Annotated in this window: 104 protein-coding genes (2 of these 104 running past the window's edge); 56 read left to right on the top strand and 48 right to left on the bottom strand. The window is 67.7% G+C overall.

Features of this window, described 5'->3' with window-relative positions; translation table 11 throughout:
• Both ABQJ54_RS09185 and ABQJ54_RS09190 read left to right on the top strand, forming a co-directional pair.
• A protein-coding gene (locus tag ABQJ54_RS09185; protein WP_367853993.1) for a monovalent cation:proton antiporter-2 (CPA2) family protein crosses the window boundary here: on the top strand, positions 1-392 show its final stretch. 1,447 nt of this gene lie to the left of the window's left edge; 392 of the gene's 1,839 nt are visible here — the last part of the coding sequence; its start codon lies off the left edge, out of view; it ends in the stop codon at positions 390-392.
• Positions 393-488: 96 nt separating this feature from the next.
• Positions 489-1,562 (top strand): glycosyltransferase family 9 protein, encoded by a 1,074-nt coding sequence (locus ABQJ54_RS09190; protein ID WP_367853994.1) that lies wholly within the window; start codon positions 489-491, stop codon positions 1,560-1,562.
• Here the strand turns inward: ABQJ54_RS09190 and ABQJ54_RS09195 are convergent, their stop codons facing one another.
• Both ABQJ54_RS09195 and ABQJ54_RS09200 read right to left on the bottom strand, forming a co-directional pair.
• The gene (locus ABQJ54_RS09195; protein ID WP_367853995.1) at positions 1,563-5,060 is read right to left on the bottom strand and encodes an ankyrin repeat domain-containing protein; all 3,498 of its coding nucleotides are present in this window, start codon (positions 5,058-5,060) and stop codon (positions 1,563-1,565) included.
• Between the two features lie 89 nt (positions 5,061-5,149).
• Complete coding sequence (locus ABQJ54_RS09200; RefSeq protein WP_367853996.1) at positions 5,150-5,446, bottom strand: YcgL domain-containing protein; 297 nt, start codon at positions 5,444-5,446, stop codon at positions 5,150-5,152.
• 194 nt (positions 5,447-5,640) lie between these two features.
• On the opposite strand from ABQJ54_RS09200, the gene ABQJ54_RS09205 reads away from it, so the two are divergent.
• On the top strand, positions 5,641-7,155 hold the full coding sequence (locus tag ABQJ54_RS09205; protein ID WP_367853997.1) for an OmpP1/FadL family transporter: 1,515 nt from the start codon (positions 5,641-5,643) through the stop codon (positions 7,153-7,155).
• A 78-nt stretch (positions 7,156-7,233) separates the two neighbouring features.
• Here ABQJ54_RS09205 and ABQJ54_RS09210 read toward each other — a convergent pair whose 3' ends face one another.
• The 6 genes from ABQJ54_RS09210 to ABQJ54_RS09235 form a co-directional block, all read right to left on the bottom strand.
• Positions 7,234-8,634 carry a coniferyl aldehyde dehydrogenase gene (locus ABQJ54_RS09210; RefSeq protein ID WP_367853998.1) on the bottom strand — a complete coding sequence of 467 codons (1,401 nt, stop codon included), beginning with the start codon at positions 8,632-8,634 and terminating at the stop codon, positions 7,234-7,236.
• 93 nt (positions 8,635-8,727) lie between these two features.
• On the bottom strand, positions 8,728-11,274 hold the full coding sequence (locus ABQJ54_RS09215) for a TonB-dependent receptor (protein WP_367853999.1): 2,547 nt from the start codon (positions 11,272-11,274) through the stop codon (positions 8,728-8,730).
• Between the two features lie 73 nt (positions 11,275-11,347).
• The gene (locus tag ABQJ54_RS09220; protein WP_367854000.1) at positions 11,348-12,505 is read right to left on the bottom strand and encodes an SO2930 family diheme c-type cytochrome; all 1,158 of its coding nucleotides are present in this window, start codon (positions 12,503-12,505) and stop codon (positions 11,348-11,350) included.
• A 7-nt stretch (positions 12,506-12,512) separates the two neighbouring features.
• Positions 12,513-13,748, bottom strand: coding sequence for a parallel beta-helix domain-containing protein (locus tag ABQJ54_RS09225; protein ID WP_367854001.1), 1,236 nt, complete (start codon positions 13,746-13,748; stop codon positions 12,513-12,515).
• Between the two features lie 128 nt (positions 13,749-13,876).
• Entirely contained in the window at positions 13,877-14,971 is a 1,095-nt protein-coding gene (locus ABQJ54_RS09230; protein ID WP_367854002.1) for an AraC family transcriptional regulator, read from the bottom strand.
• 177 nt (positions 14,972-15,148) lie between these two features.
• Positions 15,149-15,895 (bottom strand): glucose 1-dehydrogenase, encoded by a 747-nt coding sequence (locus tag ABQJ54_RS09235; protein ID WP_367854003.1) that lies wholly within the window; start codon positions 15,893-15,895, stop codon positions 15,149-15,151.
• Between the two features lie 112 nt (positions 15,896-16,007).
• On the opposite strand from ABQJ54_RS09235, the gene ABQJ54_RS09240 reads away from it, so the two are divergent.
• Positions 16,008-16,409: a helix-turn-helix domain-containing protein gene (locus tag ABQJ54_RS09240; protein ID WP_367854004.1), complete on the top strand. Its 402-nt coding sequence runs from the start codon at positions 16,008-16,010 to the stop codon at positions 16,407-16,409.
• Positions 16,410-16,513: 104 nt separating this feature from the next.
• Here ABQJ54_RS09240 and putA read toward each other — a convergent pair whose 3' ends face one another.
• Positions 16,514-19,675, bottom strand: a complete 3,162-nt coding sequence (gene putA / locus ABQJ54_RS09245; RefSeq protein ID WP_367854005.1) for a bifunctional proline dehydrogenase/L-glutamate gamma-semialdehyde dehydrogenase PutA — start codon at positions 19,673-19,675, stop codon at positions 16,514-16,516.
• Between the two features lie 268 nt (positions 19,676-19,943).
• Here putA and ABQJ54_RS09250 point away from each other — a divergent pair, with 268 nt between their 5' ends.
• From ABQJ54_RS09250 to ABQJ54_RS09275, 6 genes are all read left to right on the top strand, one after another.
• On the top strand, positions 19,944-20,387 hold the full coding sequence (locus ABQJ54_RS09250) for a DUF2244 domain-containing protein (protein ID WP_367854420.1): 444 nt from the start codon (positions 19,944-19,946) through the stop codon (positions 20,385-20,387).
• A gap of 125 nt (positions 20,388-20,512) precedes the next feature.
• Complete coding sequence (gene coxB, locus ABQJ54_RS09255) at positions 20,513-21,418, top strand: cytochrome c oxidase subunit II (protein ID WP_367854006.1); 906 nt, start codon at positions 20,513-20,515, stop codon at positions 21,416-21,418.
• Positions 21,419-21,537: 119 nt separating this feature from the next.
• Complete coding sequence (gene ctaD, locus ABQJ54_RS09260) at positions 21,538-23,154, top strand: cytochrome c oxidase subunit I (RefSeq protein ID WP_367854007.1); 1,617 nt, start codon at positions 21,538-21,540, stop codon at positions 23,152-23,154.
• A gap of 58 nt (positions 23,155-23,212) precedes the next feature.
• Positions 23,213-23,362: a hypothetical protein gene (locus ABQJ54_RS09265; RefSeq protein ID WP_367854008.1), complete on the top strand. Its 150-nt coding sequence runs from the start codon at positions 23,213-23,215 to the stop codon at positions 23,360-23,362.
• 110 nt (positions 23,363-23,472) lie between these two features.
• On the top strand, positions 23,473-24,360 hold the full coding sequence (locus ABQJ54_RS09270; RefSeq protein WP_367854009.1) for a cytochrome c oxidase subunit 3: 888 nt from the start codon (positions 23,473-23,475) through the stop codon (positions 24,358-24,360).
• Positions 24,361-24,450: 90 nt separating this feature from the next.
• The gene (locus ABQJ54_RS09275; protein WP_367854010.1) at positions 24,451-26,268 is read left to right on the top strand and encodes an aspartyl protease family protein; all 1,818 of its coding nucleotides are present in this window, start codon (positions 24,451-24,453) and stop codon (positions 26,266-26,268) included.
• Between the two features lie 166 nt (positions 26,269-26,434).
• Here ABQJ54_RS09275 and ABQJ54_RS09280 read toward each other — a convergent pair whose 3' ends face one another.
• Positions 26,435-26,656: a twin transmembrane helix small protein gene (locus tag ABQJ54_RS09280; RefSeq protein ID WP_367854011.1), complete on the bottom strand. Its 222-nt coding sequence runs from the start codon at positions 26,654-26,656 to the stop codon at positions 26,435-26,437.
• Between the two features lie 56 nt (positions 26,657-26,712).
• On the opposite strand from ABQJ54_RS09280, the gene ABQJ54_RS09285 reads away from it, so the two are divergent.
• From ABQJ54_RS09285 to cyoE, 5 genes are all read left to right on the top strand, one after another.
• On the top strand, positions 26,713-27,465 hold the full coding sequence (locus ABQJ54_RS09285; RefSeq protein ID WP_367854012.1) for an SURF1 family protein: 753 nt from the start codon (positions 26,713-26,715) through the stop codon (positions 27,463-27,465).
• Positions 27,462-28,034, top strand: a complete 573-nt coding sequence (locus ABQJ54_RS09290; RefSeq protein WP_367854013.1) for a redox-active disulfide-containing membrane protein — start codon at positions 27,462-27,464, stop codon at positions 28,032-28,034. The genes ABQJ54_RS09285 and ABQJ54_RS09290 overlap by 4 nt, the downstream gene beginning before the upstream one ends.
• Positions 28,034-29,188 (top strand): COX15/CtaA family protein, encoded by a 1,155-nt coding sequence (locus ABQJ54_RS09295; protein ID WP_367854014.1) that lies wholly within the window; start codon positions 28,034-28,036, stop codon positions 29,186-29,188. The genes ABQJ54_RS09290 and ABQJ54_RS09295 overlap by 1 nt, the downstream gene beginning before the upstream one ends.
• Positions 29,189-29,253: 65 nt before the next feature.
• On the top strand, positions 29,254-29,685 hold the full coding sequence (locus ABQJ54_RS09300) for an EF-hand domain-containing protein (protein WP_367854015.1): 432 nt from the start codon (positions 29,254-29,256) through the stop codon (positions 29,683-29,685).
• A 27-nt stretch (positions 29,686-29,712) separates the two neighbouring features.
• Positions 29,713-30,618: a heme o synthase gene (gene cyoE, locus ABQJ54_RS09305; RefSeq protein ID WP_367854016.1), complete on the top strand. Its 906-nt coding sequence runs from the start codon at positions 29,713-29,715 to the stop codon at positions 30,616-30,618.
• A gap of 12 nt (positions 30,619-30,630) precedes the next feature.
• On the opposite strand, the gene ABQJ54_RS09310 is transcribed toward cyoE, so the two are convergent.
• Positions 30,631-32,229 carry a tetratricopeptide repeat-containing sulfotransferase family protein gene (locus ABQJ54_RS09310; protein ID WP_367854017.1) on the bottom strand — a complete coding sequence of 533 codons (1,599 nt, stop codon included), beginning with the start codon at positions 32,227-32,229 and terminating at the stop codon, positions 30,631-30,633.
• A 446-nt stretch (positions 32,230-32,675) separates the two neighbouring features.
• Between ABQJ54_RS09310 and ABQJ54_RS09315 the strand changes: the two genes are divergently transcribed.
• The 3 genes from ABQJ54_RS09315 to ABQJ54_RS09325 all read left to right on the top strand — a co-directional run bounded on the left by ABQJ54_RS09315 (position 32,676) and on the right by ABQJ54_RS09325 (position 37,475).
• Entirely contained in the window at positions 32,676-32,882 is a 207-nt protein-coding gene (locus tag ABQJ54_RS09315; RefSeq protein WP_367854018.1) for a hypothetical protein, read from the top strand.
• Between the two features lie 174 nt (positions 32,883-33,056).
• Positions 33,057-35,693: a magnesium-translocating P-type ATPase gene (gene mgtA / locus ABQJ54_RS09320; protein ID WP_367854019.1), complete on the top strand. Its 2,637-nt coding sequence runs from the start codon at positions 33,057-33,059 to the stop codon at positions 35,691-35,693.
• A 114-nt stretch (positions 35,694-35,807) separates the two neighbouring features.
• Entirely contained in the window at positions 35,808-37,475 is a 1,668-nt protein-coding gene (locus tag ABQJ54_RS09325; protein WP_367854020.1) for a Na/Pi cotransporter family protein, read from the top strand.
• Positions 37,476-37,479: 4 nt separating this feature from the next.
• Here the strand turns inward: ABQJ54_RS09325 and ABQJ54_RS09330 are convergent, their stop codons facing one another.
• From ABQJ54_RS09330 to dnaG, 3 genes are all read right to left on the bottom strand, one after another.
• Positions 37,480-38,403 (bottom strand): hypothetical protein, encoded by a 924-nt coding sequence (locus ABQJ54_RS09330; protein ID WP_367854021.1) that lies wholly within the window; start codon positions 38,401-38,403, stop codon positions 37,480-37,482.
• Between the two features lie 103 nt (positions 38,404-38,506).
• Positions 38,507-39,127, bottom strand: coding sequence for a DedA family protein (locus ABQJ54_RS09335; RefSeq protein WP_367854022.1), 621 nt, complete (start codon positions 39,125-39,127; stop codon positions 38,507-38,509).
• Between the two features lie 97 nt (positions 39,128-39,224).
• The gene (dnaG, locus tag ABQJ54_RS09340) at positions 39,225-41,012 is read right to left on the bottom strand and encodes a DNA primase (protein ID WP_367854421.1); all 1,788 of its coding nucleotides are present in this window, start codon (positions 41,010-41,012) and stop codon (positions 39,225-39,227) included.
• 142 nt (positions 41,013-41,154) lie between these two features.
• Between dnaG and ABQJ54_RS09345 the strand changes: the two genes are divergently transcribed.
• Complete coding sequence (locus ABQJ54_RS09345) at positions 41,155-41,790, top strand: GNAT family N-acetyltransferase (protein ID WP_367854023.1); 636 nt, start codon at positions 41,155-41,157, stop codon at positions 41,788-41,790.
• A 110-nt stretch (positions 41,791-41,900) separates the two neighbouring features.
• Here the strand turns inward: ABQJ54_RS09345 and ABQJ54_RS09350 are convergent, their stop codons facing one another.
• On the bottom strand, positions 41,901-42,071 hold the full coding sequence (locus tag ABQJ54_RS09350) for a DUF1328 domain-containing protein (RefSeq protein ID WP_367854024.1): 171 nt from the start codon (positions 42,069-42,071) through the stop codon (positions 41,901-41,903).
• A gap of 192 nt (positions 42,072-42,263) precedes the next feature.
• Here ABQJ54_RS09350 and ABQJ54_RS09355 point away from each other — a divergent pair, with 192 nt between their 5' ends.
• Positions 42,264-42,539 (top strand): hypothetical protein, encoded by a 276-nt coding sequence (locus ABQJ54_RS09355; RefSeq protein WP_367854025.1) that lies wholly within the window; start codon positions 42,264-42,266, stop codon positions 42,537-42,539.
• A 169-nt stretch (positions 42,540-42,708) separates the two neighbouring features.
• Here ABQJ54_RS09355 and ABQJ54_RS09360 read toward each other — a convergent pair whose 3' ends face one another.
• Together ABQJ54_RS09360 and rpsU are read right to left on the bottom strand one after the other, a co-directional pair.
• The gene (locus tag ABQJ54_RS09360) at positions 42,709-43,155 is read right to left on the bottom strand and encodes a GatB/YqeY domain-containing protein (protein WP_367854026.1); all 447 of its coding nucleotides are present in this window, start codon (positions 43,153-43,155) and stop codon (positions 42,709-42,711) included.
• Positions 43,156-43,339: 184 nt separating this feature from the next.
• On the bottom strand, positions 43,340-43,555 hold the full coding sequence (rpsU, locus tag ABQJ54_RS09365) for a 30S ribosomal protein S21 (protein WP_077483322.1): 216 nt from the start codon (positions 43,553-43,555) through the stop codon (positions 43,340-43,342).
• A 136-nt stretch (positions 43,556-43,691) separates the two neighbouring features.
• On the opposite strand from rpsU, the gene tsaD reads away from it, so the two are divergent.
• Positions 43,692-44,714, top strand: a complete 1,023-nt coding sequence (gene tsaD, locus ABQJ54_RS09370) for a tRNA (adenosine(37)-N6)-threonylcarbamoyltransferase complex transferase subunit TsaD (RefSeq protein WP_367854422.1) — start codon at positions 43,692-43,694, stop codon at positions 44,712-44,714.
• Positions 44,715-44,782: 68 nt separating this feature from the next.
• The gene (locus ABQJ54_RS09375; RefSeq protein ID WP_367854027.1) at positions 44,783-45,490 is read left to right on the top strand and encodes an MgtC/SapB family protein; all 708 of its coding nucleotides are present in this window, start codon (positions 44,783-44,785) and stop codon (positions 45,488-45,490) included.
• A 34-nt stretch (positions 45,491-45,524) separates the two neighbouring features.
• On the opposite strand, the gene ABQJ54_RS09380 is transcribed toward ABQJ54_RS09375, so the two are convergent.
• The 3 genes from ABQJ54_RS09380 to ABQJ54_RS09390 form a co-directional block, all read right to left on the bottom strand.
• Positions 45,525-46,244, bottom strand: coding sequence for a pseudouridine synthase (locus ABQJ54_RS09380; RefSeq protein WP_367854028.1), 720 nt, complete (start codon positions 46,242-46,244; stop codon positions 45,525-45,527).
• An 86-nt stretch (positions 46,245-46,330) separates the two neighbouring features.
• The gene (locus ABQJ54_RS09385) at positions 46,331-47,110 is read right to left on the bottom strand and encodes an ABC transporter permease (RefSeq protein ID WP_367854029.1); all 780 of its coding nucleotides are present in this window, start codon (positions 47,108-47,110) and stop codon (positions 46,331-46,333) included.
• Positions 47,107-48,051: an ABC transporter ATP-binding protein gene (locus ABQJ54_RS09390; RefSeq protein WP_367854030.1), complete on the bottom strand. Its 945-nt coding sequence runs from the start codon at positions 48,049-48,051 to the stop codon at positions 47,107-47,109. Before ABQJ54_RS09390 ends, ABQJ54_RS09385 begins: the two co-directional genes overlap by 4 nt.
• A 95-nt stretch (positions 48,052-48,146) precedes the next feature.
• Here ABQJ54_RS09390 and ABQJ54_RS09395 point away from each other — a divergent pair, with 95 nt between their 5' ends.
• Both ABQJ54_RS09395 and ABQJ54_RS09400 read left to right on the top strand, forming a co-directional pair.
• Positions 48,147-48,908, top strand: a complete 762-nt coding sequence (locus tag ABQJ54_RS09395) for a ferredoxin--NADP reductase (protein WP_367854031.1) — start codon at positions 48,147-48,149, stop codon at positions 48,906-48,908.
• Between the two features lie 394 nt (positions 48,909-49,302).
• On the top strand, positions 49,303-49,728 hold the full coding sequence (locus ABQJ54_RS09400; protein ID WP_367854032.1) for a hypothetical protein: 426 nt from the start codon (positions 49,303-49,305) through the stop codon (positions 49,726-49,728).
• 217 nt (positions 49,729-49,945) lie between these two features.
• Here the strand turns inward: ABQJ54_RS09400 and ABQJ54_RS09405 are convergent, their stop codons facing one another.
• The 4 genes from ABQJ54_RS09405 to ABQJ54_RS09420 all read right to left on the bottom strand — a co-directional run bounded on the left by ABQJ54_RS09405 (position 49,946) and on the right by ABQJ54_RS09420 (position 55,239).
• Positions 49,946-51,043, bottom strand: coding sequence for a fimbrial protein (locus tag ABQJ54_RS09405; protein WP_367854033.1), 1,098 nt, complete (start codon positions 51,041-51,043; stop codon positions 49,946-49,948).
• Positions 51,040-53,847 (bottom strand): fimbria/pilus outer membrane usher protein, encoded by a 2,808-nt coding sequence (locus ABQJ54_RS09410; RefSeq protein WP_367854034.1) that lies wholly within the window; start codon positions 53,845-53,847, stop codon positions 51,040-51,042. The genes ABQJ54_RS09405 and ABQJ54_RS09410 overlap by 4 nt, the downstream gene beginning before the upstream one ends.
• Positions 53,844-54,593: a fimbrial biogenesis chaperone gene (locus ABQJ54_RS09415; protein ID WP_367854035.1), complete on the bottom strand. Its 750-nt coding sequence runs from the start codon at positions 54,591-54,593 to the stop codon at positions 53,844-53,846. The genes ABQJ54_RS09410 and ABQJ54_RS09415 overlap by 4 nt, the downstream gene beginning before the upstream one ends.
• Positions 54,594-54,666: 73 nt before the next feature.
• Complete coding sequence (locus tag ABQJ54_RS09420) at positions 54,667-55,239, bottom strand: fimbrial protein (RefSeq protein ID WP_367854036.1); 573 nt, start codon at positions 55,237-55,239, stop codon at positions 54,667-54,669.
• 422 nt (positions 55,240-55,661) lie between these two features.
• Here ABQJ54_RS09420 and ABQJ54_RS09425 point away from each other — a divergent pair, with 422 nt between their 5' ends.
• From ABQJ54_RS09425 to ABQJ54_RS09460, 8 genes are read left to right on the top strand one after another with little or no spacing between them, the layout of a single operon-like run.
• Positions 55,662-56,594: an alpha/beta fold hydrolase gene (locus ABQJ54_RS09425; protein ID WP_367854037.1), complete on the top strand. Its 933-nt coding sequence runs from the start codon at positions 55,662-55,664 to the stop codon at positions 56,592-56,594.
• 19 nt (positions 56,595-56,613) lie between these two features.
• A complete protein-coding gene (locus tag ABQJ54_RS09430) occupies positions 56,614-57,216 on the top strand; it encodes a hypothetical protein (protein ID WP_367854038.1) in 603 nt (200 codons plus the stop codon).
• Complete coding sequence (locus tag ABQJ54_RS09435) at positions 57,213-57,614, top strand: hypothetical protein (RefSeq protein ID WP_367854039.1); 402 nt, start codon at positions 57,213-57,215, stop codon at positions 57,612-57,614. The genes ABQJ54_RS09430 and ABQJ54_RS09435 overlap by 4 nt, the downstream gene beginning before the upstream one ends.
• Positions 57,611-57,805 (top strand): helix-turn-helix transcriptional regulator, encoded by a 195-nt coding sequence (locus ABQJ54_RS09440; protein ID WP_367854040.1) that lies wholly within the window; start codon positions 57,611-57,613, stop codon positions 57,803-57,805. The genes ABQJ54_RS09435 and ABQJ54_RS09440 overlap by 4 nt, the downstream gene beginning before the upstream one ends.
• 32 nt (positions 57,806-57,837) lie before the next feature.
• Positions 57,838-59,424, top strand: coding sequence for an alpha/beta hydrolase (locus ABQJ54_RS09445; protein WP_367854041.1), 1,587 nt, complete (start codon positions 57,838-57,840; stop codon positions 59,422-59,424).
• A complete protein-coding gene (locus tag ABQJ54_RS09450; protein WP_367854042.1) occupies positions 59,421-59,594 on the top strand; it encodes a hypothetical protein in 174 nt (57 codons plus the stop codon). The genes ABQJ54_RS09445 and ABQJ54_RS09450 overlap by 4 nt, the downstream gene beginning before the upstream one ends.
• Entirely contained in the window at positions 59,591-60,325 is a 735-nt protein-coding gene (locus ABQJ54_RS09455) for an ABC transporter ATP-binding protein (RefSeq protein WP_367854043.1), read from the top strand. The genes ABQJ54_RS09450 and ABQJ54_RS09455 overlap by 4 nt, the downstream gene beginning before the upstream one ends.
• Positions 60,322-61,527 (top strand): ABC transporter permease, encoded by a 1,206-nt coding sequence (locus ABQJ54_RS09460; protein ID WP_367854044.1) that lies wholly within the window; start codon positions 60,322-60,324, stop codon positions 61,525-61,527. The genes ABQJ54_RS09455 and ABQJ54_RS09460 overlap by 4 nt, the downstream gene beginning before the upstream one ends.
• A 75-nt stretch (positions 61,528-61,602) precedes the next feature.
• On the opposite strand, the gene ABQJ54_RS09465 is transcribed toward ABQJ54_RS09460, so the two are convergent.
• The 3 genes from ABQJ54_RS09465 to hemH all read right to left on the bottom strand — a co-directional run bounded on the left by ABQJ54_RS09465 (position 61,603) and on the right by hemH (position 64,382).
• Positions 61,603-62,343 (bottom strand): SEL1-like repeat protein, encoded by a 741-nt coding sequence (locus tag ABQJ54_RS09465; RefSeq protein WP_367854045.1) that lies wholly within the window; start codon positions 62,341-62,343, stop codon positions 61,603-61,605.
• Between the two features lie 156 nt (positions 62,344-62,499).
• Positions 62,500-63,351, bottom strand: coding sequence for an alpha/beta fold hydrolase (locus ABQJ54_RS09470; RefSeq protein ID WP_367854046.1), 852 nt, complete (start codon positions 63,349-63,351; stop codon positions 62,500-62,502).
• Positions 63,348-64,382 (bottom strand): ferrochelatase, encoded by a 1,035-nt coding sequence (hemH, locus tag ABQJ54_RS09475; RefSeq protein WP_367854047.1) that lies wholly within the window; start codon positions 64,380-64,382, stop codon positions 63,348-63,350. Before hemH ends, ABQJ54_RS09470 begins: the two co-directional genes overlap by 4 nt.
• Before the next feature lie 92 nt (positions 64,383-64,474).
• Between hemH and ABQJ54_RS09480 the strand changes: the two genes are divergently transcribed.
• The 5 genes from ABQJ54_RS09480 to ABQJ54_RS09500 all read left to right on the top strand — a co-directional run bounded on the left by ABQJ54_RS09480 (position 64,475) and on the right by ABQJ54_RS09500 (position 67,846).
• Complete coding sequence (locus ABQJ54_RS09480) at positions 64,475-65,164, top strand: lipid-binding SYLF domain-containing protein (RefSeq protein WP_367854048.1); 690 nt, start codon at positions 64,475-64,477, stop codon at positions 65,162-65,164.
• A 69-nt stretch (positions 65,165-65,233) separates the two neighbouring features.
• Positions 65,234-65,491 carry a Sec-independent protein translocase subunit TatA gene (gene tatA, locus ABQJ54_RS09485; protein WP_367854049.1) on the top strand — a complete coding sequence of 86 codons (258 nt, stop codon included), beginning with the start codon at positions 65,234-65,236 and terminating at the stop codon, positions 65,489-65,491.
• A 24-nt stretch (positions 65,492-65,515) separates the two neighbouring features.
• Positions 65,516-65,932: a Sec-independent protein translocase protein TatB gene (tatB, locus tag ABQJ54_RS09490; protein WP_367854050.1), complete on the top strand. Its 417-nt coding sequence runs from the start codon at positions 65,516-65,518 to the stop codon at positions 65,930-65,932.
• The gene (tatC, locus tag ABQJ54_RS09495; RefSeq protein ID WP_367854051.1) at positions 65,919-66,674 is read left to right on the top strand and encodes a twin-arginine translocase subunit TatC; all 756 of its coding nucleotides are present in this window, start codon (positions 65,919-65,921) and stop codon (positions 66,672-66,674) included. The genes tatB and tatC overlap by 14 nt, the downstream gene beginning before the upstream one ends.
• A gap of 107 nt (positions 66,675-66,781) precedes the next feature.
• Entirely contained in the window at positions 66,782-67,846 is a 1,065-nt protein-coding gene (locus ABQJ54_RS09500; RefSeq protein ID WP_367854052.1) for an alpha/beta hydrolase, read from the top strand.
• A gap of 53 nt (positions 67,847-67,899) precedes the next feature.
• Here ABQJ54_RS09500 and ABQJ54_RS09505 read toward each other — a convergent pair whose 3' ends face one another.
• The 3 genes from ABQJ54_RS09505 to ABQJ54_RS09515 all read right to left on the bottom strand — a co-directional run bounded on the left by ABQJ54_RS09505 (position 67,900) and on the right by ABQJ54_RS09515 (position 73,626).
• Entirely contained in the window at positions 67,900-70,077 is a 2,178-nt protein-coding gene (locus ABQJ54_RS09505; protein WP_367854053.1) for an LTA synthase family protein, read from the bottom strand.
• A gap of 78 nt (positions 70,078-70,155) precedes the next feature.
• Entirely contained in the window at positions 70,156-71,385 is a 1,230-nt protein-coding gene (locus ABQJ54_RS09510; protein ID WP_367854054.1) for a multifunctional CCA addition/repair protein, read from the bottom strand.
• 111 nt (positions 71,386-71,496) lie between these two features.
• Positions 71,497-73,626, bottom strand: a complete 2,130-nt coding sequence (locus tag ABQJ54_RS09515) for a transglycosylase SLT domain-containing protein (RefSeq protein WP_367854055.1) — start codon at positions 73,624-73,626, stop codon at positions 71,497-71,499.
• 130 nt (positions 73,627-73,756) lie between these two features.
• Here ABQJ54_RS09515 and ABQJ54_RS09520 point away from each other — a divergent pair, with 130 nt between their 5' ends.
• Both ABQJ54_RS09520 and ABQJ54_RS09525 read left to right on the top strand, forming a co-directional pair.
• A complete protein-coding gene (locus ABQJ54_RS09520; protein WP_367854056.1) occupies positions 73,757-75,373 on the top strand; it encodes a glycoside hydrolase family 17 protein in 1,617 nt (538 codons plus the stop codon).
• Complete coding sequence (locus ABQJ54_RS09525; RefSeq protein WP_367854057.1) at positions 75,360-76,070, top strand: SDR family NAD(P)-dependent oxidoreductase; 711 nt, start codon at positions 75,360-75,362, stop codon at positions 76,068-76,070. The genes ABQJ54_RS09520 and ABQJ54_RS09525 overlap by 14 nt, the downstream gene beginning before the upstream one ends.
• Here ABQJ54_RS09525 and ABQJ54_RS09530 read toward each other — a convergent pair.
• The 6 genes from ABQJ54_RS09530 to ABQJ54_RS09555 all read right to left on the bottom strand — a co-directional run bounded on the left by ABQJ54_RS09530 (position 76,054) and on the right by ABQJ54_RS09555 (position 80,620).
• Positions 76,054-76,446, bottom strand: a complete 393-nt coding sequence (locus ABQJ54_RS09530) for a hypothetical protein (protein ID WP_367854058.1) — start codon at positions 76,444-76,446, stop codon at positions 76,054-76,056. The two genes, ABQJ54_RS09525 and ABQJ54_RS09530, sit on opposite strands and share 17 nt — an antisense overlap.
• On the bottom strand, positions 76,443-77,222 hold the full coding sequence (locus ABQJ54_RS09535; RefSeq protein ID WP_367854059.1) for an endonuclease/exonuclease/phosphatase family protein: 780 nt from the start codon (positions 77,220-77,222) through the stop codon (positions 76,443-76,445). Before ABQJ54_RS09535 ends, ABQJ54_RS09530 begins: the two co-directional genes overlap by 4 nt.
• Before the next feature lie 81 nt (positions 77,223-77,303).
• A complete protein-coding gene (locus ABQJ54_RS09540; protein ID WP_367854060.1) occupies positions 77,304-77,972 on the bottom strand; it encodes a thiol:disulfide interchange protein DsbA/DsbL in 669 nt (222 codons plus the stop codon).
• Positions 77,973-78,020: 48 nt separating this feature from the next.
• Positions 78,021-78,896 carry a thiol:disulfide interchange protein DsbA/DsbL gene (locus tag ABQJ54_RS09545; RefSeq protein WP_367854061.1) on the bottom strand — a complete coding sequence of 292 codons (876 nt, stop codon included), beginning with the start codon at positions 78,894-78,896 and terminating at the stop codon, positions 78,021-78,023.
• A gap of 42 nt (positions 78,897-78,938) precedes the next feature.
• On the bottom strand, positions 78,939-79,832 hold the full coding sequence (locus tag ABQJ54_RS09550; RefSeq protein WP_367854062.1) for a thiol:disulfide interchange protein DsbA/DsbL: 894 nt from the start codon (positions 79,830-79,832) through the stop codon (positions 78,939-78,941).
• Between the two features lie 65 nt (positions 79,833-79,897).
• Positions 79,898-80,620: a c-type cytochrome gene (locus tag ABQJ54_RS09555; RefSeq protein WP_367854063.1), complete on the bottom strand. Its 723-nt coding sequence runs from the start codon at positions 80,618-80,620 to the stop codon at positions 79,898-79,900.
• Between the two features lie 457 nt (positions 80,621-81,077).
• On the opposite strand from ABQJ54_RS09555, the gene yihA reads away from it, so the two are divergent.
• A complete protein-coding gene (yihA, locus tag ABQJ54_RS09560; protein ID WP_367854064.1) occupies positions 81,078-81,710 on the top strand; it encodes a ribosome biogenesis GTP-binding protein YihA/YsxC in 633 nt (210 codons plus the stop codon).
• A 49-nt stretch (positions 81,711-81,759) separates the two neighbouring features.
• Here the strand turns inward: yihA and ABQJ54_RS09565 are convergent, their stop codons facing one another.
• The gene (locus tag ABQJ54_RS09565) at positions 81,760-82,251 is read right to left on the bottom strand and encodes a GAF domain-containing protein (RefSeq protein WP_367854065.1); all 492 of its coding nucleotides are present in this window, start codon (positions 82,249-82,251) and stop codon (positions 81,760-81,762) included.
• A 71-nt stretch (positions 82,252-82,322) separates the two neighbouring features.
• Here ABQJ54_RS09565 and bioD point away from each other — a divergent pair, with 71 nt between their 5' ends.
• From bioD to dcp, 3 genes are all read left to right on the top strand, one after another.
• A complete protein-coding gene (gene bioD, locus ABQJ54_RS09570) occupies positions 82,323-82,997 on the top strand; it encodes a dethiobiotin synthase (protein ID WP_367854066.1) in 675 nt (224 codons plus the stop codon).
• 57 nt (positions 82,998-83,054) lie between these two features.
• On the top strand, positions 83,055-83,405 hold the full coding sequence (locus ABQJ54_RS09575; RefSeq protein WP_367854067.1) for a hypothetical protein: 351 nt from the start codon (positions 83,055-83,057) through the stop codon (positions 83,403-83,405).
• Between the two features lie 127 nt (positions 83,406-83,532).
• On the top strand, positions 83,533-85,752 hold the full coding sequence (gene dcp, locus ABQJ54_RS09580; protein ID WP_367854068.1) for a peptidyl-dipeptidase Dcp: 2,220 nt from the start codon (positions 83,533-83,535) through the stop codon (positions 85,750-85,752).
• A gap of 58 nt (positions 85,753-85,810) precedes the next feature.
• On the opposite strand, the gene ABQJ54_RS09585 is transcribed toward dcp, so the two are convergent.
• The 5 genes from ABQJ54_RS09585 to trxA all read right to left on the bottom strand — a co-directional run bounded on the left by ABQJ54_RS09585 (position 85,811) and on the right by trxA (position 91,710).
• A complete protein-coding gene (locus ABQJ54_RS09585) occupies positions 85,811-87,178 on the bottom strand; it encodes a glutamate--cysteine ligase (protein WP_367854069.1) in 1,368 nt (455 codons plus the stop codon).
• 121 nt (positions 87,179-87,299) lie between these two features.
• Positions 87,300-88,127 (bottom strand): ankyrin repeat domain-containing protein, encoded by an 828-nt coding sequence (locus tag ABQJ54_RS09590; RefSeq protein ID WP_367854070.1) that lies wholly within the window; start codon positions 88,125-88,127, stop codon positions 87,300-87,302.
• A 139-nt stretch (positions 88,128-88,266) separates the two neighbouring features.
• A complete protein-coding gene (locus tag ABQJ54_RS09595) occupies positions 88,267-89,352 on the bottom strand; it encodes an alpha/beta hydrolase family protein (protein WP_367854071.1) in 1,086 nt (361 codons plus the stop codon).
• A gap of 141 nt (positions 89,353-89,493) precedes the next feature.
• On the bottom strand, positions 89,494-91,224 hold the full coding sequence (gene rho, locus ABQJ54_RS09600; protein ID WP_367854072.1) for a transcription termination factor Rho: 1,731 nt from the start codon (positions 91,222-91,224) through the stop codon (positions 89,494-89,496).
• A gap of 159 nt (positions 91,225-91,383) precedes the next feature.
• A complete protein-coding gene (gene trxA / locus ABQJ54_RS09605; RefSeq protein ID WP_437343336.1) occupies positions 91,384-91,710 on the bottom strand; it encodes a thioredoxin TrxA in 327 nt (108 codons plus the stop codon).
• Between the two features lie 425 nt (positions 91,711-92,135).
• On the opposite strand from trxA, the gene rhlB reads away from it, so the two are divergent.
• The 5 genes from rhlB to ung all read left to right on the top strand — a co-directional run bounded on the left by rhlB (position 92,136) and on the right by ung (position 97,177).
• A complete protein-coding gene (gene rhlB / locus ABQJ54_RS09610; RefSeq protein WP_367854074.1) occupies positions 92,136-93,854 on the top strand; it encodes an ATP-dependent RNA helicase RhlB in 1,719 nt (572 codons plus the stop codon).
• A gap of 106 nt (positions 93,855-93,960) precedes the next feature.
• The gene (gene ftsE, locus ABQJ54_RS09615; RefSeq protein ID WP_367854075.1) at positions 93,961-94,638 is read left to right on the top strand and encodes a cell division ATP-binding protein FtsE; all 678 of its coding nucleotides are present in this window, start codon (positions 93,961-93,963) and stop codon (positions 94,636-94,638) included.
• 1 nt (position 94,639) lies between these two features.
• Positions 94,640-95,614: a permease-like cell division protein FtsX gene (gene ftsX, locus ABQJ54_RS09620; RefSeq protein WP_367854076.1), complete on the top strand. Its 975-nt coding sequence runs from the start codon at positions 94,640-94,642 to the stop codon at positions 95,612-95,614.
• Between the two features lie 25 nt (positions 95,615-95,639).
• Entirely contained in the window at positions 95,640-96,482 is an 843-nt protein-coding gene (locus tag ABQJ54_RS09625) for a response regulator (protein WP_367854077.1), read from the top strand.
• Positions 96,479-97,177 (top strand): uracil-DNA glycosylase, encoded by a 699-nt coding sequence (gene ung / locus ABQJ54_RS09630; RefSeq protein WP_367854078.1) that lies wholly within the window; start codon positions 96,479-96,481, stop codon positions 97,175-97,177. The genes ABQJ54_RS09625 and ung overlap by 4 nt, the downstream gene beginning before the upstream one ends.
• Before the next feature lie 13 nt (positions 97,178-97,190).
• Here the strand turns inward: ung and ABQJ54_RS09635 are convergent, their stop codons facing one another.
• Both ABQJ54_RS09635 and ABQJ54_RS09640 read right to left on the bottom strand, forming a co-directional pair.
• A complete protein-coding gene (locus ABQJ54_RS09635) occupies positions 97,191-97,874 on the bottom strand; it encodes a Fe2+-dependent dioxygenase (RefSeq protein ID WP_367854079.1) in 684 nt (227 codons plus the stop codon).
• Between the two features lie 338 nt (positions 97,875-98,212).
• Positions 98,213-98,434: a TonB-dependent receptor gene (locus ABQJ54_RS09640; protein ID WP_367854080.1), complete on the bottom strand. Its 222-nt coding sequence runs from the start codon at positions 98,432-98,434 to the stop codon at positions 98,213-98,215.
• A gap of 922 nt (positions 98,435-99,356) precedes the next feature.
• On the opposite strand from ABQJ54_RS09640, the gene ABQJ54_RS09645 reads away from it, so the two are divergent.
• From ABQJ54_RS09645 to ABQJ54_RS09680, 8 genes are all read left to right on the top strand, one after another.
• Entirely contained in the window at positions 99,357-100,028 is a 672-nt protein-coding gene (locus ABQJ54_RS09645; protein ID WP_367854081.1) for a class I SAM-dependent methyltransferase, read from the top strand.
• Complete coding sequence (locus tag ABQJ54_RS09650; RefSeq protein WP_367854082.1) at positions 100,025-100,309, top strand: YkgJ family cysteine cluster protein; 285 nt, start codon at positions 100,025-100,027, stop codon at positions 100,307-100,309. Before ABQJ54_RS09645 ends, ABQJ54_RS09650 begins: the two co-directional genes overlap by 4 nt.
• Positions 100,310-100,790: 481 nt before the next feature.
• Positions 100,791-101,648 (top strand): RNA polymerase sigma factor RpoH, encoded by an 858-nt coding sequence (gene rpoH / locus ABQJ54_RS09655; protein ID WP_367854083.1) that lies wholly within the window; start codon positions 100,791-100,793, stop codon positions 101,646-101,648.
• A gap of 102 nt (positions 101,649-101,750) precedes the next feature.
• Positions 101,751-102,428, top strand: coding sequence for a response regulator transcription factor (locus ABQJ54_RS09660; protein WP_367854084.1), 678 nt, complete (start codon positions 101,751-101,753; stop codon positions 102,426-102,428).
• A complete protein-coding gene (locus ABQJ54_RS09665) occupies positions 102,412-103,797 on the top strand; it encodes a sensor histidine kinase (protein ID WP_367854085.1) in 1,386 nt (461 codons plus the stop codon). Before ABQJ54_RS09660 ends, ABQJ54_RS09665 begins: the two co-directional genes overlap by 17 nt.
• A gap of 243 nt (positions 103,798-104,040) precedes the next feature.
• Complete coding sequence (locus tag ABQJ54_RS09670) at positions 104,041-107,247, top strand: efflux RND transporter permease subunit (RefSeq protein ID WP_367854086.1); 3,207 nt, start codon at positions 104,041-104,043, stop codon at positions 107,245-107,247.
• Entirely contained in the window at positions 107,234-108,421 is a 1,188-nt protein-coding gene (locus ABQJ54_RS09675; protein ID WP_367854087.1) for an efflux RND transporter periplasmic adaptor subunit, read from the top strand. The genes ABQJ54_RS09670 and ABQJ54_RS09675 overlap by 14 nt, the downstream gene beginning before the upstream one ends.
• Complete coding sequence (locus tag ABQJ54_RS09680; RefSeq protein ID WP_367854088.1) at positions 108,408-109,892, top strand: efflux transporter outer membrane subunit; 1,485 nt, start codon at positions 108,408-108,410, stop codon at positions 109,890-109,892. Before ABQJ54_RS09675 ends, ABQJ54_RS09680 begins: the two co-directional genes overlap by 14 nt.
• 32 nt (positions 109,893-109,924) lie before the next feature.
• On the opposite strand, the gene ABQJ54_RS09685 is transcribed toward ABQJ54_RS09680, so the two are convergent.
• From ABQJ54_RS09685 to ABQJ54_RS09700, 4 genes are all read right to left on the bottom strand, one after another.
• Entirely contained in the window at positions 109,925-111,190 is a 1,266-nt protein-coding gene (locus tag ABQJ54_RS09685; protein WP_367854089.1) for an NAD(P)/FAD-dependent oxidoreductase, read from the bottom strand.
• A gap of 43 nt (positions 111,191-111,233) precedes the next feature.
• Entirely contained in the window at positions 111,234-111,641 is a 408-nt protein-coding gene (locus ABQJ54_RS09690) for a type II toxin-antitoxin system VapC family toxin (RefSeq protein ID WP_367854090.1), read from the bottom strand.
• A 2-nt stretch (positions 111,642-111,643) separates the two neighbouring features.
• Complete coding sequence (locus ABQJ54_RS09695) at positions 111,644-111,868, bottom strand: ribbon-helix-helix domain-containing protein (protein ID WP_192107470.1); 225 nt, start codon at positions 111,866-111,868, stop codon at positions 111,644-111,646.
• Positions 111,869-111,970: 102 nt separating this feature from the next.
• Positions 111,971-112,769: the 3' portion of a sterol desaturase family protein gene (locus ABQJ54_RS09700; protein ID WP_367854091.1), read on the bottom strand. It continues 149 nt past the right edge of the window; only the last 799 of its 948 coding nucleotides appear in the window; its start codon lies off the right edge, out of view; its stop codon occupies positions 111,971-111,973.

Raw genomic sequence — 112,769 nt, forward strand, 5'->3', positions numbered from 1 at the left:
TGCACGTGGCGCGCGTGGTGCGGCGCATGTACCCGCACCTGAAGATCGTGGCGCGCGCGCGCAACCGCCAGCACGTGTGGCGACTGATGGACCTGGGCATCGACGAGCCGATCCGCGAGACGCTGTTCTCCAGCCTGAAGATGAGCAAGCAGGCGCTGATCGCGCTGGGCATGACGCCCGAGCACGCAGTCGACCGGGTGGAGCGTTTCCGCCGCCAGGACGCCGAGCTGATCAAAGCGCAGTACCTCGTCTACGACGACGAGGCCAAGCTGGTGCAGACCACCCGCGAGGCGTTGGCCGAGCTGGACAAGCTGTTCGAGGCCGATGCCGAACCGCAGGCGCGCGAGGCACGCGAGCGCGATCCGGACACCCCGCTGACGAGCTCGGACTGAGCGCGGCTTGTCGTCCGTACTTGCGGTGCTTGACGGGTTCCTGCGCACGCAATTTCCTGCCGTCAACGGAGCCCGGCATCCGGCGTTCGGACGGGCATGTCCAGCTCGCCGCATCCGCTCGTCATCCGCTTCGGCCGTTTCGGCGACACCGTGCTGCTGCAGCCGTTGCTGCACAAGTTGCAGCAGCGCTATGGCGCGCCCTGCGACCTGCTCGCGGTCGGCGCGTGGCCGATGGAACTGTATGCGGACCAGCCCGAGGTGGCCGAGGTATTCGCCCTGCAGGCACCGCGCCGGCCGCTGCTGGTCAGTCGCGAACGCTGGCGCGCGATCGCCTGGCTGCGCGAGCGGCGCGATGCGCCGGTTTACGTTTGCGAGCCGCGGCTACGGACGTTGCTGCGGATCCAGCGCTCGCTGATGCTGGCAGGCGTGCCCGCGGCGCATCGTGCGTATCTGGTCGACCTGCCGCTGCAGGAGCGCGAGCATTGGGTGGACCATCTGCTGCGTTTCGGCGACTGCACGCCATCCGCATTCCACGGGCGTTGCGATGCACTGGCGGTCGATCCCGGCGCCGCGCCGCAATTGACGGTCGATGCGGCGGCGCGGGTCGAATGCGAGCGTTGGCTGCATGCACGTGGTCTGCACGGCCGTCCGCTGGTGCTGCTGCAGCCGGCGAACAAGCGCACCTTGCGCTGGAACGGCGTGCGCGCGATCGCGGATGACGACAAGGCGTGGCCGCTGCAGCACTGGGCGGCGCTGGCCTGGACGATCCTGGAGACGCTGCCGTCGGCACGGGTGCTGCTGTGTGGCTGCCCGCGGGAAGCCGGCTACCTGGAAGGCATCCGTGCCATCGCGGCCAGCGAGTCGGTGGTATCGGTCGCCGACGAGCTGTCGCCGGCACGGCTGAAGGCCTTGCTGGCTTGCGCGCACAGCATGGTGTCGGTGGACACGGGACCGGCGCATCTCGCCGCCGCGGTGGGCTGCCCGCTGGTGGTGATGTTCGGCGGCGCCTCGCCTGCACACTGGGCGCCGCGCGCCGCACCGGGTGGCGTGGTGACGGTGCTGGGCGGCCTGCCACGCGGTACGCGGGTGGAGGCCCTCAGCGTGGAACAGGTCGCCGATGCGTGGCGCAGCCTGCCGCCACGCCATGCACGCTGGCGGGCGGTGGCCTGATCACTCCGCTGGCTGGGCCGGTTGGCGCAGGGTCTGCCGCACGCTGGGAATCGCGCTGCTGCGCACAGCCAGTTCGTGGGCGATGTCCACGTAGCCGAGCTGGCGCGCCACATCGGCGGCGGTACGTCCGAACGCGTCGGCGGCGGCACGGTCGGCGCCACGCGACAGCAGCACGCGGGCCGGCGGCAGCAACGCGTGCATCGCACAGGCGTGCAGCGCGGTGACGCCGCGCTGGTCGGCATGTGCCACGTCCGCGCCGGCTTCCAGCAGCACGGGCACCAGCGCGCCGAGATGGGTGGCGTCGCAGTCGCTGCCGGGGCGCAAATGGGCGCCGAGCAGCAGCAGCAGCGCGGTCTTGCCCTCGCCATCCGCCTGGTTGACGGTGGCGCCGTGCCGCAGCAGCGCATCGAGCAGGCGCCGCGCGCGCAGGCTGTCGTTGTGTTCGAAGCCGTATTGCGCGGCGGCATGCAGCGCGCTGTGGCCACGCGCGTCGCCGGCGTTGACGTCGGCGCCGGCGACGAGCAGCGCCTCGGCCAACTCGGGGCGGCCCATCGCGGCGGCCACCATCAGTGCGGTGCTCTGGTTCGGCAGGCGCTGGTCGACGTCGGTCTTGCGTTCCAGCAGCAGCGCCACCGTGCCTTCGCGACCGCCGGCCACGGCGGCGGCCAACGGAGTGATGCCGTTGGCTGTCGCCAGTGCGGGATCGGCGCCGGCGTCGAGCAGGCAGGCGGCGATCTCGCCGTAGCCCGCACCGCAGGCGTGCAGCAGCGCGCTGGCGCCACGCGTGTCGACGGTGTCGACGGGGAAGCCCAGCTCCAGCAGGCGTTGCACCGCGACCAGTGCGCCGGCCTGTGCCGTGGCGGGCAGGTCGTCGGCGCGCAGTGGACGGCGCGGACGCGGCCAGTGGCCCCAGTCCAGCCAGCGTTCGATCGCCGGATGCTCCAACGCGAGACCCAGAGGGGTCTCGCCGTTGGCGTCGGCGGCTTCCGCATCGGCACCGTGGGCGATCAGCGCGCGCACCAGCGGCAGTGCAGCTTCGCCGTGTTCCAGCGCGGCGAACAATGGGGTGCGGCCGTCGCGATCGCGGCAATTGGGATTGCAACCGCGCGCCAGGAGGACCTGCAGCAGCTCGTTCTGGCCGTTCACCGCGGCCAGCTGCAGCGGCGTGCGTTCGCGCGCATCGGGACCGAACGGATCGGCGCCGCGCTCAAGCAGGGCCAACGGCAGCGCAGCGCCCTGCGCCGAACCGCCCAGGCGTTCCAGGGCCTGGGCGAGCAGGCCGGTGCCGGCCGGCGTGGTGCCGGCCTGCAGCAGGTCCTCCACCGCTTCGGTACTGGCCGGCAACTGCAGCAGCAGGGCGTCGAACAGGCGGCGGCCCAGTGGTGGAAGTGCGGGTGGCGCGGCGTGTTCTCCATTGGCCGCCGCCACGTCCAACTCGTCACCCTGCTCGTCGTCAGGCTGTTGCGCGGCGAGGCGCGCCTCGGGATCGAGGCCATGGTCCAGCAGCCAGCGGCGCGCCTGGCCCTGGCCCGGCTGGGCGAGGTCGAGGTAGAGGCGGGCCAGCTGCGCCTGCGGCCAGTCATGCATGCGCGTGGCGAAGCCGGAGACGATCGCCCAGTGGCCGAAGCGCAGGGCATCGAGCAGGTGGGCCGGGGTGTCGGCGCCGGAAGGGATCGCCGCATGGCCGAGGCTGGCCGGCAGCGGCGTTTCCGGATCGAGCAGGGCGACCAGGTCCCAGCGGCCGGTGGCGGCGGCATGGTCGAGCGCGCTGCGGCCGTCGCTGCCCGGCGTCTTCGGCTCGGCGCCCAGCGCGAGCAGGGCGCGCACGGTATCGGCATGGGCGCGCGGCGACTGGCAGGCGAGCATGAGTGCGTCACGACCGTGACCGTCGCGGGCGCGCGCATCGGGTTGTGCCTCGGCGAGCCGCTGCACGATACCCACGGCGCCGGCACGTGCGGCTTCCATCAGCGCCGTGCTGCCGTGGCGGTCGGCCAGCGTGGCGTCGGCGCCGGCCGCGCACAGCGCACGGGCGATCTGTTCGTGGCCTTCGGCGGCGGCAGCGATCAGCGCGCTGCGGTGGCGCGCGTCCACCGCGTTCACCGCCGCACGATGCTTGAGCAGCAGCTTCACGCCGGCCGGGTCGTCGTCGGCGATGCCGGCGGCGGCGACCAGCGCGGGCTCGCCGTTGGCCGGTGCAGGCTTCGCGCCGCGCTCGAGCAGGAACTTCGCCAGCGGCCAGTTCGCCGCGCGGCAGGCCACTGCGAGCGGGCTGGCACCGCCCTGGTCCAGCGCGTTGACCGGTGCGCCGGCGTCGAGCAGCATCGCCGCCACCATCGGTTCCTCGCTGAGCACCGCGCCGTGCAGCGCGGTGCGGCCCTCGGCATCGGTGGCGAGCGGATTCGCGCCGTTCGCCAGCAGGGTCATCACCGCCTCGGCGCGGCCGTGCCAGCTGTCGCGCGTGGCGGCGAGCAGCGGGGTGAGCCCGCCGCTGGCGCGGTTGACGTCGGCGCCCTTGGCGATCAGTGCGCGCAGCAGGCGGGTATCCGGTAGCAGCGCGGCGAGCATCAGCACGGGGCGCTGGTCGCGATCGCCGGCGAGCGGCGCGGTCGCCGGGTCGGCGCCGGCCTCGACCAAGGCCAGTGCACGTTCGATGTCGCCATCGCGGGTGGCGGCGAGCAGGGCGGCGGCCTGCTCGGGCGTACCCGCGGTGCGCTCCTGTTCGCTCAGCGGCGCCGCGGCAACCGGCGCGGCAGGTTTGGCGCTTGCCGGTGCATCGGCGCCGGCGGCGTGTTGGCGATGGCGGTCGTGCTGGGCGCACAACAGGGTGCGCAGGGTGCGGTTGGCCACGACCAGGCAAGCCAGCGGCAGCAGCAGCACGGCATACAGTGCCAGCGCGGCGATACGCAGCTCGGACGGCAGCATGCCGTACAAGCCGCTGAGCGCGATCGCGCCCCAGGCGAGCGCCAGCAGCGCCAGCGCGGCGGGCAGGAAGTGACTGAAGAAACGCTCCTCGCGCGCCAGGTGGCGCCCGAACATCAGGCTGCGCAGGGTGGCGGTGAAGATCCACGAGCCGTCGTGCTGCGCCGGGTAGGCGTCGTCCCATACGAACACCAGGCCGAACGCGGGCCAGGGCCGCCACAGCACGGCCAGCGCCAGCACCAGGGTGGCGACCAGCGCCAGCGTGGCAGCGAGGCTGTGCGACTGGCTCAGTGCCAGCATCGGCCACGCCACCAGCCCGAACACGATCACTGCGTAGACAGTGAACATCACCAGGTGCGCGGCACCCCGGCGCAGCACGGTGCGCGCGAAGCTTGGCTCGGGATCGAAGCCGATCGCGTGGCAAACCGCGGCCATGGTCAGCGCGTTCGCCAGCAGCAGCGGGATCAGGGTCAGCGGGTGGGCGACCATGCCGGCCAGCGCCACGGCGATCAATCCGGGAACGAACCAGGCGAGGGCGTGCAGGAACGGAGGGCGTCGGCGCGATTTGGTCTGGGTCATCGTCACAGTATAGGAATCGTGATGGACACAGACGGTAACCTCGCGTTAACGCGACGGCCAGCACGCCACACCATGCGGCGCAACATGGATCAGCGATCCTGCGTGGTATCGCGCAGCGACTCGCGGTAACCGGGGTGGTTGGTGGCGGCCAGCGCGCTCTCTGGCGGCAGCTGCAGATGCCAGCCCCGCTCGCGCAGATGCGCTATCACCTGCCTGGCGTCTTCGCGCGGCAGGCGACGTTGTTCGTCCAGTTGCAGTTCCAGCGCGAAGCGCAGTTCGCCCAGCATGCCGCGGAGCGGTTCGGGCAACACACCGAAGCCGTCGCGTTCGGCCAGCCACAGATAGGTATCGGGTCTGCGGCGGCTGGCGTAGACGAAGCACTGCATGGACGTTTTCCTCGATTCGTGGGTGTGGGGCCGGGCATTGCCGCGGCGATCCCGACAGCGATTGCTGCGACAGCACTTGCAACACCCGGGGCGAGCGGGCACAGTGCCGCGCAAGGATGTTAAACGCCCGTATGAATTTCGTGTGAAACCCGTAGGGCGCATGAACCCTCCATCTTGATCCGCAGGAGCACGTGATGCACAAGTCTTTCCGTTCCCTCTCGAGCGCCACCCGCCCGCTGGCGCTTGCCGCGCTGAGCGTGGCCGTCGCGGGCGCCCTGGTCGCGCCCGACATGGCCCATGCCAGCGCCTTCCAGCTGAAGGAGAACAGCACCCAAGGCTTGGGTCGCGCCTACGCCGGCTCCACCACGGCCGGCGGTGACGTGTCGGTCGTGGAGAACAACCCGGCGGCGATGAGCGACCTCGACGGCACCTTCGTGCAGGCCGACATCACCGCGGTCAACTTCAGCGCCAAGTTCAGTGGCAACTCAACGGCGTTGGCCGGTACGCCCTACGCGTATCCGATTTCCGGCGGTAACGGTGGCGACGCCGGCACCACGCTGCCGGTGCCCGCGCTGGCCATCGCCACCAAGGTGAGCGATCGCGTCAACCTCGGCATTGCGTTCGACGTGCCGTTCGGCTTCCAGACCGAATACGACAGCAACTGGGTGGGTCGCTACGATGCCATCAAGACCCTGCTGCGCTCGTACGACACCACGTTGTCCGCCTCGTTCAAGATCAACGACCAGTGGAGCATCGGCGCCAGCGCGATCGCCGAGCGCACCAATGCCCAGCTGACCAACGCGATCAACTTCAACGCCGTGGGCCTGGGCATCCAGCAGGGCATCGGCGAGAAGGCGGCTGCGGCCATCGCGCAGATCCAGGCTGCGGCTGCGGCCGGCCAGATCCCGCCGGCGCAGGCCGCCGCCATGGCGCAGGCCGCTGCCGCGCAGGCCCAGGCCGCTGCTGCCGGCGTGGCCGCGCTGACCCCGCAGGGCTCGGACGGCTATGCCAACGTCCAGGGCAACAACTGGGCCTGGGGCTGGCAGCTGGGTGCGTACTGGAAGCCGACTGCGAACGACCGCGTGGCGCTGGACTACCGCTCGCGCATCACGCACGACATCGATGGCACCGCCAACTTCACCACCACGCCGGGCTACGACCTGCTGCTGCAGAACCCGGAGTTGTCGGGCAGCATTCCGGCATTCCAGCACACCAGTGGCACGGCGCGCCTCACCAACCCGGCCACCGCCACCCTGAGCTACTGGCACCAGGAATCGCGGTTCGGCATCGGCGCCGACGTGTCGTGGACGCAGTGGAGCGTGATGCGCGACCTCACGCTGGTCTATGCCAACCCGACGCAGCCGACCACCACGCTGCCGTTCAACTGGCGCGACACCTACTACGTCTCGGTGGGCGGCGAGTACTACGCCACCGACAAGCTGACCCTGCGCGCCGGTGTGGCCATCGACCAGGCGCCGATGAGCGCCGACAACCGCGATCCGCGCGTGCCTGACGCGGCGCGCCACATGGCCACGTTCGGCATCGGCTACAAGGCGACCGAGAACTTCCAGATCAACGCCGCCTACGCGCATATCTTTGTCAGTCACGGCGGCATGAACGGCTCCGTCGACTCCACCGGCGACATCCTCACCGGCAGCTTCGACGACTACGGCAACCTGCTGAGCCTGTCGGCGCAGTACAAGTTCTGATCGCGCCGCGATCGGGCGTTTGCCAGCGAACCTCCCCGTGCGAGCGGGGAGGTTTTTTCATGTCCGCGCCGCAGGTTTTCAGCCGCGCCTGAGCAGCAGGTCCAGCATGCGCCGGAAACGTGCGCCGTAGGGCGGATTGAGCAGGCCGGCGCCGTTCCAGCGTGCCTGACGGAACACGGGTTTCAGGTGCGAGAAGGTGCGGAAACCCGCTTCGCCATGATAGCCGCCCATGCCCGAGGCGCCCACGCCGCCGAACGGCAGTTCGTGCTGGGCGATGTGGTAGAGCGTGTCATTGACGGTGACGCCGCCGGCGCGGGTGCGCGCGAGCACGCGGTCGATCAGCGACGGGTCCGTTTCGAACAGGTACAACGCGAGCGGGTGCGCGTGCGCGTCCACGTAGGCGATGGCTTCGTCCAGCGTGTCGTAGGGCACCAGCGGCAGCAGTGGGCCGAAGATTTCTTCCTGCATCACCGCCATGTCGTCGCGCACGTTCGCGAGCAACACCGGCGGCAGCAGGCGGCGCGCGGCGTCGGGCACCGCGCCGCTCAGTGATTCGACCGAAGCGCCGGCGGCCTCCGCGTCGTCGCGCAGCGCGGACAGACGCGCGTAGTGGCGGTCGGTGGCGATACTGGCGTATTGCGTGTTGCGTGCGAGATCGGGATACAGGCGCGCCACTGCTGCGCGTGCGGCGGCGGCGAACGCCGCCATTTGTGCGCGCGGCAACAGCACGTAGTCGGGCGCGATGCAGGTTTGTCCCGCGTTGACCAGCTTGCCGAACAGGATGCGTTCCGCCGCCTGCTCCATGCGCGCGCCGGGGCCGAGGATGGCGGGCGATTTGCCACCCAGTTCCAGCGTCACCGGGGTGAGGTTGGCGGCCGCCGCGCGCATCACGTGGTGGCCCACGGCGGTGGAGCCGGTGAACAGCAGGTGGTCGAACGGTAGTGCGGCGAAGGCCTGGCCCACGCTGGCGTCGCCGTTGATCACCTGCACCTCGTCGTTGCGGAAATACCTGGCGATGAGTTCGGCGAACAGGGCCGAGAAGCGCGGCGTGTATTCGCTCATCTTCAGCATCACGCGGTTGCCGGCGGCCAGTGCGTCCACCAGTGGACCCGCCGCGAGATAGAGCGGGTAGTTCCACGGCACGATGATGCCCGCCACGCCCCGCGGCTGCGGGTGCAGTTCGGTGCGCGCGGGCAGGAACAGCAGGTCGGCGAAGCGCCGCTTCGGCTGCATCCAGCGCCTGCCGTGGCGCAGCGCATGGCGTACGGCCGACAGGCTGGGGAAGATTTCCAGCAGTTCGGTTTCTTCCGTCGGGCGATTGCCGAAGTCGGCGTGGATCGCGGCGGCGATGCCGTCGCGATGCGACCGCAGCAGGCGTTCCAGCGCGCGCAGGCGCTCCGCGCGCGCGGGCCAGTCCGGCAGCGGGTCGCGGGCCTGTGCTTCGCGCAAGCGGCGCAGAGAGGTATCGAGGTCGGACATGCTGGGCGAACCTTGGATGGGGCGGGTTCGCGGCTGAAGCCGCTCCTACGACACGCCATGTAGGAGCGGCTTCAGCCGCGATGCGTCTCTGCGTCAGAACTTCACGCGCAGTTCCACGCCGTAGGTGCGGGGCGGGTCGATGACGGCCCAGGGTGTGCCGAACACCGTGGTGGTGAGGTTGGTGATGCCGATATAGCGTTCGTTGAAGACATTGTTCACGAACAGGCCGACGTCCCAGCGCTGGTCCGGCGTCTGCCAGTCCAGCCGTGCATTGGCGTGCCGCTGGGCCGTGCCCACCTGGAAATTCGGGCTGGTCTGGCAGGTGCCCTGAATCTGCGACTCCCCGTTGCAGCGGGTCTTGCTGCGGAAACCGTACTGGAAGTTGAACACCACGTTGCCGTTGGCCACGTTGTGCACGGTGTAGGCCATGCCGGCGGTGGCCGACCACAGCGGATTGCCGGTGGGTTGCCCGTTGAGGACGGTGCCATCCGGCGCCGTGGATTGCAGATAGCGCTGGCTGATGTAGGCCACATTCGCGTTGAATTTCAGGGCTTCGATGGGCTGCCATTGTGCTTCCAGGTCGACGCCCTTGGCCGCTTCGTTGCTGACGCTGGTGGTGTAGTACGGGATGCCGGTGCCGTTGGAACCCGGCTGCCCGGTGATGTTCGGATTGAGCACCTGCTCCTGCAGGTTGTAGTAGCGGTAGTAGTAGACCGAACCGTTGAACAGCAGGTTGTATTCCGGCACCACCGTCTTGATGCCGGCCTCGTAGTTCCACACTTTCTCCGGCGCGAAGTGCGAGCCGATGTCCAGGCTTTCGTAGCCGCCGGCCTTGTAACCCTTGGTCACCGAGAAATAGGCCATCACGTCCGGGGTGAACTTGTAGCTGAGCACCGCGCGCGGGCTGAAGTCGTTCCAGGTGTTGTGTGCGCTGACGAGGGTGTTGACCGGCGCGCCGCCGCTGGCGGTGAAGATCTCGTTGCTCTGGAAGGCGTTGAGCAGGGCGGACGTGGGAATGCCGGCCATGGCGGCGGCCATGTCGAGTATGCCGGCCTGCTGGAGCTGGTTCAGCGTGTTGTCCAGTTGCGGCGCCTGGCGCGGGATGTTGAACCAGGTGAAATCGCGCTCGTCATGCGTGAAGCGCGCGCCGGTGGTCAGGTCCAGCTTGTCGCTGAGGTGCCAGATCACGTCGCCGAACACGGCATAGGATTTGTAGTTGCCGTTGTTGTTGATCTGCTCGGTCCACGGGTCGCCGAGCAGGTTGTAGGGCAATCCGTAGGCGTCGAGCATCGACTGGAAATAGTGGAAGAGGGTGCCGGTGGGCGTTCCCGTCTGGGCACCCGTGTTCACCGCCAGCGTGTCGATGCTGTTGGTATTGACGTCCACCTGGTTGCCCTGCCGGGCCTGTTCGCTGTACCAGCTCACGCCGGTGACCCAGTCGAGCAGGTCGTTGCTGCCGGACAGCTTGAATTCCTGCGAGAAGGAGTTGTTGTGTTCGATGTTGGCAGTGGCGAGGTAGGTGTCGACATTGGCGGTGCCGTCGCTGTCCTCGAGATTGAAGGTATCGAAGTTGCGCCAGGCGGTGGTCGAGGTCAGGCTGCCCCAGGCGAAGTTGTGGTCGACGGTCAGCGTGACGCCGTCGAAGCGGCGCCGCTCGTCGGCGCCGACCGCATCGTTGTACAGCGGCGCGTTCAGCGGGTTGAGGTAGGTGGACGACTGCGCCGGGAAAGGCGGCAGTATCAGGCCGGATGGCTGCCGCACGGTGAAGTCCGACAGCGGCACCAGGCCGACGGCCGCCTGCGGTGCCTGGTTGAGCTTCTCGTGGTCCCACGACAGCAGCACGCGGGTCTCCGGCGTGAGGTTCCAACGGAACACCGCGCGGGTGCCCCAGTCGCCGTTGTCGCCGTAGTGCTGGCCGGTCGCCTGGTCCTTGATCCAGCCGTCGCTCTGGTTGTCGTAGGCGCTGACGCGCAGCGCCATGTCCTTGTTCAGCGGGATGTTGACCAGGCCGTAGGCATAGCGTTCGCCGTAATTGCCGTAGCGCAGCGTGGCATCGCCCTCGAACTTGTCGCTGGGTTCGTTGGTGACGATCGAGATCGCGCCGCCGGCCGCGTTGCGGCCGAACAGCGTGCCCTGCGGGCCTTTCAGCACCTCGATGCGCTGGATGTCGTTGAAAGCCAGCAGCGAGCCGCCGGTGCGGTCGGCATAGACGCCATCCACGTACACGCCCACCGCCGGTTCGGTGCCGATGCCGAAATCCTCGGTGGTGATGCCGCGCAGGGTGTAGCCGGGCTGGGTCGGCTGGGTGGTGGTGACGACCAGGCCCGGCACGAAGTACTGCATCTGGCTGATGTCGGTGGCGGTGACGCTGGCGATGTCCTTGGCGGTGACGATCTGCAGGGCGATCGGCACCTGCTGCATTTCCTGCGTGCGGCTTTGCGCCGTCACCGTGATCTTGCCAAGCTCGGTGGTGTTCTTGTCACTCTTTTTGGCGTCGGGTGTCGCGCTCGCGGTCTGTCCGGCACCGGCGTTCTGCGGTGCGTCCGTAGCCCATGCGGACAGGGGCGGAACCAGCAGCATGGTGCCGCCGAGCAACGCGAGGCGCAGTTGGACGGACAGTGGTCGCAGACGCATCGTCATACCCGTTCTCCCCAGACATAGGTCATGCATGGCGCGGCTGCCGCGCCGAAGTTTTCGTCCGCTGCGACCGCACTCAATGCACGATGTCGCAGTTCCCCTTGAGCGAAAGAATCCACGCGCGGATCAGCGCCTCGCCCTCGCGATCCACGGTGCTCCGGCCGATCTCCGGCATCATCACGCCGGGCCGGGTGGAGCCGATGCGGTTCATCAGGATCGACTCGTCCGGCTTGCCGGGCACGATGTCGAACAGGCGCCCGCCGGTGGCCGGGCCGGCCGCCTCGGGCGACTTGCAGATGCCGAGGTGGTGGTCTTCGGGCACGTCGGGGCCGAGCGAGAAGCCGGTGACGCTGGCCTCGCCGTGCGGGTTGTGGCACATCGCGCAGTTGATATCGAGGTAGGCGCGCGCGCGCGCGTCAAGCGAGGCGCTGGGGTCGCGCCAGTTGGCATCCTTGGGCACATCGGCCAGCCTGGGCATGTCCATCAGGTAGCCGATGGCGACCAGGTGCTCCAACTGGTTCTCGCGGCCGCTGCCGTAGTCGTAGTCGCGGTTCATGTGCCGCGCCTTGGGGCCGATCGGCTGGATGGTGCGGCCGATCATGTCGGCCTCGTGGCAGTTCACGCACTGGCCTTCGTCGGGCACCACGTAATTGAAGTCCTCGCGCTGGCCTTGCGCATCGACCAGGGTGAGCGCCTGCACGTCGCCGGTGCGTACCAGGGTGGCTTCGGTCTGCTGCGGGTTCCACACGTAGACGAAGGGTGTCCAGCCTTCCTTGCGGCGCACCAGCAGGCGTGTTTCCACCAGGTGCACGCTGGCGAGCCGCAGCCCCTGTCCGGCGAAGTCGCCGCTGTAGTCCAGCGTGCGCGCCACGTCGCTGAACTTGCCGTCGGCGGCGCGCGGGTAATAGAAGGTCTTGGAGATGATGGTGCCGACCGGGAAGTCGAACGCGTTCTTTGGGTCGTATTTCGCCGACACGCCTTTGGGCATCCAGATCGTGCGCAGCTTGTGCACGTAATCGGTGAACAGGTGCGTGTTGAGGCTGTACGGCACCACGCCGGCGTTGAGTTCCAGCTTGCCGTCGCGGGCTTCGAGCACGTGCCAGTCGCCGAGCTTGGCCGGTCGGCCATCGGCATGGAATGCGACCGGTGGCATGCCGCGCTGGCAGCCGGCCAGGAGGAGGGCCAGCAGGAGCGACGCCAGCAGCGTGGTGGCGCGTTTCGCGGACTTCACCATCGCGCCCTCAGAGCTTTGGTTCGGGGTTCAGGGTCACCGCCGGCAGCTTGTCCAGCGTGCACTGGAACGGCTTCATGTCGGTGTTGGGGTGCTTGTAGCCGTCGGGGCCGTCGGCATCGACCACGCCGCTGACGTCCTGCAGGCAGATGCGATCCTGCGGCGGCAGCGTCTTGTCGGTGAATTTCGGGTCGCTGTAGCCGTCCCACAGCACGTCGGGGAAGTGACCGTTGATGCCGAACAGCGCGACCTTCAGCGTCTTGAACTCCAGCCCGCTGGGCGAGTCGCCGCCACCCTTGAGGCGGTTGCCGTAGACGAAGATGCCCTTCGGGTACGGATCGTAGCCGGCCGCCACGCCGGTCTTGCTGGCGTAGTTGGTGGAGTAGAAGCTGGAGACGATGATGTTCGCCGTCTTGTTGTCGGCGATGTCGTTGTCGAAGATCTCCACCTTCGGGTTGGAGTTCACCACCACGCCCGAGCCCGCCGGCACGCTGGCCACCGCCGAACCGTTCGCCGCGAAGTTGTCGTGGTTGTTGGCGATCACCTGGTTCTTGAACACGCGCGTGCCGCTGCCTTCCATCAGCAGGTCGGGCATGTTGAACACGAGGATGCCGCCGGAGTTGTCGGTGGCGGTGTTGCCGTACACGTCGGCGTTCACCGTGTTCTCGATCTCGATGCCGGCCACGTTCCGTTCCACGTGGTTGTTGCGCACGATCACGTTGTTGGACTGGCCCACGTAGATGCCCGAGTCGGAGGCGCCGATCGCCGCCGAGTCCTCGATCAGCACGTTCTGCGTCTTCACCGGGTAGATGCCGTAGGGGCCGTTGCTGGTCTTCGAGCCGTCCGTCCATTGCGTGCGCACGCCATGGATGGTGATGTTCCTGCCATGGTTGATCTTCAGCGCGTCGCCCTTGGTGTCCTCGATGGTGAGGTTCTCGATGGTGAAGTCGTTGGCATTCACCAGCAGGCCTTCGGGGCCGACCACCTGGCCCTTGAACGAGAGGATGGTCTTGTCCATGCCGGCGCCCTTGATGGTGACGCCGTCGGTGCGCAGGCTGAGGCCGCGCTTCAGGTGATAGGTACCGGCGGGGATGTCGATCAAGGTGCCGGGCTTGGCGTCCAGCAACTGCTCCTGCAGCTTCGATTCGAAGCTGGCGTCGGTCTGGTTCTGCGGCGCGGGAGCCTGCTGGCTGCTGCAGGCGGCGAGTGCGGTGGCCAGCGCCACGGTGATGAGCGTCTTGCGCATGATCGTTGAACTCCCCATTCGAACGGCATTGCGGATGCCGCCACTGTCCCGCAAGGCGTTGCGGTTGGGGAGGGCAAAACGGCCAGAGGACGGGGGGTAAAGCGGCCAGTGTTGGCCGCGGAGGGTGGTCAGGCCGCCGCGCGGCGGGCTTCCTGCGGCGCCATGCCGGTCCAGCGCTTGAACGCGCGGCGGAATTCGCGCGGGTCGCTGAAACCCACCTCGCCGCCGATCTCGGCCACGCTCAGGTCACCGCCCTGCAGCAGTTGCAGCGCGCGCTCGGCGCGCACGCGGTCGTGGATCTCGCGGAACACGCGGCCGCTCTCGGTGAGCCGGCGGCGCAGCGAGCGTTCGCTGAGGTTGAGCGTGCGTGCCACCTCGTTGAGCGTGGGCTGCTGGCGCAACTGGCTGCGCAGCAGGCGTTCCACCGCGGCGACGATTTCCTGGTGCGGTTCGCCGCCATCGGGTGTGCGCTGTTGCGCGCACAGCGCCAGCGCCTGTTGCGCGGTGAGCGGGTTGTAGCCAGGCAGCGGGCGGGCCAGCCATTCCGTGCCGATCAGCAGCCGACAGTGCGGCGCGGCGAAGCGCAGCTCGCAGCCGAACAGTTGCGTGTACTCGTCGGCGTGGTCCGGGCGCGGATAGGCCAGTTCCACGCGCAGCGGGCGCAGCTCGGGGCCGACCAGCTCGCGCGCGATCAGCGTGGAGCTGGCGAACAGCTCTTCGCAGAAGAACGGCAGCAGGCTGGCGTCGTCGAACAGTGGTAGCGCGACCATCGCCACGGCATGTTCGTCCACCGGCTCGAACGCGAGGTCGAGCAGGCAGCCGCAGATCTTGTGGTAACGGATGCCCGACTGCATCGCCTCGCCGAAGGTGCGCGAGGTCATCATCGCCAGCCCGAGCAGGCCGAAGCCGCCGACGGTGCCCTCGCGGCCGATGCGCAGCCCGGCATCGTGTACGCCCGCCGCAGCCAGCGCGGCAAGCGCGCGATGCACGAACAGGCTGGCCTGGCGGTAGGAAACGCGCAACGCCGGGTCGGCGATCTGCGCGCGATTCAGCGCCAGCCCGGCGAACCACGCGCGGCTGTCCACGCCGCAGCCGTCCGCCAGTTGCGTCAGGTAGAGCAGCTTGTTGGTGGGAAACTCCGCGGCGGTCAGGCGTGGATCGTCCGTCACCGGCGTGGCGTGTGCGCTGGAGTGAAAGCCGATCATGCCGGCGGGACGTGCCATGGTGCCAAGCTCCGCATGGGCAGGCCAGGCGGCCTGCGATCCGCACGTTCTAGCACGCTTGCGTCGTCGGTCGCTTGTGCATTGCGCAAGTGGCCGGCCGGGCAACGGCCTTTCGGACAACCATCGACGGTGCTGCATCCCCGGTGTTGGAGGCGTCGGGGATGCGCCGAGTGTGGTTCAGCGCAGGCCGCCGCCAGCGTAGAGCTTCTCGCCGGTCAGCCAGCCGGCGTCATCGGACGCCAGGAACACCGCGATGGACGCGATGTCCTGCGGCTGGCCGATGCGGCCCAGTGGCGTCTGTGCCACGGCATGGGCCTGGAAATCCGAGCCGATGAAGCCGGCAGCGTGCGCGCCTTCGGTCTCCACCATGCCCGGATTCAGGGCGTTGACGCGGATGCCGCGGGCCCCGAGCTCCTGCGCGAGCGCACCGGTGATGCCTTCCACCGCGGCCTTCGTCGCGGTGTACACCGCCGAGCCGGGCGGGGTGATGCGGGCGACCAGCGAACCGATGTTGATGACGCTGGCGCCCTGGCCGAGATGCCGCGCCGCGGCCTGGGTGGTCAGCAGCAGGCCGAGCACGTTGACGTCGAACTGCTTGCGGTAATGCTCCTCGCTGATGCCCTCGATGGGCAAGAATTCGTAGATGCCGGAGTTGTTGACGAGGATGTCGAGGCGGCCGAAGCGCTCGACCGTCTGCGCGACGATGGCCTCTGCGTCGGCGGCCTTCGAAACGTCGCCCTGCACCGCGAACGCCTTGCCGCCGGCCGCGGTGATCTCGGCCACCACGGCGTCGGCGCCGGCCTTGCTGGAGGCGTAGTTCACGGCGACGGCGGCGCCTGCGGCGGCGAGTGCCTTGGCGATGGCGGCACCGATGCCCTTGGATGCGCCCGTGACGAGGGCGGTCTTGCCTTGGAGCTTGCTCATGGTGGGTTCCTGCGAGTGTGGCGGGTGAGGGGACGGGTCTGGTTCTTTGTTCCCGTAGTTCAAGATATATGAACTATGGAACCAATCGTCAAGGGGCAGGTAAAATGCCGCCATGCGTCCGCTGTTCCACCCATCGATCGACGACGTCACCGTGGAGGGCATCCTGCACGCGCTGTCCGATCCCGTGCGCGTGTCGATCTACGCCAGGCTGGCGGGCCTGAACTGCGCCGCGGCCTGCACCGCGTTCCAGCAGGCCGGCGACCGCGTCATTCCCAAATCCTCGCTGTCGCAGCACTTCCGCGTGCTGCGCGAGGCGGGCCTGGTCCGTAGCGAACGTTCCGGCGTGGAAATGCACAACACCACGCGCTGCGGGGAAATCGAGCAGCGCTTCCCCGGCCTGATTCCCGCCATTCTCAACGCACATCGCATGCAGGCTGCAGGCACGCCGTCGTCCCGCCCACCGCGCCGCAGGACGGCGACGGCTGCCGTCAGGAAGAAGGCAAAGGGGCGCTAGCAGTCCGTCGCCACGGTTGCTGGCGACGATTTCGATCCGGTCTGGTTGCTCGATGTACCGGCGGACTCCCCGCGTCTACGCAGGGAAGTCCGCCGGCCGTTGCATCACTCGCCGATGGTCAGCAGCGACGCGTTGCCACCGGCCGCCGTGGTGTTGATGGTGAGCGTGCGCTCGCCGGCGAAGCGCAGCAGATAGTGCGGGCCGCCGGCCTTGGGGCCGGTGCCGGAGAGGCTTTCGCCGCCGAACGGCTGCACGCCGACCACGGCGCCGATCTGGTTGCGGTTGACGTAGCAGTTGCCGACGCGGGCGTGGCTGCGGATGTATTCCACGGTGTCGTCGATGCGGCTGTGCACGCCGAGCGTGAGGCCGTAGCCGGTGGCGTTGATCTGTTCGACCACCTGCGGCAGTTCGCTGCCCTTCCAGCGCAGCACGTGCAGCACCGGGCCGAACACTTCGCGCTTGAGCGTGGACAGCGTGGGGATCTCGTAGGCGCGCGGCGCGAAGAAGGTGCCGTGGGCGGCGACGTCGGCGTCGAGCGGCGCTTCGGCGATCTTCTTCGCTTCCTTGTCCATGCGCGCGGCATGGTCGACCAGGATCTGCTTCGCGTCCTCGTCGATCACCGGGCCCACGTCGGTGCTGAGTTGGCCGGGGTCGCCCACCTTCAGCTCGGCCATCGCGCCGGCTAGCATCGAGGTCACCTTGTCGGCGATATCTTCCTGCACGAACAGCACGCGCGCCGCCGAGCAACGCTGGCCGGCGGACTGGAAGGCGGAGGCGATCACGTCCTTGACGATCTGCTCGGGCAGGGCGGAGGAGTCGGCGATCATCGCGTTCTGGCCACCGGTCTCGGCGATCAGCGCGGCGATCGGCGCGTTGCGCGCGGCCAGCGCACGATTGATCGCCCAAGCGGTCTCGGTGGAGCCGGTGAAGGCCACGCCGGCCACGCGCGGGTCCCTGGTGAGCGCGGCGCCGACCACGGCGCCGTCGCCGGGCAGGTATTGCAGCACGGCTTCGGGCACGCCGGCTTCGTGCAGCAGCTTCACGGCCGCGTAGCCGATCAGGCTGGTCTGCTCGGCGGGCTTGGCGATCACGCTGTTGCCGGCGGCGAGCGCGGCGCTGACCTGGCCCAGGAAGATCGCCAGCGGGAAGTTCCACGGGCTGATGCAGACGAACACGCCGCGGCCGTTGAGGAACAGCTGGTTGCTCTCGCCGGTGGGGCCGGGCAGCTGCTCGGGCTGGCCGAACAGACGGCGCGCCATCGTCGCGTAGTAGCGCAGGAAGTCGGCGGCTTCGCGGATCTCGGCGATGGCGTCGGGCAGGCTCTTGCCGGCCTCGCGCACGCACAGTGCGATGAATTCGGCGCGGCGCGCTTCGAGCTGCTCGGCGGCGTGTTCGAGGATGGCGGCGCGGCTGGCGGCGGGCAGGCGATCCCAATCGGGCTGGGTGGCGACGGCATTGGCCAGCGCCTTGTCGACCAGCGCGGCGTCGGCGCTGACATAGCTGCCCACGGTCTGGCGGCGGTCGGCCGGGTTGGTCACGGTGACGGTCGCGGCTGAAGCCGCTCCTACGGCGCCCGGCACCAGCGGTTCGGCGGTCCACGGGCCGGACTTGGCGTTGACGGCTTCGGCGGTGGCCTTCAGTTCGTTGTCGTTGGAGAAGTTGATGCCCATGGAATTCTTCCGCAGTTCGCCAAAGAGGTTGACCGGCAGGGGGATGCGCGGGTGGGGAATGGAAGCGAAGCGGCGCACCGTCTCGCAGGGATCGGCCACCAGCTCGCGCACCGGCAGCGTCTCGTCCACCACGCGGTTGACGAAGCTGGTGTTGGCGCCGTTTTCCAGCAGGCGGCGCACCAGGTAGGGCAGCAGGTCCTCGTGCGTGCCCACCGGCGCGTACACGCGGCAGGGCACGTTGAGGTTCTGCGGGCCGATCACCTCGGCGTAGAGGTCGGTGCCCATGCCGTGCAGGCGCTGGAACTCGAACGGCCGGCCGCGCGCGATGTGATGCACGGCGGCGATGCTATGCGCATTGTGGGTGGCGAACTGCGGGTAGATCAGCTCGCTGCCGGCGTCGAACAGCTTGCGCGCGCAGGCGAGGTAGGACACGTCGGTGTTCGGCTTGCGCGTGTACAGCGGGTAGCCCGAAAGGCCCTGTTCCTGGGCACGCTTGATCTCGGCGTCCCAGTAGGCGCCCTTCACCAGGCGCACGTACCAGCGACGATTTGCCGCACGTGCCGTCTCGATCAGCCAGTCGATCACGAACGGGGTGCGCTTGGAGTAGGCCTGCACCACGATGCCGAGGCCGTTCCAGCCCTGCAGCGAGGGGTGCGCGAACACGTCGCCGATGATGTCCAGCGAGAGTTCGAGGCGGTCGGCTTCCTCGGCGTCGACGGACAGCGCGATGCCCTGCTTCATCGCCAGCTGCGACAGTTCCAGCAGCTTGGCGGTGAGGTCGCGGCGGGCGATTTCGCGCTTGGCCACCTCGTAGCGCGGGTGCAGCGCGGACAGCTTCACCGAGATCGACGGCGCGTCGGTGTGGTTGGCGAACGGGCCGCGCGCGCCGATGCGGGCGATCGCGCGGCGGTAGTCTTCCTGGTAGCGCTCGGCGGTCTCGGCGGTGAGCGCGGATTCGCCCAGCATGTCGTAGGAATAGCGGTACACCGCATATTCCTTCTTGGCGCAGCGGTCCAGCGCCTCGTCGATGGTTTGCCCCATCACGAACTGGTGGCCCATGATGCGCATGGCCTGGCGCACGGCGAGGCGGATCGCCGGTTCGCCGGCGCGGCCGGCCAGGCGCTTCAGCGCGCCGGTGAAGTCGCGGCGGGTTTCCTCGGCCAGGTTCACCAGGTGGCCGGTGAGCATCAGGCCCCAGGTGCTGGCGTTGACGAACAACGACTCGCTCTGGCCCAGGTGCTTCTTCCAGTCGGCGTCGCCCAGCTTGTCGCGGATCAGTTTGTCGGCGGTGGCCTTGTCGGGGATGCGCAGCAGCGCCTCGGCCACGCACATCAGCAGCACGCCTTCCTCGGAGGACAGGTCGTACTGGCGCATGAAGGATTCCACCGCGCTCTGGTCCTTGGCGCGGGCGCGCACGCGCGTCACCAGGCCGGCGGCGAGGTCGATCACCTGCTCGCGCTCGGCGGGCGGCAGGGTGGCCTGGGCGAGCAGGTCGTTGACCGCTTCGGTCTCGTCGCGCAGCCACGCGGCGGTGATGCGCGCGCGGGCGGGCTCGGCGCCGGCGGGGAGTTCGGGGCTGAGGATGGGCAGGGTCACGATGGAGTCGATGTGCTGGGGTGGGACGGACGGAACGCGCGATTGTACGCCGTGCGCCGCTCCGCCGCCGCAATCTGCCGTCGTGGCGCAGGGTACGCGAAGGTATGTCGCCTGCCGGCAAAGCCGCATCGCCAAAACTGACCAGGCTCAAGCGCCTGCGGCATTCTTGCCCCTTGCGCTCGCGCGACCTATTATCGAAACGCTCTTGGCACGCCGGATCTCCATGATCGTGCTACGACCAGCCGCCGCCGGCTTGCCGCGCGTGACGATATGGCTAAGGCCCAATCGCACGCTCAGTCGACGCGGCCTGCGTCGGCTGATCATGCTTCTGGTGGCGCTGGCGCTGACGACCGCCGTCCTGGGTGCGTGGCAGGGGAATGTGTTTGCTCCGCTGTTCGCCCTGGTCGAGTCGTCTGCCGTGGCTGTCGCCCTGTGCGTGGCCTGGCGGGCCGGCGACCGCAGCGAGCGCATCACCCTCGACGACACGTCGCTGGAGGTGCAATCGTTGCCGGGCCGGCGCCGTGTGCGTTTCCAGTCCTACTGGGTGCGCGTGCGGATGGATGAGGGGGAAAGCGGATGTCGCCGCCTGCTGCTGTCGTCGCACGGGCGCGAGCTGGAAATCGGCGGGTTCCTTGCCGAACAGGAACGTGTCGAGCTGTTGCGGAAACTCAAGGTGCTGCTGGAAGGGATCAACGACCGGCAGCGCGGATAGGTTCAACAAAGGGCGAGAGCATGACATCTGGCAGCATCAGGACTGACGGGGCCGGGCCGAACGGAAATCGCATCCGTTGCGGTCGATCCAGCCACGGCAGGATGACCGGCATCAGGCGCGCGGTCATGGCGTCGACGGCTCTCGTGCTGGCGCTGTGCGCCGGTCTTGCGCAGGCCGATCCCCAGCCGTGGCAGCTCAACATGACGCGCGGCGTGACCACCTGGTCCGGCGAACCGTACTTCCTCAACAACGTCGCGCTCGGCGTGTGCGTGGTGATCGGCGTGCTGGTGTTCGGCGCGATGTTCATCGCCATGTTCCGCTTCCGCAAGTCGCGCGGCGCGGTGGCGGAGAAGTGGTCGCACAACACCACGGTCGAGATCATCTGGACCACGATCCCGGTGATCATCCTGATGACGCTGGCGTGGCTGGCCACCGACGGTATGCGCACGTTCTACGACACCACCGGCTCGCAGATGACGGTGAAGGTCACCGGCTACCAGTGGAAGTGGCGCTACGACTACGTCGACTACCTCGGCAAGCCGATCAGCAAGGTCGGCTACATGTCCAAGCTCGACGCGCTCTCCGACAAGACCCGCCAGCTGGATTCGGGCATGGATCCGTACGCGGTGAAGACCGGCGACGAGGGCACCTACCTGCTCAACGTGGACAAGCCGCTGGTGCTGCCGATCCACACCAAGATCCGCTTCGTGATCACCAGCGAGGACGTGATCCACTCGTGGTGGATGCCGTCGTTCGGCTGGAAGATGGATGCGATTCCGGGAATCATCAATTCGGCCTGGACCAACATCAACGTGGCCGGCACCTATCGCGGGCAGTGCGCCGAACTGTGCGGCCAGGATCACGGCTTCATGCCGATCGTGGTGAAGGCCGTGTCGAAGGAAGACTTCGCCAAGTGGCTGGCGGCGCAGGAAGAGTCTGCTGCGCCGGCTGCACCGGCTGCCGCCGCCAGCGCCACTGCGCCGCAGACTGCCGTGGTCGCCGCGCCGGCTGGCGGCAAGACCAAGGGTTGATCGTCCGCCGGCCCATCCAGTTTCAGTCAAAAGTGTTGCGGTCATCCTGATCGCGAAGATCAAAAGGCAATCCTCCGTGGTTGCACTTTTCACAAGAAAACAGGCAGAGGTGCAAGCCCATGGCCCACGAAGCCACCCACGATCAGCACGACGACCACCACCACGCGCCGCAGGGTTTCTTCCAGCGCTGGGTGATGTCCACCAACCACAAGGACATCGGCACGCTGTACCTGATCTTCTCGCTGACGATGTTCTTCATCGGCGGCAGCTTCGCGATGGTGATCCGCGCCGAGCTGTTCAAGCCCGGCCTGCAGCTGGTGCAGCCGTACTTCTTCAACGAGATGACCACCATGCATGCGCTGGTGATGATCTTCGGCGCGATCATGCCGGCCTTCGTGGGCCTCGGTAACTGGATGATCCCGATGATGGTCGGCGCGCCGGACATGGCGTTGCCGCGCATGAACAACCTGTCGTTCTGGATCCTGCCGTTCGCGTTCGCACTGCTGCTGTCCACGCTGTTCCTGCCCGGCGGGAGCCAGGCCGGCGGCTGGACGATGTATCCGCCGCTGTCGCTGCAGAGCTCGTCGCTGGCCTACACCGTGTTCGCGATCCATCTGATGGGCATCAGCTCGATCATGGGCGCGATCAACATCATCGCCACCATCCTCAACATGCGTGCGCCAGGCATGGACCTCCTGAAGATGCCGGTGTTCGTGTGGAGCTGGCTGATCACCGCGTTCCTGCTCATTGCGGTGATGCCGGTGCTGGCCGGCGCGGTGACCATGCTGCTCACCGACAAGTACTTCGGCACCAGCTTCTTCAATCCGCACGGCGGCGGCGATCCGGTGTTGTACCAGCACGTGTTCTGGTTCTTCGGGCATCCCGAGGTGTACATCATGATCCTGCCCGCGTTCGGGATCATCTCGGAGGTGATCCCGACGTTCTCGCGCAAGCCGATCTTCGGTTACAAGGCGATGGTGTTCGCGATTGCCTCGATCGCCTTCCTGTCGTTCATCGTGTGGGCACACCACATGTTCGCGGTCGGCCTGCCGATGGGCGCCGAGATCTTCTTCATGTACGCCACGATGCTGATTGCGGTGCCCACCGGCGTGAAGGTGTTCAACTGGGTGGCCACGATGTGGGGCGGTTCGTTGTCGTTCGAGACGCCGATGCTGTTCGCGATCGCGTTCGTGATCCTGTTCACCATCGGCGGCTTCTCCGGCCTGATGCTGGCGCTGGTGCCGGCCGATTTCCAGTACCACGACACCTACTTCGTGGTGGCGCACTTCCACTACGTGCTGGTGACCGGCGCGGCGTTCGCGATCATGGCGGCCACCTACTACTGGATGCCGAAGTGGACCGGCCACATGTACAACGAGTTCTGGGGCAAGGTGCACTTCTGGTGCTCCGTGGTGTTCGTGAACGTGCTGTTCTTCCCGCAGCACTTCCTGGGCCTGGCCGGCATGCCGCGCCGCATCCCGGACTACAACGTGGCGTTTGCCGACTTCAACATGATCAGCTCGATCGGCGGCTTCCTGTTCGGCGCCTCGCAGCTGATCTTCCTCGGCGTGATCGTGCACTGCGCGTTCTTCTCGAAGAAGAAGGCCACCGACCGCGTGTGGGAAGGCGCGCGCGGCCTGGAGTGGACGCTGCCGTCGCCGCCACCGCACCACAGCTTCACGGTGCCGCCGGTGGTGCACGACGAGGAGCTCGCGCACGGCCACGTGAACGACTGACCATCATCCCGCCGCCGCGGCCCCGGGGCCGCGGCGGCCCCAGCGGGGACAGCAGCGCATGACATCCAGCATCGTGGACAACCGGTTCGAGCAGGGTCGTTTCGAGCAGGGCCGCCGCCGCGGCGTGCGCCGCACCGTGACGGTGCTGGCGATCGTGGTCGGCGCGTTCTACCTGCTGTCGTTCGTGCAGATCCTGTTGATGAAGTAGAGGCAGCGCCACACGGGTTCCACGGATGACGGCGGCAGGGTCGTCCGGCAGCGATATCCGGCCACGGCATGACGGGGTCGGGTCACCAAGCAACGCCACGGGGTCAAACCATGGGTCAGCAGCACGATATCTACTACGTACCGAGCAAGAGCCAGTGGCCGATCGTGGCCGCGGTGGTCATGTTCCTCACCGTGTTCGGCGCGGCGCACTGGCTGAACGCGGAGCCCGGCGAGAGCGGCTTCGGCAAGACGGTGATCACGATCGGCGCGATCGGCATCCTCTGCATGTTCTTCGGCTGGTTCCATTCGGTGATCAAGGAATCGCTGGCCGGCCTGTACAACCCCCAGGTGGACACCTCGTTCCGCATGGGCATGATGTGGTTCATCTTCTCCGAGGTGATGTTCTTCGGCGCGTTCTTCGGCGCGCTGTTCTACATCCGCACGTTCTCGGTGCCGTGGCTGGGCGGCGCAGGCCATGGCGTGCTCACCCACCAGTTCCTCTACGAGACCTACAGCGGTGCCTGGGGTGCGGCGGGCGGCAACGGTCCGCTGCACATCGGCGGCGGCTTCAGCACCGTGCCGCCGTGGGGGCTGCCGCTGCTGAACACGCTGATCCTGCTCACCTCCAGCGTCACCGTGACGATCGCGCACCATGCGCTGCGCGCCGGCCATCGCGGCCGCATCCTGCTGTTCCTCGGCCTCACCGTGCTGCTGGGCGCGAGCTTCCTGTTCTTCCAGGCGCACGAATACATGGAGGCGTACAAGGAGCTGAACCTCACCCTGCACAGCGGCGTCTACGGCTCCACCTTCTTCATGCTCACCGGCTTCCACGGCCTGCATGTGACCCTGGGCACGATCATGCTGGCGGTGATCTGGTGCCGTGTGCTGAAGGGCCACTTCAGCAAGGAGCACCATTTCGGCTTCGAGGCGGTGGCGTGGTACTGGCACTTCGTCGACGTGGTCTGGTTGTGCCTGTTCCTGTTCGTCTACATCCTGTAGTCGCCCGCGCAGGGGCCGTCCCAATGCTTCGTTGATTTACCCGATCTTCCGCTGAATCAAGGCACGGCCGCCATGGCACGGGGGAGCTTGATGGAACGGGGCGCGTCACGATGGGCCTGGCTGGGTGCCTGCGCACTGCTTGCCTGTGCGGGCCCGGCGCGGGCTGATGGATGCAAGCTGGCCAAATACGGCACCCTGCCGGTGGAAGTGATCGGCGAGCGGGCCACCACGCAGATCAAGATCAACGGCGTCGCCACGCGCTTCATACTCGACACGGGTGCCGAGTACAACTTCATGTCGCGCGCCAATGCCGATGAGCTGGGACTGCGGCGCGTCCCCGCGCCGTTCGATCTCCGCATGAACGGTATCGGTGGCGCCGCCAACGCCGAGGTCGCCAGGATAAAGGACTTCGGCATACTCGGTACGGATCTTCACGGCGTCGATTTCGTGGTTGGCGGGTCGGACGCGGGGGAAGGCTTTCTGGGTGCCAACCTGCTCGATTTTGCGGACCTTGAAATCGATCTGGCGCAGGGCAAATTGACGCTGTTCAAGCCGGATGGCTGCGGCAAGGCGGCACTGGCTTACTGGTCCACGGGCCGCCATTACAACGTCGTCGATTTGCGCCCTGCCTACAACCAGAACGACAGACGCAGTTTTGTCGACGTGACGATCAACGGCAAGACGGTGCACGCCTTGCTGGACACGGGCGCCACGACCACCTTGCTCACCCGGCGCGCGGCCGAACGCGTGGGCATTGATCTCGACGGGCCGGAAGTGAAGGCGGGCAACCGCGTTCGTGGTGTCGGCGCCAGCACCTACCAAACCTGGATCGTGCCGGTCGACACGTTCTCGGTAGGCACCGAGACGATCCAGCACAGCCAGATGCTGGTGATGGACGGCAGTATCGGCGGCGGCTCGACCGACATGCTGCTGGGTATCGATTTCATGCTGGCCCATCACATGTATGTCGCCAACAGCCAGGGGAAGATTTATTTCACGTACAACGGCGGCCGTGTGTTTTCGCTGGATACCGCGTCGATCGGAGCCAATGAACCAGCCGGCACCGGGACGAGCGGCGCCGGTGACGAACCCAGGACGGCGGCCGACTACGCGTTGCGTGGCCAGGCGCGCCTGGCGCGCGGTGAACTGGCGAATGCGCATGCCGATCTGGATGCAGCCATCCGGATGGATCCGAACAGCCCGGATGACTATTTGATACGTGCCCGCATCCTGGTTGCCGAAAAGCATCCCGCTGCGGCGCTGGGTGATCTGGACAGGGTGCTGAGTCTCGATCCGAAAAATCTCGACGCCCTGCTCCTGCGCGCCCGATTGCGGCACGGGAAAAAGGACGAGGCGGGAGTCGAGGCGGACATCGCCGCGGCGCGCCAGCTCGCGCCGGCGGGCTCGATGCAGTCCTATTCTGTCGCCTCTCTCTACATCGCCATCGACCAGCCAGTCAATGCACTGCCTTTGCTGGACGACTGGATTCATGCGCACCCTTCCGACGCTTTGCTTGGCAACGCGCTGAACGAACGCTGCTGGGCGCGTGCGTTGGCCAACCAGTCGTTGGACGACGCCCTGCGCGATTGCCGCAAGGCGATCAAGCGCGATGGTGACCGCGCGGCTTATCTGGACAGCCTTGGCCTGGTGTATCTGCGGATGGGCAACGATGCCGAAGCGATCAAGGCGTATCAGCAGGCCCTTGTGCAGTCGCCACACGCCGCATGGTCGCATTACGGCCTGGGTCTGGCCGAATGGCGCAGCGGCCAGACCGACGCCGGCAGAGCCGAGCTGGCAATCGCGCGCTCGCTCGACAAGAAGATCGACGCGCGTGGCGCCAGGCTCGGCCTGGTTGCGCCAGCCGCGTCGCCGGACGACAAGGTGCATGGCGCGCAGCCTTCCAGGTAGCGTTTGCGCCGTGCCGGGATCGAACGGCCTTTCCCGGTCATCCGGCTGGACCGGCGCCATGTGTGTCCTTGATGGGCACGGACGGCACGCTGCCGCGCCGGCGTCCAAATGACGCAGCCCGGTCTTCGTTGCTGTGGTGAGCCGGTTGCCGTCGCGGCCGGTACAATCAACCGTTGCCGCCCACGTCGTGCGGTTGCAGCCAGCCCATCCAGATGCCGAACACGACCATGCCGATCAGCAGCAGCGACAGCGCGATGCGACGGGTCAGCGCCCAGGCCATGCGCTTGTCGTCGTCCTTGTCGGTCATCATGTAGTACAGCGCCTGGCCGAGGCTGAAGATCACCACCAGCAGCAACACCACCACCGCGTATTTGTAGATGGGGCCCACGTGATTGATCCGGTCGATTTTGTTGCAGGCAGTATAGCGACCGGGGGCTGCGCGCCGTGCTAGGTGGATTTCGCCGCCCGCCGTGGTGGGCGATCCTGCTGACTGCCGCCGCGGCCGTGCTTTTCGTGCGCCTGGGCTTCTGGCAGTTGCATCGCGCCGACTACAAGGACGAGCTGCTGCGACGCTATGCCGCGGCGGCGGTGGCGCCGCCACAGGACTTTGCCGCAGTGGCCGACCGGCCGCCGCCGGACGCCTATCCGCGGGTACAGGTGCAGGGCCGCTACCTGGCCGATCGCATCTATCTGCTGGACAACCCGAAGCACGACGACCGTGGCGGCGTGGAAGTCTACGTGCCGCTGCGCGTGCCGGGCGGCGACCACCTGCTGCTGGCGGACCTGGGCTTCCTGCCCGGCAACGGCACCGACCAGGCGCCGCAATTGCCGCCGCTGCCGGAAGGCGTGCAGAGCCTGCACGGACTCTACGTGCCGCCGCCGGGACACGGTTTCGAGATGGGCGGCGACGCGCTGGCGCGGCAGACGCACTGGCCGAAGAAGACGATCTATTTCGACATGGGACAGATCGCCGCCGACCTCGGCGCGAAGCTGTATCCGCGCGTGCTGGGCCTGGACGCCGACCCGGCCTCGATCTACGTGCGCGTGCACACGCTGGATTTCGGCGACATGCCGCCGGCGCGGCATCGCGCCTATGCGTTCCAGTGGTTCTCCTTCGCCATCGCCGTGGTGGTGATCCTCCTGGTGCTGAACCGCAAGCGCGGTTCGCGCAAATCCCGACCGACGGACTCCCGATGAATGCCACCGATCCCGCTGCGCTCCGCAAGGGCCGCCTGAAGCTGTTGCTGGTCGCCTCGATCTTCGCCGCGCCGTTCGTGCTGGCGCTGGTGCTCACGCTGGCCGGCTGGCAGCCTGGCGCGAAGGGCAACGGCCGGCCGATCCTGCCGCAGCGCAACTTCGCGCAGGAGCAGCTGCCGGTGCGCCTCGCCGATGGCAAAGACTGGGCATGGCGTGACAGCGAGCCGCGCCTGACCCTGGTGGCGTTGCCCGGGCCGGGCTGCGCCGCGCGCTGCTATGCCGCGCTGACCGAGATGGCCAAGGCGCGCGTGATGCTCAACCGCAACCAGTCGCGGCTGCGCCTGCTGTACGTGGGCGCGCCGCCTGCCGATCCGCAGCTGCGCGAAGGCATGGCGAACTATTGGCAGCTCGGTGAGGACGTGGGCGGCAAGCTGGTGCCGTGGCGGGCGCAGCAGCCTGACAGCGTCAGCGCACTGCTGGTGGAATCCAATGGCACTGCGCTGGCGAGTTATCCTGCCGGTTTCGATCCCTCCGGCCTGCTCCGGGATCTGCAGAAGGTCGTCAAGTAATGTCGTCGCGTGTCGTGAAAATCCTGCGCTGGCTGTCGCTGCTGGCGGCCGTGTTCGCGTTCGGGCTGGTGATGTTCGGCGCCTTCGTGCGCCTGTCCAATGCCGGCCTGTCCTGCCCGGACTGGCCCACCTGCTACGGCGAGGCGACCTGGCCGCAGCATGCGCAGGCAGTGGCCAAGGCCGATGCGGCCTTTCCCGACCGTCCCTACGAGGCACACAAGGCCTGGCGCGAGCAGGTGCATCGCATGCTGGCCGGTACGCTGGGCATGCTGGTGCTGGCGTTGGCTTTTGCCGCCGCATGGCGGCGACGCTGGGCGCTGCTGTCGCTGGTCGCCAGTGCGGTGCTCGCCGCGGTGGGCGTGGCGATGTACATGCGCGGCGAACACCACTGGTCGTCGCTGCTGGCGGTGTGTGCGATCGCGTTGCCGCTGGCTGCGGCGCTGGCGCTGCAGCGCCCCGCGGCATGGCGGGTCTGTCTGGTTGCGCTGGGCGTGATCATCTTCCAGGCGATGCTCGGCATGTGGACGGTGACCCTGCTGCTGAAGCCCATCGTGGTGACCGGGCACCTGCTGGGCGGCATGACCACGTTCGCGCTGCTGGGCTATGCGGCGGTGCGCTTCGCCGGCGTGGGCGCGGCGGACGATGCACTGGCGGGGCTGCGCCGGCTGGTGGTCCTCGGCATCGTGCTGCTGGCCTGCCAGATCGCGCTGGGCGGCTGGACCTCGTCGAACTACGCGGCGCTGGCCTGCGGTTTCGGCGATGCGGCGTTCCCGAAGTGCCTCGGCCAGTGGTGGCCGCCGGGCGACTATCACCAGGGCTTCATCCTGTGGCGCGGCATCGGCGTGGATTTCGAGGGCGGCATCCTCGACCAGAGCGCGCGCACCGCGATCCAGATGGTGCACCGGATCGGCGCCCTGGTGGTGTTCTGCTATCTCGGCTGGCTGTCGCATCGCCTGGCGCGGCGCGGCCTGCGCTGGTGCGGCATCGCGGTAGCGACCGCGATGGTCTGTCAGGTGCTGCTGGGCATCAGCAACGTGCACTTCGGCCTGCCGCTGCCGGTGGCGACCGCGCACAACGGCATGGCGGCGCTGCTGCTGTTCACCCTGGTGGCGACGCTGGCGCGTACCCAGCGCAGACAAGTCGACGGGCCGTGAGGCCCGTCGGACGGCTGCAGCCGTCCCGGCATGAGAACATGGTGACAGCGAATACGGGGGTGGCTATGGGCAAGGACACGAGGATCTTCGCAGTACTGACCGGCTTGTCGTCGCTCTCCGCCGCATGGAGCGGAGCGGCGAACGCCCAGGAACGGCCGCTGGCGGGGCGGGATCCCGGAAGAGTGGAAATGCGGCAGCAGGTACAGAATGAAAACCGCACTTCGTTCGAAACGAAGGCCGTCGAGTCGCTGCGGCACGCGCGGAAGCAACCCTTGATGACCCCGCAGGAATCGACGGAGGCTTTTCTGGCGCTGGATCGCAACCGCGATGGCTTCTTGAGCCGTTCCGAATTGCCGTCGGTGATGGTTATCCTGCGCTCGCAGTTCGACAAGTACGACACGGACCACGATCATCGCCTGACGTATTCGGAATTCGCCAACTACACCGATGTCGTGCCGGACGAGCGTGGTTCTGCTGCTCGTGACAGGCACGAATGAAGACTGCATCCATTGCCGAGTGTCGCCGTGCCTTCTGCTTTCTCTGAATACCTGCAGCTGACCAAGCCGCGCGTGGTGGCGCTGCTGGTGTTCTGCGCCGTGATCGGCATGTTCCTCGCCGTGCCCGGCATTCCGCCGTGGCGGGCGCTGCTGTTCGGCACGCTGGGTATCTGGCTGGCCTCGGGTTCGGCGGCGGCGTTCAACCACCTGATCGACGAGCGCATCGACAAGCTGATGGTGCGCACCGCGCGCCGTCCGCTGGCCACCGGGCACCTGAAGCCGCGCCAGGTGCTGGTGTTCGCGATCGCGATGGGCGTCATTTCGATGCTGGTGCTGGCGCTGCTGGTGAATGGCCTCACCGCCTGGCTCACCTTCGCGGGGCTGATCGGCTACGCATTGGTGTACACGGCCTACCTCAAGCGGGCCACGCCGCAGAACATCGTGATCGGCGGCCTCGCCGGCGCGATCCCGCCGGTGCTGGGCTGGACCGCGGTGACCGGTGCGCTGCATCCGTTCGCGCTGCAGCTGTGCCTGATCATCTTCGTATGGACGCCACCGCACTTCTGGGCGCTGGCGATCTTCCGCCGCGAGGACTACGCGCGCGCCGGCGTGCCGATGCTGCCGGTGACCCACGGCGTGGCCTACACGCGCTGGCAGGTGCTGTTCTACACGGTGCTGCTGGTGCTGGTGACCCTGCTGCCCGCGATCACCGGCTACAGCGGCTTGCTCTACCTGGGCGGTGCGGTGGTGCTGGGCGCGGGCTTCCTGTACTACGCGATCCGCCTGCTGAATCCGCCGGACGATTTCTTCGCGATGCGCGTGTTCAAGTACTCGGTGATCTACCTGATGGCGCTGTTCGCCTTCCTGCTGGCCGACCACTGGCTGGCCGCGCCGCTGGCGGACCACGCGCTGGCCTGGCACCGGACGGCTTGAGCCATTGACCGCTCAGTCGCGGGTGGCGATGCCCGCGTCGTTGAGCAGGCGCTCCAGCGGCGCCAGCAGGTCGCCGTATTTCTCCCAGCGCCGGATCGCGCCGCGATGGATCGGCTCGCGCACCTGGATGGTACTGGCGGTGGCCACGGCCGACGGATTGCGTTCGAAATGCAGGCAGGCCTCGTGCCACGGCAACCCGCAGAAGTCGAGCAGGCGGCGCGTGCTCGCTTCCTGTTCGGCCACCACCGTCTCGTAGTCGATCTCCAGGATCCGCCCCGGCAGGATCCGGCGCCAGTGCGCCATCATGCGCTCGAACTGGATGTAGAAGCGGCCGATATCGAGCAGGTCGAACGAGTAGCCGTGGAACGCCGAGTTCTCCTGGAACAGCTCGCGGAAGTTGCTCAGGCAGGTGTCCATCGGGTTGCGGCGCAGGCAGATGATCTTCGCCTCGGGCAGCGCGTGGGCGATGAAACCGGCATGCAGGAAATTGTGCGGCAGCTTGTCGACGAAGCGCGGCTTGTTGGCCGTCTGCGGCCGGGTGCCGTCGACGTAACGCAGGCCGAGCAGTTCGAGGTCGATGTGCCGGGCGCCTTCGATGACGGCAGGGCTGAGCGGAGGAGCTTGCCTGGCTTCCGACAATTGCTTCACGGCCCACGGGAAATTCAGCAGCTCGCCGGCGGAATGGACCTGCGGGTGGCTGGATATGATCCGCTCCACCAGGGTGGTGCCCGAACGAGGCATGCCGACGATGAAGATCGGTTCGTCGCTGCCATAGCCTTGCGCCTGCGGACGCGACTCCGGGAAGGCGCGGATGACCGCGTCGACCAGCGCGCTGTCCTGTGCGCTGTCGTAGCGGCGATGCTGGCGGCGGGCCGCCTTGCCGCGGGTGAAATGCGTGAACGCGTCGCCGAAATCGCCCAGATCCTCGGCTTCCTTGCCCAGCGCCATGTGCAGGTGCATCTGCGCCTCGTCGTTCGCCGCGTGCTCGTGCAGCAGCGCCTGCAGCTGCGCGACATGGTTGCGCGCGGAGGTCTGCCGGCGCAGCCGCGAGCGCAGGCCGTAGGCGGGCCAGAAGTCGGGCTGCAGCGCGAGGCAGCTGTCGAAGGACTCCTCGGCCTGGTCGATCCGGCCGGTGAAAGCCAGCGTGACGGCGAGGTTGAAGTGGCACAACGCATGCTGCGGCGCCATCGCCACGGCATGCCGGAATGCGGCGCTGGCCCGTTCGTGCACGTTGCAGTCCATGTAGACCATGCCGAGCGTGAGCGGGGTCTCCGCAGCGGCCGGTGGTCGGGCGGAAGCGATGCAGGCCACCTGCAGGGCCTCGCCGAGACGCCTGGCCCGCGCCAGGGCATGGGCGAGATGTGCGAGGTACTCGGCGTTCTTCGAATCGAGCGATGCAGCCTTGCGCAGATGATCCAGTGCGCGGCCCAGTTGATTGAGTTCCAGCAGCGCCCGCCCGGTCAGGTGTTGCGCCGCTGGGTGATCCGGCAACAGCCGTAACGCCTGTTCAGCCAGCATGCCGGCCTTGGCTGGCTCGTGGTCGCCGAGGGCCGCGGCGGCCTGCGACACGAGGGTTTCGACTTGTGCGAGGGTGTGCGGAGCGGGGTTCATGACTGGTTCGCCGGATATCGCCATGCCGTGTGCCTGGACGGCGCCACTGTGGTCCGCAATGGTGCCCGTTTTCCATGCGCTGTCGATAGTGATCCCGCAGCAGCGGAGAGCCCCGGCCGGCATGCCAACCCGCCGCCTTCGCGCAAATCGGTGCGGTTTGCCGGGTCACTGCGGGATCAGAACGGATTGACACTTTCGCATTGCAGCACCACAATGCGCGGGCCGTACGGCACGCACGTGCCGCACGGCATCCTGTCCTGACTAACCAAGGCATATGGACGTTTACCCTAGTCGCAACGTCGACATCCGCTTGCATCGGGTGCCGGCAATGCATCACAAGCTGAACGCCTGCGGCAGCCGCCAGCGGTCGGCCGGTCCTTTCCTAGACTAGGAAACGCCGGCTCATCTCCGACGGCGCCGCGCGCCGTAACCGAGGAGATGGGCCCATGAAGCTCCTTCGCGATTTTCTCCGTCTGCGGACTCCCCGCCGCAGCCTGTTCGCCGCACGCCGCGACGCGCGGCGGCGTGTCTATGTCGTGACCGTACCGGCACCACTGGTCGCCCCGTCCGTCGATCTGCAGCGCCAGGCCGAGGCGCGCGTTGTCGTGCCGTTGTCCTCGCCGCGTCATCTGCAACTGGCATCCAGTCACTGATGCACGTGTGCGTGCCCTGCAGGTGCTGGCCTCCGCCAGTGCGGCGGAGGCGTGGTTTGTGTCCGGCGGTCCACGCGGCCGCTGCCAGTCTCACAGCGGATGTTCCGCCAAGGTAGTCGGCAGGCGCCGACACGCTGCCGCGGCGCGGATCTTCACGAACAACGGTAGCGACCCATGAGCAAGTCCCTCTCCCGCTCGACCGTCAAGGCTGCAGCGCCCGTCCCGGCGCAGGTGCTCGCGGCGCAGGAAGCGTTCCGCGACAACGATGCCTTGCTGGCCGCGCTCGAGACTTCCGTTCGCGGCCTGGACGAGGGGCACATCACCGAGCGCCTGCATCGCGACGGCGCCAATGAGGTCTCGCACGAGAAGCCGCCGCACTGGTCGCTGCAACTGCTGCGCGCGTTCAAGAATCCGTTCATCGTGGTGCTGCTGGTGCTGGCTGGCGTGCAGCTGTTCGCCGACGACAGCGACCTCACCGGGCCGATCATCATCGCGGCGATGGTGGGCATCAGCGTGGTGCTGACCTTCACCCAGGAGTACCGCTCCTCGCGTGCGGCCGAGAAGCTGAAGGCGATGGTACGCAACACCGCCACGGTGACGCGGCAGGCCTCGGACGGCCACAGCGAGCAGATCGAGGTGCCGGTGGGCGAGCTGGTGGTCGGCGACATCGTGCACCTGGGCGCGGGCGACATGGTGCCCGCCGACCTGCGCCTGCTCTCGGCGAAGGATCTGTTCATCAGCCAGGCGATCCTCACCGGCGAGTCGCTGCCGGTGGAGAAGGTGGCGCCGGTGCATGCGCACGACGAGACGGCATCGGGCAATCCGCTGGATCTGCCCACGGTCTGCTACATGGGCACCAACGTGATCTCCGGCACCGCCACCGCGGTGGTGGTGGCCACCGGTACGCGCAGCTACCTGGGTTCGCTGGCGCACAGCATGAGCGGCCAGCGCGTGCAGACCAGTTTCGACCGCGGCGTGAACTCGGTGAGCTGGCTGCTGATCCGTTTCATGGCGGTGATGGTGCCGGTGGTGCTGGGCATCCAGTGGTACAAGCAGGGCTTCTGGGAGGCGTTCCTGTTCGCGCTGTCGGTGGCGGTGGGCCTCACGCCGGAAATGCTGCCGCTGATCGTCACCGCGAACCTCGCCAAGGGCGCGATCGCGATGTCGAAGCGCAAGGTGGTGGTGAAGCGGCTCAACGCGATCCAGAACTTCGGCGCGATGGACGTGCTGTGCACCGACAAGACCGGCACCCTGACGCTGGACAAGATCGTGCTGGAGCGCCACCTCGACCTCGACGGCGAGGAGTCCGACGAGGCGCTGGAGTACGGCTATCTCAACAGTCGCTTCCAGACCGGTCTGAAGAACTTGATGGACAAGGCGGTGCTGACGCATCGCGACCTGGAGCCGACCGCGGCACGCTACCGGGTGGTCGACGAGATCCCGTTCGACTTCCAGCGCCGGCGCATGTCGGTGGTGGTCACCGACGGCGGCAGCGAGCACCTGCTGATCTGCAAGGGCGCGGTGGAAGAGATGCTGTCGATCTGTGCCCACGCCCAGGTCGGCGGTGCGGTCGAGCCGATGACCGACGAGCGCCGCCGCGAGATCAAGGCGATGACGCACCGGCTCAACGAGGACGGTTTGCGCGTGCTGGTGGTGGCGGTGCGCCGCGAACCGGCGGCCGAACGCGCCTGGAGTGTGGCCGACGAGAGCGGGCTCACCGCGGTGGGCTGCCTCGCCTTCCTCGACCCGCCGAAGGACTCGGCCGCCACCGCGATCGCCGCGCTGCATGCGCACGGCGTCGAGGTGAAGGTGATCACCGGCGACAACGAGGCGGTGACGCGCAAGATCTGCCGCGAAGTGGGGCTGGACGTGACCCACTCGGTGCAGGGCCGCGACATCGAGCCGCTGGACGAGGATGCGCTGGATGTACTGGTGAAGCGCACCACGGTGTTCGCCAAGATGTCGCCGCTGGAAAAGGCGCGCGTGGTGAAGTCGCTGCAGCGCCAGGGCCACACCGTGGGCTTCCTCGGCGACGGCATCAACGACGCGCCGGCGCTGCACGATGCCGACGTGGGCATCTCGGTGGATACCGCCACCGACATCGCCAAGGAGTCGGCCGACATCATCCTGCTGGAAAAGAACCTGATGGTGCTGGAGGAGGGCGTGCTGGAAGGCCGCATCACCTTCGGCAACATCATCAAGTACATCAAGATGACCGCCAGCTCGAACTTCGGCAACGTGCTGAGCATGCTGATCGCGAGCGTGTTCCTGCCGTTCGTGCCGCTGCTGCCGCTGCAGATCCTGGTGCTGAACCTGCTCTACGACATCTCGCAGCTGTCGATCCCGTTCGACCGCATGGACGAGGAGTACCTGCGTGTTCCGCGCAAGTGGGACGCCAGCGACATCGGCCGCTTCATGCTGCTGGTGGGGCCGTCGAGTTCGGTGTTCGACATCACCACCTTCGCGCTGCTGTGGTTCGTGTTCGGCGCGAACGGGCCGGCGCACCAGTCGCTGTTCCAGTCCGGCTGGTTCATCGAGAGCCTGCTCACCCAGACCCTGGTGGTGCACATGATACGCACGCGCCGCATCCCGTTCCTGCAGAGCAGTGCGGCCGCGCCGGTGCTGGGGCTGACCACGGCGATCATCGCGATCGGCATGCTGATTCCGTATACCGGCCTGGGCCACAAGCTCGGCATGCTGGAAATGCCGCCCGTGTACTACGCATGGCTGGCGGCCACCGTGCTGGCCTATTGCGCACTGACCCAGCTGGTGAAGGTGGTCTACATTCGCCGCTACGGGCGCTGGCTGTAGCAGGCATCCTTATCGTCCGCTGTGGCGCGTGCCTCGCTTGACTGCCTCTCCCTGTGGGGGAGAGGGGGGTGCGGAGTGCGTGCGGCAAGCGTCTGACCGGATCCGGAGTACAACATGAAAGGAACCCTGGTCCTGCTGGACATCGCAGGCTACGTGGCCCTGCTCCTGTGGGGTACGCACATGGTCACGAGCGGCGTGCTGCGCGGCTACGGCAGCACGCTGCGCCGCTGGCTGGGCCGCTACCTCAGCCATCGCTCCGCCGCGTTCTGCTTCGGTCTGGGCATGACCGCGCTGCTGCAGAGCAGTACCGCCACCGGCATGATGGCGACCTCGTTCGCGGCGAACGGCTTCCTCGGCCTGGCGCCGGGGCTGGTGGTGATGCTGGGCGCGAACGTGGGCACCACCCTGGTGGTGCAGCTGCTGTCGTTCGACATCGCGCTGGTGGCGCCGGTGCTGGTGCTGGCCGGTTTCGTGGTGTACCGGCGCAGCGACGATGCGCGCTACGAGAACCTGGGCCGCTGCGCGATCGGCCTGGGCCTGATGCTGCTGGCGCTGCAGATGCTGGTGGTGTCGATGGCGCCGGTGGAGGACACCGCGCTGCTGCGCACCGCGCTGCACAGCCTCGCCAGCGAGCCGGTGCTGGCCTTGCTGGTGGCGGCGCTACTGACCTGGGCCTGCCACTCCAGCGTGGCGGTGGTGCTGCTGATCGCCTCGCTGGCCACCGCACACGTGGTCGACGCGCAGGGTGCGCTGGCGCTGGTGCTGGGCGCGAACCTGGGGGGCACCCTGCCGGCGTTGTTCGACGCCGGCACGCCGGTGGCGCGCCGCCTGCCGCTGGGCAACCTGCTGGTGCGCGCGTTCGGCTGCGTGGTCTGCCTGCCCCTGCTGCACCCGCTGGCCGGGCTGCTGGCGCACCTGGGCGACTCGCCGGCGCGCATGGCGGTGAACTTCCACACCGCGTTCAACCTCGCGCTGGCGCTGGTATTCATCCTGCCGGTACAGCGGCTGGCGCAGCTGCTGGTGCGCCTGCTGCCCGAGCCGCCGCAGCCGGCCGATGCCGGCGTGCCGCAATACCTGGACGAGGGTGCGCTGGACGCCGCCAACGTGGCGCTGGCGAATGCCGCGCGCGAGGCCATGCGCATGGCCGACATGGTCGAGAACATGCTCAAGGGCCTGGTCGAGGTGTTCGGCAAGGACGATCGCGTGCGCGCCGCCGCGATCGGCCGGATGGACGCGATCCTCGACCGCCTCGGCGTGGCGATCCGCGAATACCTCGCCGAGCTGGGCAACGAGTCGCTGAACGACGAGGACGGCGAGCGCAGCCAGGAGATCCTCGGCTTCGTGATCAACATCGAGCACGTCGGCGACATCACCGCGAACAACCTGATGGAGTTCGCGGCCAAGAAGGCCGAGCGCGGCCAGGATTTCAGCGCCGACGACATCCAGGACCTGGCGCGCATGCACGCGCAGGTGATGGAGAGCCTGCAACTGGCCTGGGCGGTATTCCTGCGCAGCGACCGGCGCGCGGCGCAGCAGCTGGTGGCGCGCAAGGAAGTGCTGTGGCGGCTGGAGAACGAGATCTCCGAGCGGCACATCCGCGCATTGCGCGAGCGCCGCGACGATGGCGGGGCGGGCGACGTCTACCTGCGCATCCTGCGCGACCTGAAGCGCATCCACTCGCACCTGGCCGCGCTGGCCTACCCGGTGCTGGAGCGCGCCGGCCTGCTGCAGGACCGGCTGCGTGCGCCCGCGCAGGCCAGCACAGGCGACGGCACGGGCTGAGCGCTCAGCCCGCGGGGTGCACGTCCAGCGTCATCGCATGGAAGTCCATCGTCACCACGCTGTGCGCGAACAGCGGATTGCCCACGGTGGCCTCGAACAGGCCGTCGGGCTGGTGCACCGGGTTCTTGCCGTGCCCCGCGTAGTAGACCGTGGCGCCGGGGCCCAGCAGGCGGTGGCCGTCGAAGCCCAGGCTGCGAGCCGTCGAGGCCAGCATCTCGACGCCGCTGTCGGTGAATTCGAACAGTCTGGGCGTGCCCTGCTTGTGCAGGCCGAGCCCGGCGAGCGCGGCGTCGTAGACCACCATGGTGCCGGTGTACATGGTGTCGATCTGGGCATGGATCGGATGGCCGTCCACGTCGAAGGGCCCGCCCACCACGATGGGCGGGCCGTCATGCCCGAAGTGGATCAGCTGCAGCGTGCCGGCGGCATGCCCGGCCGGATCGCTGGCGACGACGGGCGCCGAGATCCGCAGCAGATGATGCGGATAATCGATCTGCAGGACGCGATCCTTGAGCGCGGTATAGGCCAGCGTGCCGTCGGCCGGCAGGCGGGCGGGACCGAAACTCGCGGGGCCGACCACGGCGAAGTGGACCGTGAGCGGCGTCTTGCCCAGCATGAGCACATGCCGCCCGCCATCCTCGAAACCCGGGACGCGCTTGCCGTTGCTCAACACCGGCTTGGGCTGCCATCCCATCGCCCTGGCGGTGCCGGTCAGCATCTCCGAATCGACATCGCCGGTGTCCAGCGCCAGCGTGCGCGGCCGGCCACCGTCGACGCTGGCCTGGAAGCAGATCATGCCGTCGCAATCGTGGAAGGGCACCGTGGCGGCAAAATGTGGCGATCCGTTGGCGGCCCGGGCCGGTATGGCCGGCAGCAGGGCGACGAGGGAGGCAAGGGAGGCAACGGCAAGCAGAACCTTTCCGGACATGGGCGGAACTCCTGCGTGGGGGCGCAGGCAGTTCAGCGCGTCGACCATGCGGGTACCAGTGCGGGAAGTCACCGGCCTGGATGTGCCCGCGATGACGAGGCTCTCAGTCGTCCTGGCTGATGCGCTGGCGGCGGTAGCGCCACCACAGCCACGCCATGCACAGCAGCGCCAGGCCGGCCAGCATCCACATGCTGTTCTGGCCGCGGCGCATCCACTTCATCAGCCACACGTGGTTGTCGGCGCCGAAATAGCCCAAGTACACCCACACCGGCACGCTGATCAGCGCGGCGATGGCGTCGATCAGCAGGAAGCGCAGCAGTGACACCCGCCGCGTGGCACCGGCGGAGAGGTAGATGGTGGTGCGCATGCCGGGCAGGAAGCGGGCGACGAACAGCACGCGGTTGCCGTAGCGCGCAAACTTGTGCTGCACCACCTCGAAGCGCTCCGGCGGAAGCGCGCGCGCGATCCAGCGCCATTTCAGCATGGCCTCGCCGTAACGGCGGCCGAGCAGGAACACGGTGGCGTCGCCCAGCAGCACGCCGACCATGCACATTGCGAACATCACGTGCACGTTGGCGTAGCCCAGCCCGGCGATCACGCCGCCGGCGACCAGGGTGACGTCTTCCGGCAGCGGCAGGCCGAGGCCGCAGATCGTCAGCGCGATCCACACCGCGACGTAGCCGTTCTCGGCGAAGATCGTGATCAGTCGTTCAAGCAGATCCATCAGCGTCCCTGCGGGGCGTGCAGCATGCGTCTCGGCATGATCCCATACCCATGTGCGACAAGCTTTCCGCAATGCGGCGTCCGGTCGGCATGCGTGCTCAGTCCGGCACGGCTGCCGGCCGCGCGCGCGCGGCCAGCAGCTCGCGCAGCTCGGCTTTCTCGGCATCGTCGAGCGGGCCGCTGCGCATCTTCGCGTGCAGCGTCTCGCGGCGCAGCGCCACGGCCTGCTCGTCCATCCGCAGCAGGGCATCCATGAACTCGGTGCGCTGCGCCTCCGGTTCGCCCACCACCGCGGCAGCCATCAGCTTCTGCAGTGCAGGGTATTCCGGGCGCTCGGCGAAATGCTCCACCAGCATCGCCGGATTGATGCCGGGTCGGCTGCGCGCGAGGTCCAGCAGCTCCGCGAGCAGGCCCACGCCGGGCCTGTCCAGGCGCAGGAAGCGGTAGGGCTTCTCCACCTGGTCGGCCATGCCGGGCTGGGCCAGCAGCAGGCCGATCGCGCTGCGCACCAGCGAGCGCTGCGCGGCCACCGGGCGCTGCACAGCGCGATGTGCAGCAGGGTCGGACTGCAGGCGGGCGCTGGCGCCGCTGCGCCTTTCCAGCTCCTGCGCCATCAGGTCGCGGAACGCGCCGTCGGGCAGCCGGGCGATCAGCGGGCGGGCGCGTTCGGCGAGGCGCGCGCGGCCGTCGAGGCTGGCTATGTCCACGTCGCGCGCCAGCTCGTCGAAGAAGTAATCGGAGAGCGGCGTGGCGTTCTTCAGGCGCTGCTCGAACCCACCCTTTCCTTCCTGGCGCACCAGCGTGTCTGGATCCTCGCCCTCGGGCAGGAACAGGAAGTACGCCTGGCGCCCGTCGCGCAGCCGCGGCAGCGCGGCGTCCAGCGCCTTCCACGCGGCGGCACGGCCGGCGCGGTCGCCGTCGAAGCAGAACACCACGTCGGGCGCGGCGCGGAACAGCAGCTCGGTGTGCTCGGGCGTGGTGGCGGTGCCCAGCGTGGCCACCGCGATCGGCAGGCCGGCCTGGTGCAACGCGATCACGTCCATGTAGCCTTCCACCACCACGATGCGCCGCAGGTTCGCGTTGGCCTGCTTCACCTGCCACAGCGCGAACAGCTCGCGGCCCTTGTGGAACAGCGGGGTTTCCGGCGAGTTGAGGTACTTGGGGCCGTCACTTTTGCGCGCGTCCTGCGCGCCGGAATCAAGAGCCGGCGATCCCTCGCCGGACTTTTGAATGATCCTTCCTCCAAACGCTATGACGCGTCCGCGGCGGTCGAGGATGGGGAACATCAACCGTTCGCGGAAGCGGTCGTACTTGCTGCCGCGCTCGCCGCTGGAGACCATGCCCGCCTCGGTGAGCAGTTCCATCCGGCGCGGGCTATTGCCCAGCGCCTTGATCACGCCGTCGTAGCCGGCCGGCGCCCAGCCGAGGCGGAAATCAGCGATGGTCTTCGCGTCCAGCCCGCGCTTCCTGCAATACGCCTGCGTTTCGGCGTTCTTCGGCAACTGTTCCTGGTACCAGCTGGCGCTGGCATCGAGCAGGGCGTAGAGGTCGGTCTTGTCCTCGCGTGGCCGCTCGTCGCGGCCGCCCTCGCGCGGCACGGCGAGGCCCACCGACTGCGCCAGCTCCTCCACCGCGTCGGGGAACTCCAGCCGTTCGTAGTCCATCAGGAACTTGATCGCGCTGCCGTGCGCACCGCAGCCGAAGCAGTGGAAGAACTGCTTGGCGGGGCTGACGTAGAACGAGGGCGTGCGCTCGTCGTGGAACGGGCAGCACGCGGTCCACTCGCGCCCGGCCTTCTTCAACGGCACGCGCCGCTCGATCACGTCGACGATGTCGACGCGGGCGAGCAGTTCGTCGATGAAGCTGTCGGGGATCAGGCCGCGCATGGTCACGTAGTTTAGAGGGTCGATCCCCCACGGGGGCGAACCGGCCACGCACGGGTGGTGATTCGGCCAATCCGTGGGTTGGCGGCTGGCGGTGCCCGCGCCGCTGGCTAGCATGCACAAGGTTCTGGCAGGGGGAAAGGCGATGGCAGAGAGTCCGGCAGTGCGTTTTCGCGTGGCCACCGCGCAGGATGCGGAGACCGCGGTGCCGCTGATCCACAGCTCCGGCCCTGCGGCGTTCGACTACGTTTTCGCGCTGGCCGGATGCGGCGACGCGCAGGCCTTCCTGCGCCGCGCCTTCGTCGACGGCAACGGCGAGTTCGGCTGGCGCAACCATGTGGTGGGTGAGCTGGATGGCGTGGTGGTGGCGGCAGGCGCGGGCTACGGCGGCGAGACGTCGCTGGCATTCACGCTGTCGGTGGCGCGGCAGATCCTCGCGCACTACGGCCTGCGCCATGCGCCGGGGGTGATCGCGCGCGGGCGGCGCGTGGAACGGGTGATCCCGCCGCCTGCCCGCGGCATGCACTACCTCGCGCACCTGGGCGTGTCGCCGGCCCTGCGCGGGCAGGGCATCGGGCTGGCCTTGATCAACGAACTGATCCGGTGTGGCCTGCAGCTGGGGCGGCGGCGCATGGTGCTGGACGTGGCCGCGAGCAACCCGCGCGCGCAGGCCTTGTACGAGCGGCTGGGTTTCGCGGTGACCGGCGAGCGGCATTCCGCGCTGGCCAATGCGCAGGGGGCGGTGCCGGGTCACCGGCGGATGGAACGGGTGCTCGGGTAGACCGGGGTTGCGCCACGTTCCCCCTCCCTGGTGGAGAGGCGGGAAGTGGCCGGGTGGATTCGCGGCTCGCCTTGCCGCGGCGAGCCCGCAGGCCATGGCGTGGCCGGGCGTCAGAGGATGCGGAATACCCCGATCATGGCCAGCACGGCGATCAGGAACAGGATCAGGAAGATCGCGAACAGGAACCGGGCGATGGCGCCGGTCACACCGGAAATGCCGCGGAAACCGAACAGGCCGGTGACCAGCGAGATGATGGCGAAGATGATGGCCCACTTGAGCATGCGCTACTCCTGCGGCTGACGGCCTGCCGCGTGCAAGGGGAAGTGGCCGCGGGTGGGATGTCCGCGACCCTTTTAAGCTTGTAGCGATGCGTTTGTGAACGCGACGCATCTGGCTTGCGCCTGGCTACCGCCCCCGGCAAGCTGCGGCGGCGATCGGTTCGAGGGGCGGCGATGCTGTTGACGGCAATGCGGATGCGCAGGCAGCGCGCCATCGTGCGCGCGTTCGAGCGGGCCGGTGCGCTCGCGGTGGACAGCGCACGCAGCGCGGAAGAGCTGGGCCTGCGCGTGGACTTCGCCTGGCAGCAACTGGCCAGCCTCGCCGTGCTGCGCAGCCCGGTTTCCGGGCTCTGGTTCCTGGATGGCGCGAACTGGCGGCGGCTGTGCCGGCGCCGCTGTGCGCTGGCGGCAGCCGTGGTGGCCAGCCTGTTCCTGGTGCTGCTGTTCGCGTACTCGATGAGCTGGCGCTGACAGGTTGTCGAGAAACAGCCTGGCGGAGCCGAGGCCGGACAAATCCGCATGGAACGACTTTGGACAACCGAAGGTTGGCCCGCAGGGTCCGCTTCACGGATGAAGCGGGCACATGCGCCGGGCTCGGCGAGTCGAGAAAGTGCAGGAAAGCACTTTCCCAGCCCAAGGATTACCCCGCCAGCTTCGCCTTGATGCGCGCGGAGACCTGGGCCATGTCGGCGCGACCGGCGGCCTGTTCCTTCACCGCGGCCATCACCTTGCCCATGTCGCGCGGCGAGCTGGCGCCCGTGCCGGCGATGGCGGCGGCGATCAGCGCGTCGAGCTCGGCCGCGTCGAGCTGGGCCGGCAGGTAGGCCTCGATCACCGTCATCTCGGCGCGTTCGACATCGGCAAGGTCCTCGCGGCCGGCGCCGGCGTACTGGCTTACCGAATCGCGGCGCTGCTTCAGCATCTTTTCCAGCACGGCGAGGGTCTGGGCGTCGTCCAGCTCGATGCGCTCGTCCACCTCGCGCTGCTTGACCGCCGCCAGCACCAGCCGGATCACGCCGAGGCGATGCTTGTCGCCGCCGCGCATGGCGGCCTTCATGTCGTCGGTGAGCTGCTGCTTGAGCGTCATGGGCGGGCGTTCCGGGTGGTGGGGAAGGGATTCTACGGAAACGACAAAGCCGGCGTTGCCTGGGGCAACACCGGCTGGTCGTGTCTGAGTGCTTGCGGCGGCTGCGGGGAACCGCGCCAGCCGCGTAACCTGCATGCGCGACGTGAAGGCGTGCGCTCTGCCGCCGGGCGGCAGCGACAGGAGCTCAGTACAGGCGAGTCTTGCGCGAAACGTCGCGCGACAGACGGCGCAGGTGACGCTTCACCGCGGCAGCGCGCTTGCGCTTGCGCTCCTGGGTCGGCTTTTCGTAGAACTCGCGCTTGCGGGTCTCGGCCAGGACACCGGCCTTCTCGCAGGTACGCTTGAAACGACGCAGCGCGATCTCGAACGGCTCGTTCTCGCGGACTTTGACGTTGGGCATGGATACTCCGAGTGTTAATCTGTCCCACTTCCGGGACTGTTGAATACGGCGAGCCGCGAAGTATACCGTGTCTGATGACAGATTTTCAAAGCCGCATCCGGCGGCCGACAACCGCCTGCCCGTGACGGGCAAGCCGGTGCTGGGCATCGAATCCTCCTGCGACGAGACCGGCGTGGCGATCCTGCGCTGGGAGCCGGAGGCGCCGGGCCGGGGCCTGCTGGCCCATGCCCTGTACAGCCAGGTCAAGCTGCATGCCGACTACGGCGGCGTGGTGCCGGAGCTGGCCAGCCGCGACCACGTGCGCAAGCTGCTGCCACTGGTGCGCGAGGCGCTGGCCGAGGCCGGCCTGACGCCCGTCGACCTGGGCGGGGTGGCGTATACCGCCGGCCCCGGCCTGGTCGGCGCCCTGTTGGTGGGGGCGGCGGCGGGTCGTGCGCTGGCCTGGGCGCTGGGCGTGCCGGCGATCGGGGTGCATCACATGGAGGGCCACCTGCTGGCGCCACTGCTGGAGGACGACCCGCCCCAGCCGCCGTTCGTGGCCCTGCTGGTCTCCGGCGGCCATTCGCTGCTGGTCGAGGTGAAGGCGATCGGCGACTACCGCATCCTGGGCGACACCCTGGACGACGCCGCGGGCGAGGCCTTCGACAAGACCGCCAAGCTGATGGGCCTGCCGTATCCCGGCGGCCCGGCGCTGGCCAGGCTGGCCGAGCAGGGCCGGCCCGGCGTGTTCCGTTTCTCGCGGCCGATGACCGACCGTCCCGGGCTGGACTTCAGCTTCTCCGGGCTGAAGACCCAGGTGCTGCTGGCCTGGCAGCACTCGGACCAGGGCGAGCAGACCCGCGCTGACATCGCCCGCGCTTTCGAGGAGGCGATCGTCGACACCTTGCTGATCAAGTGCCGCCGTGCGCTGCAGGCCACCGGCACCCATAGTCTGGTGATCGCCGGCGGCGTGGGCGCCAACCGCCGCCTGCGCGCCGAACTGGCCGCGGCCGGCGAAAAGGACGGCTTCCGCACCTATTTCCCGCGCCTGGCGTTCTGCACCGACAACGGCGCGATGATCGCGCTGGCCGGCGCGATCCGATTGGCCAGCGGCCAGCACCAGGGCGAGGCGGTCGAGGTGCGCCCGCGCTGGAACCTGGAAGAGCTGCCGGCGGCCTAGCCGGGGATGTTCCGGTCGGCCGCCTGATACGCTGCATTGGGTCCACCGGCCATGAGGTGCATCCCCGCATGATCCAGCCTTACGAAATCCTCCTCCGCCTGCTGCTGGCCGCCCTCCTGGGTGGCGTGATCGGCGTCAACCGGGGCAGGCTGGAATGGGCGGCGGGGCTGCGCACGCACATGCTGGTGAGCGTGGGGGCGGCGCTGGCGATCATCGTCTCGGCGTTTGGCTTTGCCGACGTGCTGACGCGGCCGGACGTCGTGCTCGACCCTTCGCGCATCGCCGCGCAGGTCATCAGCGGCGTCGGCTTCCTCGGCGCGGGCACCATCCTGTTCCTGCAGCGCGAACAGGTGATCCGCGGGCTGACCACGGCGGCGGGCCTGTGGGCGGTTTCGGCGATCGGGCTGGCGGCCGGCAGCGGCCTGTATTTCGCGGCGGTTGCGGCCACCGCAGTGATCTGGGTGATCCTCGCCCTGCTCAAGCCGATCGAGCGGCGCTTCATCCAGTCCAGGAACCGGCACCCGCGGGTGACCGTGCGGCTCGGCGGCGTGCCGGCGCTGTCGGCGGTGGAGGCGGTGCTGGCGCGGCATCACCTGCCCACGTTCAAGATCATCCTCCGCCGCCAGGAAACGGGCGAGGACGTCGTCGACATCCTGTTCCAGCGTTCGGTGCAAGCCGGGCAACTGGCGGCGCTGGCGGACGGCATGCGGCAGATCGAGGGGCTGCGTTCCGTGTCGTTCGATCCGCCAGGCACGGACCGCACCGCGGCGACGTGACCGTGGCGCCGGCGCCCTCGTCACCAGAGTGCGTTCACCATTGCGTGCGCTGCGGCAGCAGGCCTTTCAGCTCGGCGTCGGTGAGGTTGCGCCACTGGCCGGGCTTCAGGTGGCCGAGCTTCACGTTGACGATGCGCACGCGGCGCAGCTGGGTGACGCGGTAGCCGAACGCGGCCGCCATCAGGCGGATCTGCCGGTTCAGGCCCTGGGTGAGCACGATGGCAAAGCCGAACCTGGCAATCTTGCGGGTGCGGCAGGGCCTGGTCATCTGCCCGTGCACGCGCACGCCGCGCGCCATGCCAGCGAGAAATTCCTCGGTGACCGGCTTGTTCACCGCCACCAGGTATTCCTTCTCGTGGTGGTTCTCGGCGCGCAGGATCTCGTTGACAATGTCGCCGTTGCTGGTGAGCAGGATCAGCCCTTCCGAATCCTTGTCCAGCCGGCCGACCGGGAAGACGCGCTGCGGGTGGTCGACGAAATCCACGATGTTGCCGTCCACACCGTGATCGGTGGTGCAGGTGATGCCCACCGGCTTGTTCAGCGCTATGTAGACCGCCTTCTTCGCAGCCGGCGTGGCGGCGAGGATGCGCGCCTTGACCAGCTCGCCGTCCACGCGCACCTCGTCGCCTTCAAGCGCCTTCGCGCCGGTGGAAACGACCTCGCCGTTGATGGTCACGCGGCCGGCGATCAGCCATTCGTCGGCTTCGCGGCGCGAGCACAGGCCGGCTTCGCTGATGTACTTGTTGACGCGCATGGGTCGGACCTGAACCGGTAGGAGCGGCTTGTAGGAGCGGCTTCAGCCGCGATGGCATGGCGGTTGGATCGCGGCTGAAGCCGCTCCTACGAACGCAGCCCAACGCCGCGCTTGAGCAGTTGCAGCCCGAACGCGGCGAGCGCGACCACGAAGCCCAGCATCACCACGAACGCCACGCCCACGTGCACGTCGCTGATGCCGAGCACGCCGTAGCGGAACGCGTTGACCATGTACAGGATCGGGTTGATCCGCGAGATCGCCTGCCACGGCTCGCCCAGCATCTGGATCGAGTAGAACACGCCGCCGAGGTAGGTGAGCGGGGTGAGGATGAAGGTGGGCACCAGGGCGATGTCGTCGAACTTCTTCGCGTACACCGCATTGACGAAGCCGGCCAGCGAGAAGATCACCGAGCCCAGCAGCACCGCGGCGAAGGTGATCAGCGGGTGCTCGATGTGCAGCGAGGTGAAGAACAGCGCGATGCCCAGCACCAGCACGCCCACCGCGAGGCCGCGCGTCACCGCGCCGGTCACGTAGCCGGTGAGGATCACCCAGTCCGGCATCGGCGACACCAGCATCTCCTCCACCGCGCGGCTGAACTTGGCGCCGAAGAACGAGCTGGAGATGTTGCCGTAGCTGTTGGTGATGATGCTCATCATCACCAGGCCCGGCACGATGTACTGCATGTAGGTGTAGCCGCCCTGGATGGTGCCGATGCGGCTGCCGATCAGCTTGCCGAAGATCACGAAGTACAGCGTCATGGTGATCGCGGGCGGGATCAGCGTCTGCGTCCAGATGCGCAGGATGCGCACGATCTCGCGGCGCACGATGGTGTGGAGGGCGACCAGGTTGGCGGCGGCGTTGCTCATGCGGCCAGCTCCTGGCCGTTGCGGCCCTGTTCCACCAGGCGCACGAACAGCTCCTCCAGCCGGTTGGTCTTGTTGCGCATCGAGGTCACCGTGATGCCGTGCGCGCTGAGCGCGGCGAACAGCGAATTGAGGTCGTGGGTGCGCGCCATCTCCGCTTCCAGCGTGTGCTCGTCCACCCGGCGCAGCGCCACGCCGGGCAATGCGGGCAGGCCATCCGGCACCTGCGCCACGTCGAGCACGAAGGTCTCCACGTCGAGCTTGGCCAGCAGCTGCTTCATCGTGGTGTTCTCCACGATCGTGCCGTGGTCGATGATCGCGATGTTGCGGCACAGCTGCTCGGCCTCCTCCAGGTAGTGCGTAGTGAGGATCACCGTGGTGCCGGCCGCGTTGATGCCGCTGATGAACTGCCACATCGAGCGGCGTATCTCGATATCCACGCCCGCGGTGGGCTCGTCCAGGATCAGCAGCTTCGGCTCGTTCATCATCGCGCGGGCGATCATCAGGCGCCGCTTCATGCCGCCGGAGAGCATGCGTGCCTGATGCTGCGCCTTGTCCCACAGGCGCAGCTCCTTCAGGTATTTCTCCGCGCGCTGGGCTGCGATCTTCCGCGGGATGCCGTAGAAGCCCGCCTCGTTGACGCAGATGTCGAACGGCTTCTCGAACTGGTTGAAGTTGATCTCCTGCGGCACCAGGCCGATCAGCTTCATCGCCTCGTTGCGCTGCCTGTTGACGGAGACGCCGAACACCTGCGCGTCACCGCCGCTGGAATTCACCAGCGAGGAGAGGATGCCGATCAGGGTGGACTTGCCGGCGCCGTTCGGGCCGAGCAGAGCGAAGAAGTCGCCGGGCTGCACGGTCAGCGAGACGCCCTTGAGGGCCTCCACGCCGTTGCCGTAGGTCTTGCGCAAATTGTCGACGACGAGCGCGGGAACGTGGCTCATGGGCTGCACCGGAAAGGGCGAGCCTCTTATTATAGCGGGCCAACTTCCGCCGCCCGGTACCGCCGGGTGCACGCACTGTTTCCCGGAATCCGTTCATGGCCGACCATTTCCAGCTACGCCTCGTCGACAGCCGCATGCTGGCACCCACCGTGCGCCATCTCGCGTTCGAACGCGTCGACGGCCAGCCGCTGGCCTTCGTGCCGGGGCAGTTCCTGCAGGTCCATTTCCACTACGACGACGGCACGCCCACCAAGCGCAGCTATTCGGTGGCCACCGTGGGCGAGGGCAGTTCGCCGGGCGTGCCTGTTGAAGTCGGGCGCATCGAGATCGCGGTGAGCTATGTGGAGGGCGGTGCGGCCACCAAGTTGCTGGGCGAATTGCCGATCGGCGGGGTCATCGATGCCAGTGGTCCCTACGGCCGCTTCTGCCTGCAGGCCGGCGACGTGCATCCGCGCTACCTGCTGCTCGCCACCGGCACCGGCGTCACCCCCTATAGGGCGATGCTGCCGCAGATCGAGCAGCTGCTGGCGAAAGGTGGCCGTGAAGTGGTGCTGCTGTATGGCGCCCGCAACGAGGCCGAGCTGCTCTACGGTGGGGAATTCGAGGCTTTCGCCCAGACCCATCCTGGCTTCAGCTTCCACGGGTGCCTCAGCCGCCAGCCGCGTGCCGTGCCCCGCGCCAGCGACCGCAGCGGTCACGTGCAAGGTGTGTTGGCCGAGCTCGCCCCCCACGAGGGTCGCGACATCGCCTACCTCTGCGGCAATCCCAACATGGTCGATGCGGTGTTCACCGCGCTGAAGGAATACGGCTTGCCGGTGCCGCAGATCCGGCGCGAGAAGTACATCTCGTCGCGCTGATGCCGATGACATTGGCCGGTGCGGGTCGGGCCTCAAGCCCCCGGCACCTCGACCGATAATCCAGACCGGGCACGCTGGTCGCTGCCGGGCGCAGCGACCGATAAGTGGCGACCGCCTTGGCGTGGGCGTCCCACTGCCTTGGCTGCGCTGGAACGATTTCCTGGAGACGGTGCCATCAAGTTACCCACCGCAACCGCAGAAATTTTCCAAGCCATTGTTTCAAAAGAAAATCATGCGAGTGAAGCATGGAGTTGCCGGGGCTGTCTGCCCAAGGTGGTCTGATAGTCGAATAGCCATTTTTGTGTGATGTGGTTCTCATTTTGGCCACTGCATCCGGCAGACGCTCTCAAGCTCCGGGGGCGTGCGCCGATGTGCCTTCTCAGGTACCCGCGGCATGCGCGAGTACCGGGTGGAGGGCAGCGTCATGCGTGTTCCGCAGTGGTTGGTCTGGGTCGGCTGTTTCCTGGTTTCGCTGCTGGCATCGCCCGTAGCGAGGGCGGGGGGCAGCGGCACGATCGAAGGTGGCACGATCACGTTTGTCGGCGCCATCGTCGCGCCGACTTGCAGCATCGCGTTCATGCCGGGTGCCTTGAATCCGGCGACCGGTGCCGATCGGAAGCATCGGCCGCTTCAGCAGAACTGCCCGGTTCCGACGACTGCCGGCACTGCAACGACGGTGTCGCGGCCTTACAGCGTGAGCGTCGTGCGCCTGTCCACCGCGGAGCCGGATCGGGTGCTCAGGTATTTCGCCGGTTACGTCCTCGCGGCCCAGCCGTCCGGTTCGGCGGGTCCGGTGCTGGTGACCCAGACCTACGAGTGATGCCGCGGATCTTTGCTACGTGGCGCGGAAAACCCGAGGCCGTGGTTCGCGGATGAGGTTCGTGTCGTCAGCGGCCCCGAAGGGAGGCGACTTTGACGGTCCAGACCAGATCGGGAAGAACGTCTCGACGCGCTCGTTCACCGTTGCCGAGTAGCAAACAGTCTGTGGTGCTTCGGTGGATCCTGCCCGCACGCACGGGTGGAATGTCCACGCCGGTCTAATTGTAGGTAATGGTGTACGTCACTGAACTTTTCACCGTGCCGGCAGCTGCCTTGCCCGTGGCGTAATACTGCACAAAGTAGTTCAACGTCACATTGCCGCCAACGATGTTGTACTTCCCGGAATTGGCTCCCGTTTTCAGATTGATCACGGATTGGGCAGCCGCGTTGCTGCTGCCTGCTCCGTTCAACAACTGCAGCTCGACACGCTTGGCTGTGCCCGTGTTCTTGAGGTTGCCGTCCGTATTGATGTTGCCGCCAGTGAAAACATTGCTGGCCACGCTGACGTTGTCGGGACAGCCGGTCACCACGATGCTGAAGGGAGTCATGTCAGTGACTTTGCCGGTAGCCGACAAGTCCTGGGTAGACGCGGTTGGCAGGGTCACCGTAAAGCTGTTCCCGCCACTGATGGTGCACGTGGGCACGCTTACCGTGATGGCCGGAAGATTGAGCGATGCATTCAGGTTGATGCTGGTGGAATCCACGCTGCCGCCGGGGATATACCACCAGAACGGTATCAGGCTGATCGTATTTATCGTGCCTGGCGTGACTGCGCCTGTGGTGGTCTTGACCAGTTGCCCCGTGTAGCTGGCCGTCACGGAATTCGAGTAGGTTCCCACCGGGGTTCCACTGGGGGCAACGACCGAGCCAGGCACATAACCTGCCGTGCTGGTGGGGCCATCGTTGACACTGCCGCTCTCGCTGGTGGCCTGGACGGGGCTGGCAGTGACAAGCAGTGCAATGCCAGAGATGTTGGTTTTGAAAGTGATGCCGGGGCCGGCCGGCACATTGGTGCTGTCCAGCGTGGCCAGAGTCTGGCCGGCCTGGATGATTGCCGTGTAATCGGTCGATTTGGTGCTGGCCGGAAGGCCGCTGCAGGTGAAGATTATGGTGGCGGTGCCGGTTGCGCCGGAGATGGGGCCGATGGGCGCATCCGGCTGGACGCTGATACCGCTGGGCATGCCCAGCGTCACCGACGAGGCAGTGCAATTGGGAGGGGGTGTCGTGGCTGCCAGCAGCGGTCCGCAGGCAAGCAGCAGCAATAACCAGAGAAGGCATCGCATGCCCAACGGAAGGTGGCTGGACCTTTGCATCATGTACCACTCCTCGTGACTTGCGCGACAGCGTCTGGATTTACGCACATCACCTTGATTTCTTCGTGGCTTTTCGCGTGTCGGTTCTTGGCTTGGGGCGCAAGCTGGTAGGCGAATGAGCAGGATTGGGCGTTACCGCTGTCGTCCTGCCAGCGGACACTCAGCCGGCCGGATTGCTCGACACCGCGCACCAGAATCTGTCCGGCCTGGCCGACCACGCCCAGCGAAGTTCCCTTTTCATTGAATACCTCGGCGCCGAATGGCAATGCGTTGCCGTTGGGCATGTGGGCATCCACGATGATGGTGCGACCACTCTCGGTCTTGAATTTCAGCATCACCACGGCACCGGCATAGGGTGCCACCTGCACGCTGGTGGCATCGAGTTGCACATCCAGCGGCAACCCCTTGGGGTCGATCTGGACGGTGTTGAGGTTGTACGCCGTGAGGAAAGGCACGATGGCGTAGCCAAAGTGATCGATGCGCGCGCCGGCGGAACTGTTCAAGCGTGCGCCTGCGGCGCCCGGGGCGTAGACGATGCCGACCGTATCGCCGATCGGCTGGCCAAAGGTGATGCCGCCCGGGTGTGCGACGATGGCGCCGCTCATCCCCAGCGACGCCTGGGAATAGCCGCTGCCATCGCCATAGCTGGCGTTGAATACGCCATACGGACTGCGGTAACCCGCATTCACGCTGGCGGCGTTGCCGCTGCCGGTATTGCCGTGCGTCGCTGTGGCGCCGTAGTTGAACTGGTTGTCCGAACCCAGCGAGCCGCTCACCATCGCCTGGTCCTGCGAGCCGCTGGCCTGGTCGTGCGCAAGATTCAGCGTGAAGGTTGGCGCATGCGGGCTATCGCCCAGCGGCAGGCTGAAGTTCACGAAATACTGGTTGTCATAATGGCCGAGCGGATCAACCGACCGCGTGGCCGAGATGCTGTAGGACACCTGCCGGAAATGATTGTTGTAGCCAACCTGGAATTGCGTGTCGTTGCCGTGCTGGTTCCAGTAGTCACTGGCAGATACGTTGGCATAGATCGAGCCGCCGCTCTGTCCGAGGCTCTGATTGAGTGAAAGCGTGAAATTGTTGCGCTGGCGTTGCACGCCAGTGCCCGAGAGGATCGGGTTGGTGGTAAACGCACTGCCCGTGAGTGCGGCAAGCTGAGCCGGGGTAAGTACGCTTTGTTCCGGTACGCCATCGATCATTGGCACAGTTGACGCTGGCACGATCGCGAAGGCATTGATTCCCTGGCGCGCGTAACCGCGTGCCTCGGCGGCTTGGGTAACACTGAGGAAACCACCGGTCGAATAGCGGTACGCAGCGACTGACAGCGTGGTCTGCGTCGACGGAATGATCTTGCTGTAGGTCACCCGCATGCTTTGCCCGGATTGCGTCGCGTAGCCCGGGATGTGCGTGTTCGCCTGGGTGACGTCCAGCGCAAGTGCCCCGAAACGCGTGTCGATCGCGGCACCGACCAGGGCGGCGACATAACCCTGCGAGCCGACGAGACCGGCATAACCCGTCAGCAGATTGCTGAAGCCATGCTGCAGCGTGGCCTGCGCGACGGCGGGCTTGTCCGTGATCGTGGCATCGCGCAACTCACCCACGGCCACGTCGAAACGAGTGATGCCGGGGCGCAGCAGTTGCGCCACCGAGGCATAGGGCACGGTGAAGGTGCTTACGCGACCGTCCGCTTCGGTCACGGTGACATCCAGGTTGCCGCCGTAGCCGGTCGGGTACAGATCGTTGATCGTGAACGGGCCGGGCGCCACCGTGGTCTGGTAGATCAGGATCCCGTTCTGGCGCACGGTGACCCTGGCGTTGGTCTGCGCCACGCCACGCACGATGGGGGCATAACCCTGCAGGGACTGCGGCAGCATGCGGTCGTCGGTGGCGAGTTGCACTCCGCGGATCCCGTAGCTGTCGAAGACTGCGCCGTCGGTATAGCTGTCGCCGATCGTGAGCAGCGCACGCAGCGAGGGAAGGTCCCGCTGCAGGTAGGTATCGATGTTCTGCCACTTGCGGCGCGCCGGGCTGTTGGCCGTGGCCGACTGCCAGTCGACGGTGGCATCTTCGCGCAAGTGCCAGGGGCCGACATTGAGGCCGCTGTTCAGTCCAAGGTACGTCGTGGTCTGGCTCTGGCCCTGGGTGGTGCTGTGGTAGCTGTTGAAGTTGTAGTTCAGCAGGGCCGCCGGGACGCCGGCATCCCAATATTCCGGACTGACGTAGCCCCGGGGCATCTGGCCCAGGTAGGCCTGCGGGACACTGATGTCCAGTCGCAGCTGCGACATGTCGAACACCATGGTGGCGCCCTGGATCAGGTCGCCGATACCGACGCAGGCTGTGGGGTCGTCGAGGCGCGCGATGATCCCGTCGGAGAGTTTCGCCGGATGCAGCCCCATCTGGTCGAGCAGGGCGCGGTCCACGCAGGCGGTGGCATTGACCTTGGCGGATGCGGCGGCGAAGCGTACGTCCCTGCGGCCGACCCAGGTGCTGTTGAGGTAGATATCCGTGTTGTAGCTGCCGGCAAGCACCGGGTTGCCGTGTTCAAAGCGGGACAGGTCGGTGGTGTTCTGGCCGGCGCCGGACAGCAGGCTGCGGTCGAAATCCACGTAGCTGCCGGCACTGGCATCCGCACCGTTGGGGGCCGCGGCGCCGGGAGACGCGGATGCGCTCGCGCCGCTGACCGGTGATGCACTCGCGCCGCCAGCCCAACCGGCCAGCGCAGCGGCAATACCCGCGCAGAGCAGCGCGCGGTGGCATGCCACTGGCCAGTGACGGCCAAGCCGGTGCGTGGCGCGCCGGGGCTTCACGGCGAGACGGTAGCCTTGAGGACCACGTCGGCGCCGTAGTCATTGATGCAGTCGTATTGGACCGCACTGCCCGTACCCGGGGCCTGTTTCAGGTCCGGCACGGCCAGGCGCAAATCGGAAAGCGGCGCGACCATGCCGGGGTCCACCTTGTGCGAAGTGCCGCCGGCATTCACCGTGATCTGGGCGATGGTCACGTAATACGGCGTAGGGTTGTGCACCACCAGCGCGACCGGGCCGGCCCCGTTGGCCGCCTTGAAGCTGAGTTCGTTCGGCGCCTTCGCCGGATCGCCCGCCAGCCCGGCGGGCCGGTAGAACAGTTTCAGCCGCGAGCGGATCGCCATCTGCATGTAGTTCTTGTCCAGGAATTGCGGGCCGCTGGGCTTGGGCGGCACTTCCAGCACGTTGAGCCAGAACACCGACTCGCGGTCGCTTGGCAAGGGCTGGTCGCTGTGGGTGAACAGGATGCGCAGGCTCTGGTCGCGATGCGGGTCCATCCGGAACAGCGGCGGCGTGATCAGGAACGGCGTATTCACCTTGTCCGGCGTGGACTCCGGGTCGCCGCTGTCGATCCAGGCCTCGACCAGCGCCGGCGTGGTGTTCTGGTTGGTCAGGCGCACCGTGACCTCACCGTCCTTGGCCGGAAAGATCACCCGGGTGCCGCCGATGATGACGTTGGCGTGGGCGGTGCACAGCGCGCAGCCTGCAGTCAGCAGTGTCGCGGCCATGGCACGGATCGGTTTGTTCATGGAGGGCTCGGATGCCTGTGTGCGGGTACGCTGCGGCCGGAACCCCGGCCGCAGCAGCGAGACTTGCCTGCGCTTACTGGTAATTGAGGCTGTACGTCACGGAGGCGGTGACGCTACCCGCGCCGGCAGCACCGCCATTGGCCACATAGCCGGCGTAGTAGGAGAACGTCGGGGTAGAGGCAGACAGCAATTGCGTGCCCGCATTCTGGTTGCCCGACGTGTTTTGCAGTGTCAGCGGGTCGCCGGTGTTCAGGTCCTGCTTGTTGGACAATGCGACTTCTACGTTGGTGGCCGAACCGGTGTTGGTCAGGTAACCGGTAGTGCTGTCGATGCCGCCCTGGAAATACGGGTAAACCTTGGTGTAGCCGTTCAACCCGGTGCAGCCGCTCAAGGTGAGGGTTACCGGAGTCCAGCCGGCCGAGTTGCCACTGGCCCCGAGCACGCCATCGACCAGCGGGGTGGTCGGCAGCGTGACAGCCAGGCTGGAGGTGCTGCCGTTTACGGCCACGGTGCAGGTGGACGCGGTGAGCGTGCCGTTGAAGGTGATGGTGCCCGAGCTGGTGTTGGCCGCGCGGGCCGCCTGCGGAGCAAACGCTGCGATGCCGAAGCTGGCGATCAGGGCAGCGGCGAGTAGGGTCTTGTTCATGCGTATTTCCTTTCGGAGATTGGGTTGCTAACTGGTTCGACGCGCTGGAGACAACTGCGGTGGCACTGCGCCACGCCGGACTGCAGCCTTGCGCGTGGCTGGTCGGGTCGGGAAATGCAAGCGCTATGCCAGACGGTGGCGGAGACGGTTGCGAGCAGCCCCCGGCTGCTGCAACGGGGCGGAAATGCGCGACGTGGCCGCATCCGCAACCACGACGCCCATCGGACTCCCCTGACAAATTGTGGCACCTCAATATGCGAACCACGTCACCGTTTACAGGCAAATTCACCGCGCATTCACGCAAAAAAGTGCGGAAACGAGGCCGATCAAGCCTGCATGTAAAGCACGCTTGACATGGCTCGATACACTCGTTTAGCCTGTGCATGTCAAGGCTGCTTGACATGCAATGAGGAGCGAGTGTCATGGGCAAGAAGCAGTGGTTCCACGGATTTGCGGGCTGGTTGCTGCTGGCGTCGTCGTTGTTTGCTGCCGGTGCTGCCTGGGCGGGGGCGCAGGCAGTCGCGGCGAGCGGCCAGGTTGGCACGCTGAAGTTCGAGCGCCACGGCGACCATGGCCGTGCGGTGATCCTGATCCCGGGCCTGGAGGGCGGCCCGTGGGTGTGGAAGGACACCATCGCGCAGCTGGAAAAGAACCACGTGGTCTACGCGGTGACGCTGGCGGGGTTCGACGGCATGCCTGCGCCGGCCCGCAAGACCGGGTTGATGGATCAGGCAGACACCTCACTGCTGGCGCTGATCGGACAGCAGCACATCGACAAGCCGGTGCTGGTGGGCCACAGCCTCGGCGGCACGCTGGCGCTGCGTTTCGCGGGCGAGCATCCAGCGCTGATTTCCGGTGCGGTGGCGGTGGACGGCCTGCCGGTCTTCCCCGGCATGGACCGGGTGGATGCCGTGCAGCGCCAGGCGATCGCCGAACGCGCCCGCACGCAGATGGCGGCGATGACGCCGGCGCAATTCCAGGCAGCGGCGTTGGGCTACATGCAGCACGTCGGAACCATCGATCCGAAGCTGGCGGCGCAATACGCGCCGATGAACGCGCGCAGCGACATCGCGGCCAGTGCAGAGTACGCGGCGGAGGACATGACGGCCGACTATCGCCCGCTGCTCAGGCAGGCGGACGTGCCGGTCCTGGAAATCTCGCCGTACTATGCGCCGGACTTCGCCAAGCCGCCGCTGCAACTCAGCGAGACGCAGAAGGCGGCCTACTATCAGGGGCTGCTGGCGAACGCGCCGCAGGCGAAGGTGGTGTCGATCGCACCCGCGCGGCATTTCGTGATGCTGGACCAGCCCGAGAAGTTCCGAACGGTGCTGACCGGCTTCCTCGACTCACTTTGAGACTCCCGCCATGTCGCGCATGAACAACCGACGCTACGAACAACGGGTAATGCTGGCCATGGTGGCTTACATGGTCGTGCTGTTCGCGGCGAACTCCACGCTGCATGCCGCCAGCAGCCTGCTGCTGAAGGTGGTGCTGACGCTGGTGCCGGTGGTGCCGGTGCTCTACACCATCGCGCTGATGTGGTGGCGCATCCGCGACAGCGACGAGCTGGAGCAACGCACGAACCTGGTGGCGCTCGGCGTGGCGGCGGCGCTGGTATCCGCACTCAGTCTCGTCGGGGGCTTCCTTGCCGCAGGGGGCGTGGTGCGGCTGGGCGGCGAGGTGCTGATCTGGGTGTTCCCGGCGCTGATGCTGGGCTACGGAGTCGCGTACAAGGTCGTGGCCCGCCGTTACGGCGTGGATTCCGTATGCACCGAGGATGGCAGCGCCTGGTTGCCGTGGTACTTCGCGGGAACCGGTCTGTTGATGCTGGTCTTTGCGCTGAACCTGTGGCGGCGCCACGACACGGTGGCGGCGGTAGCGATGGTGGCCACGGCAGGCTTCTTTATGGTGATGTCCGCCTGGGTGTGGCGGCGGCGCGCGGACGCACGCCGCCGGGCACTGGAAGACCGTCCATGAGCAGCCGGCGCATGTGGCTGGAGCGGGCCGGGGATGCCGCGCACTGGATGGCGGTGCGCCGGCCTGTGCAGGCTGACGCATGGGTTGTGGCCGAAGCGGGACAAGGGGCTTCGGGAACGGCCCGGACCCTGCCGTGGTACTTCGCCGTCCTGCTGGCGTCCAGTGCGTTGCTGACGTGTGTGACGCCACCAGTGTGGCGGGTGCTGGGCATGGACGAATTGCAGCACTGCATCGGATTGGCGGCACTGGTCGTGGCGGCGGGTATCTGGCTGGGTTTTGGCATCTGCTGGATGCTGCAGCACGCGGGCATCTCGCTCCCGGCGCCGGTGCTCGGCTTCTGGGGCATGCCGCTGCTCTACGTGTTCGCGCGGCGCTGGGCGGGTCGGCGTTACGCATGAACAACCACGTGCGCGAGCTGCGCGGGGAGCAGGGTTGGTCGCAGGCGGATCTCGCCGAGCGGCTGGAGGTGTCGCGGCAGACGGTCAATGCCATCGAAACCGGCAAGTACGATCCCAGCCTGCCGCTGGCCTTCAAGATCGCGAAACTGTTTGGACGTCCGATCGAAGCGATCTTCGAACCGGGCGAATGATGAGGGCCGGAACGGGCTCCGAGGGAGAGGACATGAAACTGGGTGGACGCACGATCTTCCGCATCGTGGTCGTGATGGCAGCTTTGGGCTTGCTGGGCTGGAACCAGTGGCGCGCGCACCACGCGACGACGACGGCGCAAGCGCCCGCGGCGACGAGTGCAAACGTGGACAAGAGCGCCAGTGCCATGGTGAAACCCGCGCCGCCGCGCACCTGGAGGCTCGGTTCGCTCACGCTGACTGCCTGCAGCCTGGGCCAGCCGAACAGCGGCCTGAGCACCGCGGCCTGGTGCGGCTCGCTGGTGGTGCCGGAGAACCGCGCCGATCCGCAGGGCCGGAAGATCACGTTGAAACTGGCGGTGCTGCGTTCCAGCGCGCAGGTTGCGAATCGGGACATGCTGGCCTTCCTCGCCGGCGGTCCGGGCCAGGCAGCCACCGATTACGCCGGACCGATCGCCGCGATGCTGGAACCGCTGCGTGCGCATCGCGACATCCTGCTGCTCGACCAGCGCGGCACCGGCGGCTCCAATGCGCTGGACTGCAAGGTCGACGACAAGGAAGCGGCGAACGATGACACCGGCTTCGATCCAGCCAAGCTGCGCGCCGAAGCGGCGGCCTGCCTGAAGCAGGTGGAGGCGCATGCCGACCCGCGCTACTACACCACCACCGACGCTGTGCAGGACCTGGAAGACGTGCGTCGCGCGCTGGGCATGCCCGAATTCGACCTGATCGGCGTCTCCTACGGTACGCGGGTGGCGCAGCAGTACCTCGGGCGCCACCCCGACGCGGTGCGCAGCATGGTGCTGGACAGCACGGTGCCGAACAGCGTGGTGCTGGGCGAGGACTTCGCGCAGAACCTCGACGACGCGCTGAAGGCGCAGTTCGCGCGCTGTGAAGCCGATGCCGCTTGCAAGCAGCGCTTCGGCAATCCTTACCAGACGCTGGTGCAGCTGCGTGACGCCCTGCGGGCGAACCCGCATCCGGTCAGCTTCCGCGACCCGGAGACCTACCAGACCGTGCAGCGCCTGCTGAGCGAGGACTCGCTGGTCAGCGTGGTACGCATGTTTGCCTACACGCCGCCCACCGCCGCGCTGCTGCCGCTGTCGATCGACGCAGCCGCGCATGGCGACGTGGGGCCGCTGCTGGGCCAGGCCAAGTTGCTGACCGTGGACATGGCCGATCTTGCCGGCAGCGGCATGTCGTATTCGGTGATCTGCAGCGAGGATGCCGATCTGCTCACTGCGCGCCCGCAGGACGCGGACACCCTGCTCGGCACCCGCATGATCGATGCCTACAAGGCGATCTGTTCGGCATGGCCGAAGGGCACGCGGCCGGCGGATTTCCACCGGCCGCTCGCGTCCGCCAAGCCGGTGCTGCTGCTGGCCGGCCAGTACGACCCGGTGACGCCGCCGCGCTACGCCGAGGAGGTGGCGCAGCACCTAGCGAATGCGCGCGTGCTGCTGTTCAAGGGCCAGGGCCACAGCGTGCTGGCGGCGGGGTGCGGACCGCAGCTGGTGCAGCGCTTCGTCGAGCATCCCGATCCAAAGGCGCTGGACGCGAGCTGTCTCGACCGCCTGCAACCCACGCCGTTCTTCATCGACTTCAACGGAGCCACGCCATGAGAAAGCCGTATGTACCGGCAAACGCCGTGCTGTTGGCCGCGGCTTTCGTCGCCGGCGCCGTGCTCGATGCACCGCATGTCATCAACCAGGTCTTGCTGCCGTTGCTGGTCGCGTTTTCCGTGTTGACCACCAGGCGGGGCGCCTGTTTCGAGCGGGGTGCGCGGCCGTGATCGAAGTCAGGGATCTGCACAAGGCCTTCGGCAGCGTGAAAGCGGTGGACGGCGTCGGCTTCACCGCCCGCGACGGCGAGATCACCGGCCTGCTGGGCCCCAACGGCGCCGGCAAGACCACCACGCTGCGCATGCTCTACACGCTGATGACGCCGGACCGAGGCCAGGTGCTGGTGGACGGCATCGACGCCGTGGCCGATCCGCTGGCGGTGCGCCGCACACTGGGCGTGCTGCCGGATGCGCGCGGCCTGTACAAGCGGCTCACCGCACGCGAGAACATCGAGTACTTCGCGCGCCTGCAAGGCATCGATGAGGCCACGCTGCGCACGCGACACGATGCGCTGGTCGACGCGCTGGAGATGCGCGACATCCTCGACCGCCGCACCGAAGGTTTTTCACAGGGGCAGCGGGTGAAGACCGCGATCGCCCGCGCGCTGATCCACGATCCGCGCAACGTGATCCTCGACGAACCCACCAACGGCCTCGACGTGATGGCCACCCGCGGCCTGCGCCGCTTCATGCAGCAGCTGAAGGGCGAGGGGCGCTGCGTGCTGTTCTCCAGCCACATCATGCAGGAGGTGGCGGCGCTGTGCGATCGCATCGTGGTGATCGCACGCGGTCGCGTGGTGGCCGACGAGACGCCGGATGCGCTGCGCGCGCAGACGGGGGAAACCAATCTGGAGGATGCCTTCGTGAAGATCATCGGAACCGACGAGGGCCTCGCCGCATGAGCGCCGTCTCTTCGAAAGTACGCCGCACCGGCGCCGTGCTCACCGTGTTCCTGAAGGAGGTACGCGAGAACCTGCGCGACCGCCGTACCCTGATGAGCGCCTTCCTGACCGGCCCGCTGCTGGGCCCGCTGCTGTTCGTGATGCTGGTCAGCGTGCAGGTGAACCGCGAGCTGGACAAGGCCGACCAGCCGCTGCACGTGCCGGTGATCGGCGCACAGTACGCGCCGCACCTGGTCGATGCGCTGAAGGAAGGCGGCATCGTGCCGGACGCGCCGGTGGCCGACCCCGGCACGGCCGTGCACAAGCAGGATGCCGACGTGGTGCTGCGCATCGCCGCCGACTACGGCAAGGCCTGGCGCAAGGGCGAGCCGGTGCAGGTGGAAATGTTCTACGACTCCTCGCGCCAGGACACGCGCAGCGCGGTGGAGCGGGTCGGCAAGCTGGTGGAAACCTATGCCCGCCAGCAGGGCGCGATGCGGCTGGTGGCGCGCGGCCTGTCGCCGGGCACGGCGTGGCCGGTGCAGGTGGCCAAGCGCGACCAGGCCACGCCGCAGTCGCGCGCGGTGCTGATGTTCGCGATGCTGCCGTATTTCTTCGTGATCACCCTGTTCATGGGCGGCATGTATCTCGCCATCGACCTCACCGCGGGCGAGCGCGAACGGCAGTCGCTGGAACCGCTGTTCGCCAACCCGGTGGCGCGCTGGAAGATCCTGGTCGGCAAGCTCGCGGCGATCTGCGTGTTCTCGCTGACCAGCCTCGCGATCACCCTGCTGGCGTTCGCCGTGGTGGGTCGCTTCATCCCCGCCGAAAAGCTGGGCATGGAGCTGGACCTCGGCTGGCATTTCGCGGGCTATGTGCTGCTGCTGATGCTGCCGCTGGTGATGCTGCTGGCCGCGTTGCAGACCCTGGTGGCCGCGTTCGCCAAGAGCTACCGCGAGGCACAGACCTACATCTCGCTGCTGATGATGGTGCCGCTGATCCCCAGCGCCCTGCTGGCCTTCCTGCCGATCAAGGCGCAGGCATGGATGTACGCGGTGCCGCTGCTGGGCCAGAACCTCGGCATCATGCAGCAGCTGCGCGGTGACGGCGTCAGCGGCGAGCAGTTGCTGCTGTGCCTCGCCGGCACGCTGGCGGCGGCGCTGGTCGCGGCGGCCGTCACGGCGCAGCTGTACCGCTCGGAGAAGCTGGCGATCTCGGGTTGAGCCCACCCGGCGGCAGCCACGCCTGATGAGATGGCCGCGTTGTCTGGCCGGTCGGCGGATGAACCGGCGGCCGGCTCAATGCGTGGTATCCGGCTTGTCGGATGGCACCTGTTGCGTGGCACTGTCCAGGGGCCGGAGAACGCCCACGGTGACCGTACCCTGCAGGTCGTCGAAATCCCTGTCGGCGCGATCCTGCAGGCTCTTGACCACGCTGAAGGCCGATTGGGGAAAGGGTGTGAAACCGGAGATATAGGTGATGCCGCCGCTTTCGGCAGCGGCGTGAAGGGGGCCGATGGCCCGGTTGTAGCGGCGGATGGCGCGGACGGCGGCAACCTTGTCGCCGTATTTGGGGAGCAGTGTTTTCCACAGGCCGCTGGCGGCCGCGCGCTCCTGGAGCGAGCTTTGCAGGTAGGCCGTGGTGTAGGCCTGCTGGAAATCCGGGTTCTTCCTTTCGGCGGCCAGTGCCAGCCAGGCGATGCCGAGGGGACGGTTCACCGGTATGCCGGGGATATCGCCGTTGAAATAGACCAGGCCCAGTTCGTACTGGGCATTCTTGTTGGCCCAGTAGGCGGACTCGCGCAGCATGTCCAGGAATTGGCCATAGTGCTTCCTTTGCAGGTGGTAGACCGCGCGGCACGCGTAATAGTCGCCCGGGAAAAAGCTTTCCAGTCCTTCCAGGCAATACTCGATTTTTTGTGTTCCCGCCTGGGCAGGTGTGCTTGGTGCGGGCGGGGATGTGGCTGCTGCGGGCCGCATTCCCAGGGTCATTCCGGCCAGCAGCGTGGCGGACAATATATGGCGGATGCGTTTTTTCATGGCGGTTCTGGGGTGTGGATGCGGATGCCGATGGGGAGCAAACGGCGGGGATGGCGCATGGTTGACCATGCTGCTTGTGGTGCTCCGTCCAGCAGCGCAGTCGTTTGAATTCAAGCGATGGACACACCAGCCCGAGTGTCCCCGCTGCCGGTGGCGTCACGAATTGGCGTGGCGCAGCAACCACTGTGCCACCGCCTGCGGATGTTCCAGCTGCAGGTGGTGGCCGCCGGCCATGTGTTCGACCGCGATGCGCGGCACGCAGGCAGCACGCGCCAGCATCATCGCCGCGGGCAGGTAGGGCGTCGCCGGTTGCGACAGCAGCAGTGCGGTCGGGGCCTCGATGCCGGCGAGCAGGGCGTGGATCTGCGCCTCGGCCAGCCGGATCGCGGTGGGGCGGACGAGGCGCGGGTCGCTGCGCCATCGCCAGCCGCCGTCGGCCTCGTGCAGGCCGCGCGCCACGATCGGGCGCGCCAGTTCCGCGCGCAGGCCGCTGGCGATCACGCGTGCGCTGATCGCCTGATCCACGTCGCGGAACACGCGCAGCGCCTTGCCGTCGGCGGGCGGCTTGGCCAGCGCGTCGCGATAGCGCTGCAGCGTGTGCGTGCCGTCGTCGCCCAGTGGGCCGAGTCCCTCGATCAGCCACAAGCGTTCGATCCGCTCCGGCGCCGCGGCGGCCGCCAGCGATGCGATGCCGGCACCGAGCGAGTGGCCGAGCAGGGCGCAACGCGGCAATTCCAGTGCATCGAGTGCCGTCAGCACGGTGCGCATATGATCGGTGTAGTGATAGCTGGAACCCGCAGGCAAGTGACCGGAATGGCCGTGGCCGGGCAGTTCCAGCGCGATCACGCGCCAATGCGGCGCAAGCAGCGGCGCCAGTGCGGAGAAGCTGGCGGCGTTGTCCAGCCAGCCGTGCAGCGCGACGACTGGCGGTGCGGCGGAATCGCCCCATTCGAGCGCGGCCAGCGTGAGATGGGGCAGCGCGATGCGTCGTTCGCGTGGCGAGGTCACGCGGGCCAGCCGGCGAGATGGTGGCGCAGCAGCGAGGCAAGGCTGTGCACCTGCTCCGCGCCGTCGTTGAGCGCTGGGATGTAGCGCAGCGACTCGCCGCCGGCGGCAGTGAAGAAGTCGCGGTTCTGCATCGCGATCTCTTCCAGCGTTTCCAGGCAGTCCACCGCGAAGCCGGGACAGGCCACGTCGAGCCGCTTCACGCCTTCGCCGGCGAGGCGGCGCACGGTGGCGTCGGTATACGGCGAAAGCCAGTCCTCGCGTCCCACCCGCGACTGGAAGCTCAGCACCAGCTGCGATTCGTCCAGCCGCAGCCGTTCGCGCAGCAGGCGCGTGGTGGTGCGGCATTGCTCGCCATAGGGGTCGCCGAGGCGCACGTAGCGTTCGGGAATGCCATGGAAGGAGAGCAGCAGCTTGTCGCCGCGGTCGTGCCTGGCCCACCAGCCCTCGATGCTCGCGGCCAGCGCCTCGATGTGGCCAGGATCGTCGTGATAGTCGTTGACGAAGCGCAGCTCGGGTGGCCAGCGCAGCGCTTTCATCGCATCGGCCACCGCGTCGATCACCGATCCGGTGGAGGTGGCCGAGTATTGCGGATACAGCGGCAGCACCAGCAGGCGGCGCACGCCTTCGCGCACGAGTTGCGCGATCGTCGACATCACTGCCGGTTCGCCGTAGCGCATCGCCAGTGCCACGCGCACATCCGCCCCCAGTTCCGCCTGCAGTGCATGGGCCAGCGCCTCGCTGCGCCAGCGCAGCGGGGAACCCTGGGCGTCCCAGATGCGTCCATAGGCATGCGCGGAGCGCCGCGGGCGCAGGCGCAGGATCACCCCGTGCAGGATCGGCCACCACAGCCAGCGCGGAGTGTCGATCACCCGGCGGTCGGACAGGAATTCGGCCAGGTAGGGCCGCAGCGCCCTGGCGGTGGGCGCGGTGGGCGTGCCCAGGTTGACCAGCAGCACGGCTGTCTGAACGGATGCCGCAGGCGTTTCGCGGGAATGGTCGGCGGGGCCGGTATAGTGGCTGCGGCTAGGCATCGTGGCGCGGGCAACGGAGCTGGCCGTGGAGTCTGCCACAAGCACGGCATACGCTGCCCGCATGTTCCCCCACCCATACGATGGAGTTGCCCATGTTGAAGATCCGTCTTCCCCATCTGCTGCTCGGCGCAGCCCTGCTGCTGCCGGCCATCGCTGTCCATGCCGACGACGACTCCCCGCAGGCGCGCGCGCAGAGTGCGGTACGCGTGCTCAGCGAGATCGAGCAGGCGCCGGACAAGGCCATACCCAGTGATCTGCTCAAGGACGCGAAGGCCATCGCGGTGATTCCCGACGTGCTGAAGGTCGGCTTCGTGTTCGGCGGCCGCCGCGGCGAGGGGTTGATCTCGGTGAAGAGCCCGGATGGCACCTGGTCCAACCCCAGCTTCATTTCCTTCGGCGGCGGCAGCGTGGGTTTCCAGATCGGCGTGTCGTCCACCGACGTGATCCTGGTGTTCCGCACCCAGCGCGGCGTGGACTCGATCGTCAACGGCAAGTTCACCATCGGTGCCGACGCCTCGGCCGCGGCCGGTCCGGTCGGCCGCACCGCTTCGGCCGCCACCGACCAGCAGCTGAAGGCGGAGATCTACTCGTACTCGCGCGCGCGCGGCCTGTTCGCCGGCGTGGCACTGGACGGTTCGGTGCTGAAGATCGACCAGGACGCCAATGCGGCGGTGTATGGCGCCGGCATAACCCCGCGGCGGATCTTCGAGGGCGGCGTGAGCAACGTGCCGCCGTACGTGGTGAAATTCCGCGATACGCTGGAGGAGTACACTTCCAAGTGACCGCCGTGTGCGAAGATCGGCGGACCGTGGGCGGAGCCATTTCCGCCCCGGGTCGCCTCGAGGAACATCATGGGTTTTGACAGCATCTGGCATTGGCTACTTCTCCTGGTCATCGTGCTGCTGATCTTCGGCACCAAGAAGATCGGCAACATCGGTTCCGACCTCGGCAATGCGGTGCGCGGCTTCAAGAAAGCCATGCACGGTGAGGATGATGAGAAGTCGAAGGAGTCGCAGCAGACGAAGGAGCAGTTGCATGCCGATCCGCCGGCGGCCTCGTCGGCGAACGCCAGCACGCAGGATCAGCGCGACTCGCACGAGTCGAAGTAAGAGCCTGCCCGGAGTTCCGGCTCGATGATCGAGATCAGCTTCGGCAAGCTGGTGCTGCTCGCGCTCGTCGCGCTGATCGTGCTCGGCCCCGAGAAATTGCCCGGCGCGGCGCGCACCGCGGGCGCGCTGCTGCGCCGCGTGCGCAACGGCTGGGATAGCGTGCGCGCCGAAGTGGAGCGCGAGCTGGAAGTGGAAGAGATCAAGCGCGCCGCCCGCGAGGCTGCCGAGCGGGCCGAAGCCATGCAGGCGGAGTTCAAGGGTGCCGCCCAGGAAGTGAGCCAGCCGGTCGAGGAGGCGGTATCGACGCTCAAGGCCGCGGCGACGCCGGAACAGGCCGGGCCGGCTGTTGCCGGAAGCGAGCCCGAGACACAGCAGGAGCTGCCGCTGGGCGAGCCACCTGCGGCGCCGGCAGCGAAGGAGTCCGCGCATGGCGGCCGTTGAACCCGGCGATTCCGGCGACGACCTGCAGCAGGGCCTGTTCTCGCACCTGCTCGAACTGCGCTCGCGCCTGCTCAAGGCGATCGCCGCCATATTGATCGTGCTGGTGGCGCTGGTGCCGTTCGCCAACCGGCTGTATTCGGAGCTGGCCGCGCCGCTGGTGGCGCGCCTGCCGCAGGGCGCGCACCTGATCGCCACCGAGGTGGCGAGCCCGTTCGTCACGCCGCTGAAGCTGGCGTTCTACGCCGCACTGTTCATCAGCATGCCGGTTATCCTGTACCAGCTGTGGGCCTTCGTGAGCCCGGGCCTGTACAAGCACGAGAAGCGCCTCGCGCGCCCTTTGCTGATTGCCGCACTGGCGCTGTTCTACTGCGGCTGCGCGTTTGCGTATTTCCTGGTGCTGCCGGCCGCGTTCCGCTTCCTGACCGCGGTGACGCCCGCGGGCGTGGAGATGATGACCGACATCACCCACTACCTCGACTTCGTGATGCTGATGTTCTTCGCCTTCGGCCTGTGCTTCGAGGTACCGGTGGCGGTGGTGATCCTTGCCGCGGTGGGCATCGTGGACATCGCCAAGCTGCGCAACGCTCGGCGCTACGCGATCGTGGGCGCGTTCGCGGTGGCGGCGCTGATCACGCCGCCGGACATCACGTCGATGATCATGCTGGCGATACCGATGTGCCTGCTGTACGAGCTGGGCATTGTCGCGGTGCGCTGGCTGTTGCCGAAGAAGGCGACGGACTGATGCGAAAGCGCACCCCGTGCGCTGTGAGCCCTTTCCCCTGGCTTCGTCACCGGACTGCCCGCAGCATCAAGGCCCCGGGCAGGCGTTGCCTGGTTGCGGCACTGGCCTTGTCGATCGCGCTGCGGGCCGTGGTGTCCGATGCCGCAACTGCGGCACATCCACCCTCGACGATGGATGTGCCGGCGTCGGCCTATGAGCATGTGCAGACCCTGGTCCCGTTACCCGATGGGCGCCACCTGAACCTGTTTTGCGTGGGTGCGGGTACGCCTGTCGTCATTTTCGAAGCTGGTCTCGGTGACGACAGCCTGAGCTTTCGTCGCGTGCAAGGGCGCCTGGCCGCCGTCACCCGCGTCTGCAGTTATGACCGCGCGGGCATGGGCTTCAGTGATCCTTCGGATGCCCCCAATACCGCCTCCCATGTAGTACATGACCTGCATGCCTTGATCAGGCAGGCATCGATACCTGCGCCGGTCATTCTGGCGGGCCATTCCAATGGCGGCCTGTATGTCGCCTTCTACGCAGCCGAGTATCCGCAGGATGTCGCAGGTCTGGTGCTGATCGACCCGGACAGCGTTGGCCTGGATGGGGCGGCCCTCAAAGTCCTTGATCAGCCGTGGCTGGATCAGTGGCGTGCCGGCACCCGGAACGAGATCAGGCAGGCACGCACCTGCCTGGTCTTGGCGAAGAGTGGTGCTTTGGCGCGGACGCCCGGGCGTTACCCGGACTGCATGGATGACCCGCCAAACGCCGATCCCGCCCTTCACCGCTTGCTCAATGCCCAGTTGGCGCGCCCTTCCGAGCAGGAGGCGGTCATGACGGAGACGCTGGACACCGACCCGTCACCCGGAAGGGACTTGTCGAACGCCGAACTGGCCTTCCAGCGCCTTCATTTCGATTTCGGCGACAAGCCGATTGTCGTGTTGAGCGGGACGAATGAGCTCGGCGCACTCCCTCCTTCGCAACGGGGAAAAGTCAATCGGGCCATGTTGGCCAACATGGCCGCCATGGCTGCGTATTCCACGCAAGGGCGGCAGGTCCTCGTCGACAGCACGTCGGAGTATCTGCAGACGTATTACCCGGATGTGGTGGTACGTGCAGTGACGGACGTCGTTCGGAAAGTCAGGGCGAATGCGCCCACGCCGCAAGCCGGTCGCGGTGCGCAAAAGGAATAACGAAGCCCCTCACCTGTCCACGGGAGAGGGGTAGAGCGGGTACTCCGTGACCGTTATTGAATGCTCGCGGCCGGTGCGGGCGCCGCAACTGTAGCCGCCGGTGCCGGCAGCGGCTCCACCTTGCTGCTGTCGGTGGGTCGGTGGGCCAGGCCACCGCGCTTGAAGAGGTCGCTGGCCACTTGGTAGTAGGCGATCGCCGTGTCCACCAGATTCTGCTTGATCGGCACCACGGGCGTGGCGTCGCCAGTGGCAAAGTCGGGCTTCAGCTGTTCCAGCCGCTTGCGCGGTTCGAGGATGGTGAGGGTGTCGCCGTGCACATAGCCAAGCTTCTCGTAGGTGCCGGGGAAGGCGTGGCCCTGGCCCGGCGCAAGCTGCAGCGCGTCCTGGCCGAAGAAGCGCGTGCGGTAGCTGAAGTTGAGCAGGCCGAGCAGGGTGGGCGGGATGTCCAGCTGGCTGGTCAGCTCGTTCACGCGCTCGGGCTTGAACTGTTTGGGCGCGTAGATCCACAGCGGGATGTGGTAGTGGTTGATCGGGATGCTGGACTTGCCCGCGCTGGAGGCGCAGTGGTCGGCGGTGATCACGAACACGGTGTCGGCGAAGTACGGCTTGGCCTGTGCACGCTTGATGAAATCCTCGATCGACCAGTCGGTGTAGGCCACTGCGCCCAGCCGCGACGGCGCCTGCCACTTCACCCGCCCCGCCGGATAGGTGTACGGCCGGTGGTTGGAGGTGGTCATGATGTGCAGGAAGAACGGCTTGCCCGCGGCGTGGATCTGGTCCATCTGGCTCAGCGCCAGCGTGTACAGGTCCTCGTCGGCCACGCCCCACACGTTCTGGCTGTGGATCGGCATGTCCTTCGGGATCGCGCTGCGGTCCACGGTCTTGTAGCCGTTGTGGTCGAAGAAATATTGCATGTTGTCGAAGTAGCTGTAGCCGCCGTAGACGAACTCCGACACATAGCCGCGATCGTTGAAGATATCGGCCAGCGAGAACAGGTTTTCGTTGTTGTGTTCGCGCACGAGCGAATCACCCGGAGTGGGCGGCACCGACAACGACAACGCCTCCAGCCCGCGCACCGTGCGCGTGCCGTTGGCGTAGAGGTTGTCGAAGAAGATGCTCTTGTCCACCAGCGAGTCGAGGAAGGGCGTGAGGCCCTGCTTGTTGCCGAAGGTCCCGAGGTAGTCGCCGGACAGGCTCTCCACGCTGATCAGCACCACGTTGAGGTGCTTCTCCGGCCCGGCGTGGCGGATCGCGCGGGTGAGGTCGCGCGGGTCATTGCTGACGAAGGTGGCATCCGGTGCCTTGAGGTTCTCGCGCACCAGGCGGAACGCCTCGTCGTCGGGCAGGCTGCGGTAGAACTTCTTGTAGTCGAGGTGGCTGCTGCGGAACGCGGCGAAGAACTGGTAGATGCCGTTGCCGGCCAGCTCGTTGACGTAGTTGTTGGCGGTGCGGTCCTTCATTTCGCCGTTGACCGCGGCCACCGAGATCACCGTGAGCACCAGCCACACCAGCGGCACGCGGGCACGCTGCATCAGCGTGCTGCCGTCGTCGCGCGCGCGCAGGCCGCGCCGGCTCAGCACGAACACCACCAGCGCCAGCACCACCAGCAGGGCCAGCCAGGTACCCACCGGGTAGGACTCGCGGATATTGCCGATCACTTCGGTGGTGTAGACGAGGTAGTCCACCGCGATGAAGTTGAAGCGCGCGCTGAATTCGTTCCAGAACACCAGCTCCGATGCTGCCACGAACAGCAGGCCGTACAGCAGCACCAGCCCGAGGATGTACAGCCCCCACTGCCCGCTGCTGCGGTTGTACGCCAGCGCCGGCATCGGCAGGAAGAACAGGAACACGGCGAGGATCGGCCACGATTCGTGCAGGTGCACGTGCCACAGCAGGAACAGCAGGCCCAGACTGATCGCGTACAGCGCCGCCATGCCGACCACGTACAGCAGCCAGCGACCGGCGCCCGCCACCGGCGCGCGCCGGGTAGGCACCAGCCACAGGAACAGCACCATCGGCCAGGCCAGATACAGGAAGGTGACCAGGTCGTAGCCCAGACCCACGCCGAACGCGTACAGCCAGTTCAGCGGGTTCGGCGCCACGTTGCCGCCGGACATCACCAGCAGGGCGATGCGGGTGACGAAGCAGATCGCGACGAAGGTGATGCCCAGCCACCACAGCGGCCGGAACCGCTGACGCAGCGGCGAGGGAGAGAACAGGGCGCGCGACACGGGCAGCTCCAGACAACAGGGAAATGAAGAGGTGCCGGCAGAGGCCGGCGTTCCAGCGGGTGTTATACCCGCACCGGCTTAGATGTTACATAGTTTCATTTCAGCGATGGCACGCGTGCGGGCGCGCTCCATCGCCTCGCCGATCGCCGGACCCTGAAGCCCTTGTGCCACGAACGGCGCCGCGGCCACGGCTGCGGCCGCGGTGCGGGCGCGGCGCAGGTAATCGGCCTGCGGGTAGTCGTCGTGCCCATGGCCCAGCCGGCCGCGCTTGTCGGCCGTGCAGGCGGCAAGGAAGGTTTCCAGCCGCTCCGGCCGGCGCAACGCGTCCAGCGCGCCGAGCAGCTTCAGCACGGTAGCGGGCTTCAGCTCCAGCGCACGATGCGCATTGAGGTGCTCGCGGCACACCAGTTCGGCCAGCGCGGCGTGCTCGGCCGGTACCTTTAGCCGCGCCGCCAGCGCACGCAGCGGTGTGACGCCGCGTTGTTCGTGCATCAGGTGACGCGGCAGTTCGTCGGCTGGCGTCAACGCCTTGCCAAGGTCGTGGGTGAGCGCGCAGAAACCCACCAGATCGTCGCCCGGCGCGATGCCGGCGGCGGCATCCAGCACCATCTCCATGTGCATGCCGGTATCGATCTCGGGGTGGAATTCCGCGCGTTGCGGCACGCCATACAGCGCGTCGACTTCCGGGAACAGCACGCGCAGCGCGCCGCAGCCGCGCAGTACGCGCAGGAAGGCGGACGGCCGCGGCTCGGCCAATGCCTTGCGCGTTTCCGCCCACACCCGCTCGGGCACCAGGTGATCCACTTCGCCCGCGGCCACCATGCGCCCGAGCAGCACCATGGTCTCGTCGGCCACGCGGAAACCCAGCGGCTCAAAGCGTGCGGCGAAGCGCGCCACCCGCAGCAGGCGCACGGGGTCTTCCACGAAGGCCGGCGAGACGTGGCGCAGCACGCGCGCCTCGATGTCGCGCACGCCGCCCCAGGGATCGACCAGAGCGCCGCGCTCGTCCTGCGCGATCGCGTTGATGGTGAGGTCGCGCCGCGCCAGGTCCTGTTCCAGCGTCACCGCGGGATCGGTCTGGAACACGAAGCCGTGGTAGCCGCGCCCGCTCTTGCGCTCGGTGCGCGCCAGCGCGTACTCCTCGCCGCTGTCCGGATGCAGGAACACCGGGAAGTCCTTGCCGACCGGCTTGTAACCCAGCGCCAGCAAATCGTCCGGGCGTGCGCCCGTCACCACGTAATCGTGGTCGCCTTCCGGCCTTCCCAGCAGCTTGTCGCGGACCGCGCCGCCGACGAGATAAATGCGCATGGAGGCGATTGTGGCATGGCAAGGCGCGCGCCTCGCGCATGCTCCGGCGCTGGAACCGGCGCCGCGATGCATCCAGCCGCGACCCGTCGATCAGCTGCGGCCTGCCCCGGCTCAGCGCCGGTGGCTGGCGGCTGGCGCGGGCGGAATGCTGCCTGCCGCGGCCGGTGCGGCGCTGGCGCCGCCTGCCGCGGATGCCGTGCCGGCCGGCACCTGCACCGAGCTCGTGGGGGCCGGCGGCGGTGGCGCGGGACAGTCCACCGTCTTGCGCGGGGTGAGGCTGTCCGGCAAGGCGTAGGGCTGGCCGAATGGGGTGAGCCGGTCGGACATCGGCAGCGCCGAGCCGTGCATGCGCCAGTCGTAGATCACGCTGAAGGCCATCACCCGCGCCACGTATTCGCGGGTTTCCTTGAACGGCATGGTGGCGATGAACAGATCGGGGGGCAGCGCGTTGCGTGCGTCCACCCACTGGTCGACGCGGTTGGGGCCGGCGTTGTAGGCGGCGCTGGTGAGCCAGGGCATGCCGTTGTAGCGCAAGGCGAGCTGCGCCAGGTAACGCGTGCCCAGCGCGATGTTCACCGTGGGGTCGTACAGGCTGTCGTCGCCTGCCCACGGCAGGCCGTTGCGCCGCGCCACCAGGGCGGCGGTGGCAGGCACCAGTTGCATCAGGCCGCGTGCGTCGGCACCGGAACGGGCATCGCTGACCCAGGCGCTCTCCGAGCGCAGGATGCCGTAGGCCCAGGCGGGGTCGATGCCGGCCTGCCGGGCCTGCGCCACCAGCCCGTCCTGGCTGGCCAGCGGGAAGCGCAGGGCGTAGTAGCGGAGCGTGTCGCCGTAGGTGAAGGTGAACACGGCGCGGTCGAACCAGCCGCGGCGGTTCGCCAGCTCGGCAGCCAGTTCGCGCGTGTGGGCATCGGCGCCATCGAGCGCGCGCGCCCATTCGCGCCGTGCCAGTTTCGGCAGGTCCACCGCGTACAGCTCGAAGGCGCGCAGCAGGCCGGGTTGTTGCAGCAATGCCTGCTCCTGCGGCAGGTCTTCGACCGGTGCCAGCGGACAGATCGCGTAGGACTGCTTCAGCTGGTCGGCAGCGAGAAAGCCGTAGAACGTGGCGTCGCCAGCCAGGTCTTCGTAGATGCCGCGTGCCTGTTCGGGATGGCCGGTGGCAGCCAGCGCACGGGCGCGGAACCAGCGCCATTCACTGTCCTGCTGCTGCGTGGCGGGCATCGCCGCGATCGCCGCCAGCACCGCGGGCCAGTCCTGTTCGGCCAGCGCCACGCGCGCGCGCCATTCGCGGGTGGCGGCGGTCTGCGCGGCGGCGGGCAGGGCAATCAACCGGTCGAGCGCGTTCGTGTCGAAATCGGTGGCGTGGAACAGTGCCAGTACGCGCAGGATCGCGTCGCGCTGCGTAGTGCTGAAGGTGAAGCGTGCCTGCAACTGCTGCCACGCGGCATCCGCAGCGTTGGTGTCGCGTCGCGCCTGGCGTTCCAGCGCCAGCGTGGCGGCCTGGCGTGCGCGGGAGGTATCGGGCCAGCTCACGGCGGAGGCCAGTGCGGCGGCGGGATCGCGCAGTGCCTGCGCCAGCCGCTGAGCCTCTTCGTTCTGCGGCGCGGGCAGCCAGGGAGCCAGCACAGCGATGGTGCCCCCCTTGCCGGCCTCGGCGGCGCGGTCGATGCGTGCCCACAGTCGCGACGGGGTCAGCAGGCCCTGGCCATACGCAACCTGCAGCACGGGATCGCAGGCGCCAGGCAGTTCGGGGCGGCTCCACAGCGTGGCGAGATCCGTGTCGAAGTCGAGCTTGGCGCCACTAGCCATGCGCGCCTGCAGGGCGTCGCAGGCGAGCGTGTCGCCCATGCCGGGCTGGTACAGCGCGAGAAAGCCGTTCCAGTCTTTGCGACGCGCGAGTTCCAGCAGGAAGTCGCGATGCAGGTCCTGCGCGGGGATCAGGTCGGGATATTGCCGCAGATAGGCCTGCACCGTGGCCAGGTCGGTCTGGCGGATGTCGTGCTCCAGCGCGGCGGCGGGCAGGTAGGGGTAGAGCGGGTAGTTGCGCAGCTGCGTGGTCCACGCACGCCAGCCGTCACCGCCTTGCTGGGCTGCGGCCCATGCCTGCTTGAACGCGGCGCGTTGCGCCTCGGTCGGCGTGGCGGCGCGTGCGCCGACGGCGGCGAGCAAGGCGCCGCAGGCCAGCAGCAGGGCCGGCAGGCGGGTGAGGGGATGGCGCCGCGGCGCTGCCTTCACGAACATGGAAACTCCTTGGTGATCCCCTGCAAAGGATTGTAGTGGAAGCGTCCCGGCACGCTGACGCGCAGGCGGGCTTCCATTCCGCATGTGCCTGATAAGCTGGCGCACCTCGCTACGTCTGCAAGGGTTCAGCATGTCGTTTTCCCCTTCGTCCCGCGGTCGTCGCCTGGTCGCCTGGCTGGCGCTGGTGCTGCTCGCATGCGCCGGCGCGGCGTGGTGGTGGGCGTCCGGGCGTCCGGTGAACCTGCCCGACGCGCCTTCGGCGCGGATCGCCTGTGTCTCCTACGCGCCGTTCCGCGAGCCGGGCGAGACGCCGCTCGATCCGCATGCCTTCGTGAGCCCCGGGCGCATCGATGCGGATCTGCGCGCGCTGTCCGCGCGCTTCGATTGCGTGCGCACGTATTCGCAAGGGCAGGGCCTTTCCGCGGTACCGGGCATCGCGGCGCGCTATCACATGCAGGTGCTGATGGGCATCTGGCTGGGCCGCGATCCCAAGGCGAACGCCGAGCAGGTCGCGCTGGGCATCGCCACGGCACGCAAGTATCCGGCGGTGCTGCGGGGGGTGATCGTGGGCAACGAGGTGCTGCTGCGCGGCGAGCTGTCGAGCGGGCAGATCGCCGGCTACCTCGCCGAGGTGCGCGCGGCGCTGCCGGCGAGTATCCCGGTGAGCTATGCCGATGTGTGGGAATACTGGTTGCGGCATCCCGAACTGGCCAGGTCGGTGGACTTCGTCACCGTCCACATCCTGCCGTACTGGGAGGACCAGCCGGTGCCGCCGGAGCGCGCGATCCAGCATGTCGAGAACGTCTACGCCAAGGTGCGCCAGGCCTTTCCCGGCAAGCGCGTGATGATCGGCGAAACCGGCTGGCCCAGCGAGGGCCGGCCGCGCCGCGGCGCCAGCGCCAGCGTGGTGAACGAGGCGCGCTACCTGCGCGAATTCCTGCGCTACGCCGCCAGCGTGGACATGCCCTACAACGTGATCGAAACCTTCGACCAGCCGTGGAAGCGCGCGCAGGAAGGCACGGTGGGCGGCTACTGGGGCATCTTCGATGCGCAGGCGCGGCCGAAGTTCGCGATGCAGGGACCGGTGGTCGAGGTGCCGCGCTGGTGGCTGGGCTGGCTGGCCGGCGTGGCGGGCGCGGCATTGTTCGTGCTGGCTGGCCTGCGTCGACGGCGCTGGCAGCGCGGACGCGGCTGGCTGGCGTTGGGTCTGGCCGGCTTCGCCAGCGGCGCGGCGCTGGCCTGGCAATGGCGGCAGATGGCCTATGCCTGTCGCGACGTCCGGGAGTGGACGCTTTCCCTCGTGGCCTTCCTCGCTGCACTGTTCACGGCTTTGCGGTTGGCCGGCTGGCTGGCCGGACGGCTGGCAGGTGCGCCGTACAAGCCCGCACCGGCGGGGCGGCTGCGCTTCGCGTGGCTGTTCGTGCTGGCGTTGTACGGCTTGCTCATGGTGTTCGACGGCCGCTACCGCGACTTCCCGCTGGGCCTGTTCGAGCTGCCCTGCGCGGGCTACGCGCTGGTGGCCTGGCTGGACGAGCGCATGCGTGCACCTTCGCGCGAAGCGTTGTTCCTCGCCACGTGGCTGCCCGTGCTGGCGACCGTGGTGGTGGCGCTGGAGCTGGGCGAGAACCCGGTGACCTGGCTGTGGCTGCTGCTCAACCTGCTGATCGCGGTGCCGGTTTTCGCCGCGTGGCGGCGCACGCGTTTCGCGCCGATTTGCACAAGCACTATGCTCGATGAAATCCATTGAAGAGGACGAATCCATGCGCCTGGACAAACAACGCATCGTGGTGACCGGTGCCTTCGGCACCCTGGGGGCGGCAGTGGTGCGCGCCGCGCTGGATGCAGGCGCCGAAGTGGCGGCGATCGACCGCGCGCCGGTGCCGGCGAACCTGGGCGCGGCGCACGGCTTCGGCGGCGTGGACATGGCCGACACCGCGGCGGCGAAGCATGCCATCGACGCCGCGGCCGAGGCACTGGGCGGCCTCGATGCGCTGGTGAACATCGCCGGCGCGTTCCGCTGGGAGACGCTGGCCGATGGCGATCCGGAAACCTGGGACCTGCTCTACCGGATCAACCTGCGTACCGCGGTGGCGGCAAGCAAGGCCGCGCTGGCGCACCTGCCCGACGGGCGCGGACGCATCGTCAACATCGGCGCGAACTCGGCGCTGAAGGCCGGAGCGGGCGTGGGCGCCTACACCGCGTCCAAGGCGGGCGTGATGCGCTTCACCGAGTCGCTGGCCGAGGAACTGAAGCCGCGCGGCATCACCGTCAACGCGCTGCTGCCCAGCGTCATCGACACGCCGCCAAACCGCGCCGACATGCCCGATGCGGACTTCGATCGCTGGGTGAAACCCGAACAATTGGCCGGGGTGATCGTGTTCCTGCTCTCCGGCGCGTCATCGGCGATCACCGGTGCGCTGATCCCGGTCATCGGCCGGGTGTGACCGCCACTTGCGTGTTGCCTGCGCCCTGCAGATGCACGAGGCGCAGGCAGCCGACCAGCAATGCCAGCGCACCCGGCTCGTAGTTGTAGAGCTGCAGGGCCAGCACCCCCAGCGCCGCGGCCAGCCACGCCAGCACGCGCGAGCGGCGCAGCAGCGCCAGCACGGCGACACAGATCGCGGCGATACCGTAGACCTCGTGCAGGAAGCCCAGCACCAGCGCCTGCCGCAGCGCGCACCAGGCAGGCGCCTGCGTCGCCGTGCACAGCTGCGCCAGTGCGGGCGGCTCGACCAGGCCGTAGCGCAACCCCGCCGCGCCGAAGCCCACCAGCACCAGCAGCAACCATGGCGTCAGCGGGCGTAGCCAACGGGTATTCATCGGTGTTCTCCGCGAGGTGGTGCATGGCCCGCAGGCAGGCGAATCTCGGCCGCCAGCGCAAGGTGGTCGGAGAACGCCTGCGGCAGTGTCCACACCTTTTCCAGCGCCACCGAAGGCGAGGCGAGGATGTGGTCCAGCGCGCGCCTGGGCCTCCAGCTGGGGAAGGTGGGCGTGGGTTGCGCCGGCGGCTGCAGCTGCGTGCGGGCGAACAGCTGGCGCATCTCGGGGCTGTCGATGTCGGTGTTGAGGTCGCCCATCAGCACCACGTGCGGGTGGTCCTGCAGGATCTCGGCGATGAAGCCCAGCTGGCGCGCACGCGTGGGTGCGCGCAGCGAGAGGTGGGCGATCACCACGGCCAGCGCATGAGTGCCTTCGCCGAAGCGGACCAGCAGGGCGCCGCGGCCGTGGCCGGGCAGCGGATAGTCGACCACCGCGCTGGGCTCGATGCGGCTGATCAGCCCGTTCGCGGTATGCGACAGCTTCGCCACCGGCCGGTTCGGCTGGTGGCTCCAGTACGGCATGCCGGCGGTCTCGGCCAGGTAGCGGGTCTGGTTGAGGAAGCCCGAGCGCAGGCTGCCGGCATCGGCTTCCTGCAGGCCGATCACGTCGAACTGGGGCAACAGCGCGGCGAGGCGATCGAGATTGTCGATCTTGCTGCGCCCCGGCAGCACCGCGTTGATGCTGCGGGTGACGTATTCGCTGTAGCGCTGCACGCTGGCGCCGGCGAGAATGTTGCAGCTCAGCAGGCGCAGGTGGCGTTCGGCAGGGGCGGGCATGGTGCGGTTCATCGGGCTGCGTACGCTACACGCGTGAACCCGCAGCGGACGTGAACGCCCGCACGGGCAGCGGTCAGGCGGTCACTTGCCGCCCTTGTCCGCTTCGGTCAGCTCGCGCTTGGCCAGCCACTGCGTCACCGCGGACAGCTCGTCCAGCGTCTGCACGTGGGTGACGCGGTACTTGCCGTCGACCACTATCGTCGGCGTGCCGTCCACGCCCCACTTCTGGATCAACGCCAGGTCCGCCTTCAATTTCGCGGTGGCGGCGTCGGAGGTGGCGAGGCGCATGAACTCGGCGCGGTTCACGCCTTCGCGGGCGTAGAAGTCGGCGAGTTCGTCCAGCGAGTTGATCGGGTAATGCTCGGCGAACTTTTCCTTGAACAGTTCGAGGTGGGTGCGATCCACCACGCCCAGTTGCTTGGCCGCGTAATAGGCACGTGCGAACGGCAGCCACTCGGCGCTGAACGGCGCCGGCACCAGCTTGAACACCACGCCCTTGGGCAACTGCTCCTTCAGCTTCTCTGCGATGGGAGAGAACTCGGCGCAATGGATGCAACCGTAGGAGAACACCTCGACCACCTCCACCTTGCCCTCGCTGCTGTAGCGCTGGTACGGGGCAGGCAGGGTCACGTACTGATCGCCTTCGGTGTAGGGCGTCACCGTATCGGCGTTGGATTGCGCCGTGCAGGCGGTGGCCAGCAGCAGGCCGGTGAACAGGGTCAGGGTACGCAGACAGGCGAGGTACTTCATCGGAGGATGCTCGGCAGGATGATGCGGGAATGGAGCAAGACTGCGGATTTACTTGCCGGCAGCTTCCTTTGCCACCAGCCATTGGATCACGTCGATCGTTCGCTGCGTGCTGCCCACGTCGTGCGGCGAGACGCGATACTTGCCGTCCACCACGATGTTTGGTGTTTCGTTCACGCCGTAGGCCTTCTGCATGTCGTCGGCCTGCTTCATCTTGGTGTTGATCGAGAAGGAGTTGGCCACCGCCACGAACTCCTTGGGATCCACGCCGAACTTGGCGTAGAACTTCGCGATGTCCTCGATCGTGGGCCATGCATCCTTGGGCTTGGGCTGGCCGGTGGAGAGGTCGTAGGTGGCCGTTTCGCCGGTCTTCCAGGTGGCGTCGAACATCGCGTCCTGGGTCTTGGCGCGCACGCCCAGCGCCTCGGCGGCGAAGTACGCGCGCTGGTACACCACCCAGTTTTCGTCGGGGCGCATCGAGGAGGGCAGGTAGTGCGTCACCGCATCCGCCGGCAGGCTCTTCTCGATCCGGTCCATCGTGCCGTGGAATTGCCAGCAGGCCGGGCAGGCGTAGGAGAACACCTCCACCACTTCGACCTTGCCAGTGGGGATGTACTTGGGCTGGGCCGGGTCGATGCGGTAGTAGTCCTTGCCCTCGACGAACTGGCTGTCGTCCACGGCGGGCGTGGCAGCCGCCGTAGTGGCCGCGGCAGCCGGTGCGGCCACGGTGCTCGTGCCCGCCGCTGCAGCGGTGGAGGCGCTGGCAGACGCGGCACTGGCTGCAGGCGTCGGCGTGGCAGCCGGCGTGGTCATGGTCGTGCCGGTGGCTGCGGGCGCGGGCGGCGGAGCGGTGCCGTTGTCGCCGGCATGGCCGCAGGCGGCCAGTGCCAGCAGGGCGACACACAGGATCGGCAGGCGCTTCAGCATCGGGACTATCTCGGGAGGGGTGGAGCGAGGGTGAGGTGCGATTTACTTGCCGGCACCCGCGGCGGCTTCCTTGGCCACCAGCCACTGGGTCAGCTCGATGGCGCCCTGCACGCTGCCGACGTCGGAAGGCGAGAAGCGGTACTTGCCGTCCACCACGATGGTGGGCGTGCCGGGCACGCCGTAGGCCTTGATGAGGTCGTCGGCCTGCTTCATCTTGGTGTTGACCGAGAAGGAGTTGGCCACCGCCACGAACTCCTTGGGATCCACGCCGTACTTGGCGTAGAACTTCGCGATGTCGTCGATCGTGGGCCAGGCGTCCTTGGGCTTGGGGCGGCCGGTGTTGAGGTCGTAGGTGGCCGTTTCGCCGGTCTTCCAGGTGGCGTCGAACATCGCGTCCTGGGTCTTGGCGCGCACGCCCAGCGCCTCGGCGGCGTAGAACGCGCGCTGGTACAGCGGCCAGTTCTCGTCCGGACGGAATGCGGCGGGCAGGTAGTGCACCACTGCATCCGGCGGCAGGCTCTTCTCGATCTGGTCCATCGCGCCATGGAAGGCGTTGCAGGCCGGGCAGGCGTAGGAGAACACCTCCACCACCTCGATCTTGTCAGTGGGGATGGCCTTGGGCTGGACCGGGTCGATGCGGAAGTAGTTCTTGCCCTCGACCCACTTGCCGTCATCGGCGAAGGGTTTGGCCGGAGCGGCAGGCGCGGCAGCTGCCGTGGTAGCCGCGGCAGCCGTGGCGCCGGCATTCGCCGCCACCGCCGTGGAGGCGCTGGCCGGCGCGGTGCTGGCAGCCGGTGCCGATGCGCCGGTTGCCGGTGCGGCTGTGGCCGCCGCAGTGCTGGCGGCCGCTGGCGCAGCGGTGCCATTGTCGCTGGAATGGCCGCAGGCGGTCAGCGCCAGCAGGGCGGCGCACAGGATCGGCAGACGCTTCAACATGGGGTTACCTCGGTGATGCGGGGGCGCAGGATGCGCCGGCGTGCCGCCGGCGCATCCTGAGGGGATCAGGGTGTGGCGGCGGCGACCGGCTTCTGCAGGTCGGCTTCGGTGGCCGGATGCAGGCCCTCGATGTAGCTGGCCAGCGCGGCGATGTCGTCCGCATCCAGTTTCTGCGCGATGGCCGGCATGATCTGCGAGTGCGCGTCCGTGCCCCAGGTGGTGCCGTCGTGCCAGGCTTTCAGCGTGGCCTGGATGTATTGCGCGTGCTGGCTCTCCAACTGCGGGTACATCGCGCCGGGATTGCCGCGCCCGTCGATGCTGTGGCAGGCCATGCAGGCGGGGATGCCGCGCTTCACGTCGCCTTCGCGGAACAGCTGCTGGCCGTGGCTGACCAGCGCCTGGTCGGCCACGCCGGGCAGGGCGGTCTTGCTGGCGAAGTAGGCGCCGATGTCGTGCATGTCCTGTTCGGACAGCGGCGTGGCCATGCCCAGCATGATCGGGTTCTGGCGCCTGCTGCTCTTGAAGTTCTCGAGCTGGTGGACGATGTACTGCTCGCTCTGGCCGGCCAGCTTGGGGTACTGCGGATCGGTGGAGTTGCCGTCCATGCCGTGGCAGGCGCCGCAGGCGGCGGCCTTGGCCTGCCCCGCGGTGGCGTCGCCGGGCTTGGCCGCGGCCTCGGCGGTGGCCGGCGCAGCAGTGGTCGCGGCAGGCTGGGCCGCGGTGGCGGCCTTGGCCGGTGCGGCCGTCGACTTGGCGGCGTCCTGCGCCATTGCCGTGCCCGCAGCCATGGCGAAGATCAGGACTGCGGCAGAGCCGAGCACGACGGGTCGAAAACCTGCGAACCGAAAACCCATACACTTCCCCTCCCAGAAACTGTCGAAGGCTGCCATCGCCGGCCGGTATCGGCGCCACGGGCAGAAACCATCGGATTATCCCCATGCCTTCGCACTCCGGTCAAACCATGCCCAATCCCTCAGAGTCTGCTCGTGATCCCCAAGTGCCCCGCGCCGGGAGCTGTTTGCGCGCAGGCCAAGGAAGAGGGCGGAAGTGGACGTCCGTCCACGCCCGAGCGATGACGCCGGCATGCGCGCAAACAGACCCGGCCCCGGAATTGATAGGTGCCGGGGTTGCCACCGAGTGGCCGCCATGCGGCAGCGCGCGGCTTGACCTGCCTGGCTGGCAGGTGCTGCGCCACGCACTCCCACCTGACAGCCACTCGATGGCAACGCGGGGTACTTGGGGATCATGAGCAGACTCTTACAAGGCGCGCAGTTCGTGCTCGCCGCCCACCGCGTCAACCAGCTGCCCGCCGATCTCGGCGCCGAGGTGGCGTTCGCCGGCCGCTCCAACGCGGGCAAGTCCAGCGCGCTCAACGCGCTTACCGGCCACAAGGGATTGGCGCGCACCTCCAAGACGCCCGGCCGCACCCAGCAGATGGTCGCGTTCGCGCTGCCGCCGCTGGTGCAGGGCGAGGGCGAACCGCCACTTGCCGCGCGCCTGATCGACCTGCCTGGCTATGGCTACGCCAAGGTGCCGGAGGAGTTGCGCGCGCACTGGAAGCAGGAGATCGACGCTTACCTGCATCGCCGGCAGAGCCTGCGTGGCGTGGTGTTGATCGCCGACATCCGTCATCCGCTGAAGGAGTTCGACCGGATGATGCTGGACTTCTGTTTCGCCACCGGCCTGCCGTGCCACCTCTTGTTGACCAAGGCCGACAAGCTCTCGCGCAACCAGGCTGCGCAGGCGCTGGCGGCGATGCGCAAGAGCTTTCCCGATGGCCTGCACGCCACCGCGCAGGTGTTTTCCTCGTCCGCCGGCACCGGCGTGGACGAGGCGCGTGAACGGGTGGCGGAGCTGTTGCGCACGCCGCGCGAATGACGATTTTGCCGCAGCGGCAGATCGTCGCAGTAGCCGCGAAAAGGGCGGCCTACGCGGAAAGGTTGCCCACGAACACCGCGCACAGCGCCTCCATGCCGGCGCGGTCCTCCTCGTCGAAGCGCGCCACGTGCGGGCTGTCCACGTCCCACACGCCGAGCAGGCTGCCGTCGGCCTTCACCAGCGGCACCACGATCTCCGACTGCGAGGCGGCGTCGCAGGCGATGTGGCCGTCGAATGCGTTGACGTCGCGCACCACCTGGGTCTGCCGCGTCTGCGCGGCGGTGCCGCACACGCCCTTGCCCAGCGCGATGCGGATGCAGGCCGGCCTGCCCTGGAACGGTCCGACCACGAGCTCGTTGCCGTCGTACAGGTAGAAACCGCACCAGTTGAGTCCGGGCAGGCTGTGGAACACCAGCGCGGAGAAGTTCGCGGCGTTCGCGATCAGGTCGCGTTCGCCGGCAAGCAGGCCGCGCGCCTGCTGCACGAGGTCGGCGTAATGCGCACGCTTGTCCGCGTAGGCCTGCGTTTTCAGTTCGAACATGGGGAGAGTCCCGCGGCGAAACCCGTATTATGCGCCGCTCGCCAGGGCGCACGTGGCGCTATCCTCGACGGATGTCATTCACCTGTTTCGTCGCCGGCACCGATACCGGCATCGGCAAGACACATGCCGCCTGTACGCTGCTGCATGCGCTGCGCGCCAAAGGCCTACACGCATGCGGCATGAAGCCGGTGGCCAGCGGCTGTGCGGAGACGCCCGATGGCTTGCGCAACGAAGACGCCCTGGCCTTGCTTGCGGCGGGCAGCGCGCCGTTGCCATATGCGCGGATCAACCCGGTGGCGCTGCGCCAGCCACTGTCGCCGCACCTGGCGGCGGCGCACGAGGGCGTGACGATCGCGCTGCCGCCGCTGCGCGCCGCCTTCGACATCTTGCGCGGCGAACACGACGCCGTGGTGGTGGAGGGCGTGGGCGGCTGGCGCGTGCCGCTGGCGCCGGGGCTGTTCGCCTCGGAGATCGCGAAGCAGTGGAGCCTGCCAGTGGTCCTGGTGGTGGGGCTGCGGCTGGGCTGCCTCAGCCACAGCCTGCTCAGCGCCGAGGCGATCCTGGCCGACGGTTGCCGCCTCGCCGGCTGGATCGGCAACCGCATCGATCCGGCGATGGAGGCAGTGGAGGAGAACCTCGCCACCCTGCGCGGGTTGCTGCCTGCGCCCTGTCTCGGGATGCTGCCATACGGTGTGCCGCCGGCGCAGGCAGCCGCCGAGCTCGACCTGGCCGGGCTGGTCGATTGAATTCACATCCGGCATGCCTGTCCGTGCGCATGCTGGCGAAAACCCGAAGGGGAAACCATGGCCAGCCGCAACCATTACTACCTTTCCGTCGCCGATCTCGCGCATGCGCACGGCAGCGATCCCGCGCTGAGCTGGGACGGCGCCGGCCCCGCCGATTTCGCCGCCGCGCTGGAGGAGGCGCTGCACAGCCCGGCGCTGTTCGAGCGCTGGCGCGCGCAACAGCCGGAGCCGGACGAGGTGGATCCCGCATTGGGCGCTACCGACATGCAGGCGCAGGTGCACGCACGGGTGGTGGACCTGCACGTCGATGTGGACGTGCTGACCAGTCTGCCGATGAGCCTGCTGCGCCAGCGCCTGAACTGGCTGATCGGTGCGGCATGGCAGTTGCGCGACGTGCGCCCCGCATGATGCCCGTGCACGGGTGGCACGCATAGTTTCGCTGCGCCGCCGCTGGCAAAAACCGGTTCGGTGTCATTACAGTCGGCGGCTGCCGATTCTTTCTGCCCGCCCAGGGCGCACCGACCGGGAATACCGCATGTTCCGTCTACGCATGATCGTCATCGCCACCAGCATCGCCCTCGCGGCCTGTTCGCAAGGCTCGAACGAAGCCGGCAAGTCCACGCCGGCACCGGCTTCCACCGCGCCGGCCAAGCCGGGCAGCGCCACCGCGCCGGTGGCCGACGCGAACACCGCCAATCCATTCTTCGCCGCCAGCACGCTGCCGTTCCAGGCGCCGCCGTTCGACAAGATCAAGGACAGCGACTACCAGCCGGCGATCGAGAAGGGCATGCAGGAGCAGCTTGCCGAGTGGCAGAAGATCGCCGACAACCCCGAGGCGCCCACGTTCGAGAACACCTACGTGGCGCTGGAGAAGTCCGGTGCGCTGCTCAACCGGGTGATGGAAGTGTTCAACGGCGTCACCTCGGCCAACACCGACGACGCGCTGCAGAAGGTGCAGGAAGAAGAAGCGCCGAAGCAGGCCGCGCACGCCGACGCCAAGTACCTTGACGGCAAGCTGTTCGCGCGTGTCCAGAAGGTCTACGACGAGCGCGCCACGCTCAAGCTCGATCCGGAGTCGCTGCGCCTGGTCGAGGTGACCTACCGCGAGTTCGTGCAGCATGGCGCCAAGCTGTCCGACGCCGACAAGACCAGGTTGAAGGCGCTCAACCAGCAGGAGTCCACGCTGGAGGCGCAGTTCAACAACAAGCTGCTCGCCGCCGCCAAGGACAGCGCGCTGGTGGTCGACGACAAGGCCAGACTGGACGGCCTGTCCGACGAGGACATCGCCGCCGCCGCGCAGGCCGCCAAGGACCGCGGGCTCACCGGCAAGTGGGTGATCACGCTGCAGAACACCACCCAGCAGCCGGCGCTGCAGAGCCTCAAGGACCGCGCCACCCGCAAGGCGCTGTACGACGCCTCGTGGAATCGCGCCGAACTGGGCAATGCCGACGACACCCGCGACATCATCGAGCAGCTCGCACAGATCCGCGCGCAGGAAGCCAGGCTGCTGGGCTTCCCGAACTACGCCGCGTGGACGCTGCAGGACCAGATGGCGAAGACGCCTGAAGCGGTGATGGGCTTCATGGACAAGCTGGCGCCCGCCGCGGTGGCCCGCGCGAGGCAGGAGGCGACCGAGATCCAGGCGCAGATCGACAAGGACCAGGCCGCGCTGCACCAGCCAACCTTCAAGCTGGAGCCGTGGGACTGGCAGTACTACGCCGAGCAGGTGCGCAAGGCCAAGTACGACCTGGATGAGTCGCAGATCAAGCCCTACTTCGAGCTCGACAACGTGCTGCAGAACGGCGTGTTCTACGCCGCCAACCAGCTCTACGGGCTGACCTTCAAGGAGCGCAAGGACCTCCCGGTGTACAACCCGGACGTGCGCGTGTTCGAAGTGTTCGACAAGGACGGCAAGTCGCTGGCGCTGTTCTACTGCGACTACTTCAAGCGCGACAACAAGCAGGGCGGCGCCTGGATGGACAACTTCGTCCAGCAGTCGAAGCTGCTCGGCGCCAAGCCGGTGATCTACAACGTCGCCAACTTCACCAAGCCTGTGGCCGGCCAGCCGGCGCTGCTGTCGTTCGACGACGTGGTCACCATGTTCCACGAGTTCGGCCACGCCCTGCACGGCATGTTCGCCGACGAGGAGTACCCGAGCCTCTCCGGCACCAATACCGCGCGTGACTTCGTGGAGTTCCCCTCGCAGTTCAACGAACACTGGGCCACCGACCCCAAGGTGTTCGCGAACTACGCGAAGAACTACCAGACCGGCGCGCCGATGCCGCAGGCGCTGGTCGACAAGATGAAGAAGGCCGGCACGTTCAACAAGGGCTACGACATGACCGAGCTGGTGGCCGCCGCCATGCTCGACATGAACTGGCACATGCTGGGCGCCGACGCACCGAAGCAGGACGCCGACAAGTTCGAGGCCGCCGCGCTGAAGAAGGACGGCGTGGACCTGAGCTACGTGCCGCCGCGCTACCGCTCCAGCTACTTCCTGCACATCTGGAGCAACGGCTACTCGGCCGGCTACTACGCCTACCTGTGGACGCAGATGCTCGCCGACGACGCCTTCGAGTGGTTCAAGGAGCACGGCGAGCTGACCCGCGCCAACGGCGACCGTTTCCGCGGCATGGTGCTTTCGCGCGGCAACACCGAGGAACTGTCCAAGCTCTACAAGGACTGGCGCGGCCAGGATCCCAGCATCGAGCCGATGCTGATCGACCGTGGCCTGAAGGATGCGCCGAAGAAGTAAGGCGCCGCATCATGCTCCACGAAAAAGGCCGGCACTGCCGGCCTTTTTCGTTGGCAGGTCAGTACGCGAATTCCTTGAACACCGGATCCACGCTGCCGCCCCAGGCGCCGTGGAACAGCTCCAGCTTGCGTTCGGCCGGGGTCTGGTTCGCTTCGACGATCTCGAGCAGCGGCTCGAGGTAGATGCGCTCGTCGGCGCCGTTGCGGTTGAGCCGTGCGCGGCGCTGCAGGCCATGGGCGGCGATCTTCAGCGTTTCGCGGGCGAGCTCGCGCACGCTGCCGTGGCGGAACGGCAGTTTCAGGGCCTGCTTCGGCACGCCGTCGCGCAGCGCGTGGCGCTCCGCACGGGTGAAATCCTTGACCAGATCCCAGGCGGCATCCAGTGCCTCGTCGTCGTAGAGCAGGCCCACCCACAGCGCGGGCAGGGCGCACAGGCGGTTCCACGGGCCACCGTCGGCGCCGCGCATTTCCAGGTACTGCTTGAGCCGCACCTCGGGGAAGGCGGTGGTGAGGTGGTCGGCCCAGTCCTTCATGGTGGCCTTGGTGCCCGGCAGCGCGGGCAGTTCGCCGGCCATGAAGCGCTTGAAGTCCTGCCCGGAGAGGTCGATGTAGCGGCCGTCCTGGTAGCTGAAGTACATCGGCACGCCCAGCGCGTAGTCCACGTAGCGCTCGTAGCCGAAGCCATCCTCGAACACGAAGTCCAGCATGCCGGTGCGGTCGGCGTCGGTGTCGGTCCAGATGTGGGAACGGTAGGACAGGTAGCCGTTCGGTTTGCCGTCGGCGAACGGCGAGTCGGCGAACAGCGCGGTAGCGACCGGCTGCAGCGCGAGGCTGGTGCGGAACTTCTTCACCATGTCCGCTTCGCTGGAGAAATCCAGGTTCACCTGCACGGTGCAGGTGCGCGTCATCATGTCCAGGCCGAGCTCGCCGACCTTGGGCATGTATTCGCGCATGATCTTGTAGCGGCCCTTGGGCATCCACGGCATCTGGTCGCGGCGCCACTTGGGCTGGAAGCCCATGCCGAGGAAACCCAGGCCGAGGCCGTCGGCGATCGAGCGTACTTCCTCCAGGTGGCTGTTCACCTCGCAACAGGTCTGGTGGATGGTTTCCAGCGGCGCACCGGAAAGCTCCAGCTGGCCGGCGGGTTCCAGCGTGATGTTGGCCTTGTCGCGGGTCAGCGCCACCGGGGTTTCGCCCTCGCGGGCGATTTCCCAGCCGTAGCGGGCGGCGATGCCTTCCAGCAGGGCGCGGATGCCGCGTTCGCCCTCGAACGGCGGTGGCGCCAGATCGTCGGTGCGGAAGCCGAATTTCTCGTGCTCGGTGCCGATGCGCCACGCTTCGCGCGGCTTCTCCCCGGCGGCGAGGTAGTCGGTCAGCTGCTGGCGGCCCGCGATCGGGGTGCTCTTGACGGCGCTGGGGATGGACACGGGCGCGACCTCGCTGGTGGAGCCACCGACTATGGAGGCGCCGCGCGGCCACGAAAAGGGGTTGACGGAAAATATTTGTACGGGGCGGTACAGATGGTCGCGGCCACACCGCTCGAGCCTGTCAGGGAGCGGCGTCCGCCGCTGCGTGGCAGGTCAGCCGTTGCAGCAGCGCTTCCGGCAGGTGCTGATGACGGCCGATGCTGGCCAGCGTGGCGCCGGGTTTGCGGATGCGCCGGTCGTCTGCGCAGGCGTCGGCACCATGATCGAGCAGGTGCCGCACGATCCCGGCGTGGCCACCGACGACGGCGGTGGTCAAGGCATCGCCGACGTTCGGGCCTGCGCGCACCATGACATCGGCATGGTGGCGCAGCAATACGTCGAGTGTGGCCGCGTCGTTGCACATGGCGGCGAGCGGTAGCGCAGGGCCGACGAGATTTCCGTCGTTGCGCATGACGCCGGCCGCCTTGAGTCCTTCCACTGCACGTGGGCCGAAGCGCGGATCCTGTGCCATGGCGTTCCCGGTCTGACGCTCGAAGCTGCTCCTGAACGCCGGCAGTCGCGCCGGCTCATTCACCGCGGCCCCGTCGTCCAGCAAGCCATCGACCACCGCCGGCTGGTAGGCGTTGGCGGCGGTGAGCATGGCGACCTGACGCCAATGGACCTGTTCGGCCTCGGGCAGCGGCGCGAGACCCTGCCGCACCTGCGGCAGCTTGCCGTCGATAGCCTCGACCATCACCGCGGCCACGGCAGGCGGGGCATCGTAGAGGTCGTGCCGCCAGAGTGCGCGGATCGTGGGCAGCGACTGCCGGCAGATGTTGCCGACGGGCGCCGGCTCGGCGGCGATGGCGGCTTGCAGCACGCAAAGCGCGCAGACGATCAGGGCGGGACGAGCGAGCATTCCGTGTTTTCCCTTTGTGGCGCAGGCCGAAAAAAGCCGTGCCCCGGCCATCGCTGGAATGCCGGTTCGGCCATGCGCGGCATGAAGTCTAGTCGCGTCTAGCTAGCGTCCCTGCAAACGACAGTGGAAGCGGCACGCATTGCGGCGATGCCTCGGGGCAGATGGCCCTGTCGTCCAGCCGCAGCGCAGCTCAGTGCCCGGCGGTTGCCACCTTGGACAGCAAGGTGCCGAACGCTGCGCCGATCTGTCCATTGCTGAAAGCACAGTGCCCTTGGCCGACGGGTGCGAGCACGGTCAAAAGCCTGCCGTTGCCCGCTGCACGCACCTGGTCTGGGTAGATGCCATGGAGCCGCGAGGGAATCGTCTGGTCAAAGGCGTTCCACTCCATCACCACGGGTGCATCAATGTGGCCGCTCAGGGAGACATTGCGGCGGGCATAGGCAAGCGCCGCGGGCGAGCCGGCATAGCGATGCACACGCCGATTGAAGGCCGCATCGTCGCCAAAGCCCCGGTAGACAGTCTTGCGATTGTCCACGGGCATGCCGCCGGCGCGCCGTTCCAGTTCGCGCAGCACCATGTAGTAGAGCGACAGCGTGGGCAGCGACTCTGGGGTCTCCTGCAGGCGCCGCTCGAGGATGGCGGCCTGTTCCGGATGCGCCTTCAGTGCCTGGGCGAATACGCCAGGCGGCACAAACGCTGGTGCATCGGCGGCGGCCAGATCCGGCAGCACCCCCGGAATCAGCGCATCGAAGGCGACCAGCGGCGTCAGCGTGCCGCGTGCAATCAATTCGGGGGTGGAGACCGTCGCACCGCACATGAGGAGCGCGCCTGCATAGGTGTGCGGATGGCGTTCGAGACTCGCCACCGCCTCGAGGGCGCCCAGCGAGAAACCCACCAGATACGTGTGACGCGGATGCCCGATGCTGCGCCCGGCGAACTGGCGAAGCCGCTCGTTGTCGACGATGGCATCGCCCACTGCCCATCCCTGCGACGCGTAATCGCTTTGCGCGACGGCATAACCCCGCTTGAGGAAGATGGCCGTCTCGTCCGCCGGCTTCATCGGCGTCGCGCGCGGCGCCCCTGCCGGTTCGTAGCCGTGCATCAGCATGACCAGGTCGCCGTTCCAGTGCGCGGGGACGTCGATGCGATAAGGAGCGCCCTGGAGCGTGCCGGCATGGGAGCCGGCTTGCGTGTCGGCAGCGGATGTGGTTGGAGCGACCATGTCGCAGCAGACAAGCAGCACCACTCCCAGCGTGATCAGCCGAAACTGCCGCATGACGCCACCTTCAAGACCGGGGTTGAATCACGCTAGCACATGGCAAGGATGTCTCGCCGCAATGGCTTGCGTCGCGGCGGGTGGTGCTGCAAAAGCAAACAGGCCGGCATATGCCGGCCTGTTTGCATCAAGGCTGACGGATCAGCGCTTCATCGAATTGAAGAACTCGTCGTTGGACTTGGTGTTCTTCATCTTGTCGAGCATGAATTCCATCGCGGCCAGCTCGTCCATCGGGTGCAGCAGTTTGCGCAGGATCCAGATCTTGGCCAGCATATCCGGCTCGATCAGCAGGTCCTCGCGGCGGGTGCCGGAGCGGTTGATGTCGATGGCGGGGTAGACGCGCTTCTCGGAGATGCGGCGGGACAGGTGCACTTCCATGTTGCCGGTGCCCTTGAACTCCTCGTAGATCACCTCGTCCATCTTGCTACCGGTGTCGATCAGCGCGGTGGCGATGATGGTGAGGCTGCCGCCTTCCTCCACGTTGCGCGCGGCGCCGAAGAAGCGCTTGGGGCGCTGCAGCGCGTTGGCGTCGACGCCGCCGGTGAGCACCTTGCCGGAGCTGGGCACCACGGTGTTGTAGGCGCGGGCGAGGCGGGTGATCGAGTCGAGCAGGATCACCACGTCGCGCTTGTGCTCGACCAGGCGCTTGGCCCGCTCGATCACCATCTCGGCCACCTGCACGTGGCGCACGGCCGGCTCGTCGAAGGTAGAGCTGATCACCTCGGCGCGCACGGTGCGGGCGATTTCGGTCACTTCCTCCGGGCGCTCGTCCACCAGCAGGATGATCAGGTGCGCGTCGGGGTGGTTGTACTGGATCGCCTGGGCGATGTTCTGCAGCATCATCGTCTTGCCGGACTTCGGCTGCGAGACGATCAGGCCGCGCTGACCGCGGCCGATCGGTGCGACCAGGTCGAGGATGCGGCCGGTGATGTCCTCGCTCGAACCGTTGCCGCGCTCCAGCTTGAACGCCTTGCGCGGGAACAGCGGGGTGAGGTTCTCGAACAGCATCTTGTTCTTCGACGCCTCCGGCGGATCGCCGTTGATGTCGTCGACGCGCAGCATCGCGAAGTAGCGCTCGCCTTCCTTGGGATGGCGCACGCGCCCGGTGATGTAGTCGCCGGTGCGCAGGTTGAAGCGGCGGATCTGGCTGGGGCTGACGTAGATGTCGTCGGGGCCGGCCAGGTAGCTCTCGTCGGCCGAGCGCATGAAGCCGAAGCCGTCCTGCAGGATCTCCAGCACGCCTTCGGCCCAGATGCCGCCGCCGGAGCGGGCATGCGCCTTCAGGATCGAGAAGATCACGTCCTGGCGGCGCGCACGCGCCACGCCCTCGCGGATGCCCAGCGACTCGGCGAAGGCCAGCAGCTGCGGAGCCTTCATCCGCTTGAGTTCGGTGAGGTTGATCAGGCGGTCGTCGGCACCCGGGTCGGCGTTGTCGTCGTCCACCGGCAGGCCGTGCGGGTTGTTGTAGCGCGGGTTGGGGTTGCCGCCACCGCCGCCGCCACCGCCCTGCTGGCGCTGCTGGTTGCGTTCGTGGCGCCGGCGCCGGCCGCGGCCTTCGCGGTCGGCGCGGTTGTTGTTGCCGTTGTTCTGGCCCTGCGCCTGGGGGTTCTGCGGCTGGCCGGGCTCGCGCGTTTCCGGCGCGGAGGCGCCGGGTTCGCCCGCAGGCGCGACGGGCGCAGCCGTTGTCGGCGCGGCGGGCGCCTCGAAGAGCGGGGCGGGCGGCGCCGCCGGAGCGGCGCCAGTCTCGGCTGGTGTCTCGCCGGCGGCCGGCTTGGCGGCGCGGGACTGGCGGCGTGGTGCGCGCGGACGCGACTCGGGCGTGTTCTCGGCGCCGCCGGCGTCGTTCGGAGTGGTGCTATCGGTATCGGACACGGGCAATCCTCGCGGGGCGCCGTTGAGAAACAGGAGGGAAGGATGTGCGTCGCGCCAAGGAGGGCGCAGGGGGATCAGGGGGATCCCGGCAGACGCGAGAGGCAATCTAGCACCCGCCGCGTATGGCCGTAAAGCACGCGGCGGGCGACAAACCGGCGATCAGATCGCCTTGTCGATCATCTGGGCCAGCTGGCCCTTGCTGACGGCGCCGATCTGGGTGGCCTCGACCTTGCCGTTCTTGAACACCATCAGGGTGGGGATGCCGCGCACGCCGTAGGTGCGGGGCGTCTTCTGGTTGTGGTCGATGTTGAGCTTCACGATGCGCAGCTTGCCCTGGTACTGGCCGGCCAGCTCGTCGAGGATCGGCGCGATGGCCTTGCACGGGCCGCACCATTCGGCCCAGAAGTCCAGCAGGACGGGGGTATCGGACTGCAGCACTTCCTGCTCGAAGGCGTCGTCGCTCACGTGGGTAATCAGGTCGCTCACCGGGGTCTCCGAAAGACGGGCGGAAGGAAGGTTTGACGACCACGCGGCCAGCATCGGCTACACTGGGGCGCCCATGAAGCGCGGGTCGAACCGGGAAAGAGGGACTTGGCCATTGCGGCCCGAGGCCTCATTGCAACGTAACTCGGGGCGCGATTCAAGCGATTCAAGGGCGGCAACGGACGGTTCCGTTGACATAGGCGAGGCGGCTTGCGACGAGCCGCCTCGCCTATGCCAGCGGGATTGCCGGTTGCGCTGCAACCGTTTCGGCGCCCTCTGCGGCTCCGGATCGCCGACCAGCGGGAATCCCGCAGCCTCGCGATCCGCGCCGCCACGTGCCGCTCATCCATCCGCCCCGCGTCCGCATCCGCGGCGGGGCCGGGCCGGCCATCACGCCAGTGCCCGCATCCCACCGGCTGTTTTCCTCCATGTCACAAACCGTACTCACCGATACCTTCTTCACCAACTTCGAACTTCATCCGCTGCTGCAGCAAGGCCTGGCGGACGCCGGCTTCACCCGCTGCACGCCGATCCAGGAGCTGACCCTGCCGGTGGCGTTGACCGGCCGCGACGTCGCCGGCCAGGCACAGACCGGCACCGGCAAGACCTGCGCCTTCCTGGTTGCCTTGATGAACCGCCTGCTCACCACGCCCGCCGTGGCCGAGCGCAAGGACAGCGACCCGCGCGCGCTGGTGATCGCGCCCACCCGCGAGCTGGCCATCCAGATCGACAAGGACGCGCGCAACATCGGCCGCCACACCGGCCTGAAGACCGCGCTGATCTACGGCGGCGTCGACTACGACAAGCAGCGCCAGCAGCTGCACGACGGCTGCGACATCATCATCGCCACGCCGGGCCGCCTGCTCGACTACTACAAGCAGCAGGTGTTCGGCTTCAACGGCGTCGAGGTGATGGTGATCGACGAGGCGGACCGCATGTTCGACCTCGGCTTCATCAAGGACGTGCGCTTCATCTTCCGCCGCCTGCCGGCGCGCGAGCAGCGCCAGGTGCTGCTGTTCTCCGCCACGCTCAGCCACCGCGTGCTGGAACTGGCCTACGAGCACATGCACGAGGCCGAGAAGCTGGTGGTGGAGAGCGACAACGTCACCGCCGACAAGGTGCGCCAGGTGGTGTACTTCCCGGCCAAGGAAGAAAAGCTGCCGCTGCTGCTCAACCTGATCGACAGGCACCAGCCCAAGCGCAGCATCATCTTCGTCAATACCAAGGCCGCCGCCGAGCGCGTCACCGACCGCGTGAAGCGCCATGGCTGCCGCGTCGGCGCGATCTCCGGCGACGTGCCCCAGCTCAAGCGCCAGAAGCTGCTGCAGCGCTTCCAGGACGGCCAGCTCGACATCCTGGTCGCCACCGACGTGGCCGCGCGCGGCCTGCACATTCCCGCGGTCAGCCACGTCTTCAACTATGACTTGCCGCAGGATGCCGAGGATTACGTGCACCGTATCGGCCGCACGGCCCGCCTGGGCGCGGAGGGCGACGCGATCAGCTTCGCCTGCGACCTGTACGCGATGAGCCTGCCCGACATCGAGACCTACATCGGCCAGAGCATCCCGGTGGCGGCGATCGAGCCGGAACTGCTGGTGATGCCGAAGCCGCGCGAGGTCGATCCCGAGTTCGCCGCCAACGCCGCCGCCGACAGCGCCGCATTCGGCGACCACGTCGAGCCGCGCCACGACGACAAGAAGGGCGGGCGTCCGCGACGCGGCGACCGTGGGGGTGACCGCGCACCGCGCGAAGGCCGCACGCACGAGCCACGGCCGCCGCGCGCACCGCGTCCCGAAACCGCCGCCGTTGAAGCGGCCGCACCAGTCGCACCGGCGCAGGACGGCAACGTCGCCGCTGCCGCCGAGGGCGAGCGCAAGCGCCGCCGCCGGCGCGGTGGGCGCAACCGCCACCGCGAAGGTGGCGAAGTGGCGGCAAACGCCGTGCAGGGCCAGCCCCAGGCGAAGCCGGCCGAAGCCGGCCACTCGCCGCGCGGCGAGCGTCGTACCCCGCGCGAACGCGCCCCGGCCGAGGCTGCGGCGGCTGCCGCACGCCCTTCGCGCCAGGTGGCCGCCACCGCCGGCGAGCACCAGCATGCGAACAAGCCCAGCCTGTTCCGTCGCCTGACCCGGTTGTTCACCGGCCGCTGAGTCGCGCGACTGAACGGTCGCCCCGCCGATCCGCAGGGCGGGGCGACCTGCGCGCCGGCATCCCTTATCCTTGCCGGAATACGGCAGGCAGCGGCGGGGACGCGCGGTGATCCAGTTCGATCAGGTGAGCAAGCACTACGAGGGCGGCCACGAGGCCCTCTCGCAGCTTTCCTTCACCATACCCACGGGCGAAATGGCTTTCGTCACCGGTCACTCCGGCGCGGGCAAGAGCACCTTGCTCAAGCTGCTCGGCGTGATCGAGCGGCCCAGCCACGGCATCATCACGGTGGATGGCCAGAACCTGGCCAAGGTGCGCGGACGCGGCATCCCCAGGTTGCGCCAGCACATCGGCATGGTGTTCCAGGATCATCGCCTGCTGATGGATCGCACGGTGTTCGCCAACGTCGAGCTGCCCCTGACCATCGCCGGCATTGCGCGCCTGGAGCGCGGCCGGCGGGTGCGCGCGGCGCTCGAGAAAGTGGGCCTGCTGTCGTACGAGCGCCAGTTGCCCGCCACGCTGTCCACCGGCGAGCAGCAGCGCGTGGGCATCGCGCGGGCGATCGTGGCGCGGCCCTCGCTGCTGATCGCCGACGAGCCCACCGGCAACCTCGATCCGCAATTGGCGGTGGAGATCATGGGCCTGTTCGCCGAGTTCCAGCAGGTGGGCACCACGGTACTGGTCGCCAGCCATGACCTGCCGCTGATCAAGCGCATGCGCAAGCGCGTGGTGGTGCTCGACCATGGTCGCCTGGTTGCGGATCTTGCCGCCGAGGAGGTGCTCTGACATGGCTGTCGACGTTTCCACCCGCGAAGAATCCGCCCCTGCGCAGAATCGCCCCAGCCACACCCGGCGCGTGGGAAGCTGGCGCGAGCACCATGGCTGGAGTGCCGCGGCCAGCCTGCGCCGGCTCGCCGCGCGTCCCTTGGGCAGCCTGCTCACCATCGCGGTGATGGGGCTGGCGCTGGCGTTGCCGCTGGCGTTCTACCTGCTGCTGGGCAATGTGCAGCAGCTCGGCCACGCACTGGGCCAGGACCAGGCGATCAACGTGTTCCTGCAGCCGGACCAGGGCGAGTCGCAGGTGCAGCTGCTGGCGAAGCAGCTGGGCGATCGTTCCGATGTGGCTTCAGTGACGGTCAAGACCCCGCAGCAGGGCCTGGACGAGCTGGCGAAGCTGCAGGGCTTCTCCGGCGCGCTGGACGCGCTGGACCAGAATCCCTTGCCCTACGTGCTGATGGTGCAGCCGAAGGAAGGTCTAGACGCCCCCGCGGTGGAGCGGCTGGTGAGCGACATGCGCGAGCTGCGCAGCGTTGCCCAGGTGCAGGACAGCGGCACCTGGCGACAGCGGCTGGACGCGCTGCTCGGCGTCGGTGACCGCGTGGTGGCCGCGCTGGCGTCGATGCTGGCGCTGGCCGCCCTGCTGGTGGTGGGCAACACGGTGCGGGTGGACATCGCCAGCCGCAGCGAGGAGATCGGCGTGCTGCTGCTGGTGGGCGCCAGCGGCGCGTTCGTGCGTCGGCCCTATCTGTATGCCGGCATCTGGTACGGCCTGTTCAGCGGGATCCTCGCCGCGTTGCTGGCGCTGGCGATCGAATTCGCGCTGAGCGGACCGGTGGCACGGTTGAGCCAGGCTTATGATGGCAAGCTGCACATCGGTGGCCTGCCGCAGTGGCTGCTGCTGGCGGTGCCGCTCGCAGCCGCGGCGCTGGGCTGGCTGGGCGCGCGGCTGGTCAGCGCCTGGCAGTTGCGCAAGGCTGCCTGAGCGGGCGGGGGCGAACGGGCAGGGCATGAGTACGAGCATCAGCAACCGACTGGTCAGCACGGCGCCACGCGTGCTGGTGGTCGATGGTTCCAGGATGGTGCGGCAGATGATCGCCCGCGTGCTGGCGGGCGAGTTGCCGGGCGTGGAGGTGGTGGGCTGCGGCAGCGGCGGCGAAGCGCAGCAGTTGCTGGGCGAAGGCGTGTTCGATTTCATCACCACCGCGCTGCGCCTGCCCGACATGGACGGGCTGGAGCTGGCGCGCTTCGTGCGCGAGTCCGCGGTGCAGACCTACGTGCCCATCGTGGTGGTTTCCGGCGACGTGGACGACCGCCTGCACCGCCGCACCCTGGGCGAGGACGTCACCGACTACTTCGACAAGTCGCTGGGTTTCCAGGCGCTGGCCGAATTCATCCGCGGCTACGTGCGCCCCGAGGGCAGCGCCGAGGGCGAGGTGCTGTACGTGGAAGACAGCCGCGTGGTGGCGCTGGCCACCCGCCGCATGCTGGAGAAATACGGCCTCACCGTGCGCCACGTGATCAGCGTGGAGGATGCGTTGGCGCTGCTGGAAACCGCGAAGGTGCGCGGCGAGGTCGGCGCCGACGTGGTGCTCACCGACGTCAGCCTGAAGGGCGAGCTCACCGGCGGCGACCTGCTCGAACGCATCCGCAAGGATTTCGGCTACGGCAAGGGCCGGCTGCCGGTGCTGGTGATGACCGGCGACGAGAATCCGGCCAACCAGGCCGCGCTGATCAATGCCGGTGCCAACGACCTGGTGGAGAAGCCGGTCGAGGAAAAGCTGCTGGTCACCAAGCTGCTGTTCCAGCTGCGCGTGGCGCGGCATCTGCGCCAGCGAGGTACTGCCGCATGAGCGAGGTACGACTCGAAGCCTCGTGGAAGGCAAGGATCGGCGCCTACCTGGAACGCCCCGAGATGCAGGCGCTGGCCGCCTTCCTGCGTGCGGAAAAGCACGCCGGCAAGGCGATCTACCCGCCGGGGGCGGAAATCTTCGCCGCGTTCGGGCACACGCCATTCGACGCGGTGCGCGTGGTGATCCTCGGGCAGGATCCGTACCACGGCCCCGGGCAGGCGCACGGCCTGTGTTTCTCGGTGCGCCCGGGCGTGCAAACGCCGCCCTCGCTGGTGAACATCTTCAAGGAAATCCAGCGCGACCTCGGCATCGCACCGCCTGACCACGGCTGTCTCACGCCTTGGGCCGATCACGGCGTGCTGCTGCTGAACGCGGTGCTTACCGTGGAGCGCGGGTCGGCCGCCTCGCACCAGGGCAAGGGCTGGGAAGGCTTCACCGATGCGGCGATCGACGCACTCAACCGCGAGCGCGAGGGCCTGGTGTTCCTGCTCTGGGGCAGCTACGCCCAGCGCAAGGGCCAGCTGATCGATACCCGCCGGCACTGCGTGCTGAAGAGCGTGCACCCCTCGCCGCTGTCTGCCCATCGCGGCTTCCTCGGCTGCGGGCATTTCTCCGCTGCCAACCGCTACCTCGAAGCCAGCGGGCAGGCGCCGGTGGACTGGTCGCTGCCACCGCGTGCCGCGTTGCAGGGTTGATCAGGCCCTCTACCTAGCCGACCACGTCCGCCCACATGCGCAGCAGGTTTGCATGCGAGCGGCTCACGGTGTCGAAGGCCTGGCTCTTGCCCTCGCGACCGAAGATGTCGCGCTTGGCGCTTTCCAGATCCCACAGCAGTTCGCGGCGGGCCGGGTCGCGCACCATGCTTTGCACCCAGATGATGGCTGCGTCGCGCACGCCCCGTGTCACCGGGCCGACATGGTGCAGGGTGTTGGCCGGGTAGGCGATGGCGGCACCGGCTTCGAGCTTGAAGGCGTATTCCATGCCGCCACTGGCGTGCGTCACCAGTTCGCCGCCGTCGTAGCTGCGGGGATCGGACAGGAACACGGTGATCGCGATGTCGGTGCGCACCGCGTTGCCCATGCCGCCCATGACCGGGGCATCGACGTGCGCGCCGTACTCCATGCCGCCGGCGTAGCGGTTGAACAGCGGCTGGGTGTTCGCCGCCGGCAGCAGCGCCGCCTGCAGCAGGCCGTTGCGACGGAAAGCGGTGCGCACGATGTCTGCCACCCGTGCGTAGCTCGCGCTGCTGGTATCGATCTGCTGGTTTTTCTTCACGGTGCGCGCCGACCAGCCGGCCGTGCCGGCACCGTCGACGAAGGGAGCGCTCTGCAGCTCGGCCCGGATTGCGCCAAGCTCCTGGGCTGTCAACACATCAGGTACACAGACGATCAAGTGAACTCCCCCTTCCACGTGGCTTCACTTGGCATTGTAGTGAGCTGGGCCGGTGCAAGGAACGCGCGCCGTCGCGGACCGGTGGCTGTTTTCAAGCCCTGCCTTGCGGCCCATGCCAAGTGCCGGCCTCGGGTGCACCGTCGAGCCCAGTGGGTTATCAGATACATCTCTTCAAGCTTGCGTCAGCCGTGGGAGATGAACTGCAGCCTGTTGAACCCCATGTGTTCCGGGTAAGGGTGCGGACATGGCTTCATTGCCCAGTCCACACGAACTTCGGTCGCATCAGGATGCGCGCAAGACTTGGACAGACGCCCATCGGGGACGCGAGCCAGTGGGCCTCAGTGTTCCTTGACCCATATTTCCTCGATGTCGTCCATGACGGCGAGTTTGATGTCAGGATTCGACAGGTCCGAAACGTCGAAAACACGGCCGTGCCGCATCCCCCGATAGATCCCGTCCTTTCGAAAGGTCGCCGCCCATATGATGCTGCCCAACGCCGCCGCGTCGTACTGTGCGGTGTAGTTGAAGCCATTGCTGGTGATGCCAAGGAGGTCGTGCATAACAGCTTGCTCCGCGGGAAGTCACAAGCTGACACTACTCTTTTGACGAAAGTGCCGCGCGAAGGTACGGAGCAGTATGAGAACCGTTGCCAGGCAAAGCGCCTGTGCCGCGGCTCACACAAAGAAACTAACACTTGAAGCCCCGCAAGGGCGTATGGTGGCAAAGCTGGATCCACTTTCCAGTGGTTACTCCAATGAGGCGTGCAGGAATGCTCGCGACCGAGAGCGCATGAGTACGCGTCGACCCCGTGGTTTGAATTGCAAGCAATGGGCTCTGCTAGGCGAGGTTGTGAAGCGTTGTCCGTTGTCGCTCCGCGCGATAGAACGCCTTGCCGATCTGCGCTGGCTCTGCGAGGCGGGCCTGGTGACAGTGGACCAGACTAGGGTGTGCGCGACGCGTCTGGGCATGGAAGCGCTCTGGTACCACAGTCTTCATTGATCGAAAGGCACCCTCTTCCGCATCGACCTCTCGTTCCGGGAGGCAGGCGCGGCCTTTGCGTCCCCGATTGCCAAGGAACTTGTCATGTCGCCACCGGCCAGGCCGCTCTCGTTATCGGACATCCACGATGTTTACTGCGGCTCTGCGAAGAGGCGGGATACGGTCAAAGCGGAACAGAGCTATCGGAAAACCGATCGTTTTGCGCGCGACGCAGGCCACTCCGGTTCAGCGCCCAATCGCCCCCCATCGCGCACCGGGCGATAGCGTCCCGCGGAGGTGGAACCATGGCCACGCAATTACTCACTCGATTCAGGCCAGCGCCAAGTCCCGGTGTTGGCTTATGACGTGGGCTAAGTGCATGTGGCGGGTGTGCCACGGTCACGTGGGTGCATGCTCGCCTCGCGCCTCATTGTGTGGCCAGTCGGCCACACACTTTGCTCCCTAACATTCCGCCCTGTTTGCAGGGTTCTTCCGGGAGCATCCGTGCAAGCTTATGCAACCCGCAGCGAGCAGCTTTTGATCGGTGGCCATATGTACCGCTTGCGGGTTCTGAGCGATAAACAACAGTTTTCCGACGCCGCTGGTCACCGCGCACGCATGGGCCTTTCGGTCGCCCAATGGGGCTTGTTTGGTCAACTTTGGCCATCAGAGCGTCTTCTAGCCCAGGCCATGCATCGCTTCGCCATAGATGGAAAGCGCATCCTCGAACTGGGATGCGGCATCGGATTGGCCTGCCTCGTCCTCAAGCGCCGTGGTGCCGACATCGTCGCGTCAGATGCACACCCCCTGGCCGAATCCTTTCTCGCGTACAACGCGACGCTCAATGCATTGCCCGCCATTGATTACCGCCGTCTGCCATGGGACGCCCTGCGGCCATCATTGGGTCACTTCGACGCGATCATTGCGAGTGACGTGCTGTACGAACCCCTGCAGGCGCTGCTGCTCGCCGAGGTGGTCAGGCGGCATGCGTACCCGTCAGCGGAGGTTGTAATTACCGACCCCGGCCGCAGCCACAGCCAGCACTTCAGCCAGCTATTGGCAGAACAACGCTTCATACTCACCGAAGAGCAATGCCCCATGGATGATCGCGACGTACCACCGTACCGCGGCCACCTTCTGCACTACGTCCGAGATCGGGAAGCCTCTTGCGCATGACCTCACCAACCAGTCGCGCCCCGGGTGCCGCACGCTGTTCCGCGTGCGAGGCCGTGTGCTGCCGCCTCATGGTCGTCCTGCAACCGGAGGACCATATTCCCGATCATCTCACCACCTATTTGCCGACAGGTTTGCATGTCATGAAGCGTGGCGAGGACGGTTGGTGTGTCGCCTTGAACAGCGCGCGCATGAACTGTGGCATCTATGAAACCCGGCCCTCAGTGTGTCGCAGGTTTGTCATGAATGGCCCCTATTGCAAGGCCATTCGCGCCGAATACTGAAGCGTCCCGTGGCAACGGCGTGCACTGTGGTCAGGCCGCGCCTGCCTCCGCAGCGGCAGCCTCAGGCGCGAACGGTTGCTTGGGACGCCGCTGTCTTTTTACGCAAGATTCCCGGGCTTGGGCGCGAACCGAGCATAGGCCGCCTTCATCTTCGCAAACCGGACACGGGCGAGACCCGATGGACGCTTCCAGCGGTTATCTGGCTGGCGGCGCAATACATTCTCGCTTTGATAGAATATCTAGTGATATTAACAAGTTGGAATGATTCTGGCTGGTGGTGTTGCCCCGCCTGCCGACGTGGCTACGGGGTACTGACACCACTTCGGCACCTGCTGACGACGTTAAATGCACTCGACACGACAGATGGACAAGCGATCCATATTTCTGTACGATACGGTTCATTAAAAGTCGCGAACTATCCACGGCTTTAGCACTCCAAGCACCGGAGTGCTAACCTGAAACTCTTGACCGGAGGTTTCACATGTCCCAAGCCTTGGCGACCACCAACCTGTCGCTGCCCAGCGTGGTCGGCAGCCTGGATGCCTACATCTCGGCCGTGCACCGCATTCCGGTGCTGAGCCAGGAGGAGGAGCAGGCGCTGTCGCGCAGCTACAACGAGGAAGAGGATCTCTCCGCAGCCAAAAAGCTGGTGATGTCGCACCTGCGTTTCGTGGTGCACGTGGCGCGTGGCTATTCCGGCTACGGCCTGCAGCTGGCCGACCTGATCCAGGAAGGCAACATCGGCTTGATGAAGGCGGTGAAGCGTTTCGACCCGGACCAGGGCGTGCGCCTGGTCAGCTTCGCGGTGCACTGGATCCGTGCCGAGATGCACGAGTTCATCCTGAAGAACTGGCGCATCGTGAAGGTTGCCACCACCAAGGCGCAGCGCAAGCTGTTCTTCAACCTGCGCAAGAGCAAGAAGCGCCTGGGCTGGATGAATGCGGCCGAGGTGAGCGCGGTGGCGCAGGACCTGGGCGTGCCCGAGGCCACGGTGCGCGAGATGGAATCGCGCCTGTCCGGTCGCGACATCGGCTTCGAGGCGCCGGCGGATGCCGACGACGACGCCAAGCCCGCGCCGGAAGCCTTCCTGATCGACGAAGGCGCCGACCCGTACGACAACGTGGCCGAGGCCGACCAGTCGGACAACCAGCTGTCGACGCTGTCCACCGCGATGGAGAAGCTGGACGAGCGTTCGCGCCACATCATCCGGCGCCGCTGGCTGGACGAGGACAAGGCCACGCTGCAGGAGCTGGCCGACGAGTACGGCGTCTCCGCCGAGCGCATCCGCCAGGTCGAGGCGAACGCGATGAAGAAGATGCGCGGACTGTTCGCCGCCTGATCCGGCTTCCGGCCGACGGTGCTACGGTTGAACGGCCTCCCCGCGGAGGCCGTTTCCGTTCCTGGAGCCGGACAGCCATTCCGCAGCCACGCTGGAATCACGATGCCACGCATCCTGGTCATCGAAGACGACGAAGTCACCGCGCGCGAGATTGTTGCCGAGCTGGCTGCGCACGGCATGGTGGCGGACCGCGCCGCCACCGGCTGCGCCGGCCTGGAGCAGGCGCTGGCCGGCGGCTACGACCTGATCACGCTGGACCGCATGCTGCCGGGCATGAGCGGCATCGACGTCATCACCGCGCTGCGCGAGCGCCGGATGGACACGCCGGTGCTGATGATCAGCGCGCTGAGCGAAGTGGACGAACGCGTGCGCGGCCTGCGCGCGGGCGGCGACGATTACCTCACCAAGCCGTTCGCGCCCGACGAGATGGCGGCGCGGGTCGAGGTGCTGTTGCGGCGGCACCGGCCGCAGGCGGAAAATCGGCTGCGCGTGGCCGACCTGGAGCTCGATCTGGTGCGGCACGTCGCCCTCCGCGACGGCCAGCCGCTGTCGCTGCTGCCCACGGAATACCGGTTGCTGGAGTTCCTCATGCGCAATTCCGGCCAGGTGCTCAGCCGCACGATGATCTTCGAACACGTCTGGGGCTTCCATTTCGATCCGGGCACCAACGTGATCGACGTGCACATCGGCCGTTTGCGCCGCAAGATCGACATCGCGGGACTGCCCGCGCTGATCCACACCGTGCGCGGCTCGGGGTATCGGCTTGCGCCCGCTGATTGACGTCTGGCGCTCGGCCACCTCGCGCCTGATCCTGATCTACGGCGCGCTGTTCGTGGTGTGGAGCGTGGTGCTGCTGGGCGCGATCCAGTGGGAAAGCTCGCGCTACCTCACCCACGTGCTCGACCAGATCGTGTCGCAGCGCATGCAGTATCTCGTGCAGACGGACGCCGCGCACCTGCCGCAGGCGGTGGATGCGTCGGGCACGCTCGACCCGCACGGCATCATGTCGGCGGGTCTGTTCGACGCGCAGGGACGGCCGCTGGCCGGCAACATCGCCAGCCTGCCGCAAGGGCTGGTGGCCGACGGCCAACAGCACCTGCTGCCCAAGGGCGTGTTGCGCACCGACCGCCTGCGCAGCGACGTCAGCGCGCGCGCGATGGCGCAGCGCCTGCCCGGCGGCAAGCTGCTGGTGCTGGCCAAGGACACCAGCACGATCGATGGGCTGGGCGCGATCATCCGTCGCACCCTGTTGTGGGGTCTGTCGCTGACGGTGATTCCCGGCCTGCTCGGCGGCCTGCTGCTCAGCCGTGGCCCGGCGCGGCGCATCCGTGCGATCCAGCTGGCCACCGAGCCGATCCAGCGCGGCGACCTCACCCGGCGCCTGCCGGTGAGCCGGCGTGGCGACGAGCTGGACGTGCTGGCTGGCATCGTCAATACCATGCTGGGCGAGATCGAGCGCCTGATGGGCGAGGTGAAAGGCGTATGCGACAACATCGCGCACGACCTGCGCACGCCGCTGACGCGCCTGCGCGCACGGCTCTACCGCGTCCAGCAGCAACTGGACGGGCGACCCGAGGCAGGGCTGGTGGAGGCCTGCGTGACCGACATCGACGCCGTGCTGACGCGTTTCCGCGCACTGCTGCGGGTGTCCGAGCTGGAGGATCAGCACCGTAGCGCCTGCTTCAGCGAAGTGGACCTCGAGCGCGTGCTGCACCAGGTGCATGACTTCTATGCGCCGCTGGCCGAGGACCGCGGCCTTGGCTTCGTGCTGGAGCTGGCGCCGCTGGCCCCGCTGCGCGGCGATGCGCACCTGCTGTTCGAGGCCTTCGCCAACCTGGTCGGCAACGCGATCAAGTTCACGCCCGCCGGCGGCCGCGTGCTGTTGCGTGCGCGGATGGAACGCAACGGTCCCCGCGTGGACGTGCTGGATGGCGGCCCCGGCATCCCCGCCGGCGAGCGCGACGCGGTGACCAGGCGCTTCTACCGCGGCGACAACAGCCGCAGCACGCCAGGCTCGGGCCTGGGCCTCAGCATCGTCAGCGCGATCGTGCGCCTGCACGGCTACCGCCTGGAGATCGGCGACGGCGATGGCGGCGGTGCGTGCATCAGCATTCATTGCATGACGGCGGCGACGGTCGAGGCGGCGTAGATGGCAAAGCCCCTCTCCCACTTGTGGGAGAGGGGCTTTTTGCCGTTTCAGCGTCAGGGCAGCCCCGCCCTCTCCTCCAACCCTCTCTTGGCTCCCCAAAGCCGGCGCCATCCATGGCGCCTCTCCGCGTGCCCGCAAGCGGGAGAGGGGCGCGGAGCCGGCACATGAAATTATCTTCATGAAGCCCCGCGCCCTCCGCATGAGAAAATTTCCGCGACGCAACATCCGCGCTCAGGAATCCCCATGATTGGCCTGGTCAGGATCGCACTTTCGCGGCCGTATACCTTTGTTGTCTTTTCCCTGCTCATCCTGATCACCGGCACGCTCGCCGCGCTGCGCATGCCGGTGGACATCTTCCCGAGCATCAACATCCCGGTGATCGCGGTGGCCTGGCAGTACACCGGCCTGCCGCCCGACCAGATGGCCGGCCGCATCGACACGCCGTTCGAGCGCGCGCTGACCACCACGGTGGATGACATCGAGCACATCGAGGCGAACTCGTACAACACCTTTGGCATCGTCAAGATCTTCTTCCACCCGGGCGCCAACATCGCCACCGCCAACGCGCAGGTCACCGCGATCGCGCAGACCCTGCTCAAGCAGATGCCGCCGGGCACCACGCCGCCGCTGATCATCAACTACAGCGCCTCCACCGTGCCCATCATCCAGCTGGCGCTGTCGGGCAAGGGCCTGAGCGAGCAGAACCTGACCGACCTCGGCATCAACCAGGTGCGCACCCGGCTGGTGACGGTGGAGGGCGCGGGCATTCCGTATCCGTTCGGCGGCAAGACGCCGCAGGTGATGTTCGACCTCGATCCCGCCGCGCTGCAGGCGCGCGGCCTCACCGGCAACGACGTCGCCAACGCGCTGGCCGCGCAGAACCTGCTCACGCCGGTGGGCACGCAGAAGGTCGGCAACACCGAATACGTGGTCAACCTCAACAACGCGCCGTCGGGGCTGGAAGACCTCGCCAACCTGCCGATCAAGTCGGTGAACGGCGCGATGGTCTACATGCACGACGTGGCCAACGTACACTTCGGCAGCGCGGTGCAGACCAACATGGTGCACGTGGACGGCAGCCGCTCGGTGCTGCTCAGCGTGTTCAAGAGCGGCGCCACCTCCACGCTGGACATCATCAGCGGCATCAAGAAGATGCTGGCGGAGATCAGGCCGTCGCTGCCCGACGCGCTGCAGGTCAAGCCGGTGGGCGACCAGTCGGTGTTCGTCAGCGCGGCGGTGACCGGCGTGATCCGCGAAGGCGTGATCGCGGCGGCGCTGACCAGCCTGATGATCCTGCTGTTCCTGGGCAGCTGGCGTTCGACGGTGATCATCGCCGTGTCGATCCCGCTGGCGGTGCTGGGCTCGGTCGCCCTGCTGTCGGCGCTGGGCGAGACGCTCAACATCATGACCCTGGGCGGCCTGGCGCTGGCGGTGGGCATCCTGGTGGACGACGCCACGGTGACCATCGAGAACATCAACTGGCACCTCGAGCACGGCAAGGGCGTGGAGACCGCGATCATGGACGGCGCGGCGCAGATCGTGACGCCGGCCTTCGTCTCGCTGCTGTGCATCTGCATCGTGTTCGTGCCGATGTTCTTCCTGCAGGGCGTGGCGCGCTACCTGTTCGTGCCGATGGCCGAAGCGGTGATGTTCGCGATGATCTGCTCGTTCTTCCTGTCGCGCACGCTGGTGCCGACGATGGCGAAGTACCTGCTCAAGCCGCACGCGCCGCACACCGACGAGCACGGCATCAATGCGGCGCTGCCGCCGTCGCGCAATCCGCTGGTGCGCTTCCAGCGCCGCTTCGAGGCGCGCTTCGAGAAGATCCGCGGCGGCTACCATGGCCTGCTCGAACTGGCGCTGCAGCACCGGCGCGTGTTCACGATGGGCTTCCTCGCCTTCGTGGTGCTGTCGTTCGCGCTGGCGCCGTTCCTGGGCCGCAACTTCTTCCCGTCGGTGGATGCCGGCCAGATGCTGATCCACGTGCGCGTGCGCGTCGGCACGCGGCTGGAAGACACCGCGGCGCAGTTCGGCCACATCGAGCAGGCGATCCGCCAGGTCATCCCGGCGAAGGATCTGGATACGGTGGCCGACAACATCGGCGCGCCGTTCCTGTCGTCGATCAACACCATCTACAACAACACCGGCACGATCGGCGAGCAGGACGGCGACATCCAGATCGCGCTGCGCGAGGGGCATGCGCCGACCGACGACTACGTGAAGCGCCTGCGCGAGGAACTGCCGAAGCGCTTCCCCGGCGTGACTTTCTCGTTCCTGCCCGCCGACATCGTCAGCCAGATCCTCAACTTCGGCACGCCGGCGCCGATCGAGCTGCAGGTGCGCGGCCGCGACCTGCCTGCGGACTTCGCCTACGCCAACAAGCTGCTGGCGCAGATCCGCCGCGTCACCGGCGTGGCCGACGCGCGCATCCAGCAGTCGCAGTCGCTGCCCACGGTGGACGTGGACCTCGACCGCACGCGCGCGCAATACGTCGGCGCCACCCCGCGCGACGTCACCAACAGCATGGTGGTGAACCTGGCTGGCAGCAGCCAGGTGGCGCCGACCTACTGGCTCAACCCGAAGAACGGCATCACCTATCCCATCGTGATGCAGACGCCGCAGTACCGCATGGATACCTCCGCCGCGCTGGCGGACCTGCCGGTCAATGCAGCGGGTAGCCCGACCACGGTGCTCGGCGGCATCGCCGACATCAAGTACGACCGCGCCGACGCGGTGGTGTCGGAATACAACATCCAGCCGATGGTGCAGATCTTCGCCAGCACGCAGGGGCGCGACCTCGGCGCGGTGGCCGCCGACATCCAGAAGATCATCGACGCCAACGCCAAGGACGCGCCCAAGGGTGCCACCGTGGCCCTGCTCGGCCAGGTACAGACGATGAACACGGCGTTCAGCGGCCTGCTGTTCGGCCTGCTCGGCGCGATCGTGCTGATCTATTTCCTGATCGTGGTGAACTTCCAGTCCTGGGCCGATCCGTTCGTGATCATCACCGCGCTGCCCGCCGCGCTGGCCGGTATCGTGTGGATGCTGTTCGCCAGCCACACCACGCTGTCGGTGCCGGCGCTCACCGGTGCCATCATGTGCATGGGCGTGGCCACCGCCAACTCGATCCTGGTGGTGAGTTTTTGCCGCGAACGGCTGGACGAGCACGGCGACGCGGCGCGGGCCGCGCTGGAGGCCGGCTTCGTACGCTTCCGCCCGGTCTGCATGACCGCGCTGGCGATGGTGATCGGCATGCTGCCGATGGCGCTGGCGCTGGGCGAGGGCGGCGAGCAGAACGCGCCGCTCGGCCGCGCGGTGATCGGCGGCCTGGTGTTCGCCACCGTGTCCACCCTGTTCTTCGTCCCTGTCGTGTTCAGCATCGTCCACCGGCGCCATGGCGAGAAGCATGCGCCGCAAGGCAACTCCGGAGAGATCCATGTCCCAGCTTGATCCGCACACCCAGCCGCAAGCCGTGCCGCGCGGCCTGCGCACGGCCGGCATCGTTGCCGCCGTGGTGGCGGCGATCGTCGTCGTCTACGGCGTGGCCAGCCGTGCCCATGGCACGGCGCAGATGCGCGACTGGACGCAGCAGCAGGCACTGCCGGTGGTCGCGGTGGTGCAGCCGGAGGCGGCCGCGGGTCAGCCCACGCTGCAGTTGCCGGGCCGCCTGCAGGCCTTTGTGAGCGCGCCGATCTACGCGCGCGTTTCCGGTTACCTCAAGAGCTGGAACACGGACATCGGCGCCCGCGTGAAGAAGGGCGACCTGCTCGGCACTATCGAGACACCCGACGTCGACCAGCAGCTCGCGCAGGCGCAAGCCGGCCTCGGCGTCGCCAAGGCCAACGCGAAGCTGGCGCAGATCAGCGCCAAACGCTGGCAGGCGATGGCCGGCACCGACGCGGTCGCGCAGCAGGACATCGACCAGCGCACCAGCGCGCTGAACGCGGCCGAGGCGCAGGTGAAGGCCGCGCAGGCGCAGGTCGACCAGCTCGAGGTCGAGAAGGGCTTCGCTAGGCTCGTCGCGCCGTTCGACGGCACCGTCACCGCGCGCGACACCGACGTGGGCGCGCTGATCAATGTCGGCAGCGGCGCCGGTCCGGAGCTGTTCGTGGTGTCCGACACCAGCAAGCTGCGCCTGTACGTCAACGTGCCGCAGAGCTACGTGCCGCAGGTGCCGCGCGGCACCCGCGCCGTGCTGCGCGTGCCCGAGCATCCGGGCAAGACCTACCAGGCCACCGTGCTCGATTCGGCGGACGCGGTGAACGCCGCCAGCGGCACCACGCTGATGCAGTTGCTGGTGGACAACCGCAGTGGCGAACTGATGCCCGGCGGCTTCGCCAGCGTGGAACTGGACCTGGGCTCGACCCGCAACGGCCTGAGCATTCCGTCGAGCGCGCTGGTCTTCAACGGCAAGGGCATGCAGGTGGCCACGCTCGGTGCCGGCGACCGCGTGACGTTCAAGTCGGTGACGGTGTTGCGCGACGACGGCAAGCGCGCCGTGATCGGCGCCGGCCTCGCCCCCACCGACCAGGTGATCGACAGTCCGCCCGACGGCATCGACACGGGCGATCACGTGCGCGTGGCCGAGCAGCAGAAGGCGGACGATTCCCATGCGAAGGGCTGACCGCTTCCTGCCCGCACTGCGCCGTCGCTCTCTGCTGGCGTTGCCAGTGGCGGCGGCGCTGGCCGGCTGCAACCTGGCGCCGGCCTACAAGGTGCCGACGACGCCGGTCGCCGCGCAGTACCGCGACACCGGCCCGTGGGTGCTGGCGCAGCCGGCCGACCAGCTGCCGCGCGCGGACTGGTGGTCGTTGTACGGCGACCCGCGGCTAGACCAGTTGCAGCAGCGCCTGCTCGCCCACAATGCCGACCTCGCCGCCGCGCTGGCGCACTACCAGCAGGCGCAGGCGCTGTTCCGCGAAGCGCGCTCCGGCTATTTCCCGCAGATCGGCGCCGGCGCCGGCGCCGTGCGCCAGCGCCAGTCCGACACCGCGCCCTTGCGCGGCGCCACGTCACCGGCGGACTACGACACCTACACCGCGGGCGTGCAGCTCAGCTACGAGGTGGACCTGTGGGGCCAGGTGCGCGACACCGTCGCCGCCGGCAGGGACGAGGCGCAGGCCACCGCTGCCGACCTCGCTTCCGTGCAGCTCAGCCTGCAGGCGCAGCTCGCCGACGACTACCTCGCGCTGCGCGGCATCGACCAGCAACTGCAGCTGCTGCAGCAGAGCATCGATGCCTACCGCAAGGCGCTGCAGCTCACGCAGACCCTGCACAGCGGCGGCATCGTCTCCGGCCTGGACGTGGCGCGCGCGCAGACGCAGCTGTCCACGGTGAAATCGCAGTGGGCGCAGACCGCGGCGCAGCGTGCGCAGATGCAGGATGCCATCGCCGTGCTGGTGGGCGAATCCGCCTCGCAGTTCAGCCTGCCGGCGCAGACGGCGGCCATCGCGTTGCCGCAGATTCCGCTGGCCGTGCCGTCGACCCTGCTGCAGCGCCGGCCCGACATCGCCGCCGCCGAACGCCGCACCGCCGAAGCCAATGCCGGGATCGGCGTGGCGCGCTCGGCCTACTTCCCCTCGCTGACGCTGGATGCGCAAGGCGGCTTCCTCAGCAAGCGCTATGCCGACCTGCTCACCGCCCCGAACCATGTCTGGGCGCTCGGCCCCTCGCTGCTGTTCGACCTCTTCGATGGCGGCTTGCGCAAGGCGCAGGTCGCCGCCGCCAAGGCCGCGGCGGACGAAGCCGGCGCGAAATACCGCGGCGTGGTGCTGGCCGCGTTCCAGCAGGTCGAGGACAACCTCGCCCTGCTCGATCGCCTCGGCGCCGCCATGGTCGACCAGCAGGCCGCCGCCGTCGCCGCGCAACGCTCGCTGGATCTGGCGATGAAGCAGTACAAGGCCGGCGCCGCCAGCTACCTCGACGTGGTGCAGGCACAGACTGCTGCCCTGCAGGCGCAAAGCAGCGTGCTGACCCTCGGCACGCAACAGTTGCGTGCCAGCGTGCAGCTCATCCGCGCGCTCGGCGGCGGCTGGTCGCGCGAGCAGTTGGCGCAGAAGCCGGCACACGGTGGCGGCAAGGCAGCCGGCGGATAACATCCCGGCTGTTCGTCGAGCGGCGGGCGCCGTCAGCCTCGATCCGTGCGCTTGTCCTGCCCGGTGATGATCCGCGCGTGCCGCGCCTGGGTCCAGTACGCCACCGCCCAGTCCAGCATCACCACCAACCGGTTGCGGAAACCGATCAGGAACCAGATGTGCGCGCCCAGCCATACCCACCAGGCGAGCACGCCGGACAGCCGCAGCTTGCCGAACTGGGCTACTGCCGCCATGCGGCCGATGGTGGCCAGCGCGCCCGTGTCGCGGTAGCGGAACGGCATGGCGCGCGTGTCGCCGTGCAGGCGTGCGGCGACCAGCTTGCCCGCGTGCTGGCCCATCTGCTTGGCGGCGGGGGCCACGCCCGGCACCGGGCGGCCGTCCTGCTGCACGCTGGCGAGGTCGCCGAGCACCAGCACCTCGGGATGGCCGGGCAGGGAAAGATCGTCCTGCACGGACACGCGTCCGGCGCGATCCAGCGGTGCATCGAGCATGCGACCCAGCGGCGAGGCGGCCACGCCCGCCGCCCACAGCACGGTGCGGGCCGCGATGCGTTGCCCGCCCAGGGTGACGCCGGCATCGTCCACCGCGGTCACGGCCTGCCCCAGCTGTACCTGCACGCCCAGTTGCTCCAGCTGCCGCTGCGCTTTCGCCGACAATGCGGGATCGAACGCGGCCAGCACGCGCGGGCCGGCTTCGACCAGCAGGATGTTGGCCGTGCTCGGCTGGGCGCGACGGAATTCGCCGGCCAGCGTGTGCCGCGCGATCTCGGCCAGCGTGCCGGCCAGTTCCACGCCGGTGGCGCCGCCGCCCACCACCACGAAATTGAGCCAGGCCTGGCGACGGGCGGGATCGTCCTCCTGCTCGGCGCGCTCGAACGCGGTGAGCACCCGGCGCCGGATCGCCAGCGCGTCGTCCAGCGATTTCAGCCCCGGCGCGTTGCCGGCCCAGTCGTCATGGCCGAAATACGCATGCGCGGCGCCGGTGGCGACGATCAGCCAGTCGTAGTCCAGCCGTTCGCGCGTGAGCTGCACGCGGCGTGGCGCGAGGTCGATGCCGGTGACCTCGTCCATCAGCACGGTGACGTTGCGCTGGTGGCGCAGGATCTGCCGCAGCGGCGCGGCGATCGAAGGCGCCGACAGGCCGGCGGTGGCGACCTGGTACAGCAGCGGCTGGAACAGGTGATGGTTGTGCCGGTCGACCAGGGTGATGCGCGCCGGCGTGCGGGCCAGGGCCTGCGTGGCGGTGAGCCCGCCGAAGCCGCCGCCGAGTATCACGATGTGGGGCAGTACATCGGGCATCGCATGACTCCCTGGCCTTCAATCCGGTGCTTCGAACCCGCTCTCATCCAGCCTCGTGCCAATTCACCCAATGCAACCCAGGCACGCGCGAAAACTCGCGTTCGTTGCGCGTCACCAGCGTGGCCTGGTGGCGCAGTGCCGTGGCGGCGATCAGGGTGTCGTGCGGACCGATCGGTGTACCGGTGGCTTCCAGCGCCACGCGGATGCGGGCCGCATGCTGCGCGCACTCGCTGTCGAACGGCAGCATCTGCATGGGTTGCAGCAGCTGGGCCAGCGCGGCCAGACGCGGGGTGGCCGCCGCGGTCGGCAGGCGCAGCAGGCCACAGCGCAGTTCGTATTCCACGATGGCGGGCACGCCAATCTCTGCGGGACGGAGGGCTTGCAGCCGCCTCACTACGCTCGCGTCGCCACGGAAGTAGTAGCTGATGGTGTTGCTGTCCAGCACCAGCATGCTCAGAAGCCCAAGCGCGGCATGTCGGCCACGCTGGGTGCATCCTCGCGCAGCGGGAAATCGGCGAAGCGTCCGGCCAGTGCCAGGCAGTCCTCCGGCCATTCGTGGGCCGCGTATTTGCGGATGGCTTCGGCCACCCAGCGGCTCTTGGACAGGCCACTGGCCTGTGCAGCCTCGTCCACCAGCGCCTGCGTGGCGTCGTCCAGATACAGGGTGATTTGGGACATGGCGGCCTCCAAAGAGGTTTCCAGATTATATGTTGATTATAAGTTCTCCACGTTGCGCATTCAATCGAGGAGGGGCGCGGGCCAACGTCCGCCGGCTACCGGTCAGTGACCCGGTGATCCCCAGCCGGGCGGCATCACGACCAGCAGCGCGCGCTTCTTCCATGAATCCGCGTTGCGGATATCGTGCCAGAGCAGGCCGATTTCGCCGAAATAGGTGTCGGTGAAATGATTGGGCTTCTGCGGGCGGCTCAAGCCGTATCTGGGCCTGATTCCGGGAGTCTCGCGGCGCAGCGTGCCGAACAGCTTGTCCCATATCGGCAAGGTATTGCAGTAGTTCGTGTCGATGTACTCCGGGTTGCTGGAGTGATGGACGCGATGATCCGAGGGCATCAGCAGCAGCGTGTCGAGGAAGCAGCCGGTTTTGCCGGATGGCCAGAGTTCCTCGCTGAAATGGATCAGCGAGCCCCAGCAGGCGTCGATCACCATGCAGAGTAGCAACAGCTCCACGGGCACGCCCAGGATCGAGCAGATCGCCGTGCGCACGAAGTTGGCGTAGGTGCCCTGCAGGAAGAAGGCGGCGAAGATCACGCCGAGATTCATGTGCGTGGGAGCGTGGTGCGGCGAGTGCAGCACCCACAGCAGCCGCACCTTGTGGCAGGTCCAGTGGTAGACGAAATGGCTCAGTTCCCACACGACGTAGGCATAGAAGAACCAGCCGACGCGCAGTGTCGCGGTGAATGGCGCGAATGCGGCGAAGTGCCGTTGTGTCCACAGGAACACATGGATGTTGACCAGCAGGCCGATGATCCAGTTGAACGCGTAGATCAGCACGGGGATCTTGTAGACCCCGTAGAGCCTGCGCGGCGAGCGATGGTAGGCCCAGACGAGAAAGGCGATCTCG

Origin of the sequence: Rhodanobacter lycopersici, from assembly GCF_040812335.1 — a bacterium.
Lineage (GTDB): Bacteria > Pseudomonadota > Gammaproteobacteria > Xanthomonadales > Rhodanobacteraceae > Rhodanobacter_A > Rhodanobacter_A lycopersici.

Bases quoted from the DNA above. Each gene is read 5' to 3' on its own strand.
- ABQJ54_RS09270 (WP_367854009.1), top strand. From the start codon at position 23,473: ATGGGTCAGCAGCACGATATCTACTACGTACCGAGCAAGAGCCAGTGG.
- ABQJ54_RS09575 (WP_367854067.1), top strand. From the start codon at position 83,055: ATGGCCAGCCGCAACCATTACTACCTTTCCGTCGCCGATCTCGCGCAT.
- ABQJ54_RS09235 (WP_367854003.1), bottom strand. From the start codon at position 15,895: ATGAGCAAGCTCCAAGGCAAGACCGCCCTCGTCACGGGCGCATCCAAG.
- rpoH (WP_367854083.1), top strand. From the start codon at position 100,791: ATGTCCCAAGCCTTGGCGACCACCAACCTGTCGCTGCCCAGCGTGGTC.
- dnaG (WP_367854421.1), bottom strand. From the start codon at position 41,012: ATGCGCGGCCTGATCCCCGACAGCTTCATCGACGAACTGCTCGCCCGC.
- ABQJ54_RS09550 (WP_367854062.1), bottom strand. From the start codon at position 79,832: ATGTTGAAGCGTCTGCCGATCCTGTGCGCCGCCCTGCTGGCGCTGACC.
- ABQJ54_RS09540 (WP_367854060.1), bottom strand. From the start codon at position 77,972: ATGAAGTACCTCGCCTGTCTGCGTACCCTGACCCTGTTCACCGGCCTG.
- ABQJ54_RS09290 (WP_367854013.1), top strand. From the start codon at position 27,462: ATGAATGCCACCGATCCCGCTGCGCTCCGCAAGGGCCGCCTGAAGCTG.
- ABQJ54_RS09345 (WP_367854023.1), top strand. From the start codon at position 41,155: ATGGCAGAGAGTCCGGCAGTGCGTTTTCGCGTGGCCACCGCGCAGGAT.
- ABQJ54_RS09390 (WP_367854030.1), bottom strand. From the start codon at position 48,051: ATGAGCCACGTTCCCGCGCTCGTCGTCGACAATTTGCGCAAGACCTAC.
- tatA (WP_367854049.1), top strand. From the start codon at position 65,234: ATGGGTTTTGACAGCATCTGGCATTGGCTACTTCTCCTGGTCATCGTG.
- ABQJ54_RS09525 (WP_367854057.1), top strand. From the start codon at position 75,360: ATGAAATCCATTGAAGAGGACGAATCCATGCGCCTGGACAAACAACGC.
- ung (WP_367854078.1), top strand. From the start codon at position 96,479: ATGAGCGAGGTACGACTCGAAGCCTCGTGGAAGGCAAGGATCGGCGCC.
- ABQJ54_RS09520 (WP_367854056.1), top strand. From the start codon at position 73,757: ATGTCGTTTTCCCCTTCGTCCCGCGGTCGTCGCCTGGTCGCCTGGCTG.
- ABQJ54_RS09425 (WP_367854037.1), top strand. From the start codon at position 55,662: ATGGGCAAGAAGCAGTGGTTCCACGGATTTGCGGGCTGGTTGCTGCTG.
- ABQJ54_RS09530 (WP_367854058.1), bottom strand. From the start codon at position 76,446: ATGAATACCCGTTGGCTACGCCCGCTGACGCCATGGTTGCTGCTGGTG.
- ABQJ54_RS09205 (WP_367853997.1), top strand. From the start codon at position 5,641: ATGCACAAGTCTTTCCGTTCCCTCTCGAGCGCCACCCGCCCGCTGGCG.
- ABQJ54_RS09450 (WP_367854042.1), top strand. From the start codon at position 59,421: ATGAGAAAGCCGTATGTACCGGCAAACGCCGTGCTGTTGGCCGCGGCT.
- ABQJ54_RS09400 (WP_367854032.1), top strand. From the start codon at position 49,303: ATGCGCGAGTACCGGGTGGAGGGCAGCGTCATGCGTGTTCCGCAGTGG.
- ABQJ54_RS09555 (WP_367854063.1), bottom strand. From the start codon at position 80,620: ATGGCTGCGGGCACGGCAATGGCGCAGGACGCCGCCAAGTCGACGGCC.
- ctaD (WP_367854007.1), top strand. From the start codon at position 21,538: ATGGCCCACGAAGCCACCCACGATCAGCACGACGACCACCACCACGCG.
- ABQJ54_RS09595 (WP_367854071.1), bottom strand. From the start codon at position 89,352: ATGCGGCAGTTTCGGCTGATCACGCTGGGAGTGGTGCTGCTTGTCTGC.
- ABQJ54_RS09220 (WP_367854000.1), bottom strand. From the start codon at position 12,505: ATGGTGAAGTCCGCGAAACGCGCCACCACGCTGCTGGCGTCGCTCCTG.
- ABQJ54_RS09325 (WP_367854020.1), top strand. From the start codon at position 35,808: ATGAAAGGAACCCTGGTCCTGCTGGACATCGCAGGCTACGTGGCCCTG.
- ABQJ54_RS09360 (WP_367854026.1), bottom strand. From the start codon at position 43,155: ATGACGCTCAAGCAGCAGCTCACCGACGACATGAAGGCCGCCATGCGC.
- ABQJ54_RS09265 (WP_367854008.1), top strand. From the start codon at position 23,213: ATGACATCCAGCATCGTGGACAACCGGTTCGAGCAGGGTCGTTTCGAG.
- ABQJ54_RS09295 (WP_367854014.1), top strand. From the start codon at position 28,034: ATGTCGTCGCGTGTCGTGAAAATCCTGCGCTGGCTGTCGCTGCTGGCG.
- ABQJ54_RS09625 (WP_367854077.1), top strand. From the start codon at position 95,640: ATGAGTACGAGCATCAGCAACCGACTGGTCAGCACGGCGCCACGCGTG.
- ABQJ54_RS09465 (WP_367854045.1), bottom strand. From the start codon at position 62,343: ATGAAAAAACGCATCCGCCATATATTGTCCGCCACGCTGCTGGCCGGA.
- ABQJ54_RS09695 (WP_192107470.1), bottom strand. From the start codon at position 111,868: ATGTCCCAAATCACCCTGTATCTGGACGACGCCACGCAGGCGCTGGTG.
- ABQJ54_RS09545 (WP_367854061.1), bottom strand. From the start codon at position 78,896: ATGCTGAAGCGCCTGCCGATCCTGTGTGTCGCCCTGCTGGCACTGGCC.
- tatC (WP_367854051.1), top strand. From the start codon at position 65,919: ATGGCGGCCGTTGAACCCGGCGATTCCGGCGACGACCTGCAGCAGGGC.
- ABQJ54_RS09510 (WP_367854054.1), bottom strand. From the start codon at position 71,385: ATGCGCATTTATCTCGTCGGCGGCGCGGTCCGCGACAAGCTGCTGGGA.
- ABQJ54_RS09405 (WP_367854033.1), bottom strand. From the start codon at position 51,043: ATGATGCAAAGGTCCAGCCACCTTCCGTTGGGCATGCGATGCCTTCTC.
- ABQJ54_RS09240 (WP_367854004.1), top strand. From the start codon at position 16,008: ATGCGTCCGCTGTTCCACCCATCGATCGACGACGTCACCGTGGAGGGC.
- ABQJ54_RS09315 (WP_367854018.1), top strand. From the start codon at position 32,676: ATGAAGCTCCTTCGCGATTTTCTCCGTCTGCGGACTCCCCGCCGCAGC.
- ABQJ54_RS09650 (WP_367854082.1), top strand. From the start codon at position 100,025: ATGACCTCACCAACCAGTCGCGCCCCGGGTGCCGCACGCTGTTCCGCG.
- ABQJ54_RS09215 (WP_367853999.1), bottom strand. From the start codon at position 11,274: ATGACGATGCGTCTGCGACCACTGTCCGTCCAACTGCGCCTCGCGTTG.
- ABQJ54_RS09415 (WP_367854035.1), bottom strand. From the start codon at position 54,593: ATGAACAAACCGATCCGTGCCATGGCCGCGACACTGCTGACTGCAGGC.
- ABQJ54_RS09445 (WP_367854041.1), top strand. From the start codon at position 57,838: ATGAAACTGGGTGGACGCACGATCTTCCGCATCGTGGTCGTGATGGCA.
- dcp (WP_367854068.1), top strand. From the start codon at position 83,533: ATGTTCCGTCTACGCATGATCGTCATCGCCACCAGCATCGCCCTCGCG.
- ABQJ54_RS09225 (WP_367854001.1), bottom strand. From the start codon at position 13,748: ATGCGCAAGACGCTCATCACCGTGGCGCTGGCCACCGCACTCGCCGCC.
- ABQJ54_RS09435 (WP_367854039.1), top strand. From the start codon at position 57,213: ATGAGCAGCCGGCGCATGTGGCTGGAGCGGGCCGGGGATGCCGCGCAC.
- ABQJ54_RS09515 (WP_367854055.1), bottom strand. From the start codon at position 73,626: ATGTTCGTGAAGGCAGCGCCGCGGCGCCATCCCCTCACCCGCCTGCCG.
- rpsU (WP_077483322.1), bottom strand. From the start codon at position 43,555: ATGCCCAACGTCAAAGTCCGCGAGAACGAGCCGTTCGAGATCGCGCTG.
- ABQJ54_RS09380 (WP_367854028.1), bottom strand. From the start codon at position 46,244: ATGCGCGTCAACAAGTACATCAGCGAAGCCGGCCTGTGCTCGCGCCGC.
- tatB (WP_367854050.1), top strand. From the start codon at position 65,516: ATGATCGAGATCAGCTTCGGCAAGCTGGTGCTGCTCGCGCTCGTCGCG.
- ABQJ54_RS09275 (WP_367854010.1), top strand. From the start codon at position 24,451: ATGGAACGGGGCGCGTCACGATGGGCCTGGCTGGGTGCCTGCGCACTG.
- coxB (WP_367854006.1), top strand. From the start codon at position 20,513: ATGGCGTCGACGGCTCTCGTGCTGGCGCTGTGCGCCGGTCTTGCGCAG.
- ftsX (WP_367854076.1), top strand. From the start codon at position 94,640: ATGGCTGTCGACGTTTCCACCCGCGAAGAATCCGCCCCTGCGCAGAAT.
- ABQJ54_RS09670 (WP_367854086.1), top strand. From the start codon at position 104,041: ATGATTGGCCTGGTCAGGATCGCACTTTCGCGGCCGTATACCTTTGTT.
- yihA (WP_367854064.1), top strand. From the start codon at position 81,078: ATGAGCAGACTCTTACAAGGCGCGCAGTTCGTGCTCGCCGCCCACCGC.
- hemH (WP_367854047.1), bottom strand. From the start codon at position 64,382: ATGCCTAGCCGCAGCCACTATACCGGCCCCGCCGACCATTCCCGCGAA.
- ABQJ54_RS09300 (WP_367854015.1), top strand. From the start codon at position 29,254: ATGGGCAAGGACACGAGGATCTTCGCAGTACTGACCGGCTTGTCGTCG.
- ABQJ54_RS09385 (WP_367854029.1), bottom strand. From the start codon at position 47,110: ATGAGCAACGCCGCCGCCAACCTGGTCGCCCTCCACACCATCGTGCGC.
- ABQJ54_RS09395 (WP_367854031.1), top strand. From the start codon at position 48,147: ATGGCCGACCATTTCCAGCTACGCCTCGTCGACAGCCGCATGCTGGCA.
- ABQJ54_RS09330 (WP_367854021.1), bottom strand. From the start codon at position 38,403: ATGTCCGGAAAGGTTCTGCTTGCCGTTGCCTCCCTTGCCTCCCTCGTC.
- ABQJ54_RS09680 (WP_367854088.1), top strand. From the start codon at position 108,408: ATGCGAAGGGCTGACCGCTTCCTGCCCGCACTGCGCCGTCGCTCTCTG.
- ABQJ54_RS09210 (WP_367853998.1), bottom strand. From the start codon at position 8,634: ATGTCCGACCTCGATACCTCTCTGCGCCGCTTGCGCGAAGCACAGGCC.
- ABQJ54_RS09195 (WP_367853995.1), bottom strand. From the start codon at position 5,060: ATGACCCAGACCAAATCGCGCCGACGCCCTCCGTTCCTGCACGCCCTC.
- ABQJ54_RS09375 (WP_367854027.1), top strand. From the start codon at position 44,783: ATGATCCAGCCTTACGAAATCCTCCTCCGCCTGCTGCTGGCCGCCCTC.
- ABQJ54_RS09565 (WP_367854065.1), bottom strand. From the start codon at position 82,251: ATGTTCGAACTGAAAACGCAGGCCTACGCGGACAAGCGTGCGCATTAC.
- ABQJ54_RS09230 (WP_367854002.1), bottom strand. From the start codon at position 14,971: ATGGCACGTCCCGCCGGCATGATCGGCTTTCACTCCAGCGCACACGCC.
- ABQJ54_RS09350 (WP_367854024.1), bottom strand. From the start codon at position 42,071: ATGCTCAAGTGGGCCATCATCTTCGCCATCATCTCGCTGGTCACCGGC.
- ABQJ54_RS09430 (WP_367854038.1), top strand. From the start codon at position 56,614: ATGAACAACCGACGCTACGAACAACGGGTAATGCTGGCCATGGTGGCT.
- ABQJ54_RS09640 (WP_367854080.1), bottom strand. From the start codon at position 98,434: ATGCACGACCTCCTTGGCATCACCAGCAATGGCTTCAACTACACCGCA.
- ABQJ54_RS09190 (WP_367853994.1), top strand. From the start codon at position 489: ATGTCCAGCTCGCCGCATCCGCTCGTCATCCGCTTCGGCCGTTTCGGC.
- ABQJ54_RS09675 (WP_367854087.1), top strand. From the start codon at position 107,234: ATGTCCCAGCTTGATCCGCACACCCAGCCGCAAGCCGTGCCGCGCGGC.
- ABQJ54_RS09690 (WP_367854090.1), bottom strand. From the start codon at position 111,641: ATGCTGGTGCTGGACAGCAACACCATCAGCTACTACTTCCGTGGCGAC.
- ABQJ54_RS09685 (WP_367854089.1), bottom strand. From the start codon at position 111,190: ATGCCCGATGTACTGCCCCACATCGTGATACTCGGCGGCGGCTTCGGC.
- ABQJ54_RS09310 (WP_367854017.1), bottom strand. From the start codon at position 32,229: ATGAACCCCGCTCCGCACACCCTCGCACAAGTCGAAACCCTCGTGTCG.
- ABQJ54_RS09480 (WP_367854048.1), top strand. From the start codon at position 64,475: ATGTTGAAGATCCGTCTTCCCCATCTGCTGCTCGGCGCAGCCCTGCTG.
- rhlB (WP_367854074.1), top strand. From the start codon at position 92,136: ATGTCACAAACCGTACTCACCGATACCTTCTTCACCAACTTCGAACTT.
- ABQJ54_RS09420 (WP_367854036.1), bottom strand. From the start codon at position 55,239: ATGAACAAGACCCTACTCGCCGCTGCCCTGATCGCCAGCTTCGGCATC.
- ABQJ54_RS09355 (WP_367854025.1), top strand. From the start codon at position 42,264: ATGCGCAGGCAGCGCGCCATCGTGCGCGCGTTCGAGCGGGCCGGTGCG.
- mgtA (WP_367854019.1), top strand. From the start codon at position 33,057: ATGAGCAAGTCCCTCTCCCGCTCGACCGTCAAGGCTGCAGCGCCCGTC.
- ABQJ54_RS09590 (WP_367854070.1), bottom strand. From the start codon at position 88,127: ATGGCCGGGGCACGGCTTTTTTCGGCCTGCGCCACAAAGGGAAAACAC.
- ABQJ54_RS09440 (WP_367854040.1), top strand. From the start codon at position 57,611: ATGAACAACCACGTGCGCGAGCTGCGCGGGGAGCAGGGTTGGTCGCAG.
- ABQJ54_RS09200 (WP_367853996.1), bottom strand. From the start codon at position 5,446: ATGCAGTGCTTCGTCTACGCCAGCCGCCGCAGACCCGATACCTATCTG.
- ABQJ54_RS09660 (WP_367854084.1), top strand. From the start codon at position 101,751: ATGCCACGCATCCTGGTCATCGAAGACGACGAAGTCACCGCGCGCGAG.
- ABQJ54_RS09535 (WP_367854059.1), bottom strand. From the start codon at position 77,222: ATGCCCGCCCCTGCCGAACGCCACCTGCGCCTGCTGAGCTGCAACATT.
- bioD (WP_367854066.1), top strand. From the start codon at position 82,323: ATGTCATTCACCTGTTTCGTCGCCGGCACCGATACCGGCATCGGCAAG.
- ABQJ54_RS09460 (WP_367854044.1), top strand. From the start codon at position 60,322: ATGAGCGCCGTCTCTTCGAAAGTACGCCGCACCGGCGCCGTGCTCACC.
- ABQJ54_RS09335 (WP_367854022.1), bottom strand. From the start codon at position 39,127: ATGGATCTGCTTGAACGACTGATCACGATCTTCGCCGAGAACGGCTAC.